Source organism: Carnobacterium mobile DSM 4848 (assembly GCF_000744825.1).
In the GTDB taxonomy this organism is placed as follows: domain Bacteria; phylum Bacillota; class Bacilli; order Lactobacillales; family Carnobacteriaceae; genus Carnobacterium_A; species Carnobacterium_A mobile.
The window spans coordinates 1,655,172-1,770,514 of the sequence record NZ_JQMR01000001.1; the positions used below are offsets into that span (position 1 = coordinate 1,655,172).

A 115,343-nucleotide genomic window follows, 5' to 3' on the forward strand; every position below is an offset into this window, starting at 1 on the left:
AGCTTTTGGATCAACCGTCATCATTTTAGGATCTAAAATAGTTTCTTTTAAATAGTGATCTTTGATGGGCTTGAAGTAGTCTGCAATTTCTTCTAGTAACTCTTCTTTCAGATGTGTATCATAACCAAGCTCCGTTAAAGCAATACTTAAAGATTCCGTAGCCGGCTGACTTGTTCCGCCTGAAAAAGGTGAAATAGCTGTGTCAATTAGGTCCGCTCCCACTTGAACAGCAGTTAAATAAGTCATTTCCGATATACCGCTTGTTGCATGAGTATGCACTTCTATCGGCAAAGAAGTAATTTCCTTCAAGGCAGGGACCAACTCTTTCACTACAGCGGGTGTTAAGATACCCGCCATATCTTTGATACAAATCGAGTCTGCTCCTAATTCGTCTAATTTTTTAGTCAGTTCTTTATAGTATTGAATCGTATGAACCGGGCTGATCGTATAACAAATAGCTAGTTGTGCATGTCCGCCATATTTTTTGACGGCTTTTACACAGGCCTCCATATTCCGAGTATCATTTAAAGCATCAAAAACGCGAATAATATCAATGCCGTTTTCAATTGCTTTCTCAATAAATTTGTCAACGATATCATCTGCATAATGACGATAGCCTAAAAGATTTTGCCCACGTAAAAGCATTTGAAGTTTCGTATTCTTTACTCTCTTTTTTATTTCTCTCAATCGATCCCAAGGGTCTTCATTTAAAAAACGGATCGATGTATCAAATGTGGCTCCTCCCCAACATTCCAATGCATGATAACCAGCGGCATCCATTTTCTCCAAAATCGGCAACATCTCTTCCGTTGTTAAACGTGTAGCCATCAAACTTTGATGAGCATCTCTTAACACAGTCTCTGTAAACCCGATTTTTTTTCTTTTATCCAAAGTCTTCACATCCAATCTTTATGCTGTTCCTTCCAATAAAAGACAAAGAGCCGGGATTATAAATCTCAGCATCATATCCGTCAAATAAGTTTTTTCAGAGTTTCAAAACTAGAGCTTTGTCTCATCATACAAAAACCTTATCTGGAGTTATTTACTTTGTCTTACTTATATTGTTCCAATTAGTATATTTTTATTTATAAATTAAGAGAATAAGAAAAACAGTATTCTCTTAATTTATAATAATTTTTACAAGAATAGACCGAATATTAAACTTCCAATAATTAAAACTATTCCTCCTCCAAGTCTTGAAGAGAGTTGTGCGTAAGAAATCAGTCCCATTCTATCTGCAGCTCCAAGCACAGCAATGTCGCCTGATCCGCCTCTGTTTGCCATACACAAACCAGCTGTTACAGCAGAATCAATAGGGTAGAATCCAACTAACCAGCCGACAATAGCAGAACCCAAAGTTGCGCCGATAACAACAAGCAGTGCCATCAAAACATTTCCAAAGGTAATCGCTGAAAATAATTCTCCCAAATCAGTGTCCACTCCAACTCCGACCATAATGACGATAACCATTGTCTTCGTAAAGAAGGTTTGCATACCTTGGCTGGCTTGACGAATGTCATTAGGAATCAATCCTAGTGCGTTTGTCAAAGCAACAAAAATGATCATATATGCAAATGAATGAATCGCTACACCGCCGATTGTTGGTAATAAATATTCACCAAATAATCTGCCTAAAGCATAAAAAGAAAGCCCAAGTGCCATCGCTCCGCCATAATCTTTCATCGTTAGCTTTACTTTTTCTTCTTTTTCTTCAATTTCAGCTGCATTTCTCATTAGGTTAGATTTGTTACCCGTTAGACCTTTTTTAGAGTTTCCTATTCTGTTTAAAATTCCGCCTATAATAATGGCAAAAATATTGGCGATAGTTAAAATAGCAATCGCAAAAGTATAGTAATCAGTAGAAGGATTCCCAGTGACTTTTTCATACATTTGACTTAAAGGTATGGCACCAGCTCCATTTCCGCCCCCCATAACAGGAAGAACATAACTAATAACAGCATCTGCTGGAGAAACACCTACAATCAAACCACCAAGAATGCCCAAAAGAGCGGCTCCAGCCACACCACCAAGAATAGCTGGTAAATAACGAACAATAGATTTCACCAATAATTGCCGGTTAAGCCCAAGAATTGAACCAGTGATCAACATCGCAATGAAAAAGGTCAAGAAGTCCATATCACCCGTAACCGTACCGATTGATTCAACATACTGTTGAGGGATTAAGTTGTAATAAACAAGGGCGGCTGTTCCAAGATAAGCTAAGACAATTCCTCCGCCAATATACTCATTCCAAATTGGAATTCGGTTGCCGACCTCATTAAAAATAATACCTAGTACAAACATTAATGCAAAAGTGCCGGGTAAATCTGCAGATAATGCTCCCGTATAAGCTGCTGCCAATACGACTAGGCACATACCGATTAATATCGGCATAGATAGTCCAAAGTATCTTTTCCTTTCGGTTGTTGCCCCCGCTGTCATTTTTTCCGCTTTTGCTGCCATCTTCTTTCTCCTTTTTGAAAATTTATTTTTCATAGTTTTATCACTTTTTTGTTTTCGTAATAAGTTTTATTATTATTCGTTTACCTTCCGGACAACGTCAATGACACTGCCGTCTCGGTATTCGACAACAGCAACCACTTTGTCTTCGTATTCAATTGGATCTGGTGTTCCCACAACAGCATAAGCTTTTTCTTTTAATTCTTCGATCGTAAATTGCGGAACAGGGATATCTTTAAATACATCCATTAAATCTTTTCTTAATGGGTTGATACAAATACCAACTTCTGTTACCACTACATCGACGCTTTCTCCCGGTGTGACAACCGTATTCACTTTGTCTACTACAGAAGGGATACGTCCGCGAATAAGCGGAGTGACGATGATGCTCATCTTAGAAGCCGCTGCTGTATCGCTATGGCCGCCAGATGCACCACGAATCACGCCATCTGAACCTGTTAGAACATTCACGTTGAAGTCCGTATCAATTTCTAGTGCAGAGAGAATAACGATATCCAGTTTATTAACTGCTGGTCCTTTAGTTCCGGCTGAGGCATAGAAATCAGCGGAAATTTCATAATGGTGTTCATTTTCTTTGATCGATAGCGCTGATCCTTTATCAAATGACTGAACATCAATAATTTTTTCTACTAAGCCTTCATTCAGCATTTCAACCATTTGCTGGGTAATCCCGCCTAATGCAAAGCTGGCCTTGATATCTTTTTCCAACATGTCTTGACGCAGATAACGTGCAACAGCTAAAGCAGCACCACCTGTACCCGTCTGGAAAGAAAATCCATTTTTGAAATAAGGAGAATTTGTGATGACCTTATTTGCATTTTGAGCGATCAACAAGTCTTTTGGATTTTTTGTAACACGCGTTGCGCCTTTAGCAATACCGTCAGGATCTCCGATTGAATCAATTTCAAGCACATAATCGACTTGTGTTTGCGGTATACTGATCGGTGTATTGGGATAAGGAACTAGGTTATCAGTAATGACAACCACTTTGTCAGCGTATTTTGCATCAACTTGAGCGTAGCCTAATGACCCGCATGTTGCTTTCCCGTGAGATCCATTTACATTTCCGTAGTCATCTGAACTAGGTGCGCCTAAAAAAGCTACATCAATATGAATATCCCCTGCTTCGATGGCTCTTGCACGGCCTCCATGAGAACGAATTACTACGGGCTCATCCATCAATCCTCTAGAAATAGCTGCTCCCAAGTTATCTCGCAACCCGCTGGAAGTAATATGGGTAACGACACCATTTTTAATATGATCAATCAAAGGCGCGTGCACATTTGCAATGGAACTTGGCGCAATAGATAAATCTTTGATACCCATTTTTGCAATTTCATCCATCACTAAGTTGATTACAGCGTCTCCTTCACGAAAATGATGATGAAACGAGATCGTCATACCATCTTTCAACCCCGTTTTTTCAATTGCTTCTCGAATAGACCCTAATAATTTACTGCTTCCTGGAGAAACGGGCGTAACTTCAGCTGATGCTCGTTGATAAGGGTCTTCTTTAACGGCTGCACCTGAAAATGTACCATAGCGTTCATTGATAAGTGTTTCTGGAATCATTCTTCCAATTTCGTTTTCTGCCATTATGCTTGAGCTCCTTTCTTAATCAATCCAGCTGCTTCTGCCAAACTCAAAACGCGTTCTGCACGTTCAACGATTGGCTTATCAATCATTTTTCCATTCAATGCAATAACACCTGAGCCTTTTTCTTCTGCCTCTTCGATGGCATGGATCACATTCATGGCATCTTCAATCTCATCTTCAGTTGGGGCAAAAATGCGGTTAACGATTGGGATTTGACGAGGATTGATTACCGATTTCCCATCAAAACCTAATTGTTTAATCGTTTCAACTTCATGTTGTAAACCTTCTTCGTTGTTTACATCTGAATAAACGGTATCTAGCGCTGCAATTCCTGCATTACGGGCTGAGTGTAAAATCATGCTTCTAGCAAAAAGTAATTCTTGCCCTTCTGGTGATCTTTTCGTATGCATATTGGTAACATAATCTTCTGCGCCTAAAGCGATTCCGATCAATCGGTCACTTGCTTTAGCGATTTCTACAGCGTTCAATACACCTTCTGCACTTTCGATTGCTGCCATCATTTTAGTTGATCCTATTTCCCTGCCGGATTGTTTTTCTACTTCTTCGATCACCGCTTCGACATCAAGAATATCTTGTGCCGTTTCTGTCTTAGGCAAGCGGATCACATCAATACCTGCGCGCACCATAGCTTGTATATCATCATGTCCGCCTGCATCTAATCCATTGATGCGAACGACCGTTTCTGTCTTGCCATAATCAATCGTTTTTACAGCCTGATAAACAAGAAAACGAGAAGTATCTTTCTCTTTCAAAGAGATCGAGTCTTCCAGATCAAACATGATTGAATCTGCCCCATAAATATTAGCGTCTCTTAACATTCCAGCATTACTTGCCGGTACAAACATCATCGTTCTTCTTAAACGTTCCATTCTTCAATCGCCTCCCAGTCAATCGATTTTGTCGTTTCAGCTGCACGGTGAACAACTGCAATTGTTCTGGCTTTAATCGTACAGTCAAGGGCGCCTTTATCTTCAACAACTAATTTAGCATCTTGGATTCCTAGGTTTTTTAATGTTTCTTCAATCACTTCGCGTATTCTTCTGCCGTATTGTTTTGCGACTGAACTGTTTAATTCAACCTCAATCCCTTTGTTTGGATTTTGGTCAATAATAATCTGTATATCAGAAGACTCTACTGTGCCCGCGATAGCTTGTTTTTTTATCATAAATTTATCCAATTCTTATCACTCCTTATTTTTCAATTTTAGTTGTACTTCTTTTCCCTTTTGAGAATTTAAGTAATCAAAAGTTGTTTGAGGAACGAGCGCCTTTAACTCATTCAGCTTATTTTCTGCGAATAAAGTCCGAACGCGTGAAGCGCTGATCACTTCCTCGGATGTTGCTTTACGCGGAAGAATAATTAATTGAATGGTGTCATCAAACACTTCAGCCATAGCTTCGTTATAGATATTTGTTGCTTCAGAATAAGGTTCTTCTCCTACGTAACGAAAACGAATGTTTAATGTTGGCGCGATTGCCTCTCTAAAAATAGTTGCATCTAATTTTGCTTGAATCCGTGTAACATCACTATTTTCTTTTAAAAAGTAAGAAGGAAAAGTAGCAGATGATACCAAATAACTTTTCGTATCATGGATAGAAATATTCTTTAAATACTTTCCACCTTCTTTAACAAGTTTTTTTCGATCTGCTGCTGGAAAAACAGATGCATCCTCGGAAAGAACAAACAAATGAACCCAATCGTTTTCCTTAGCTGCAGTTTCAACCAGATACTGATGACCTTTGGTAAAAGGATTTGCATTCATGACAATACCAGCTATGCGTTCACCTTCTACGGCTTCCTGCGACAAAGCTTGAAGATACGATTCAAAACCAAAAGCTGCTTTTTCCATAAAGACCAATTCCTCTTCTACACGCGAGATTTCTTTAAACCCCAAGTGTTGAAAAGCCGCTTTTGAAGCTGGTTTCGTGTAGACATAGCACGCAGTTTCTCCATCTTCAAAAACCTTATTCATTAAATGAGAAACCAGCTGGTTAATCGCTCCGCCTCCTGTGTAGTCTTTACAAACTGCAAAACATTTCAAGACATTATCTGCAATAGAACCTGTTCCAATTAATTTTTCTCCATCAAAAAGACCAACTGTATAGTCAACATTTTCTTCTGTCTGTATTCCTGCTTGATGAAGCAATTTTTCCCATTTCTGATGGTCTGTTTTACTTTTCTTTACCCATAAGCGTTTTATTTGAAAGTCCATTTTTCCCCTTCTTTACTGATTCACTTTGCATTCTTAGATTAAAGTCCTTGTGTCTTAAATTATACGCTTACACTTTTTGGAGGCAGGAAAAAGACAGCAAAAAAACAAAAAGAACAGCTTAAAAACAAAAAAAGAACAACTATGATGTTGGTCTTTTTTCGCTTTCTAAAAAATATTTTCTAATTTCCCTAAAAAAATGACGATGATCAATAAATCTGCACTGCCACCTGGGCTTAAATTCTTTTTCATAAACAATTGGTTTAGCTGTTCAATTTTAAAAAGCGTTGTTGACGTAAATCGCTGCTCCTCTTGTAATAGTTTCTTCGCTTCCTCTTGAACAAACAATAAAGCATCTATGCCGCCACGATGTACAAGATTTGAATCTTCAACAAATGTCATCAAATAAAATAAAATTTCTAATAGCTGCAAATGAAAGGCTTGGTTCTTATCTTGTTTTTCTATCATTGGTAAAATTTTCTGTTGAAGAATAGGGTATCCCGCTTCAGCTTCTCCTCTAATTCCTGTAAATCCGTATTCTAAATAGAGTTTTTCTCCGTGCGTTAACTGTTCTTTTAAATGAAGATTTTTAAAGTCATTGGAAACCAATCCAGATGTCATTTCTTTGATATACAAAAAAATTGCTTCTCTTTCTTCTGTTTCAATGATTGGAAAGCTTTTTTCTTTTGTGAGCTGAGGTTGAAGAATTTTTCCAGCTGCTGCCAGAAAAATACCTAATGAAAAAATAATACCTTTATGTGTATTGATCCCTTTTGTCTCTTTGAACATAGCTTTTTCCGCATCTATTCCTATTGGTCGAATGGCTTGAAAAAGTTTTTTTGCCTCTCCTTTCCAATTTATTCCCATTAAAGCAAATTCATAAAATCCCTCCATTAAGCCTGTTGAACTATTTAAGAAAGTGTAAATGTTCATGTCCTCATGAGAACCGCTATTTTGGGCATCAACCAATCCAGGTTTTGGAAACAAGACGGCTTCGTACAGAACAGCTTGCTGAGCATAGATCGCTAGTTGTCTAGCCCACTTTTGTGCTTTTTCTTTTCTATTTTCCATTTTGTTGTTTTTCCATTTCTGCTAAAATAAATTTTTCTGAATAACTTAAGTGTTCATTGATAATCAATTTTATTTGCTCCTCATCTTTATTATACATACCACGATAAATCATCCAATGTTCATTTAATGCTTTTTTTCTTCTTCCTTCTTCTGTAAGTGAGATATCTCTAAACCGCATCAAGTACTCCCGCAACTTAGTAACAATTGAAGTAAGACGTGGCATATCGCTAAACTGATAAATTTTTTCATTAAAAATAGAAAATAACCGAATGACTTCCTCAACATCTTGGTTTTTTTTATTTACTTCTTCCGTCTTCACTAATAATTGTTTTAATTCATCAAATTGTTCTTTGGTCATTCTAGTCATTGCATTGATGGTGGCAACTACATCTAAAGCTTGACGAATTTGATAGATTTCTTTTGCATCTTCAATAGTTATTCTTTTAACAATTGTTCCAAATTTAGGAATGTATTCAACTAAACCTTCTTTTTCCAGCCGGTGTAAAGCTTCACGAATAGGTGTACGACTGATATTCATACGCTCTGCAAATTCTTTTTCTTTTATTCTTTGACCTACAGGGATACGTCCAGTAATAATAGCTTTTCTAATACCATCAAATACAATTTCATTTAACGGTTTAAACTGTGAAATATCCGTAAAATTAATAATTTCTCTTATGTAATCTTCCACTTTTCTTCCTCCTCTTATATAAATGAATTCACTTTTTGTAAACCGTTTACAAAACTTCTCTTTGTTATTATCTTAACATAAGAAAGAGAAATTGAAGGAATTTTTTTCAGTTAACAGGCTTACAAAATATTTCATCACTTACTAAAATAGATCAACAAAACCAATGAACCTGTCTATGTTTTAGGCAAAGAGGAAGAAAGTGAAGCAGATATGGTCAATAAAAAAGAATGGAAGGCTATACAAAAACCTAGTACCTTTAATCTTCTGGAATATCTGGTGTGATTCATCAGTGTGAGCAAGAAAACGAGTTTTTTCATTGGAGGATGTCGATGGGTACTCTCTAAAGTTAGCAAAATCAGCTATAAAAGAGAATCCATTCCAAAAATCGACATCAAGTTATTTATTCTGTCGATAATAATATAAAGACTATTATTATTTAGTTTACTTGGACGCATTATGAAAGATAGGAAACCATTTTGAAAAAATAGTAGTCTCCTATCTTTTTTATTATTATCATTAAGGCGAGTAAATCTCTTTTAACTGCCTTATCATTTTTAAATCTCTATTGATAAGATAAGCAAGTTCAATTAAGCGTAAGCTATTCCTCGTGATAAAGATATTGTTAGAAGGAGGGAATCCTTTCTTACTGTCCTATCTTAATGACTGCAGCGATATTCTTTGCTGTATTTCTTATATTTTTATATCCAACTTCTAGAGCAGTCTCCAAAGAAGTGATTTCAGAAAGAATGCTGAACACTGCCGTTATGCCATGTTCATAAACTGCTTGATAATTGCCTGATAAACGTCCAGCAACTGCGATAACAGGAATTTGATATTTTTGGGCAATTTTAGCTACGCAAATGGGCGTTTTCCCATAAATAGTTTGGTGATTGATTCCGCCTTCGCCCGTAATCACTAAATCAGCCTCACAAATTTTATTTTCTAAACCGACTAATTCGCTAACCAATACGCCGCCATTTTGCAGCTTAGCTGCTAAAACGGCCAACAATGCACCGCCTAATCCGCCAGCTGCTCCTGCTCCAGCAATAAATTCAATGTCTTGTTTCAAATCTTGACGCACCACACTAGCAAAATGTGCTAAGTTTTGATCCAATTGTTCTACTTGTTCCGCTGTTCCACCTTTTTGAAAACCATAAATATAAGAAGCACCTTTAGGTCCGGTCAAGGGATTATCCACATCACAAGCTACTTTGATTTCGACTTCTTTTAATTTGGGGTTTAATTCGGAAAGGTCGATGGAAACTAAATCAGCTAAGCCGATTCCGCCAAGGACGATTTGCTGCCCCTCTTTGTCCAATAGTTTGCCGCCTAAGCATTGAATCATTCCAGCGCCTCCATCATTGGTTGCACTGCCTCCGATCCCAATCAAAATTTCTTCAACTCCTTTGCTTAAAGCAGCTTGAATCAATTCGCCGGTTCCCCACGTAGATGTCACTAAAGGATTGCGCTCTAAAGGATCCACTAAGTGCAGTCCTGAAGCTGCTGCCATCTCAATAATGGCTACTTTCCCATCTCCTGAAATCCCATAAAAAGCTTCTGCTGGTTCGCCTAGTGGTCCATGAACAGTGAGTGTTTCTATCTTTCCTTTTGTTGCATCTACTAAAGATTGAACTGTTCCTTCTCCACCATCAGCCATCGGGACTTTTACATATTCTGCATCTGGAAAAACTTGCTTAAAGCCTTCCTCAATAGCATTTGCTGCTTCTAATGCAGTTAAACTTTCTTTAAATGAATCTGGTGCGATAATAATTTTCATTTGGACACACTCCCTCCTTTATCTTTCTCCAAATAAATTTTGGTTAAAATAGAATACTGTATTTTAAGTATTAATGTTCTTTTTTTATTTGTTAACTAAACAAGTTGAATACCCCAAAGATAAGTGTAGAAACCACAGTGATAATCAGCCCTATAAGAGATTCATAGGGAATTAATTTTAATCTTTCTCTAAAGTCCATCGTAACACTTCCTGCAGTTGCATGGAAAAAACTTCCATGTGGCAAATGATCCAATACAGTAGCTCCTGCATGAACCATGGCCGCTCCTCCGATATTACTAATACCAGCTTTTAACAATGTTTGACTAAAGACACTACTTGCTACCGCAGCTCCTGAGGTAGTAGAGGCTGTGGCAGCTGACATAAATATTCCCGAAATGGGAGCTAACATGTAGGCAGGCAAACCCATTGTTTGAATTCCACTTACCAAAACATCTCCTAGCGTCGAATTACTAATTATCCCAGCCAATGTTCCAGTTCCTAACAACAGTACAGCTACTCCAGACATTTTATTTAATCCCGAAATAGTATAAGCGGTCACTGATGAAAATTTTCCCATAACAATTATTCCGACTATTCCTCCCAAAGGTAATGCAATCATTGGGTCAACTGCGATTCCAGCAATTGGCCTTAATGATAATAAAATGATCGCTACTAAAGGAGCTACAATTGCTTTTCCAAATGAAGGTACAGAATGTTCTTCTTCAGATAATTCTGTTTCAGAAATAGGACTTCCTTTCAACATTAAGCGTTTCGCAATAAAGTATGTGGCAAATACTGCGAAAATAGCTGGAATGACTCCAGCTAACATAACATTAGTTAAAGGGACATTAAAAGCCTCAGAGACTGCTATTGTATTTGGATTTGGCGAAATAATGTTACCGGCTTTGCCTCCACCGATCATCGCTAACAAAATAGCAGTTCTTGACATATTTGTTTTAAATGCTATTGCCATTGCAATAGGAGCAACAGTAATGACTGCTATATCAATAAAAACACCCACTGCCGTAAGCAGCATGGTTGCTAGCGCTAAGGCAAACAAAGCTTTTGAATGGCCTAATTTTTTTATGATTGTTTGAGCAATAGATGAAGCTGCGCCTGATTCTATTAGTATGCCTGCTAGCACACCCGCAGACAATATCCGTAGAACTGCAGTAACGATTCCTTGCGCTCCTTCATTCATCAAGCTAACAGTTTCTGTTAAAGAAGCACCACCTAATAATCCCCCAATCAAAGCTCCGCTAAACAATGCATAAACAGGGGGGATTTTTTTGAAAATTAAAAAAATAGCCAATACTAAGCCTATTACTGCTCCTAAAGCACTTACTTGCACATCCATTTACATTTCCTCCTAAAAGCTTATTACACGAATTGTAATCGTTTTACTTTTTAAAAGCATTGGCTAAACAAACAAAAATAAAACGTTTTCAACAAAGGTTATTGTGCAATCTGCTACTTATCTAATTTATCAGCAATCAATGATAAATGTAATTCAAATAAATCCGAGTAAACATAAGGGTTTTTTCCTGTAATTTGATAGATTTTATTCACCCGGTATTGAATAGTATTGCGATGAACATACAATTCATCAGCTGTTTGACTACTATTTCCATTATTTTTTATATAGGAACTTAAGGTATTTTGTAATTCTAGAGTCCTATCCTTTAATATCAAATCCTCATAACACTTGAAAATAGGATTTTCTTTTATAACGGGAAGCATCTTTGATAATAATACATATAAAGAAACTTCTTGAAACTGAAAAATCCTTTGTTTGATTTGTAGTTTTTCTCCAATAAACAGAGCATCTCTTGCTTCTTCATATGATTTCCACCATTCAGTATGGTGGTTATAAAAACCGCCCATAGAAACGGATACTTTCATTTCTAATTTGTCTAACTTCGTTAACCAAATTTTCAAAACTTGCAACGTTTGTTTTCTATTCCATATTCCATTGATTTCATTGATTTTTTTCAAAATTACTATTTCTCCTGTGAAAAGCGTGGTATACAAATCATTCTCTTCAATTAATTCTTCAAGTACAGCTGTTAAACGATTTAGTAGTTTCAGTTCATCGGTATTCCCTTTAATCACAATTGCGACCCTTGGCTCATATAGATTTAAACGTAATATTTTGATTTTTTTATAAAACAAGGTATCATGCTTATGTTCTTTGGTTATTAATTGGGAAATAACCTCACGATTGATTCGTTCATCAAGCTGGAGTTCTTTCTCAAGAATCGATTGTTCAATGATCATTTCTGCTGACATTTTCACTAGTTCGCCATAACCTCTAATTTTCCCTACTTCCCCTGTAATGCCCACTACACCTACAATTTCATCACTTATTATAATGGGCAAATTGATTCCTTCTTTTACACCGCCCCACAAAAGAGCATCTTCTGATTTTATCTCTATCGATTGTTTTTTATGTATAACTTCAATTGCTACCTCATGTCTCATTGATATTCTTTTCTGATCTCCTGATCCTATGATTTTGCCTTCTTTGTCCATAACGTTTACGTTATATGGAAGTATTTGCATCGTGCGATTCACAATGTTTTGAGCGATTTCTGATGATAAAGCTGAATACATATTCCCACTCCTTCTTATTCTCCTTAGCTACTTCTATACTTTATTATATCACTCATGAAATCTGCAAAGGATCGTGATTCTGACATTCTCGATGTTGCTAAGTAAAATAACTATAATACGTAATTTTTGGAGCAGAATAAGTTAAGACAACTGATTCCTATCTCACAACCTGTCTTTTATAAGAGTCAACCTGATCAATCATAACTTTATACAAATGTCTGGAGAAAATATTATAATCAGATAGATAACCATCATATATAAACAAGTCAAAGAAAGCGCGCTTCCAAAAAAGGAAGCGCGCTTTCTTAGCATTCACATAGTAAATAAAAGATAGTTTGAATCCATCAAGAATCTCCGAAGCTAAAGTTCATTCAATTACTCCAATTGCTTGGACTCCATAATTTCCCGTCCAATTCGCCTTCCATTTGACTAATGCGTTTGTATTGTTCTTTAATGAGACGAATAGTCGCTTTTAGCAGAGCTTTTTGTTTATAATCTTGGCTGTTGGCAACCATTGATTCAAGTTCCGACAATACCCATTCTTCTTTATCCATTGTCATGCTCCTATTCCATTTCTTCCAACGATAATTTTAAATCATCCATCGTTTCACGATTCTCTTCGATAATTTCCATAACATGTTGTAGTTTAAAGCTATCTTCTTCAGCCAAGGTCGTTAAATCGGTCTGTTCTAATTGGTTTAAAAACCAATTTTCACGGCTGGCTAAACTAGTGTCTTTTTCATGTGTTAACAGAAGTTGATACTCTATTAAGAGTTCCATTTTTTGTTCTTCTGTCAAATAAGAAAATTGGTGGATAGATAAAGGTTTAAGATAAACCATCCCCGTTTTAAGTGCCATTGCTTGAAAAGGCTTGGTTAATTCAGTGATACTGAAATGCTCTTTTCCGCCAGCTTGGTATTCATTTTTTGAAGCGCCTATTGTCAAAACTAAGCCAAATTCTTTATCTTGCAAGTGATGGCCGTTTTTCCCGTAAGCAAAATTTTCTGTCAGTACTTCATCTTGCCACTTTTTGAGTAAAGGAGGAGAACTGTACCAATAAAGTGGGAATTGAAAAATAATGCGGTCATGCTCAGCAATCAATTCTTGTTCTTTCATACTGTCAATTTTAAAATCAGGATACGTTTCTTCCAGGTGATGGACTGTCACCTCTGGCTCACCTGGTATGGAGCTCAGCAAATACTGTTGGCTGCTGGATTCTCTAATATCCGGATGAGAAATGATAATCAAGGTTTTCAATTTGTCTGTCTCCCCTATCTACTTTTTTTCGACTATTGTACGCGTGCTGTCTATTGCTCTAGATACTCTAACATATCTTCTTTAATAACTGAAATCAGCGGCAATTTTTGGATCGGTGTCAATTCAATATCTAATTGGCTGAATAACTTTCCTAAATCACAGGCAATGTGAGCATACCGGCATGCATCAACCACAATGGTAGCTGGCCGACCATTTTCTGAAAGAATCAGCTGAATCAATAGGCGCTGAAGCGATTCTGTGTCTCCCGGTTTAATAAATTCACTACAAATAATTTGCCCTGTCTCACTATTTACCACTAATAAAAGAGTTGGAAAGTAAGGGCGGCCTCCCTCTGACGGAATGATAGGCGTTTCTATGAAACCAACATCCAATTCCCAGATAGAAGTTCCGAATTTTTGGGAAGCAACTCGTTTCATTTCAAATTTAGTTACTAAAACTGGCGCTTCTTCAACATGAGCAGCACCATCCGCAATATATTTCGCTAAATTAAGTACGCCATCTTCATAGCTTCCATCTTTATGGTATGTACGCAACAAAATCTCCTGACTCATGCGCTCTGTTTCATAAAAAGCCAATTTTTTTCGAAAATCTTTTGCAGTATCCAGCAGCTTTTCCATCACATCTATCAGCATACGTTCATCTGCTTTTTCAGCAGGATAAGGATAATAACCAGGGCAATAATCCATGAATATTGGCCAAGCTTTTTTTCCTCTGAAGGAAATACCGCTTGATTTGATACGCTGATAAGCTTTTTTATCCAAGTCCAGCCGGTTTTCATATTCTAAAGCAAGGCATTTCTGTAATTGGAGTATTTCCCCCGGTGTACGCTGATTCCGCCAGTTTGATTGTTCCACTATATCAAAAAAATAAGATAGTTCTTTGGAATTCCGATAAAATAAAAATCCATAATTCTGTTCAGACTTACCTAGAATAGAAATCATTATGGGCTCTTTTTGATTTTCTAATTGAATCGCAATTAAATCTGTATCCCAATAATCATTCCAAAATTTTTCTTCATACAGCTTTTTGGCTAGCGAAAATAATTGCTTTTCCTGCTCCATTCTTTCATTGCCTCCTTTATCTTTTCTATTATGTTTATTATACCAAATTAATCTGCCTGTAAGTGGCTTATTCAAAAATCTCAGACTGAAAAAATTATAGTTTTTTTGATAAAAACACAAGTAAACGATACTCTTTATTCTAGGTTTCTCCTTTCCCGATTTCTCTCTTCAAAAAAATACGTTTATTTTGTTAGTTTTACCACAAAAAACAAATTCAAATATTTGTTGTTTTTCAGTAAAACGATTACAATGAAAGTGTAGCGCTATCTAATTAATTGTCAGGAGGATTTTATAATGAAAAAAATTATTAACGATCCCTCATCTGTTTTAGATGAAATGCTTAGCGGGCTTACGTTTGCTTATGAAGATTTAGTTGAACGTCTGCCGGAAACAAATGTGATTCATCGCAAAACTGCTCAAAATAAAAAAGTTGCTTTAGTCAGCGGCGGCGGTAGTGGACATGAACCTGCTCATGCTGGGTTTGTCGGGAAAGGCATGCTGTCTGCAGCTGTTTGCGGGGAAGTCTTTACTTCTCCAACTCCTGATCAAATTTATGAAGCCATTAAAGCCAGCGATGAAGGAGAAGGCGTGTTTCTGATTATTAAAAATTATTCAGGAGATGTCATGAACTTTGATATGGCAAAAGATTTAGCTGAAATGGACGATATTGCGGTTGAATTTGTGATTGTAGACGATGATGTGGCAGTTGAAGACAGTACGTATACTGCTGGAAAAAGAGGGATCGCCGGAACAGTTCTCGTGCACAAAATACTCGGTGCTGCTGCTGAGAAAGGGGCATCCTTAGCTGAAATCAAAGAACTGGCAGATAAACTGGTCTCTAATGTCAAATCAATCGGGGTTGCTTTAAGAGCTGCTACTGTACCTGAAGTTGGCAAACCAGGTTTTGAGTTAGCGGAAGATGAAATTGAATTTGGCGTCGGGATCCATGGCGAACCGGGTTACCGTAGAGAAAAAATCAAACCTTCTAAAGACCTGGCAAAAGAACTGATCGAACGGTTAAAATCAGAATTTCAGTGGGAAAAGGAAGAACAATATGCGGTATTGGTAAATGGCATGGGCGGAACTCCTTTAATGGAACAATTTATTTTTATGAACGATGTTAAAAATTTATTGGCTGAAGAAGGAATCGTCTTAGCTTATAAAAAAGTCGGCGATTATATGACTTCTATTGATATGCAAGGTTTATCATTAACTTTAGTTAAGCTGGAAGATGGCCAATGGCTCGATTATTTAACAGCACCGGTAACCACTATTGCTTGGTGAGAAAGAAAGGATGGGAATACGATGGTCTCTCTTGAAAGTATGAAAAAATGGATGACACTTTTCACAGCTCAACTATTAGAAAATAAAGATTATTTAAGTGAACTAGACACCGCTATCGGGGATGGCGACCATGGCAATAACCTAGCACGTGGAGCTGCCGCGCTAAATGAAGCCTTTGCGTCCAAAGAACCTGAAGATGTCACAGCTTTATTGAAGTTAACGGGAATGACCCTAGTAAGCAAAGTCGGAGGAGCTTCAGGACCTTTATACGGCTCCGCTTTTATCAGTATGGCCAAAGCTAGCCAAGACAGCACAGACTTAGCCGCTCTACTGGAAGCTGGGCTTGACGGCATTCAAAAAAGAGGAAAAGCTGAAGCGGGCGAGAAAACGATGGTCGATGAATGGGTTCCAGTGGTTGAAGCGGTTAAAGCTAAAAATTTAACGACTGATTTAATTGAAGACAGCGTGCAAAAAACGAAAGACATGAAAGCAACTAAAGGGCGTGCTTCTTATTTAGGCGAGCGTTCTGTCGGACACATTGATCCCGGAGCTATGTCTAGCAGTTACCTCTTTAAGACCATGATGGAAGCTGGTGTATATAATGAGTAAAGAATATGGTGTTTTATTGGTTTCGCATGTAGAAGGCTTGGCAAATGGAGTTGCGACTTTATTAAACGAAGTCGCCAAGGAAGTGACGATTAAAACTGCCGGAGGAACGTCTGAAGGCGAGGTCGGTACCAGTTTTGATAAAATTGAAGCAACCTTAAATTCATTTGAAGAAGATAAAATTGTTGCTTTTTATGATTTAGGCAGCGCTAAAATGAATTTAGAGCTAGCAATTGAAATGTCTGATAAACAAGTTACTTTTTATGACGCTGCTTTTGTGGAAGGAGCTTACACAGCTGCTGCTTTACTGCAGGCAGAAGCCCCACTTGAAGCCGTTGAAGACCAATTGAAAGCATTGGTCGTAAAATAACCGCTCGTTTATTTTTAACTTAATTAAGAAATAAAGTCTTTTTATAATTGTGTGGAATAAAAAAGATAGGAGAAATGCGAACTTTCCGCTTTCCTCCTATCTTTTTTGCTCTGGTTATTTTTCAGCTGAGATCCAAGCCCATTTATAACTGTCTGGACCGAAAACACGTCTATACATATCTTGAACTTGTGGACGCAATAAATAAGATTCAGCTGATTGATACAATGGAGCTAAGGCTGCATCTTCCCCAAGGGCAACTTTTTCAATCTCCACTAAGGTATCCCAGCGCGCCTCATCATTATCATAAGTTGCTTTAGCTTTATCTACTAATGCATCTACTTCAGGATTTGAATAATTCATGCGGTTGATATCTGTATCAAAACGCTCAAGGTAGTTGATTGGATCAGCAAAATCAGCAACCCATGAGTTAACAGCCATATCATACGTTCCCTTACGAACCGTATCTAGTTTCATTGAAAATGGCATACTTCTTAACTTAATGGTTAAGCCCGGTAAGTTTTTTTCTAACTCGCTTTGTAAAAATTCAGCTAATCGTTTGGAACTTTCTGTATCAGATGTGATCAATTCTAATTCTAACTGGTCCTTGCCTAATTCAGCTAATCCGGTTTCCCAAGCTTTTTCAGCTTTTTCTAGATCATACGAAAGAACATCTCCGGCATCTTCTCGGTAATCAGCATCTGTCTTCGGATTATTTGCCAATCCAGCAGGAACAAAACCATCGATCAAATCAGAACCATCTTGTAAAACACTGTCAACATACGCTTTTTTGTCAACTGCTGAGGCGATGGCCATCCGGATATGCGGATTGTTCAGTGGGGTCGCTTCACCATTATTAAGGTTATTCATTTCAATATAGAATGTAACCGCTTGTAAAGTTGTGACAATATCGGGATCATTTTTGTACTGTTCGACAAATGAGCCGGTCAAGGTAGCAATATCGGTATTGCCGTTTTCATACAAATTCAACTCAGTTGAGACTTCTTTGATTACATTTACCGTAATTTTATCCAACTCAACTGTTTTATTGTCCCAATAATCAGGATTTTTTTCATAAGTCCATTCCATACCGCTGGCTTGGTTCCAATCTTTTAGGACAAAAGGCCCATTATAGACTAAATGATCGCTGCTCATGCCATATTCTGTTCCTTGTTCCTCTGCATAAGTACGGTTTTGCGGGAAAAAGAAAGGCAATGTCAGTAATTGGTCAAAATAAGGTGTTGGCTGAACCAACGTAATTTCCAACTCGTTCTCGCTAACTGCTTCGATCCCTAAATCGGCCGTTTCCATCTCACCGTTGATGATCTTAGTCGCATTTTGAATCAACCCATCGTACATATAAGCGTAACCGCTAGCTGTTTCTGGGTCTACTACTTTTTGCCATGCATAGACAAAATCATCCGCACTGACTGCTTCTCCATTTGACCAGACAGCATCTTTGCGAATACGGAATGTATAAGTTTTGCCATCTTTGCTTATTTCCGGTTTCTCTTCCGCTACCCCTAAAACCGGTTTACTATCTGGTCCTAGTTCATATAGTCCTTCAAATACATTATTCATAACTGTAAAACTTGTTAAATCTGTTGCAATAGCTGTGTCCATTGAAGGTATTTCGGATGCTGCTGTTAAGCGTAATTCTTGTGTCTCAGCAAGCGGTTTTTCTTCGCTTGTCATTGAAGAAGTGGAATCTCCTTTTGGTGTTTCTCCCGTATTGCCGCAAGCACTTAAAGTAAGTCCTAATCCAATCATTCCCAGTCCTTTTAACCATCGTTTCATTTGCCCCACCCTTCCCTTCTTTTATCTCATTTTATTTTTTATGCTGCTTCTTAGTCAAATCAGTCTCCTGACCGTACACAATTCCGTTTCATAATTGGTTCCAGAAAGAGTTGTGGTCAGTACTTTTGAACCTGGTGTCTGTGAATGAATCATCTGATCCTTTCCAAGATAAAGACCCACATGGTGAACTCTTCCCTTACCAGCTTCATATGCAAAAAACAGCAAGTCGCCTGGCTGGGCATCTCGGTAAGCCACTTCCATTCCTTCTGACGCTTGATCCTCCGCATCGCGACTCAACCAAATGCCAAGAGTTCGGTAGAGACTGTACACAAAACCGGAACAATCAAAACCAGCTGCACTTGTTCCAGCCCAAACATACCGCAGATTTAAAAAGTTTTTAGCTCTTGCAATTATTTGTTCGGCTGGTTCTTCAATCACTGTACCAAGTAATTGAGCTGATTCTTTAATGACTGTTCCTGTTCCATTAGGGGTAATCACCTGATAAGTCGCTTCATCAGAACCCACCACAGATAAAATCGTTCCAATGGAAACACATTGTTTCTTTTGGGATTCAGAGGAAAACGTTACTTCAGCTATCGCTTTTTTAATAGCAATTTTATCTAACGCAGCAGTCCAGTTTTCTGGCAAATTGCTTAGGTCATCACTAAATACCCAGCCTGGATAACCTTTTGGCTCTTCAGAATTTTTTTGATCGGGTACAACTACTTGAGTATAGCTCCCTTCATTTGCTAGTACTTCCACGATTTCACCATATAGCAATTCTGAATCAACTAAACGGTCTTCATATAACGTTAAGGCTGCTTCATCCGTTAAATGGTAAAACGTTTCTTTTCGTTCTTGCTTTATGAGTAGTTCTTTTACTTCATGCGGCTCAGGAGTAGTCCATAAAAATGTTGAGCTCGCGTTTACCATTTTCTTCATTCATCTCATCCTTTTTATCACTATTCTTTAGGCTTATTTTCTATCTTTTCGGTATCAGCGGCTTTGACTGTTTTGTAGGCTCGTTTTCCAAGTTCTTGCATCCACTCATACGCTTTTGCTTCTTCTTTAACCTCGTATGTCAACGCACCTACAAACAATTCTTGGTCATGGTAACGGAATAAAGCGACATCATGTCGAATGCCATTGTCTTCACCAGTTTTATTCATCATTTCCAAAATAGGCAGTTCTCGCTCATCCAAGGCTCCCGGCAACCCATTGCGGAATTGCTGTTTCAACAAAGGTTTTTCAATACGGCCTTTCCATTCTGCCTGCTGTTTGCCTAATGCCAGGATATCTTGCAAGACAAACACTGCTCCTCTGGCTGAGACTTCATTCGTCACTCCAGAGGCGTAGTCCATTAAGTAACGACGTAATTTAATCTCTTCACCCCATTCTTTAGCAGCTATCCAATTTTGTAGCGCTTTCAATCCTGCGTATTGAATGAGTTGATTGGTTGCTTCGTTATCAGAAACAGCAATCATCAATTGCAGCAATTCTTCTAATGTCCATGTTTCTCTTGATGTTAATAAATGCAAAATACCAGAACCAGTTACCCGGTTCTTGACTGGAACATTGATTTCTGTTGCCAAATCTATTTCACCTTGCATAGCTTTTTCATAATAATACAGGTAAATAGGCAGTTTTATAATACTGGCCGACCATACCAAATCCATTTCATTCTCTTCTGCTAAGATTTGTTTGCCATCTGTAATGTACCACGAACTCTTAAAATAAGGTGAAAAACGTGCTTTTAATTCTGCTGCTTCTTTATTCCAATCCATTTTTTACCTCTTTTCTTTTAATCTAATTATAATGAATTTCTTTCCATTTCACAATAAATAAATAAATGACGCTTATTTTCGTATTTTCTTGTTTTCCCTATCTTAGCCTTTAAATCATCGTACGTATCTTATATAATAAGCAAAGTCGCTAGTACTACAGGCTTTTCAATTGGTATAAGCAGCACAAGTAAGATAAATACATTAAAGTAAGAGGTTGAACTATTTTATGGAATATAAAAAAGAAGTAAGTCCTGCAAAATTGATGTGGCAAATGACGCGTCCACATACTTTGACAGCGACTTTTTCTCCAGTCATTTTGGGAACTGTCCTAGCCATGTCTGAATCAAAGATCAATTGGCTTTTATTTGTTGCTATGATGACTGCCTGTTTAGCACTGCAAATTGCAACAAATTTATTTAATGAGTATTATGATTTTAAACGTGGATTGGATACAGCCGACTCTATAGGGATCGGCGGAGGTATTGTACGGCACGGATTGCAGCCGAAAAACGTATTAACCACAGCAGTTGTCTTATACGTTTTAGCCGCTGTTATCGGTATCTATATTTGCCTGAATAGCAGTTGGTGGTTGGCACTTATCGGCTTATTGGGAATGGCCATTGGGTATTTATATACCGGCGGACCCTTGCCCATTGCGTATACTCCTTTTGGAGAACTGTTCTCTGGAGCATCGATGGGCATAGGATTCGTCTTAATTGCTTTCTTTGTTCAAACACAAACTCTTACTCTACAAAGTCTGTTGATTTCCATTCCAATCGGGATTCTAGTGGGGGCCATCAATATGTCCAATAACATCCGCGATATGGAAGAAGATAAAAAAGGCGGACGAAAAACATTGCCGATTCTTCTTGGTAAAAAGAAAGGCCTCGTGGTGTTATCTAGTGCTTTTGCTATTTCGTATTTGTGGCTTGTATGTTTGGTTATGACAGGATATATCAGTTTTTGGGCCTTTGTGGTCTTTTTAACGGTAAAAAAACCCTTCGAAGCCATTCAAGGATTTCGTAAAGGATCGGCTGAACCACAGTATATGCGTCTAGCGATGAAAGCTACTGCTCTGACAACTACCTTCTTTGGGTTCTTGTTAACTGTTGGATTACTTATTAGTTATTTGTTTTAACTAAAAGCTGTAGGGAAACTAAAGCTGCTACAGGCATGATAAAATAGAAGTCAGATCTATATTGCTCTGTTCGATAAGTTGAAAACGTTAAAAATTTTAAAGAAAAGGAATGAAATAATGTTAATTGCGATAAAAAAAGAAGAATGGCTGGGAAATATAAAAAATGATATTCTCGCTGGCATGGTTACCTCCATTGCTTTAATCCCAGAAGTCATTGGTTTTGCCCTGATTGCTGGCGTCAATCCAATGACTGCTTTATTTGCTTCAGTCACAACAGCACTGGTGACTTCTCTAACCGGCGGACGGCCCGCAATGGTTTCAGCTGCAGCAGGTTCCATGGCACTGGTGATGGTCAATTTGATAAAGAACCATGGGATTCATTATATGGTAGCTGCTACGATTTTAACCGGCATTATCCAGTTAGTATTGGGCTACTTAGGGATCCAGAAGTTAATGAAATTCATTCCAAAATCAGTGATGTTGGGATTTGTTAATGCATTGGCGTTATTGATTTTTACGGCTCAAATCCAGCAGTTGTTAGGCAGCAGCTTACCAGCTTATCTAATGGTTGGATTAACAATTGCGTTAATGTACACCATTCCAAAAGTTATCAAATCTGTTCCACCAGCTTTGATTGCCATCATTCTAATGACAGCCGCTTCGATTTTCCTGCCTTTGGGAGTTCAAACCGTAGGAGATATGGGCGATATGAGTGGGGGGCTTCCACATTTAGCTCTGCCGGCTATTCCTTTAAACTTTGAAACCTTGGCTATTATTTTCCCGACTGCTCTGGCGCTTTCGATCGTAGGGTTGCTTGAATCCCTTTTAACTGCTCCGATAGTAGATGAGATGACGCAAACAACAAGCGATCAGCAACGTGAAGTCAAATCACAAGGACTAGCAAATATTATTACGGGTTTTCTTGGCGGACCTGCTGGTTGTGCAATGATCGGACAAGCTGTTATCAACGTTAAATCAGGTGGTAGAAAGCGATTGTCTACGTTTACTGCCGGTTTATTCTTATTATTTTTGATCGTGGTTTTAAAAGGTTTAATGATTCAAATCCCTACTGCTGCACTGATCGGTATTATGATCACTGTTGCAATTGCTACCTTTGACTGGTCTAGTTTTCATTACGTTAAAACGGTGCACATTACCGAAGGCGCTATTATGATTCTGACGGTTGCGATTGTTTTGTATACTCATAATCTAGCCATTGGTGTAGTGACAGGCGTTATCTTAAGCATCATTGCTTTTATCGCAAAGATTTCAACTATCGATGTAGTCAAAGAAGGCACGCGTTTTATGATTCACGGTCAATTATTTTTTGCTTCTACACATGATTTTATGAAAGCTTTTGAAGAACCTTTAGCTGAAAAATTAGTGATCTTAGATTTTACCCATTCGCATATTTGGGACGACACCAGCGTAGAAGCTATTCTAACGGTTGTTAAAAAACTAAAAGCACAAGATGTCGAGGTTCAACTAGAAGGACTGAATACACAAAGCCATCAATTATTAGAAAAATTAAAAGATTATTTTTCAGATTAATAGTGTATTTGACACAGAAAGATACCATTTTTTAAATAGCGAAGCGAGAGACAAACTCTCGCTTTTTTTGCGTTTGTTTGTCCACAGAGCTCAAATTTGGGACGTACTTTCTTCTTTTTGCCGCTTGTTTATCCACGAAACCCAAATCGGGGACGTACTTTTCTCTTTTAGCCTGCTGTTTGTCCATGAAACCCAAATCGGGGACATACTTTCTTCTTTTTGTCGTATGTTTGTCCATGAAACCCAAATTGGGGACGTACTTCTTCTTTTTTCCGCTTGTTTGTCCATGAAACCCAAATTTGGGACGTACTTTCTTCTTTTTGCCGCTTGTTTGTCCACGAAATCCAAATCGGGGACGTACTTTTCTCTTTTAGCCTGCTGTTTGTCCATGAAACCCAAATCGGGGACATACTTTCTTCTTTTTGCCGCTTGTTTGTCCATGAAACCCAAATCGGGGACATACTTTCTTCTTTTTGTCGTATGTTTGTCCATGAAACCCAAATTGGGGACGTACTTCTTCTTTTTTCCGCTTGTTTGTCCATGAAACCCAAATTTGGGACGTACTTTCTTCTTTTTGTCGCATGTTTGTCCATGAAACCCAAATTGGGGACGTACTTCTTCTTTTTTCCGCTTGTTTGTCCATGAAACCCAAATCGGGGACATACTTTCTGCTTTTTGTCGCATGTTTGTCCATGAAACCCAAATCGGGGACGTACCTCTTCTTTTTGCCGCTTGTTTGTCCATGAAGACCAAGTTGAGGGCGTATTTATTGCGGAAATTTTTTTAAAAAACTATTTTCCAAAAAAAGATAAAATAAAAAGAAGCTAAGCACTTTTTGACTGCGCTTAGCTTCTTTTTACCTTATTCATCGTATTCATATAAGGTAACATTTTCAATATAATTGATAAATCGTCTTAGTTCTCTAGCTTGCTCATTACTGATTTCTCCAGCTTCGTACAGGCGATGGATTTCAAAACGTTCTGTATCCATCACTTTGATTCGTAAATTATCTTTCTTTTCTTCTATTGTTTCATCATACCGTCTAGTATTCAGCCTAATTCGTGATAACATTTTTTGGTAATCTAATAACACTAAACGAATGATCGGAGCTCTTTTCTGTTTACTTGCTTGTTTTTCTAGTTCTTCCATCGCTGCTAGAATGGCTTTTTCCTGAATCTCTCTGCCAATCAATATTCTCTTTTGAGCAGCTTCTTTGTTTCCCTTAATCCTTCTCTTAAATCGTTTCCATTCTCTGATGGTACTTCCAATAATGTGCTTTACACTGGATCCTATATCAAGAGAAAGGATTTCTTCACGATGATCATAGGAAGTTTCCAATATCTCAAAGGTTTCTTGATCTATTTCTTTTCTTTGCATAGCCTCTTGAATATACTTTCTTTCAGCTTTCAATCCTAAAAGACGTATTTCTGTGATTCTTTTTTGGTAATCTTTTGTTTCTAAGGCACTCTTTTCAGGCTGCATCTTCTTGAACATAGCTTTGTATTCATCCATTAAAGCCAAGGCGATCATTTGGTTTTCTTCATTTGTTTCTTGTTTGATTTTTTGAATGGCTGCCAATAGTACTTTTTGCTGAGCTCGAACTAAGCTAGCATCTTTAACGGACTCTTCTTCATCAGTTCCAGCTTCTTCTTCACTTAACAACGGCAAAAAGACAGTTGCCATAACCAAGGTAAACAGAATAACACCTGCTGCTAAAAAGAGAATCAGCGAACGTTCAGGAAATATCGCTCCACTTTCTAAATACAAAGGAAGAGAAAGAACTCCGGCCATCGTCACTGTCCCTCTCACACCCGTTAAACTCGAGGATAAACTTGATTTAAGACTTGGTTTATCTACTTCTGTTGCTTTGCGAAAATGATACTGATAAAACGTAAAAAGATAAGACCAGATAAAACGGATACTTAAAATAATGATCCCGATGGCTAACACATAACCAATGGCCCGCCAATTTCCAATTGTAGGATTTTCAACGGTTGCAGACATAGAAGCAGGGATATTCAATCCTAATAAAAGAAACACAATCCCATTTAAAATAAACAAGACGATCGACCAAATGTTTTCTGTTAGGACTTTTTCTTCCGCAGCAATGGTTTCTGTTCTTTCTGAAGCAATCGCGTGTAACAAGCCCGCTACGACAACGGCTATTACTCCTGAAGCTCCCAGCAATTCTTCTGTGGCGATATAAATAATAAATGGAGTCAAAATTTGTACTAAAGAATAAAACGTCACATCTCCAATACCTTGTTTGCGCAAACTATATCTTATCCAGGTAATCAGCAAGCTGGTAACTAGACCTGAAAGTGCCCCAACAATAAAAATATATGAAAAATCAAATACAGCTTTTTCTAATGAAAAATAACCTGTTACGGCAGCTGTTACGGCATAATTAAAGGCTACCAAACCAGAAGCATCATTGATCAGTGATTCCCCTCTAACGACACTTAAAATCTTTTCAGGAATACGGATCCGTTTAGCAATTCCATTTACTGCAACAGGATCAGTAGGAGACAGAATCGCAGCTAATGCAAATGCTTCAGCTAAAGGAATAGCTTCAATCAACCAATGAATAAATAATCCTCCACCAATCGTAGTAAACAAAACAAGGAAAATAGCATTGCCAAAAATAGGCGCTCGCATTTTCCATAGTTCTTCACGAGGAAAATGGCGTCCATCATTATATAAAAGCGGTGCGATAAATAATAGTAAAAACCATTCTGAGTCTAATCCAAACGAAACGTCTTTAAACACTAATGCCAACATTACCCCAAATACTATTTGGATCAGCGCAGTTGGTACATATGGGATGTAATGACTAATCACATTGGAAATCAATAAACTCACTAGTAACAATAAAACCATAATCAGTAAACTCATAAATCCCTCCTAAACTCCTTTATTTTCTTTTCTGAATACATGCATTCAGCTCTGAAAAAACCAAATTGTATAAATATACTTAATTTTACCATTAAAACTCAAAAAGCGTGAAGAAAATAATAAAAGTAAAAAGCACAGCCACACAAATAAGTGTGATCATGCTCCTCTGTGATTGTCATTTAGCTATTTTTCTTAATCAATTCAACAAATGAGTCGATAATCATTTGGAAGAAGTCTAAAGTTCCTTGATTAGTAATTGACCCATCTTCTTCTAAAAGGTTGAGCACATTTCCAATATAAGCTTCTGGCTGTTGAAGAGTCGGCATATTCAGGAATACTAAGGATTGGCGTAAATGATGGTTGGCTCCGAATCCGCTGATTGCTCCTGGAGAAACGCTGACAACTGCTGCTGGTTTTGTGTCCCAAACACTAGCACCATAAGGGCGAGAACCAACATCGATCGCATTTTTTAAGACACTGGGAACAGAACGATTGTACTCCGGAGTGGCAAATAAAACAGCATCAATGGATTCCATTGTGTGACGGAATGTTTTCCAAGATTCTGGAACATTTCCTTCATCGTCAAAGTCTTGATTATAAAGATCAAGATCACCTATCTCTATAAAAGATACGTTATAATCTTCAGGAAACATGTTTGCCAGTACTTCTGCTACTTTTTTTGTATAGGAGGCCTTACGTAAACTACCTACTAAAATACCGATATTTTTAGTCATTTTACCAAACTCCTTTTCACTTATTTTTTGTAACCAAATAAAGTTTAACGCTAATTTTTGTGAGATGCAACTAATACCTCTTGGTATTCCGGCCTTTTTCTAAAGTTGCATTTCTTAACAAGAGAAGATTGTAATTCAGAATGTTTACTGCTAGAATAAATGAAGCAAAATCCTTTTAAATTAATCCAGAGAGATTAAAAAGGGTAACAAATCCATATTTGATACCTTAGGTCCTTTTGCGAATAATAAATTCAAAAGGGCATTTTTTATGCCCACTAGGAGGAATCATAGATGTCAACAAAGAAAATGATACAAGTCGATGAAAAGGTCCCAGGGAAATTACTTGTTCCCCTTAGCTTACAACATACATTTGCTATGTTTGGAGCATCGGTTTTAGTTCCCATTATTTTTGGAATCGACCCAAGTATTGTCTTATTGATGAATGGTATTTCAACATTGTTATTCATTTTGATCACAAAAGGAAAAGCCCCAGCTTACTTGGGTTCCAGTTTTGCATTTATCGGCCCAACCAGCATCATTATTGCTAATCAAGGCTTTCAATATGCACAAGGCGCTTTCGTTATTCTAGGTATTATAGGGTGTCTTTTAGCTCTTTTGATTCATCGCGTAGGTACAAAGTGGATTGATATTGTGCTTCCGCCAGCTGCAATGGGGGCCGTCGTTGCCTTGATTGGGTTGGAATTAGCAGGCAATACGGTTCAAGGCGGTTCAATTGGTGCCAATTTGATGACAGATACGGCTGCAACACAAGACTTTATTGTTTTCTTTATCACGCTAGGTGTTGCTATTCTAGGATCCGTTTTATTTAAAGGGTTTTTATCCACGATTCCTATTTTAATTTCTATTATTGTGGGTTACCTTTCAGCTATCGCTTTTGGAATGGTCGACTTTACGCCGGTGTTGGAAACTTCTTTGTTTACTATGCCACATTTTCAATGGGCGAAATTTGATGTACAGGCTATTCTCACTATGCTGCCCGTCCTTCTCGTATTAACTTCGGAACACATCGGCCACCAAGTAGTCACTTCAAATGTGATTGGGCGGGACTTGATGAAAGACCCAGGCTTGCACCGTTCTTTATTTGCTGATTATTTTGCTTCTGCATTATCAGGTTTAATTGGTGGAGTTCCAACAACTACTTATGGTGAAAACATCGGAGTAATGGCCATTACACGCGTCTATAGTGTTCGCGTAATTGCCGGAGCGGCTATTTTTTCAATCTGTATGGCTTTTGTTGGACCCTTAGCAGCATTGATTTCTACTATTCCTGGAGATGTTATTGGCGGCGTGACCTTCTTGCTTTACGGAATGATTGGAACAAGCGGCTTGCGTTTATTGGTTGAATCAAAAGTTGACTACAGTAAATCGAAAAATCTGATTTTAACTTCAATCGTTTTTGTGGCTGGTTTAAGCGGCTTGACAGTTAACTTTGCCGGTGTTGAATTAAAAGGCATGATTTTAGCAAGTGTTGTCGGAATCATTTTAAGTATCTGCTTCTACTTGTTCGATAAAGCTGGATGGATGAACGAAACAATCGAAGACTAAAGAAAAGCAGAAACACTCCATAAAATAGTAAAAGAGGAATCTGCTGTGCAGCTTTGACTGCATAACTGATTCCTCTTTTTTTACGCTTTCCATTTTTTAGTCGCGGTATTTTAATGCCAAGCCTTTTAGAAAGTTTCTAGCATATCTGTCGCCGCATTCTTTATAATTGCGCTGACCTTCTTTTCTTAATACCGCACTCAATTCATTTTTAGACAAATGCACTCCTGCTTCATCTAAGATGTCCAACATCTCTTCACTTGTCAGAGCAAGCGCAATTTTTATTTTCTTCAATAAAACGTTGTTCACATTCCGCTCATTCTTGATCATAAATTCTTGTTTTTGCGGTTCCCCCGGTTTTGTTTCTTGTCTTCCTCTTTTATAGACGATCAAGCCATTTAAAAAAGCTTCTAATGTCCGATTATCACATTTTTTTAAGTATTCATTAACTGTAGAATCTTCATCTTTTTTAGCTTTGAGCAGCATTCTTTGAACATCTTCTATTTTTATTTCCAACTCGCCTAATTTGAAAATTTCAACCATATCTAAGTCTTTTATATCTAGTGCATATCTTAAGCGCACTAATCTATCATTATTATTCATCTTTGCCCTCCAAAATTCCTTTATTTGATCCTTGCTTAAATGGCTGCTTTTTTAACTCTAATTTACTTAACCATTTTTAATTTCTCATTCAGCTTTTGATACACGACTTTCATCTCAGGCTCGGTGCAGGCACTTACGGCTACATCTAAATCCATCCATCTCACTGCACTATTTTCATCCGGTTTAATGGTTGTTTTTTCATTTTCGTCCGCTTCAATCAAATACGTCACGTTTAAATGCAGATGTGTAGCGATCGGTTCACCTTTTTTTAAGTGAGCCGGAACTCCTAAGATTTCAAGTGAGTAAATGTTCTTTGAGACCGGAGTAATAGCCGTTAAGCCCGTTTCTTCTTCGGTTTCTTTCAACGCCACATGCAACAAATCTGCATCCCCATCCGCGTGACCGCCAATCCAAGACCAAGATTGATAAATATTATGATAGGCCATCACTACTTTCGATCGATCCGGGTTAACGATCCAAGCTGATGCAGTAAAGTGAGCCAATTCATTTTCACGCGTCAGCAAATCATCAAAAGTATCCATGTAATGCAGCATCACTTCTTGTTCTTTCGCTTCTTGAGCATTATAAGGCTGATATTGGCTGATTTGTTCTTTTAAATTCATGTAAAAATCTCCTTCGACAAATCCTATTCAGAAAAACCCTCTTTATAATCTGAAATTTTCATCAGACAAGGCTGGTTTATCGTTTATTCAAAATCCTTACTCAAAATTTCTTCACGTTCTTCAAAAGATACTTCATGGTGGATTTCGTGTAACATCCAGACGTACCCAAAGCTATCAGCAAACACCGCATTCGATAGACCCATTTTTTCCATTCTTGTGACCGGTTGAATTTCTGTGGCTCCTGCAGCACTAGCTTTATCAACTGTTTCTTGAATGTCCGGAACGGTTACATTGAACCAGAAGGATTGCCTGCTGCCTTCTTTTGGTGCGAATAATTGGTATTCAGGATTTTCATCGAGCATATGAAAACGCGCACCATAAATACTAAATACTGCTTCATTGCTGCCCGTTTTAAAATTGGTTTCCTCAACTACTGTAACATCAAATATGGCTTTGTACTGTTCCAAAGCAGCTTTACTATCCTTTACAATAAAATCTAATTCAACGCCTGTAATCATTAGTCTACACACTCCTAATCATGGGTTTTTCAAATCAGTTATAGTATACCATCCTGTCGTTAAAATAGACCCCTTAAAGACAGTTCGATTTAAATAAAGTAATTTTAGAATGTTGAATTTCAGAGACAATGCTGGTAATTATTCTACCGTGCAAGAAATGAACTAAACAATATTACCTAAAGTAAGGTAATTGCAAATAAGGCGTTATCTTAGCCCTTTACTAAATTACAGAAAATATACCTGTCGCTTATGCTAATCAAAACATAAGCGGCAGTTTTTTCTCTATTCCTACAAAAATTTCAGCTTTATTCAGCAGGCTGTTCTGTATCTGCTTGCTGCTCAGGATAAATAAGCGTAGCTCCTTCAATGACCGCTTTTGCTCCATACATTCCGATCTCATGTTCAATCGTTTTTTTCTCCGTCATAATATGATGAACCTTCAGCCCTTTTAATGCCAGTGTATTGGATACAATCAACCGATGGCATCTCCACGGAACACTTTCAGAACACATATAACATACGCGTTCTTCGTTTCCAATGGCCATCAATTCACTGATTCCTTTTTCATACTCTTCTGTTAAACTATACGCAGCATAATTACGAAAAGAAGTGTTTCTCCAGCCATCGACCAATGCTGCATCTATTTCGTGATTTTTCTTTCTTCTGCCGCCTAATGCAGGCAGATGCAGATAACGAATACCGTATTCAGGTACCCATTTCTCCATGTTTTCTTTATCAAATTGCGGCATATGTTTGCTGCCTGGATAAGAACGAATATCAATTAGCGTTTCGATTTTATAGGCTTTTAGCAAGTCGCTAAATTCTTCGCTGCTATGTGTTGAATGGCCAATGGTATAAATGTCCAATTTAATTCCGCCTTTCCTTTTGTCCTACTCATTTGCTGTTTATCCAAGTTTAACAGGAAAACACATTAGAATGCCACTTTAACAAGCCTTTGAAAATGAAAACTGCTTTAGTTCAGCTTATGGCAAAGAGAATATTTTAGCGATAAAGTATGTCATTTCTATTTGCGTACCTTAAAGAGGTTAAATCTATAGCGTTAAGGCACGTAAACCCTATTTATGTGCCTTAACATGCATAATTTTCTAGCGTTAAGGTACGCAAACCCTATTTACATGCCTTAACAAGTGGAATTCCCTATCGTTAGGGTACATAACCTCCATTTGAATCTTATAAAAAGGTTCCATTCGCATTTCTTCTAATTTTGTATGAGATAATATCTTTTGAAATAGAAATCTAGAGGAATGGCAGAAGTAAGAGAAACTATTTCTCCAATCATTCATTATATTTATCTAGCACAATATTCTATTTTACTTATAGCTATCCAGAAAGGTATAATGAATAAATGGAAATAGTTTATTTCAGCTATTCATATAGAGCATCATAATTAGGAGAGATTATATTGGAAAACACAGTAGGAACAGTAGTACGCGGACTTCGTGGTCCAATTATCAATAAAGGCGACGATATCGAAGAAATTGTAGTAGAAACGGTATTAAACGCAGCTAAAAATGAAGGTTTTTCATTTGCAGATCGGGACATTGTTACTATAACCGAATCCATTGTAGCGCGCGCACAAGGAAATTATGCATCGATTGATGATGTTGCTGAGGATATCAAAGCAAAATTTGGTGATGAAACAATCGGCGTCATTTTCCCAATATTGAGTCGTAATCGCTTTGCAAATATTTTGCGCGGGATTGCTAAAGGGGCAAAAAGTATTGTCTTAATGTTGAGTTACCCTTCTGATGAAGTTGGAAATCAACTGGTCGAAATCGATGAACTGGATGTCAAAGGTGTCAATCCATGGACAGATGTTTTAACAGAAGCTGAATTCCGTGAACATTTCGGTTATAAAAAACACCGCTTTACCGGAATTGATTATATCGATTACTATCGAGAATTGATCGAAGCTGAAGGTGCAACGTGCGAAGTCATTTTCTCAAATAACCCCAAAACTATTTTAACCTATACTAAACACGTCTTAACAAGTGATATTCATTCACGTTTTAGAACAAAACGCATTTTATCAACAAATGGTGCTGAAACAGTCTATGGTCTTGATGATATTTTAGCAACTTCGATCAATGGCAGCGGCTTTAATGAAGCTTATGGATTGCTTGGGTCAAATAAAGCAACAGAAGATACTTTGAAACTCTTTCCAAATAATTGCCAGCCTATTGTTGATGGCATTCAAGTCAAATTAAAAGAACTAACAGGCAAAACCATTGAAGTCATGGTTTATGGCGATGGAGCATTCAAAGACCCAGTTGGAAAAATATGGGAACTTGCCGATCCAGTTGTTTCGCCTGCTTACACTTCAGGTCTTGAAGGGACGCCAAACGAAGTAAAATTGAAATACTTAGCCGATAATAACTTCTCTCATCTTCGGGGAGAAGAATTAAAACAATCGATTTCTGAATACATTCAGAACAAAAAGGACGATTTGGTCGGTGCGATGGAAGCACAAGGTACTACTCCTCGCAGACTAACAGACTTGATTGGTTCATTATCTGATTTAACTTCCGGCAGTGGAGACAAAGGAACACCGATCGTCTATATCCAAGGGTACTTCGATAATTACACAAATTAAAATCAAAAAAAAGATGCTTCGTTTGAGGCATCTTTTTTTTATTATATTGACCATTATTTTTCCTTACTTAATTTTTTTCCAGTTACCGACTTTTCTTCTCCGAGCCACTTAAAGAAATTGATGCTCATTAGAATGACAACGAATAAAAATGGAAACGAGCCAAGTACAGCAACAGCTTGCAGAGATTCTAACCCTCCTGCATAAAGTAAAATTGCTGCTATACTAGACATAATAACCCCCCAGAGGAGTTTAACCCGTGCATGCGGCGTCAAATTACCATTTGTACTAAACATAGCTAATACATAAGTAGCCGAGTCGGCAGAAGTGATGAAGAAAGTCGAAATCAATAAAATGGCGATTCCAGTGATAACTTTCCAGCATCGCAAATAGCCCTGTTTCTGTTCCTTTTTCTGTAATGACTTGGATGAGGTTGTTGTTATTGAACAGTTCTTGCCAAATTCCAGTCCCGCCAAACACAGAAAACCAAAGAAATGTAAAGACGGTTGGAACGATAAGCACTCCTCCGACAAACTCGCGAATCGTTCTGCCTTTTGAAATTCGGGCAATAAACGAAGACACGTAAGGCGCCCATGAAATCCACCATGACCAGTAAAATATGGTCCACTTGTCGATCCATTGTCTATTTTCGGGACTGAATGCTGCTAATCGGAAACTCATTCCCGGCAGTTTTTGGAAATAGTTCCCTACACTTTGCACGAATAAATCTAACAAATATGCCGTTGGTCCAATAAACAAAACGGCTAACATTAAAAGAACAGCTAATGCACTGTTTACGTTGCTTAAAATTTTAACCCCTTTATCTAATCCAGTCGTGGCACTGATCAAATAAAGAACGGTCACAGTTATGATAACTGCCAACTGAACAGCAAATGTATTCGGTATCCAACTGATTGAGAAACTAAGTCCCCCTGCGATTTGCTGAGCTCCTAATCCTAAAGAAGTTGCTACTCCAAATACGGTGGCAATAATAGCAATCGTATCCACGATCGTACCGATCGTTCCTCTTTGCAAACAATGGAGTGACACTTTCACTAATAATAGCAGGCTTATCTTTTCTAAACGTTGTGTAAGCAATAATTAGACTATAACGCCCATGGCTGCAAGCCCCAGTGAAAAAAGGTGTATGTCATAGATTCTCTGGCATTTGCCAACTTATCAGAAGAAGGAATAGCGGGATCATGCAAATGCATAACCGGTTCAGCCACTCCCCAGAAAATTAATCCAATCCCCATTCCTGCACTAAACAACATAGCCACCCAAGAGAAATAACTAAATTCAGGTTTGTCTTCTTGACGTCCCAATTTGATGTTTCCATATTTAGAAAACAGTAAGTAAACAGCTGCTATCAAAATTACTACCATCAATAGTACATATAACCAACCGAATTCTTTCGAAATAAACGTTTGCAACACCTCTGCAACATGACTCATAGAGTACTTTCCCAGCAAACTGCCCGGTATAGCTCCCCATATCGTAAAGAGGACACAAATAATGACGGATGATAGATATGCTGTATAATCCTTTTTTCCGCGATTCATATTCTTTCCTCCTTCTTTTAAACTCTTCTTATTATACATTATACGAAGAGAAATGCATTATACCAAGCTAATTGACTTCATCGTATGCTTTTATACTCGGTGTATTTTCAATCAGCAATCCCTAAAGAAAATATCTCTTTATGAATTTCTCTTATTGTTTTGCCAGATGATACATCAGCTAAAGTCAAAAAACGGTTTAAATCCCTTAAAAAGTCTAAATCTCTAACGATAAGGTACATAAAACTATTTTGCAGATTATCTCGTAGGTTCACGGATCACAATAAAGCATACAAACACAGTAACTTCTGAGTCAAATAGTGGAACGATCAGCGCAGATATGAGAATATACATTTAACGAACCGAATACATAAAAGGGGTGAACTGCTATGAAACATACACAAGATTATCAAAGTTTAGCTGAAAACATCATTCGCTATGTCGGCGGTAAAGAAAATATAGAAGGGTTGATTCACTGTGTCACACGCCTCAGGTTTTATTTAACGGATGAGTCAAAAGCCAATGACGAGGCGCTCCAAAAGTTAACGGGTGTGCTTGGAGTCACGACTGGCGGCGGTCAGTACCAAGTCATTATTGGACCAGCTGTTAACGATGTATATGATGCTGTCATGTCCACATTATCTCTTTCTGAAAATAAATCAGAGAGTGCCGAGCCTATTCCTGAAAACTCAGAAGATAAAACGACCTTAGAAAAAGTGAAAAGTCGTTTCAACCTTTTATTAGGGACCATCACAGGATCCATGACTCCGATCATCAGTATTCTTGCTGCCTCAGGTGTGATGAAAGGCTTATTGGCTTTATTAACTGGATTAAATGTAGTATCTGAAGCGAGTAATTTTTATTTGCTTGTCAGTGCAATGGCTGATGCAGTCTTTTACTTCTTACCTATTTTGATTGGTTTTAATGCTGCCACTAGATTAGGCGGAAATTCCGTTTTAACAGCCGTCATCGGCGGTGCCATTGCCTATCCAACCCTGCTCGAAGCTGCTGACAAGGGGCTGAATGTCTTATCAATTGGCCCTGTTGATTTTCCATTTGTTTCTTATTCTTACTCTATTTTCCCCATGATATTAGCGGCCTGGTTGGTAAAAAAACTAGAAGCTTGGCTCAAAACTTGGGTTCCTGCTTTTCTGCAAGCCATTATTAACCCTATCATCCTTATCGGTTTAGTCACTTCAATCACCTTTTTGATCACTGGACCGGTCATTACCTGGTTATCTTTTGCTTTAGCAAGCGGTCTTGAAACTTTCCTGAACTGGAACGCGCCTATTTTTGGAGCCATTATTGACGGTTTTTATCAAATACTCGTCATTTTTGGATTGCATTGGGGTATTATGCCAATCTATATCAATGATTTTGCAACTTTAGGGTATAGCCACCTCTCAGCCATGGTAAGTGTAACAATTGTTGGACAAGGCGGTGCAGCATTGGCGGTCGCTATGAAGACTAAAAAAACAGAATTGAAAGAAATTGGGTATGCAGCAGCTATTTCCGCATTTTGCGGCATTACTGAACCAGCTATCTATGGCATCACGCTGCGTTACCTTCGTCCTTTTATTTGTGCCAGTATCGGCAGTGCAGTTGGCGGTTTTCTTGTCGGTTTGTTTGATGTGAATATGTGGAGCATTATCGGTTCGCTCATTGGGCTTCCATCCTATATAGACCCCGAATTAGGGATTACCTCTAACTTTTGGTTTGCACTGCTTGCAACGGCGGTTACCTTGGTTGTTTCGTTTGCACTCACTTACTTCTGGGGTTACAACGATTCCATGCAAATGAGAGAAAAACGCGAAAAACCAAAAAACCCAGCAAAAGTTCCGTTATCGTAGCTTTTCAGTAAAAAGAATGTGCCACACTTCAAAAATTAGAATCACCAATCTAATATTTTGAGGTGTGGCACAATTTTTTCTCTTTTATTTGATAATTTATAACATTTTAAGGTTTTCCTCCTAAGTTTGTTGCCGAAATCGGCAATATTCCATATACAAGGACAAACTTAGATTTTTTTAATAGGAACTTGTCCAAACTAGAGATGATCAGCTCAACAACCTCTCAAGTAGGGAAAGTCTATAAATCCATTAGTTAAAAAAGTACTATTTATAGCCATCGTTTAAAGTCCATTCATCCCTTTTCTATAATGAAAATTGTGTTTTGGGACTGGTACTACTTTCCACTTGTTGGTTCTAAATTGTGCTAAGGCACTGATAGCCAAAATAACGCTGAACACGATAGAAATCATCGGTAAACGGGAATATAGGTTATCAAATCCTTCAGGAGAAGTTAAAAATTGGTAAATTCCAAGACAAGCCCATACTCCTGGCAAAGTAAAAGCAGCATTTTTTAGCAAGACCATCATTAAAATAGCTACTACAAGTGCCGTACTCAGTAAAACAATTCCCCATGTTTCTTCTGAAAGTCCTCCTCTATTCCAGTCAATTTTCTCTAGGTAAGCTGCGATATTCACTATGGACGCTATTAGTAACCAGCCATTATAAAGTCCAAATGTAAGAGATAAAATGCTTTTCCTATTGTCATTGATTTTTACAATCAGTCGATTGATCACTGCGAGAACTACTGTAAGGGCCAATATCAAGACAGTTGACACCAAAACTTGATCGTATAAAAAAGTAATGATCCAACCTATATTAAAAAGGGACGATAACCAAAATAGAGGCGATAGTGTATCGATAGTTCTTTTATAGCTTTCTTTGTTCCGATTTAAAATCAGGATAATGATCGATATGAAAAGTAGTGTATAGATCACTCCCCATATACCGAATGTAAAAGGAGCCGGTGTGATCGGAGTAAGGTATTTATCAGACATTTCTTTTTGATCCGTATTATTTATCACTCCTGTACTGCTTATATAATTAATCGCTAAGACAATGACAAATACAATGGCGTTCACCCAAGTTTTTACAGCTGTTTTCATATTCCATTCCTCCTACAAGATTTTTACACTACTTTGAAAAATATACTGCTTTATTTCTTTATTTTTTATCATTTCCTCTGCTATTTTACTTTAACTCAGACTACAATTGCAAAATAACAGGTCAGTTAAATACGTTAATTCATTTAAACTGGGTATGTCAGCAAGCGTTTTCCATATGTTAAACTTACATGAAAAGCATGCAGCTTTCAAGAAAACGCCTTTTCCATTCCATGAGTTACTCTTGTCAATTTTCCTAAGAGCTTTATAATGATAAAAGATGTGTAAAGGCTGAACTTCTTTGGTTAAGCAATGTGTCAGCTGCGAAAGAATGTCTTTAGAACAGAAAACAGGCGGGAGGAAATAATGAAAAAAATTGGATTTGATTCAGAGAAATACTTGCACGAACAATCTACTTATATTTTGGAACGTGTACAACATTACGATAAGCTTTATATGGAGTTTGGCGGAAAATTGATTGGTGATAAACATGCTAAACGTGTCTTGCCAGGATTTGATGAAGATGCCAAAATGAAATTGCTAGCAACATTGAAAGAACAGGCGGAAATTATCATTTGTGTTTATGCAGGAGATATTGAACGAAACAAAGTGCGAGAAGACTATGGCATCACTTACGATCAAGATGTGTTGCGATTGATTGATGAGTATAGAGCTTATGGCATTTCTGTTAATAGCGTATTGATTACACGTTACCAAAACCAGCCGAATGCCAGTGTATTTATAACCAAACTAGAACGCAGCGGAATCAAAGTATATACACACCAAGCCATTGAAGGATACCCAACGAATGTGGAAACGATTGTAGGAGAAGAAGGATTCGCTAAAAATCCTTACATTGAAACGACAAAACCAATTGTTGTAGTGACCGCCCCAGGCCCTGGAAGTGGGAAACTAGCTACTTGCCTTAATCAGATGTATCACGAATACGAAAACGGCAATAAAACAGGTTATGCCAAGTTTGAAACATTTCCAGTATGGAACCTTCCATTGAAACACCCAGTAAATATTGCTTATGAGGCAGCAACCGTTGATTTAAAAGATGTAAATGTCATTGATAACTACCACTATGAAGCTTATGGGGAAGTAGCGGTCAATTACAATCGTGATATGGAAACATTTCCAGTCATCAAGCGCATCATTGAAAAAATAACGGGTACAGACTCCATTTATCAATCTCCAACAGATATGGGTGTCAACCGTCTAAAAACAGGTATCATTGATGACCAAGTCGTTCAGGAAGCAGCAAAACAAGAAATTATCCGCCGCAGTTTTGCTGTCGAAAACGATTATAAAAAAGGTACAGCTGATGAAGAAACTTTGCGCCGCATGCAAGTCATCTTAGAAGAAACCGATCAGAAACAGGAAGATCGCGTGCCTGTGCTGCCGGCTCGTCATTATGCCAAAGCCATACAAGAAAAATTCAATAGCACGAATTTGCAAGCCGTCATCGCAATCGAACTGCCCAATGGTGAAATCATTACAGGACGAACTACAACACTGATGGATGCTTCCGCTGCTGCTATTTTGAATGCTTTAAAGTTACTGGCAAATATTTCAGATGAAATTGATCTTTTAGCTCCAATGATCTTGCAAACTATTCAGCATTTAAAAATAGATGATCTGAACAGCAGAGTGCCAACATTGAGTGCCAACGAACTGCTTATTGCATTGGCAATCAGTGCGGTAACCAACCCGACAGCTCAGCTTGCTTATCATCAGCTGCCTAATCTTAAAGATACACAAGCTCATTCAACGGTTATTTTAAACAGAGAAAACGAACAAACTATGAAAAAACTGGGCATTGATATCACCAATGATCCAGTATATCCAACCGAAAACTTGTATTACAATTAAAAAGATACATTTAGCTTCTATTGTCTAATTTATATGTCAAACAGGCTCATTCTTGCTTTTCTTTAGAAAACGAGAATGAGCCTGTTTTATTTCAAAGCAGTTACTTCATTTTTCTAGAAACTTCTAGTAGAATTCTGCTACTCAAGATCTCTTGGAAATAATCGAGGTTATTCCATTATATATTCCTAAAGGGTCCTTCCTAATAGTAAAAGAAATCTTTCATTCCTAATTTATCCAACTCACTTTATCTTTAGTAAGAAATAGAATAAGCAGGCCATAGGGCGTAAAAATTGACAGGGTTTCTTTTGCTATGCTAGATTTAAAGCAAAAAATACAACGGTAAAAAAGGAGGTGCTTCTATGGGCAGAGGTGGTGGAAGCCGAGGTGGTGGTTCATTCGGTGGAAGCCGAGGCGGCGGCGGTTCGTTCGGCGGAAACAGAGGAGGTGCCGGTCGCAGCAGCGGCGGCGGTAGAGGCGGTGGCTCATTTGGCGGCGGTTCATCTGGCCGCGGATCTTATGGTGGCAACCGCGGGTCAGGCGGACCGATTTTCAGGCCAGGACCCATCTTTATACCAGGCGGATCAAGACGTCGTTACGGAAGAGGACCAAGTTATTATGGTGGCGGAGGAGGAAACTCCGGATGCGGATGTGGAACAATCTTGATTATCTTATTCATTTTGTTTGTTCTGTTTTCTTTATTTAGCGGCGGCCTATTGTTTGGCAGCACTACTAGTGGTTCGAATGATATCACGAAATCAACGATAGAACGTAAGCCGTTAGACAAAGGCTCTGTAAATGAAACAGCTTACTTTACAGATGAAGCTGGTTGGATCGGCAACCAAACAGAATTAACTAAAGGTCTGAAGCATTTTTACAATGAAACAGGCGTTCAGCCTTACGTTTACATTACAGACAAGATCAACGGGTCTACTAGTACGAATCTGACAAATGAAGAAATGGCTAACTTTGCCAATCAACTTTATGATCAGCTATTTACAGATGAGGCACATCTCCTACTTGTATTCTATGAACCTGTCCCGAGTCAATATATGGATTATTATGTGACCGGAACACAGGCGAAAAGCGTCATTGATGCAGAAGCCGGCGACATTCTATTAGATTACATTGACCGCTATTATTACGATAATAGTTTGTCAGACGAAGAAGTTTTCAGTCAGGCTTTTCAAAAATCAGCTGACCGTATCATGGAAGTTACTAAATCTCCATGGATTACTGTCTTTATCGTTATTGGCAGCGTACTGCTGATAGGTCTGCTCTTTATTTGGTGGCAACGCTCCAAACAACAGAAGAACCTTGAAGCTAAGCAAACTGAAGCTATCCTCAACACACCACTGGAAAAATACGGCAGCTCAGAGGCAGAAGATTTGGCAAAAAAATATGAAGACGATAAAAAATAAAACTACCCTTTAAGGAGGAATACAATATGGCTATTTTAGACCGTTTTTCCGATATTATTAGTGCGAACATCAACTCACTTATCGACCGAATGGAAGATCCAGAAAAAATGATCGATCAGTACTTACGTAACATGACAGAAGATTTGGCAGAAGTTAAACGCAATACCGCTGGGGTCATTGCAGAAGAAACCCGTACTAAACGTGCAGTTGACCAAAACGAAGCCGAAGTGATGAAATACAATGATTACGCTAAAAAAGCTTTATCAGCTGGCAATGAAGACGATGCACGTATTTTCCTGAAGAAAAAACAAGAATTGGAAAACGTCGGTACCGGCTTGGCACAATCTTATGCTGCTGCACACGAAAATGCAATGAAGATGCGTCAAATGCATGACAAACTGGCTTCTGATATTGAAACTTTAAAAGGTCGTCGTGCCATGATCAAAGGCAAGATGTCTGTAGCGAAAACGCAGGAAAAGCTGAACAATGTCAGCGAATCTGTTGGCAAAACGCAAGGTGCAATGGGTTCATTCTCACGGATGGAAGATAAAGCTGATCGGATGCTGGATGAAGCCAATGCGATGTCAGAATTAAACCAAGAGCCGGTTGATGAAGCTAAATCACTGGAAGAAAAATACTCTAGCGAAGGGTCAGCTGCTGTTGAAGACGAGCTGAGCCGTCTGAAGTCAGAAATGGGCTTATAATAACGGATTTTTTCTATTGAAACGAGCAAAAGCAGAACGGTCTATTCAAAAGACTGTTCTGCTTTTATTTTTTTCATAGCACTATAGTTCATCGATAAAGTTAACAATCAGATTATTGACATGTTCTGGTTCTTCATGATGCACCCAGTGAGTAGCTTCTCCTAGTAGTACTCCCTGGCCTTCATCACAAAATTCAAGACTTTTACTGGCCAACTCATGACCCAAGAAGTGATCTTTGGCTCCCCATATCACTAAGGTGGGCACAGTGACTCGGGATGGAATAGTTGGGTCGGAAAGGTTGCGTATATTAGCGCGATACCAATTCATCATCGAACGCATGGCTCCCAATCGAGACCAGGCAGCACGGTATTTTTGTAAATCATCCTTGTTGAATGTACCTTTCTGGCTGCTATTCTTCAACACCTTTACCGCAAAATTCCAATCGGACAGTCTAAATAATCTCTCCGGTATCTCTCGCAATTGAAAGAAAAGGATATATGAGCTTTTCAGAATTTGTACGGGGTGTTGTGAGATTTGTCTGGTCATAGCTGCTTCATGAGGTGCATTGAGGATGACTAACTTCTGCAGCAGCTCAGGATACACTCTCGCCACTCTCCAAGCCACAATTCCTCCCCAATCATGGCCCACAAGAATCGCTTTTTCTTTTCCAGAAGCTTTGATCAAACCCGCAATGTCCTCAACTAAATGATTTATTCGGTAGTCACTTACTTTTTTAGGTTTATCACTGAGATTGTACCCTCTTTGGTCCGGTGCCCATACTCGGAATCCTTTATTTGCCAAATCAGAAATTTGGTTGCGCCAGCCATACCAGTATTCGGGAAACCCATGCAGCAAAATAACCAGTTGTCCTTCTTCAGGCCCTTGTTGAACAACGTGCAGTTTAATTCCATTCGTTTCTACATATAAATGCTCTTTTGTCATCCCCATCTAGTTTAAAACCTCCTAACCTATTAAGAAAAGAGGGACAAGTCTGCTCTTCGAAAAAATCTAGTGGTTCTCTATTTGCTTATGATCTAGTTCTTCTTAAACAAACATCCTTACACAAAGTTTATGCTAACATCTTACATATTTGCGTTTGAAACCTAGCCTTCCTCTATCCTTTTCTTTTTGGATGCTTTCATAAGCATTTAAGAGACTGTTTTTTTTCTTTTCTCGCTTAATTTCTACTGTCCCTACTTCTCTTGCGACCTCAATGGCCTTTTCGTTTAGTGGTAAAAATGAAACACCAACAGTGTATAAGAAATTATTCATCGATGCTTTCGTTCGCTCTGGTGACTGATGAATTTCCTTTTTCACAATATCCAACATATTGGAAATCTTGCTTTCAGAAAATTGATTGTCCGGTCGATTACCTAGAAGCCAACAGTAGCAGCTCCAGCCTGCAGACATTTTCAATTCTTGACCGCTGGCAATCCACTTATCAGCAACATCTTGTGCAATATCAGCCTCAGCCAATGTTACGGCCACCACATAATCAGATAGCATATAAAAATAAGCGGCATCTATCCAACGGTCAAAATCGGATTCTGTCATGGCTTTCGGATCGGCAATGATCCCTGCAAAGTACATGGCATCATAGTTCCCAGTAGCATAAAGCTCTTCAGCCAGCTGTTGATTTATTTTGATTTTCTTTGTCATTGGCTTCATCGCACCGGTAGCCACGCCAAAAAGCGGCTCATGGGCACCGTTGGATAGGTATATTTTTTTCGTTCTTTCCTTACCTAAGGCTTCAAGCTCCTGCATCACTGTTTCGACATCCATTTTTTTGTACTTCCTTTCTTAATTTTACTTCCTGCTTAAATCGAAGAATCAAATTGATATTTTTTTTGTAGCTTCTATTCTTTTTAATTTTACCATAATTGTTTAGTATTCTTCTCTTCCTTTGTTCAAATGAAACAATAAATAGACTAAGATATGTTGGAAGAAAACTCCCTATACTAAACTTAGTCTATTTTATAAAGTGGTTTGAAAATAACCGTTTAAGAAATAACGATTTGTTATGTCAAATATTCTTTTGTACTATTTTGATACTGCTCAATCATATCCAAATAGTTGTCTATTTGAACATATTCATCAACTTGGTGTGGCAAGGTTGGTTCTCCTGGACCATAAATTAGAGGGTTCTCCAATGATCAAACCATCTAAGTCATGTTTCCTCAGTTAATGGCTGTGAGCCTAGTTCGCCGATTTCTTCTCCAACTGTTGCAAGAAGCTTAATTTTCCCGTTAATTGGTATGCCCTTTTCTTTCAATTCAATCATCGCAATTGCCATAGCAGCTAGTCCACTCTTCATATCTGTTGTTTCGCGGCCATATATTTTATTTCCTTCTTATGCCCTTCATACGGAGGATAAGTCCTTTGAGATTCGTCGCCTGCATCCACCACATCCTTGTGTCCAGTAAATCCTAATACTTTACCTTCTCCATTGCTTAATTCAGCAACTAAACTACTGCGTCCAGGAGAATAGTTGACCAATATTGAATCGGTTTCGTGCTTTTTAAACAAGTTTTTCAACTAATTGGCAGCTTTAAAATACTGGAAAATCTTGTACTTTCCATCCGTTTTTGTATATCTCTTTAGAAATCATCACGTGCTTTGCGCAACGCTACAAAATCTTCCACTGTCTCTGCCTGAAGAAACAGATTGATTTTTTTCTCCCGTCCAATAGTTGACGGTAAAGTGGGATCTTCTTTTGCACGCAAATCATTGACTTGATCTAATGCTTCAGAAACTGCTTTGTTAGACGGCTGCACAGAATGGGCAAAACGTAGATTCGTTTGCGTATATTCATGAGCTGCATAAACTTGTATTTCATCACCTAAGCGTTTGAATTTCTGCAAGGCATCGTATTGGGCTTGGTAATCTCCGGTGAACACCCGGCCGCAGCCTGCTGAGAACAGGGCGTCTCCACAAAATAAGGCTTTATCTCCCATTAAGAAACTGATGTGCCCATGGGTATGCCCTCCTGTTTTGATGACCTGAAAATGTTGGCCCAATAACTTGAAACTTTCTCCTTCTTGAACAATGCGATCAGCTAAGGGCACGGTTTCTTCTGGTCCATAAACGGGAGTATCCGAGTATTTCGCTAAGATCTCTTTTACTCCACCGATATGGTCCTCGTGGTTATGGGTCAAAAGAATGGCAGTTAAATTCAGCTGCTGTTCTTTTAGGTAATCCATCACACCTTCAGCTTCTCCTGGATCGACTACCACTGCTTCTGTTCCTTCTTCAATCATCCAAATATAATTGTCAGAAAAGGCCTTAATTGGGTGTATATTCATTACTGTTCCTCCTCATTTTTAATTTTTGCTGTAATTAATTCATTTCCAAGTAAATCAATAATTCTTATCAAATATTCAGTCAGGGTAACCACCGTTTGATTAGGTTGGGCATTTGCTTTATTTGTTTAAAAATTAAAATTTTAGTAGATAACTTATGCTTAAGGTGCTTTTTCTGATATTATATTCCTATGACGATGAAAAGGAGGAATATACATTATGTTGAAATTTAACCAAAATATACGGGGAAATGTAGCCCTAGGTATCAATCCACTTGGATGCAAACAAGAAGTAGTGAATCAAATTGACTATGTGAAAAACAAAGGGACTTACCAAGGTCCAAAAAAAGTATTGATCATTGGCGCATCATCAAGCTACGGTTTAGCCACTCGGATCAACTTGGCTTTCGGTGCGGGAGCAGATACGATCGGCGTTTCTTTTGAAAAAGGACCAAAGAATGAAAGGAATCTAGGGACAGCTGGCTGGTACAACAATATTGCTTTTCGAGAAGCTGCTGAAAAAGAAGGTCTGGTTGCTAAAAATTTTGTGCAAGACGCCTTCAGCCATGAAAGTAAACAAGAAGTCATCGATTATATAAAGAGTGAATTTGGCGGCAAAGTAGACTTAGTCGTTTACAGTCTGGCAAGCGGTAGAAGAACCGATCCTGATACTGGAGAGACCTATACTTCTTCCATTAAAGCCATTGGGGAACCGGTTGTTGGCCCTAATATCAATATGCAAGAGCAGACTTTCTATACTGAAACGCTGGAACCTGCAACTGAACAAGAAATCCATGATACCGTCAAAGTAATGGGTGGAGAAGACTGGCAACTATGGATGGAAGCCCTAAAAGAAGCCGACGTGTTGGCAGATGGAGTTCTCACAACTAATTATTCTTACTTAGGAACTGAACTGAATCATGATTACTATGGCGGCGGTACGCTTGGCCGCGCTAAAGCCGATTGTGATGAAAAGGCAAATGCGATCAATGAATTATTGACTGATATTAACGGCAAAGCCCTGATTGTGGTTGCCACTGCCGTTACCACTAAAGCAAGTTCAGTTATTCCTTTCTTCCCAGTTTACTGTATTGGTCTTTACAAAGTCATGGAAGAGAAAGGTACCCACGAAACACCGATTATGCATCAAGATCGGATTTATCGAGAAATGATTTATGGTGACAAAGCCGAATATGATGAAGTCGGCCGACTAAGACCGGATAGTTGGGAACTTGACAGCGACACTCAAGCCAAAACGAAGGAACTTATTTTAAAACTAAATGAAGAAAACTTTAATTCTGACATGACAGCTTATGACACTTTTTACAAAGAGTTCTCAAATTTAAGCGGCTTCCTGGTTGATAACTATGTTGAACAAGACGTTACTCTAGAAGAATTAAAAGCATTAACGTATTAACTTTTTAGTATGAATTTTTCAAAAAGACGGTGTTTATTAGGGGGTTACAAACCCATAATAAACACCCTCTTTTTTTGTTAGATATAGGGCTCATAAGCGTCCTCAATTAGTTTAGAAAGCTGCGCCTTTACCTCTAAACTCGTAAAAGCCCCTGCTAAGCCATTTAAATTCAGCAACTTCATCGTTGAGTAGCTGATTCCAAACTGTTCAGCCAAAAGCAAGTATTCTCTAGTCAGTGTTGTATCAGACACCGTACGATTATCGGTATTGATACAGCAGCTAATTCCCTTTTTCAAAAAATCGAGCAAAGGGTAGTCTGCCCAGTCATCAACCGCATTCGTTTGGATATTGCTGGTCGGACACATTTCAATAACCGTTCCTTTTTCCAAACAAAGTGTTTGTGCCGCTTCATCTTTTCGGATAGCGATCCCATGTCCAATACGTTTTGCTCCTAAATGTATCGCTTGAACAACATTGTGAACACAGCCGCATTCACCAGCATGCAGAGTAACTTGTAATCCCTTTTCTTGCGCGAAAGCGGTCAGGGGTTCAATATGGTCATTCGCCAAATCAGGTTCTGGACCGGCCATATCAAAACCAACCATTAAGTCTTCTTTCGTATTCATTACTTCAGACAGCATAACAAGATTGTCTTCATTGGAATGCTGACGCATGCCGCAGACCAATAAGTTTACTATAATGTTGTGTTGTTCCATAGCACGACGAATTCCTTCGCTGACTGCTGCGATGACTTCTGATACTGATAAACCTGCTTCAGTATGTAAAAGCGGGGCAAAACGCAACTCCATATAGCGAACATTTTCCAAAGCCGCTGCTTTAATAGTCGCATAAGCTGATTCTTCTAATTGTTCGTAGGTTTGCATCAGTTGATGAATGATATCAAAGCTCTTTAAGTAATCAACTAAGTTGCTGCATTTTGTTGGCGCAACGACTTGGTCAAGTAACGCCATATTGAATGGCTGTTTTTCTGCCAATTTTTTTAACGTTTCTAAAGGGACAGAGCCGTCTAAATGGCAGTGTAATTCTACTTTAGGTAGTTGATAAACGATGTTTCTCTGCAAGTTGCTCACGTCCCTTCTCAAAATAGTTTATAGTTTAATGAGGTATTTCGACTACAACGTAGTAATGATGGGGCCTTCCTGCGTAAGTATAATTGTATGCTCATATTGAGCCACCAAACTTTTATGAGTTCGGAGGGTCCATTCATCTTCGGATTCGAATACTTCTTCTTCCACTGTAGAAATAAAAGGTTCAAAAGCAATTACCATACCATCTTTTAAGAGTTCATCGTCCCAACGAGAAAAATAATTAAAAATGTGGTCCGGTGCTTCATGAATGGAACGTCCAATCCCATGGCCAGTAAGATCTTTAATAACGGTCAAGCCATGCCGTTTAGCTACATTGTGTACTGCTTTTCCAAGGGCACTTTTTTTAGAACCGGGTTTTGCTTTTTTAAGGCCTGCATAGAATGCTTCTTTAGCAACCTCACATACTTTTTCTTTGCTTGTCTCACCTTGGCCAACCACAAAAGAAATCCCTGTGTCTGCAAAATACCCATTTTTAGAAGCTGATACATCGATATTGATCAGATCACCTTCTTGGATGATCCGATCTCCTGGAATCCCGTGTGCTACTTCCTCATTTACGCTTATGCACACATATCCTGGAAAATCATATATTTCTTTAGGTGCAGATTGAGCTCCTGCTTTTTCAAAGCTCTTCTTTGCGATTTCATCAAGCTCTTTTGTTGTCATTCTAGGCTTAGTATATTCAACTAATTTATTTCTAATCGATCCGCAAATACGGCCAATTTCTTTTAGTCCATTAAAGTCTTCTTCACTCTTTGCAATCATGACATGCCCTCTTTTTTATATAATCTTATGCCTTTTTCTTATATCGTGATGTGTATTTTCCTTTAAAAAAGATAGTTACTAGTTACTTATAGAATAGTTCTCCCTAATGTATTTAAATAAACGTTTACTTCGATTTAAGAAGAGAAAAAACTCACTACCTTGTTTTTGTGACCTACTCCCCAAGCGGTTGGTACTCCACTGCTAGGCCTTTTTGCACGCCAGGTCGTTCTGCGATGCGCTGAGACCATTCCAAGAGATGCGGGTATTCATCCAGATTTAAAAATTCATATGATCCTTCATATAATTTTCCTAAAGCTAAACGACCGTACCAAGACCAGATGGCAATATCTGCGATGGTATAGGTATCACCAGCTATATAAGGACTCTTTGCTAAGGTTTTATCGAGTAAATCTAATTGTCGTTTCGTTTCCATCGTGAAGCGATCAATCGGGTATTTCATAGGTTCTGGAGCATAAGCGAAAAAGTGGCCAAATCCTCCACCAACATAAGGTCCTGCTCCAATTTGCCAGAATAACCAATTAAGGGTTTCAGTCCGACCATGAATATCTTTCGGAATCAGTTGATCAAATTTCTCGGCTAAATAAAGAAGAATGGAACCTGACTCAAACATTTTCACGCGAGGACTTTGGCTTTGGTCAACTAGGGCTGGAATCTTAGAGTTAGGATTAATATCGACGAAATCCGAACCAAATTGGTCGCCTTCCCCAATATTAATAGTGTACAGGTCATAGTCTGCGCCTTCTACGCCTAATTCTTTTAGCTCTTCAAACATAATCGTAACTTTAATGCCATTCGGGGTCCCCAATGAATAGAGTTGGAAAGGAGCCTCTCCGACTGGTAATGTTTGTTCGAAGCGACTGCCAGCTGTTGGACGATTGCCATCTTTGTTAGAATTCTCTTCTTCCCACTGCCACACTTTTGGTAATTCATATGCTGTCATCATACCACTCCTCATACTATTTATAGTACCTCCATCATACTACTCCTGGACCAATATGCCCAAGTTTTAGCTTATTTATTTATGATACGAGTCTCTCAACTCCTTTAAGCTGTGCTTTTTGCCTATTGATCTATTAGAAAACAATATAGACATCTTCCATGGGCGTGCCTATATGACCGTTTCATGTTAGAATAAAAATAAGAAACTATTGGAGGATGATATGATTATGAAGCAAGAACTCGTTGAGATTTGCCTACGTGTCAGAGATATTGAGGCTACTTTAGACTTTTATACGAATCTATTCGATTTTGAAGTTGCCAGCCGCAGAGAATTCCCTGAAAATAAATTTGATTTAGTTTACCTGAATTCTCCCGGTTCGTCTGTTCAAATTGAACTCACTTACAATTACGATGCCGAGCCATATAATGTAGGAAATGGCTTCAGTCATTTAGGTGTGACTGTCAGTGACTTAGAAAAAATGCATGAAGTTTGTAAAGCTTCTGCTTACGAAACAGGTGAGTTAAGAGGACTTTCAGGCGGCACGCCCTCATATTTCTTTGTGACAGACCCTGATGGTTACCGAATTGAAGTAAAGCGCGCAAAATAATTTTTTCGACTATTTTAAATGTAAGCATATTGGCTGTTGCCAATATGCTTACATTTTTTAATTCCCTCTTATCATTTCTTAAAATCATTTGTACATTCATTACTTTCTAAAAACTGCAGTAACAAATGATACGGTTCTTCGTATCATTTGTTACTGCAGTTTTAATCGTAAAGCTTAAAAATTCTTATTTAATTGATTTATTTTTTTAGTTTGATTGCTGAGAACTTATCAAGTTCATTAACTCAAATCCTGTATTCATTTTAGAATAAATTGAGCAAACTACAAAGAGCTCTTTGCCTGCAAATTGCACAACTTTGCTTCGTCCAGATGATGCTGGTATATGATGATGACCATGTATAGCTCCAATTAAATTATATTCCTTAAATAATTTTTCAATATCAGGTTCGGAACAATTATATTCATTGTTATATGCATTGCTTTTCATTGAGAGCATATTCAATTCGTTAAATAGTGGTGCATGTGAAACAATTACTGTTGGAATATCATAATCATTATTGAGTAGCCTTTTTAAGGTTTTGAGAATAAACTTTTGTTGCTCCTTCTTTCTCTTAACCAAAATAACTGGTACTGTAATCCCAATATATCTGATTCCTTCATGAATTATATGACTATTATGCAATATACTTATTCGTGGAAATCGTTGTTCAAGTTCAACCTTCACTATCTCGTAAAATGTATGATTACCCACAGGCAACATATACCACGACTCATCTGGATTTTCTAAAAGCTGTTTAAACCATTTACTTTTCAGAAATGGTTTCCATTTTTTTGCTTGAAGTTCTTTTCTATTACTTGGCAATACATCTACTAATTCATGATTTCCAATAACATAGAGACCTTTAATATCTCCATTAGCTACTCGAGAATCTGAAATATCACCTACTAGTATATTGAAGTTTTTGTTGATGAATGGGAGCTTTCCATCATTAGAGTGGACATCAGAGATAACATTCAATAAATTTTTATTCTCTGTAGAAATAATATTTTCAAAGTGTCTTTCTGTATTTTTAGGATGAATACTATGCGGAATATAATTTTTTCTAATATTAGTAATTTCTTTTCCGGATTTTGATCGCAAAATAGGTTTTACTTTTACAGATTGAGATTGTCTTGCAATGGTGATTGAATTTTCTAAACTTTCTTTTAATTCTTGAGGTATCAAACTAAGTGCTGAATTGATATTTGATTTATAAGTCAAAAACTCAACTTCAATTCTACTCTTAAAAAAAGCTCTCTCTAACTGGCTTTTTTCTAACAATTCGACTCTTTTTCCATCAGTTTTTATGGGTAATGAATTAGTTAATTGAACAACAAAATTAAGGTATTCAAAAATATACTCAGATATTCCTGTGTTTATATTCTCACTAAACAAGAATTTACCTGCAATATTTGCAGAGATCGGTCCAGTTTCGTCATGCTGCAGAAGTCGCCCAAGAATTTGAATCTCAAATAATGGATTTTGAAATATTGCATTATAAGCTTTTTTAACTTCACTATTGTTTTTACTCATCCTTTTATTGGTAACTTGAAACAAACTTAATTTAATGTAATTTTCTAAGTTACCTTTATGCATTTCAATATACTTACGTGCATCTTCTGGATGGAGTAAATACTGAATAGCTGCACGTTGGATATAGTTTCTAGCTGTATCATATGGAATAGCTGAATAGACGATGTCTCCTCTGGATTCTACAGTTAGTTCTTTTATTTTCGTATTATATTTTAATTCAAAGTAATCGTTTCTAAACAAAGTCTTGTTGACAGGTCGTCGGACATTTTCTGGATAAAGTTCAAAACGCGCAATAAGTTCTGACGGTAGTTTGTTCAAAATTTTTGTTGATATAAAAGGGACATACTTTTCAGCGATGATTAAAGAATCTTTTATTTTATTAAATTTCATTTATTCACCTCATTTTTTATAGATAATAATTAACTTTTTTAGCTTTTAAAGAGTTACTTCTCAGGCTAATAACACTATTTATAGTTGAATCAAATCCGTTAAATAATCTATACACTTCCATTCTTAATGATAGTCCAAAGTAAATTTCTATATAGAGTGATAGACTACTAATACCTTTTTACATTAGAATTTAAAACTGATTTATTCCTAAAAAATCATAAATAACTTATAAGATTAATGCATATAAGTTATTTATAATTAAACTAATCACACATTTCAAGTAATATTTGTAACAATGATTTATAACCTTTGCTTCGGTTTTAGCTACAGTTTTGGAAAACCTCATTTACTTATGATACAGTTCTCCGTATCACACTAAGTGAGATTTTTCATTAAAAATTTGATGAAATTTTATTCTTCAATAGAGTTTATAACTACATTACTAATATGCTTTACTACCTCGTCTAGAGTAAATTTATTAGTATTTAATGCAAACTTATTAACCTGATATGAGTTATATTGTTGCACTTCTTCGACTGAAACTTCATGCCAAATTGGTAAAATAGTTATCGAATTTATTTTTGTTGAAATTCTCAATAAAGTAATTCTTAAAAATATTCTTGAGTCAATTTTCTCTTATACTTTTAACTGTTTTCGATGCAGTTGAAGGAGTTTGGATAAAACCTTCGTCTCTGGCCTCTAATTCTGCTCCTCTTAGCACTTCTTGGAAGTCCACATACTTTAACTTATTTAAGTTAATTTTCATTCTAATTATGGTTCCCTTAATGTCACAATCATTAACAAGTTCTTCTTCTGCATTGTATGTTATTGACTTTGTACCTGAAGCAATACTAAATGTCCCCTCTGTTTGTTGAATTATTTTTTTTACTAATGTTAAACCATACCCAGAATTTTTATAGTCTTCAGGCGCATATGAATGATTTGAAAAAGCAGATAAACCAGGTATTAATGACTTTTTTATTGCTTCTTCATCTGTGTTTTTCTTAAACCATCTTTCTTCAATATCAAATGGAATTGTAGCCAGTAGTCCAACACCAATGTCTGCGATAACAACCTCTACACAATTACTTGCTTTATACGACTGTAATGCATAATAATAATGCGGTGCTTGCGCATGGTCAAAGATATTTCTTACCATCTCTCTTACTACGAATATAAATAAATCGTTAACACTTTCCACTACATTTGTATCTACAAGTTCTAACGCTTTAAGAACTATTAGTTCAGAAATTTGTTCAAAGTATTGCTCTAATGATCCTTCTAGATCTTCATAGACCTTCTTTATTTCAACCTTTTTCGGGGCTAAGTATGTGAGTCCAGAACTATATGATGGGGCATCTGAAAGACCTATTTGTTGAAATATTCCCATAGTCTCACCATATGAAATTGCAGATTTATCTTTATATTTATCAATAGGTTCAAATTCATATGGAATTTGTAATTCATTTATCTTGTCCATTGTACTTAAAAACAAAATAGCTCCTGCCGGCTCTATAAACCTTAACTCTTTAAAAGTAATCTTCACTCCATCTTCTGAATCCAAATAGTAGTTATTATTGTATAAATGTGCCGTCATTTTCAACATATTTTCATACTTCATTTCTTCAACAACTAACATAAATACCTCCTCAAGTCTGATCAAAATTAAATATTTTCACTTCCAAATTTTCAAAAAAAACTTACTTACTTATGATACGGTTCATTCTTCATAATCCGGAAGCTGCGGTAAATTTGTTCGATCAGCACTAAACGCATCAATTGATGAGGCAATGTCATTTTTCCAAATGAGATTTGGGTATTGCTACGTTTCATTACTGCTTCGCTTAATCCTAATGAGCCCCCGATCACAAAAACTAAATTGCTTTTACCTTGCGTGCCCAATTGTTCAATTTCTTTGGAAAATGCTTCGGAAGTCCGTTGTTTTCCTTCAATTGCTAAAGCAAATACATAAGCCTGATCTGAAATTTTGGCTAATATTCGCTCGCCTTCTTTTTCTTTAACTTGTATCATTTCTGCTTGGCTTAATTTTTCCGGAGCTTTTTCATCTGGAACTTCAATTAATTCAATTTTGCAATAACTTCCTAGTCGTTTTGCATACTCCGCAATTCCCATTTTCAAGTATTTTTCTTTTAATTTTCCCACCGTGATAATTTTGATATTCACAGTTATCCCCCTTCATCCACTACTTATCCACAAAAGTTATCCACATGTTCACAACTCAAACACTTCATATGGTAGACGAATATCCGTTCTCTACCATATATATAGCTGGCTCTTGGCAATAAGCACATTTTACTATGCCGTTATCCACAGGGGTAACAGGCTTTAAAATCGGCAATTCAAAACCACCGTAAACCGCGTCATCTAAAGCTTCTTCCACATCTTTTTGACAGGCATATATTTGTTCCATCCACAGTCTCCTCCTTATTTTGTGGATAACTTTTCAACTCCACAAGTTCTTTCGTTTCTCATTTTACAGCAGTTATACACAATGTTCAAAACTATTTTCTTTTTCTTATCCACAGAAGCTCGATTTTCTCTAAAAAAGAGACAAAAAAATCCCCTTATTCCGTTCAGTTTATTACTGAATGAATATGGGGATTTTGCTCTATCATTTTTAGTGTTGGTAAGAAGAATGAATCTATTCCACAACTTGAAATTTTCGGAGGAATAGCGGCTGCTTGCCGCCATGTAAAGGATTCAATGCGAATTACGAAGCGGTTAAGCTTCGTTTGAGGCTTGAAAGGCTGGAGACATGAAAGGCTCCAGTCGTTCCCATGGCTCTTGCAAGCAGACGCGTAAATTCCGGAGGAAATTTCACTATCTAAGAACTACCAACACGATAAAAAGCAGGGAATTTTCTATAAATATAATTTTAAAAACGGAAAGTGTTTTGTTTTTAGGACATGGTTTCTGAAGTTGTCATGGTAATGTTTGTTTTTTCAAGTTTGCCATTCCGGTAGTATTCTACTTCTACTTCTTTACCTAGTTCTGATTTATAGATTTCTTTACGTAAAGAGATGGTATCAATAACTTCTTCACCATTAAATTTAACAATGACATCGTATTTTTCTAATCCGCCTTTTTCTGCAGCTGAATCTGGTTGAACTTGTCCAACAACAACTCCGGCTGTTACGTCTTTCGGTAATTTCAGTACACTTTCTTGCTGTTGTTCAGAAATTTGCGAAATATCTAGTAAGCTGATGCCTAGAACTGGGCGAATCACTTTTCCATCTGTTTCTAATTGATTAATAATATTCACTACATCATTACTTGGAATAGCAAATCCCATTCCTTCAACTGTATCAGTAGAAATTTTCATTGAATTGATCCCGATGACTTGGCCTGCAATGTTGATCAATGCTCCTCCTGAATTACCAGGGTTGATCGCCGCATCTGTTTGTAAAGCTGTCATGGTCCAGTCTACTACACCGTCGCCATTAACATCTGTATCTACGTTTCTATTTTTTGCAGAAATGATTCCTTGTGTAACGGAAGAAGCAAAGTTAGTACCTAGCGGAGACCCAATGGCAATCGCTGGTTCACCTACTGTTAAACTATCTGAATCACCGAAAGTAGCTGCCTTAGTCACTTTATCAGCTGGAATAGATAATACTGCTAAATCTGTCCATACATCTGAACCAATTACTTCAGCTTTAACTTTTGTCCCGTCTTTTAATAAAACTTCTACAGCATCTGATTCATTGATAACGTGATGGTTTGTAACCACATACGCAGTTTTTCCATCGATTTTGTAGATGACGCCGCTGCCTTCTCCAGCTGTTTGCAACGTAGAGTCATCAGACGAACCAGATGAGTCTATTGTATCTGAACCAAATATTCCGCCGAATCCTTCTAAATTTTGTTTTTGCATGTTGATTACGGAAACAACTGAATCTTCGACTTTGGCTACCGCATCGGTTACGTCAGAAGTTACGTTGACACTAACATCTGTGGTGGTAACTTTTCCTTTATCGTCAACCACTCCCGCTTGATTACTTGTTGCAGGCATATTCAACTCGTCATTTGCATAAAGGTAACCACCGCCCAACACTGCAATAACTAAACCACCGATAATTCCACCCAGGATACCGCTTTTCAATGTTCCGCGTTTTCTTGGTTTTTCCTCTGAATTTTTACTCATTTTGTACACCTCTCACCTTAATTTATAGGTTGATCGTAACACCTTTTCGTGAATTTTTTATGAAAAAGATTAGACAACTTTTAGCTAAATAAGATTTTTTGTTTAAAATAATCTCTTTAATTTTATTTTACCTTTATTTTCGCAAGATAACCATCAAAGCGCCTTTGAATATCGTTTTCAATTATTTAGTTACAAAAAAAGCGGCATAAGCCCGCCCTGACCTCCGTAAAATAAGGAATACAACTTGGGAGGCAACACTCCTTTCGTTTGTAATGGTACTCTACCAGATGAATCTCTTAAAACACCAGCAGATGAACATACTGAATAATTACTAAGAAACGTCCAGCTTTAACTGGTTACGTTGAATAGTATAAAGCTCGCGTAGCGAGACTTTAGATCCTTTGATAAGAGCTTTTTTCTTGTTTTTTTATTCTTTTATTACCTAGAGTGTTTCTACTTAACATTTCACTCCTCTTTTCTGCTGCTTTTGTTCGCTAGACTGCCTCTACCAGACAATTCACTCCTCTTTTCTGATTCTTTTGTTCGCTAGACCGACTCTACCTGACATTTCACTCCTCTTTTCTGCTGCTTTTGTTCGCTAGACCGACTCTACCTGACATTTCACTCCTCTTTCCTGCTGCTTTTGTTCGCTAGACCGACTCTACCTAACATTTCACCTCTCTTTTCTACTTCTTTTGTTCGCTAGACCGACTCTACCGGACAATTCACTCCTCTTTCCTGCTGCTTTTGTTTGCTAGACCGCCTCTACCGGACAATTCACTCTTGTTTCCTACTTCTTTTGTTTGCTAGACCGCCTCTACCGGACAATTCACTCCTGTTTCCTACTTCTTTTGTTTGCTAGGCCGCCTCTACCGGACAATTCGCTCCTGTTTCCTACTTCTTTTGTTCGCTAGACCGACTCTATTTGACATTTTATCCTTCACTAACTGCGTAACAAGATAAAAAGCTATAAAAAGTTTAATCTTTTCCTATTTTCCTACACTGTTTTATAATACCAGACTCTACAAAAAAACTTTTTAATTCTAGTCATCAGCCAACTAGAATTAAAAAGTTTTAGTTTTGCATTTTTTAGATAATAAACAAAGAAGTAGGTTCGTTTGGATCTGTATCGTAAATAGCAAAAGCTTCACCTACACCAGTTTCTTTTTCTGCTAAAATACTTTCGGCTGTTAAATGCGCCAATTCTTTCATATTGTTATCTTTGCTCAAATGGCCTAAATACACGCGTTTCGTTTTGTCTCCAATGATCTCAGCTAAAGCTAAAGCTCCATCTTCATTTGACAAATGGCCTTTATCTCCTAGAATCCGTTGTTTTAAATGCCAAGGGTAACCACCCATTCTTAGCATTTCTAAATCGTGATTGCTTTCGAATAAGTAAGCATCCGCATTGGCTAAAATACCGCGCATCCGATCGCTGACATATCCTGTATCCGTCAGCATAACAAATCGTTTATTGTTTTTATGAAAAGTATAGAATTGAGGCGCAATGGCATCATGAGATACTCCGAAACTTTCAATATCGATATCCCCGATCGTCATCGTTTTACCCATTTCAAAAATATACTTTTGTTCTGTTTTAATGTTTCCGATAAGTGGATCCATGGCTTCCCAAGTTTTTTCATTTGCATATACATCTAATTGATACTTTCGGGCCAACACGCCTACTCCATGAACATGATCACGGTGTTCATGAGTCACTAAGATTCCATCTAAATCAGCAACATCACGATTGATTTTTTTTAACAGCTCCGTCACTTTTTTCCCGCTTAGTCCGCTGTCTACTAGTAATTTTTTCTTTTCTGATTCAATATATGTCACATTGCCGGAACTTCCACTCGCTAGAATGCTGACCTTTAATGCTTGTTCTTGACCTCTTAACATTATTTAAATCCTCCTCAGTCATCCCTTCTAGTTTATACCAAATAAAGCAAAATATCTACAAGTCCGTGTTCTAATTTAACAAATCAAAGGACAAAAAAATACCAGTAAACCTTAGTATGTTTTCAAGGTTTACCGGTTGTATTCGCTTTGCTTTATGAAGAAGAATCTGAACGAGAACGCAGCTCAGCTGATTCTTTGTCAGAAGTTTTATCTTTTTCATCTGAATGCGGCATATCCAACATAGATGACTTTAATATGCTGCCGTTGATTGCATCTACACGCTTTACTTGTGTGTCTGTACTGGAAACTACCTCAACATACCAAACCGGTGCATACATGCTTAGTTCTTCTAAGTTTAATGTCCGGTAATAGCTTAAGATCGGTTTCTTAACGGTTGTATCCGCCGATATCTCATTATTTTGATAGAGTATATCAACTGCATTTTTATCTGTGATCAATTCTCGGCTGTCACCTTGAACCGTTACAGGACCAGCATAATTTTGTTCATACGAAATGACTTTTTTATTGCTGTCCAAGTGAAATACGATTTCAGACGTTCCATCAGTGATTGGAATATTATTCGCAATTTGGACGTATACAATTTGCTGATTACTTTTAAGGTAACGGAAAAATTGGTACTCAGATCCAAATAAAACTTGATCGCTTTTGACAAAATCATTTAATTTTTCAATGTCTTTAGAAGTCAAATTTTTGTCTTCTGATAATACGATCGGATTAGAAAGGATACTACTGTAAATAGACCCATTCTCTTCAATTACACCGGTCTGATTACTCAACTGATTATGATTTTCTGCTAGCAATTCATTCGTTTCTGCTTGAATATAAGGAACTTTGTTCTTTTCATTTTGGAAAACAGGTAATTTAATATTCGATTTATTCATTTCATCAACAAAATTAAGTTCTGAATTGGAACTATTTTGATAAAAATCATTGTAATTTTTGTCAAAATAAGTCGACAAGAGGAAGATGTTCAGTGCCAGAAAGGTTAAAACAAGTATGGTTTCAATTCGTTTAAAATCCATAATCTAATCCCCTCCGTTCTGGATCAAATCTTGCAAACTGGTCCAATTGCCATTCTTATAAATATACCAGCTCGGTTCTAAATTAATGACCCGGTCAGATTCCGAACTATTAGTCCATGTATACCCTATCTTAATATCATCAATTTTTTCAATCGCATAACCATAATTGATCAAAGTATCCAATAATTCATCACCGCTTAGCAATTCTTTTTCTTTGCCTTCATCAGAAATGGGTGTTTGAGCCACAACTAACGGTACTTGCAACTGTGACAACCCTTCTCTGACAACCGTAATATAGGTCGCGCCATATCCAGTTAGACTAAAAACTGGGAAACCTTCAATATAGCGACGATAAGTGACTTCATTACTTTGATGATTGTAATCAAAGTAATGAATTTCGTCTGACCAATTTTCAAACCTCATTAGTTCATTAAAGGAATCCATTAGTGTTCTTGTCAACGATAGGGTGTCACCAGAATTTCGATTGCGGTAATAATTCAAGATATTGGTTTTTTCATTTACCCGCATTTCACTAATGTAATCAATGTACTGTACCGCATTTTCGCTTCGATTTTCTCTTACTTCTGAAGTATCGTCAAACAACCGTTCAATAAACAAGCTGTTCGGCTGTCTTTCAACCATATAAGTCAAGTAAGGCAGCTTCAATGAAGAAAGAGGCAAATAAATCATCTTGTCGGCAACTTTTATAGTCGTTACTGGACGATAAGTCACGTCTTTCCGATGGATACTTTCTGATAATTGAATTTGATCAACGTTTTCCAATGTACTTGTATACAGTAATTTAGTTTCTGTATTATAAAAGTAAAGCGTATCTGGATCAGATTGGGATAAATAAACTCGGTCAAACGTCTGGTCTTGGTATTCTCCTGGCAAGTTAGCAAATAAATTGCTCAACACCCCAAAAGGAATACTTTCAAAATACAGCAACTCAATTTCATTGCCTGAATGATTTAATTCGGCTTGGTATTCATCAGGTGTTAATTTGATTGGGTCATCCAAGCTGTCCAGCTTCCAACTATTAAAAGCTTTCGTAAAAGCTGATAAAACATCTCTGTTTGTCGTGATTTCTGCTGTGTCAGATTCGTGTAAAACAACTTGAGAAGGACCAAACACGCGAGCAAGCTGTCTGGAAATCGTAACAGAGGACGTCTTTTTTTGATCGCTGCTGGTTTGTTCCCCATATTGTCCCGGCATCGTCCAAATAGCCCAAGTCAGAAATAGGCTGAGGACGATAAGCAATATCATTAACGGTCTAATAAACTTGGACCACTTCATTCCCAATCATCCTCCTCATAAGGGATATAAGGTAATAGAACATAAAACGTCGTACCTTTTCCTTCACTACTGTTTGCCCATATTTTTCCGCCATGACGTTGAACGACTTCCTTGGAAATAGCTAATCCTAATCCAGTTCCTCCCATCGAACGAGCACGTGCTTTTTCAACCCGATAAAAACGGTCAAATACATGAGGCAGATCTTTTTTAGGGATCCCCATTCCTTGATCGGAGATACTGATCACGACATTATCATGAGTTTCTCTTAAACTACACGTGATGGTGCCGCCGTCAGGAGAATATTTGATGGCATTATTCATAATATTATCAAATACCTGCATCATTTTATCTGTATCTATTTCAGCCCAGATTTGTCGATTCGTGATCTCTCGTTTAATGAAGAAGGTTTTCTTCGGTTGATCAGAAGATTGGATCATCATATCAAAACGATTTAATACATGGTTAAACAATTCATTGATATTAACATACTCCATATCCAATGCATTATTTCCCGCGTCCATTCTGGATAAGTTTAATAAATCAGAAATCATCCGAATCATTCGATCTGTTTCTTCTTGAGTGACCTGTAAAAAGTTCGGTGCAATTTCCGGATCTTTCCAAGCTCCGTCAATCAATGCTTCCAAATAACTCCGCATACTAGTCAACGGTGTTCTTAACTCATGGGAAACGTTGGAAACAAAATCTCTTCGTTCACGTTCAATTTTTTCTTGCTCGGTCACATCATGTAAGACACAGACAATTCCGCTGATAAAGCCGGTTTCTCTTTGGATCAAAGAAAACCCGCCATGCAGAATCAACGGTGTTTCAGGAGTTGAAAAATCAAAAGACAATTCTTGCTCCGTTTTTAATAATTTTCGTAACGTAAATTCATTTTCTTTTTTAAGCACCTTTAAAATAGATTGTCCGATGGCTTCTTCTTGAGAAGTATTCAACATTTCCATCGCCATTTCATTAATGATCACAATTTTCCCTCTGCGATCCGTCGCAATAACGCCATCTGTCATATGCGTTAACACACTATTTAGTCTTCTTCTTTCTGCTTCAGTTGATTCTTGCGCTTCCTCAACTTTAATAGACAGGTCATTGATTGCCAGTGACAACTGCCCTAACTCATCTTCTCCATAAATTTTTACTTGACCTGAATAATTTCCTCCTGCCATTTGAATGGCTTGATGGGTCATTTCTGTAATGGGTTTTGTAATAGCACGTGAAATAAATAAGGCTAATAGGATTGTCAGACCAACGGCTAACAGTGAAGCATTTAAAAAGATGACTGTAATTTCTTCTATCTGCTGATAAACACTCTCAATATTGGTTTTTAGTGAAATAACGCCTAATACTTCATTAGACCCATCATTCGCTATAATTGGAGAAACCAACTTCCAGATGCGGTCGTTGGTTGTTTTGTCGGTATATTGATTTGTGATTTTACTACTCAATAGTAACGCTTGGTGAACGTCGCGGTCATTAGAATTTCCGCCGACAATCGATTGGTTTGTACTGTCGCTTGTTCCTAAAATATGGTGTTGAGGATTAATGACTTGAGCTTCCAACACACCATTTCCTGAAAAGTCTGCTAAGAGTCTGCTGATTTCTTCAGTTAGGTTCTGATCTTCATCATTTTCCAATAAAGGCTGCAGTGTGTTATCCAAAAAGCCAACTTGAAGACGTCGTTCTTCTTGGAAATTATCAACTAATTGGGTTTCTAGCTGACGGATAAAATAAGCTCCAATTAATTCAAGTGCAACCAATAATAAAATAATAAAAACAAATACGATTTTAAAATCAATAGATTGAAAAAAACCGATTTTTTTCTTCATAAACGATTACTCCTGTTCAGGATTTCTTAGATAATACCCCACGCCTCGTCTAGTGACCAGCCACGCTGGGTGACTTGGGCTATCCTCAATCTTTTCTCTTAATCTTCTGACAGTGACATCAACTGTCCGAACATCTCCAAAATAGTCATATCCCCAAACCGTTTGCAACAAGTGTTCTCTCGTCATCACTTGTCCTAAATGTCTAGCCAGATAATGCAACAATTCAAATTCACGGTGTGTCAATTCGATTGTTTCGCCTCTTTTAGATACAATATAAGCATCCGGATGTACAGTTAACGCACCGATCTCAATATCATTTGTTTCTTCTTCTTCAACTGCTGCTGGTTTTGCATTGCCATGGCGTCGTAAATTTGCTTTTACCCGTGCCACTAATTCACGGTTTGAAAAAGGTTTTGTGACATAGTCATCTGCACCTAATTCTAAACCAAGAACTTTATCGATTTCTGAATCTTTCGCTGTTACCATAATGATCGGCATATCATGTGTTTTTCTTATTTCACGACACACTTCTAATCCGTCAATTTTAGGCAGCATCAAATCCAATACAATTAAATCCGGTTCAACTTCTTCAACTTTTTCTAAGGCCTCTTCACCATCATAAGCGGTATAAACGTCATACCCTTCTTTTGTTAAATTAAATTTCACAATATCTGAAATTGGTTTTTCGTCGTCCACTACTAGTATCTTTTTCAATGTAAACCCTCCTTGGAGTTTCAAACTTTCAGACAAGAGGACACAATCATTCCACTTTATCCTTCATTATACCTAACCGTTGAAAAAAGTGCAAAAAAATTAGAATATCGGTTTGTGTCAAGTTTTTCTCGAGCGTCCTATTACTCCACTAGTTTAGGCACTCTACTTTTGTACACTCATCAGCTACCGCACGGCTCCGCCGCTTGCTGGCCCATCTTTTGGAAGAACGTTCCTAAAACCAGGAACCTTCTCCCAAAAGACAGGAATTAACGAAAACTTTTAATTAATTGTCCTATTGCCGATGAACGAGAGGCATACAAGGGAATGGTCCCATTCTTTGCCCCGATTGACTGCCGTGTTTTCTCATGCAATAACGACGCTAAACGAACCGGTTGGTTCAGCTTGCGTTGTTGTCTCGCACTTCTATTTTGTTGGTGAAGGTAGGCTTCACGCAAGGTGTGATTGAACATCCCTTGTTTTACCTTTACCATAGCTTCGCAACCTTCTGCGCTCCAATGCATCCCACGTTTTTTCATGCGAAAAGAGATGTGTCGTTGATTCGACTCCATTGCGCCTAAACCTCTTGCATCCTCTGGTGCTTGTTCTACTTTTTCGCGCCAATCGAAAATTCGATCCCAGTTTCGTACTACATAGGTTCTAAATGTATTCAGTTTTTCCACTGCTGAAGTTTCGTCTAACGTACTTTCATACGTATCTAACCAAATAGTTAAATGATCTAAATCATGCGTCTTTAATGCTTGCTTGACCTGCTGTTTAAAAACGTTAGTTTTCACGCCAAATGCACGATTCAACCCTTGAAAAACATGATAAGAGTCTAGCTGATTGAGAACGGGATAATTCGATTGAGAAAAAGCTTCTTGGAATCTATCTGCAGTATAGCCTTGTCCACCGTCACTATTGGTAATGACTTGGGCTTGTTGTAAGGCATAATGATTCGCTGTAAAGGCTTGGACCTCTGCCCAAAAACCAGCGGTTTTTTTAGTCGTCATAATGGCTTTAGGTTCCTTTAAAGAAACGCGTTTTCCGTTTTTATTCCATCCTTCGTAAAGAATGGCATGACGAACTTCTAAGCTTTTTTTCTTTTCTGTTCCACGCACAAAAACACCATCCGCTTCGGCATAGAAATAGTCCACTTTTTTCCCTTCTGGCAATTCAGCTGCTTCTTCTAGCTCCAATACGCTTTCTTCATCTTCACGTGCTTGTGCGGATCCAACGCGTTTAAGAAGACTGCCAACTGTTTGGTGGCTGATCGTGACAGCCGTCCATTCATTTAGCATAGTTGCAGTATCTCGATAAGTAGCTTTACTCGCCAACTCAGCCACTTTTACTTCTACTAATGGACTATGACGCTGATATTTCCGAATGCCTAACCACTCATCTAGTGGATAATGATTCTGATCCGTGTGATCTACCATTAAGGTACGATAGTACCGAACGGGACCGAAACTAAATTGGACCGTTTTCCAATCTTCTCGTTTCACTTTCCAACCTTCAAGTTGTTTCTCCTCTTTGATCACTTGATTGATATGAGTGAAGACATCTCCTACTAATTCAGAAAATACTTCATACATATAAACTTGAATAGCTTCTTCTGTCTCTATTAAGTTACTTGAATCCTTTATTATTTGGTAAACCTTTGATATAATCTTATTCATAAGAAGGCCTCTTTCATTTATGTATTTGCCGCTCAAGCATACATTTATGATAGAACGCCTTCTTTCTTTTTGCTAGTAAAAAATGATAGTATCTCGAGAACTATTTTACACATACAGAATATCGCTTTCTTCCTCTCATTAACAAATTAAGAAAATAAACCTGAAAAATATTTTTCAGGCTTCTGCTTCTATATTCTTTATTTTTCTTTTGATTTAAAAACCGTTAAAGCCAAAGTTTTTCCAGCCACCGCATGTTCTTCTTTGTTTAATTCATAATGGTAAAGATCGCTGCTGCCATTTATCACGACTACAGAAATGGTTAATTCACACCCGCGGCTAATTAAATAATCACGGTCCATTTGAACTAACGGCTCTCCTTGTTTTATCAGCATGCCTCTTCTTAAAGAACTCGTAAAGCCTTCTCCTCTTAAAGTAACTGTATCTAATCCAACATGGATCAGTACTTCTATCCCTTCTTCTGTCAGAATACCATATGCATGCAGTGTATCGGCGACCTGAAATAACTGTCCAGTGACAGGGGCAAGCACAATTTCCGAAGTCGGCTCCATAGCAAAGCCGTCTCCCATCATTTTTTCAGAGAAAACGGGATCCGCTACATCCTCGATTGCTATGACTTCTCCATCTGTAACAGAGAATAATTCTATTTTTATTTCCTTTTTTTTATTCATTTGGTCTGCATGGGCACCCAATTTAACCATCCTCTCAGTTCTCCTCGTTTATCTTTTTTAATAAAACGTCCTTTTCGTTCAGTTATCCTTTATTGTAACGGATAAATTCCATTTTGACTACAAGTTCAAAAAAACAGTTTTTCTAATTTTAGTAAGGAGAATCCGATTACATATTGTTTGGTTATTCATACATTTAGTGGTATTCTAAAGACAATAAAGAGTGTTTTACTATAGAAAGGGGCGTGAAACTATATGTCAGGTGGCATCATTGCAATAATCATTGCTGTTTTAGCCTTGATCGCATTGATTGTTTTTGGAATAATGATCGGTAAAAAAGTTTCTAGCTTAATGAAAGAAATTGACAACACTTCAAAGACGGTTCAAAATAAACTAAATTTTTTCACTAAAGAAGCAGATGCGATCAAGCTTAAAATAGACCAGATGACGCAAAAAGTAAATGGTATGACGGCAGAAATGAACGGTAAGACGAAAAATTTTGAGTACTTATCTGAGTCAACAGCTGATTTCCAAAATGCTCTTGATGAATTAAAACAAGCTGTGATGGATTTGTTTACTCAATTCTTTAGTTTTTCACATAAAAAATCGAGTTCAGAAGCGTCAACTTTTACTGTTCTAAAGAAAACCGTTCAAAAATTAGCACAGAAACAAAAAGCAGTTTGATTTAGTTGATTGGATACAAATAAAAAAACAGTTTCATTAAAGGAGATTACTACTATGTCAAAAAATAATTTTATGTGTACATTGCTTGTTGGAGCAGCTTCTGCCGCTACAGCGTTACTATTAGCTCCAAAGTCAGGCAGAGAATTACGTGAAGACCTTAAAGATGAAGCTCTTTCTTTAAAAAAACAAGCAATGGATAAAGTCAGCAACTATATGGATGAAATAAAAGAAACTTATCGTGAAGTCGAAGAAGAAGTTAATTACACAAATCCTGATTTAGCAGAAACTATTGATAATATTGAGTCTGACTTAAATACAAAACAAGCAACTCCAGAAAACAATGACGTTATTCTTCATTCTAGTCAAGTTCAAACTTCTATGCCTTCTGAAACAAGTGGAGAATATCCGCCGCTTGAAGATCTAGAGTCACCGGTTGATTTAAAAATCCAAGACAAACGCGGACAACTGTAATAAAAAAATTTAGCTAAGTTCAAATTTTTAAGAACACCCTCTTACGTATGGAACATTCATCCATACGTAAGAGGGTGTTCTTTTAATCTTATTCTTTATCATTCAGAAGATTATTGTTCAATCTCAACTTTAACTATACTCATTCCCGGAATCTGTGGTGGAAGAGACATGGTAACAGGAAAATTTTCCTGCAAGGTCACATCAACTTGAGCGTTTTCTTTGATTTCTTCTATTGTTACCGGTTTCTCAGTTTGTTTATCGATCAAAGGAGTATCTTCACTCACTAATAAAATAACTTCATCATATGTTGGCAAATCAGCAGCTGAAGCATTTGGAACAAAATTTTCAATAAACAGGCGCTTACTTTCTTTCGATTCCGTTTCTTTTACAACACCATGGTATAACACTGTCTCTTTCTCCTTTTCTGGTACATATTCTGATACTGATTCGCTAGTTGAAGAAAAACTAGCACTGTCTTTTTTAGGTTCCGTTAAGCCGTTTGAAGAGCAGCCTACCAATAAAAATCCAGATAATATGATTAAAACAGGTAAGGTTTTCATTTTTTCTCCCTTTCTTTATTGTTGGATTGGAAGATCTCTTAGCTTCAATCTTTATCGTCTTTCAGCCACACCGAAATTGAACCGGGACTCACTAAAAATCGTCCTATTCCTTGGTCATCAATAGTGACTGTTTCTTCATTATTCCCTAGATAGTCGTTAAAGCTTTGACCCGCGTATTTTTCACCGACGTACATTTCTTTATACCCAGCTTCTCCATTAGAAATTACAACGGCACACCCATCTGGATGAGCTTCATTTCCTAAACGGGTCCAGCCAATACAATTAGGGTGATCTAAGTAATCCTTTTGTTCTCCATAAGCATAATGAGTACGAACATAAAGCAGCGAGTCGATTATCTCTTTTTGAGGTTCTATCGGATTTTCTCCTTTGATACCATAATAATCGCCATAAAATACACAAGGATACCCTTTTTCTCGTAATAAAATAGCACCATAAGCCATTGGTTTGAACCAAGGCTCAACATAAGACTCTAAGGATTGTCCAGGTTGTGAATCATGGTTATCTACAAATGTTACCGCGTAAGAAGCATTCTTTTTCATTAAAGTAGCATCAAACAATTGGCACAAGTCATACTCGTCTCCTGATTTTGATGCTTGTTCTAGATTGGTATGCAATCCGACATCAACTAAGCCTAAATTAAAATTTTGATCTTCTAAATACCCTTCAACTTCACTGTAATCAGCATCCCAATATTCTCCTACTACAAAGAATTGTTCTCCAAATGTTTCGCGCATTGTTTCGATCAAGTCATAGATAAAGTCCTCATTGATATGTTTGACAGCATCTAAACGAAACCCGTCGACTCCTGTCTCATTGACAAACCACTCTGCCCATTTTTTTGTTTCTTCAACTACTTCTGGATGAGCATAGTCAATATCAGCATACATTAAGTAATCGTAGTTGCCATGTTCATTATTCACCTTGTCGTCTTCTGCCCAACCTTTATTTTCTCCTTCAATTCGATAAATCGCCTTTTTTCCATTCTCTTGATTGTAATCAATCCCTGAAAAATGCACCCAGGACCATTGGAATGGTGAATACGCTCCATTTCTTCCCGGAAAAGTAAACTTTGTCCATCCTTCGATTTCATATGGATCACTAACCGGTTGATTTCGGTTCTCGGGATCAACTTCTCTAGCCATAAAGCGCTCTGTTTCATCAGCACCTGCTTTATGATTCAATACAATATCTGCATAGACTTGTATATCGTATTTGTGCAATTCGTCTATCGCGGCTTTTAACTCTTCTTTTGTTCCATATTTGGTTCGTACTGTGCCTTTTTGGTCAAATTCTCCCAAATCATAAACATCATAAATACCATATCCGACATCATTTGAGCCGGTTCCTTTAAAACAAGGCGGAATCCAAACACCGGTTATACCAATTTCTTTTAAGTGTTTTGCATCTGCTTTTAATCGTTGCCAATGTTTTCCGTCATCTTCTATATGCCATTCAAAATACTGCATCATTACACCATTTTCAGTCATAGCGCTCTTCCTCTCTACTCTTTCAAATAAACAAAACTACCTTTTTAATTAAGAATACGTCTTGATGTCTTTTTTGGCAATTTTTAAGACATATTCTGTTAACTATTTTTTATCTCTTTTTTTGCACATCAAGTCATATTATTCGACACTTTTAAAAAAAGCTTTATAGTAGAATATATACAAAAAGGAGGGAAAATCATGAAAACATTAGACAGTATTGCTTTAGGACTTTTAATTGTTGGCGGATTAAATTGGCTATTAGTTGGTTTATTCGAGTTTGATCTTGTTGCTACTATTTTTGGCGGGCAAACAGCTATTCTTTCAAAAATCATCTATGTTATTGTCGGACTATGCGCTCTTTATGCTTTAAAATTTTTCCCATTGATTTCGAATGCAGGACGCAGAGAAAGATAATTTTCTTTTTTACATTAGCTGCCAAGTCGCTTTGCTTGAGCAGCTTTTTCTATGCTGCTAATGAAACACCAATTGAATAGCGTTAAAAAATGTACAAATAAAGCTAGTCATTGACTCCTTTATTTGTACATTTATTTGATTTTTCTCTTTTTAATTTAGCTTAATGGCTCATCTGTTACAGAGTGACTGCGCAATTCCTTGGCATCATCTACGATAATCAAAATTTTTCCATCTTCTAATTCGCTTTTATAATCTAAGTCGCTCGCTACATCGTCTGAAACGCCATATTCAGCTAATGGGTTTGCTGCTGGATTGCCTTTTTCATATCGATTAACGGTAAAAGTCTCTTTAATTTTTTCCCAGACTGATTCATCGTCATCTTCCTTAGTTGCATCAGCTGTTGAAACTTTAGCAGCTTTCAAATCTTTTAATTCTGGATTTTTATCTTGTCCTGTCACAACAGTGATTTCATTTGCAGTATATCCTTCAGTTTTAAGCTGGTTGATTGCATTGAGTGTTTCTTGTGCGTTAGTATAGATTCCTTTTACCATTTTACTCACTTTCATCACTCCTGTTTTTCATTTTTTTCTTCTACACTATTTATGGTATCGCTTTTATAATAGGAATACAACTAATACGCTTGCTTCATTGGCTGTTTGATGGACTTTCCATTCTGTTCGAGAGATAGCCGCTATAATAAATTGTGCAGATTATAGATGTATAGATAATAACATTTGGAGACCGCCAATAAACCACCTCCTCATCACACTTGCTGAAAAATCTCTTTTGTACCTGTTACATTTGTGAGATACTACTAAGCGTGACTGAAAATGGAGGGAACAAAATGATTTATATTAAAGAAGCAATTTTACACATTTTTGATTTGAACAGCAATGAACCGATTTTTTCTTTTGCTGGATTAGATCTCACAGAAAAATTTACAATGGATTATCTTCATGCCATGATTGAGAAAGTAGAAGATTCAGACAATATGAAAACCGGGGTGTTAACCGCAGATAACCCTTTAAACCAAACTTTTTCTACTATTCAAGAAGATTTTATTGAAACTACAAAAACGTTAACCGAAAAGTTCTTTTCCATTACAAAAATCAATCCGGAAATACCGGCAGCTGATTTATTATTTGTCTTCTTTACTGTGGATGAAGTACCTTGTCTAGGCCTTTTTAAATTAAATTATTCTGACAGCATAACTCATTATGTTTCATATGAAGAGGATACATTAACGAACCAATTGATTGTGAACCGTTCCATCTTACCAAGCGCTCGTCAAGCGATTCAAGAAGGGATGGTACTGAATTTAACCAACATGGAATACCATGTGATCGAGAAAAAACACCTGATTGATGAATTAGCAGAGAAAGTTTATTATTTTACAGAGTTATTTTTAGAAGATAAGCCTCAGCCAAGCCTCAAAGAGAACATCTCCATCATAAAAAAAGCTGTCCAAAAAACAAGTAAAGCTTTCAATGATGAAGAATTCCAAGTATTGGCCGATACGAAAGAAGCGCTTGTTCATAGTATGACAGAAGAAAATGTCATTGATAACCAAGTGATTGCTGAGACGCTTTATGGCGATAATTATGCAAAAAAAGAAAAGTTTTTTGAAGAAGTAAAAGAATTAGGATATGTAAATCTTGCTTCTGCTGAAGTGGCCGTAGCTGGACCAAAATACTCGAAGCAAAAATTCCGCTTAGATAACGGAATAGAAATCAGTATCCCGCTAGAACTTTATAAAGATCCCGAGGTTGTTGAATTTATTAATAACCCAGATGGAACTACTTCAGTTATGATTAAAAATATTGAAAAAATAAAAAACTTATTTTAATAAGCCATGCGAAATAAGTTCATAGTGAGCCTTCCAGAATATAATGAACAGTACTCTGAATGAATATCGAAAAACTCATTCAAGGTACTATTTTTCTGACTAATGTATAATAAATAAAAGTCTTGTTCAACCATCCAATTCTGCTCCTTAAAACCTACGCTCAGATAAATGTGAATTGCTGATGTAAATAGAATCAATTTTTTAGAAGTCTTTTACTAAAAACCAAACATAAGGGTGGTCGTCAAGATGGAAATAAATCACGAAGAGACACTCAATGCACTTTATAATCTTATCCTCAATCCAGCGACTCGGGAATGGGAACGGTCATTATTACAGTCAACCAAAGATGCCTTAGATGAGGATATAAATTTCGAGGGGCAACTTTCAAAGCTTGAAGCTGATTTGCGTCCACTTGCACTAAGGGAAAATTTAACGCCTGACGTGATGGATTTTTATAACAGCATAACCGGTAATCCTGCTGCCAACGTTCAATTTGATTTCACAAAACACTCCCTCGCTGACTTGACTTATCAAGATTCTGTGAGATTTGCAGGAGGCTGTTTCTGGTGTATGGTAGAGCCTTTTGAAACCCTTAATGGAATTGTTTCCGTATTATCTGGGTACACCGGTGGGCACACAGATCATCCCACTTATGAGCAAGTGATCGGCCGCCACACAGGGCATGCAGAAGCTGTTGAGATTATTTTTGATACAAGGATTATACAATATAAAGAACTAGTCGAGCTTTATTGGCAGCTGACGGATCCCACAGATGAGTTTGGCCAGTTTCAAGATCGAGGTAGTCAATACCGTCCCATTATTTTCGTTCAAAATGAGCAACAACGTCAGATTGCTGAAAAGTCAAAACAACGGTTAATGGAATCTGGTAAATATAAGCGTCCGATTGTAACCACCATTGAGCCAGCAAACGTATTTTGGCCAGCTGAGAACTACCACCAGCAATTTTATAAGAAAAATCGCAAGAGATACAAAAGAATCGGGCGAGCTCGCCAACGCTATTTAGCATACCAACAGTTACAAGGTAAAATCCGTACTAAACTCAACCGGTCTACAAAACATTCTTAATTAAATGTAAATTGGTTAGGTATGTTCATTCAATTTATTTGCAAAAAAACGCAGCTGCTCAATTGAAAAGCGCCTGCGTTTTCCTTTTAATTCAAGACTTGTTCTTGTACATACTCGCGATATAAGCCATGATTCTCTAGCAATTCTTGATGGGTCCCTTGTCCTGTGACTTGACCATTTTCGATAAAATAAATCTGATCAGCGCCCACAATTGTGAACAAACGATGTTCGATCACTAAAGTTGTCCGATATTATCTTTTTTATAATTTTTTTCCTTATACTAAAAAAGTTCAATTAGTTTCTGCAGTTAGTTCTAATAATTAAACAGCTATTGAACTACTCCCACTTACGCGGTCGCTTAGAAGTGGGAGATTCTTGGGAACAAAGTAGACTTAACAGCGGATGTCTTTACTGTCAGAGGTTGCTTTTATGGACCAAGCTATCCCCGCAGTACCTGCGGTTTTGTTTTTTATACAAGTTGTAAGGACCTCAATCCCTCTTGCAGAATGGTAATACTCGCATTGATATCTCGGTCATGAAGTATCCCGCATTCCGGGCAGACCCATGCTCGTATGTTCAAGGGTTTCTTTCCGTCCCGATGGCCACATGCAGAACAGATCTGACTGGAAGGGAACCACCGACTGACTTTAATGACTTTCTTTCCATACCAATCTGCTTTGTAGGTCAATTTTTGTACAAAAGCCGACCACGACACATCGGAAATACTTTTGGCGAGTTTATGGTTCCTTTTCATGCCTTGCACATTCAGGTCTTCGATACAGATGATATCGTGGTTTTTGATGATCTCTGTACTGAGCTTGTTTAAGAAGTCTTCTCGTTGATTGGCAACTTTCTCATGGAGTTTTGCTGTTTTTTGTTTCTGTTTCTGATAGTTTTTGGCTTCCCACAACTCTTTCCCGTCTTTTTTCGCTTGTTCGTATTTTCGGGAGAGTTTCCGTTGTTCCCGCTTCAATTTCTTATCCATCTGAGCAGTAAACCGTTGGTTGTCTCTCTTTTTTCCGGTGGACAAAATGGCAAAATCTGTTATTCCCAGATCAATGCCTACGGCAGAACCCGTCTTGTGAAAGGGATGAATGTCCACTTCGCACAAAAGCGAGACAAAACACTTTCCAGAAGGATTTTTCCGAATAGCAGCTCTCACTATTCTGCCAGCAACTTCTCTGCTTTTCGCAAAACGAATCCATCCTATCTTAGGGAGTTTCAATTGGTTTCCTGAAATAGCGATGTTTCCATTCGTTTGTTTAGTGGTATAAGATTGGACAAGGTTCTTTTTACTTTTGAATCGCGGGTACTTGGTTTGTTTCTTGAAGAAACGCTCGAAGCCATCCGCCAGATGTTCAAGAGAAGACTGAAGCGCAATACTGTCAACTTCTTTCAACCAAAGAGTTTCAGTTTCTTTTTTGAGCCGTGTGAGGAGGGAGGAACACGTACTGTACGATAATCCTTTGCCTGTTTCTTGGTAGGTTTCAGTCCACTGGTGTAAGAAATGATTGAAGACAAAACGAGCACAACCGATCGTCTGGTTGATGGACTGTTGTTGTTTCTTGTTTGGGTAAATCCGGTAGCGATAAGTTTTGTACTTGAACATCTGTTCCCCCTCCTTGTGCTGTTAGTATACTCTAAAAAGAGTCCCACTTCAATAGTAACGCTTACATTTTCAGGTTTATTTTTTATGCCTGAATGGGAACAAAAAACGAGACAACTTGTTGAACAACGTTCAAACGATAGTCATCTCCCCCTTAGAGAAGAGGGAGTCTTCTGTCGGGAAATGATAAAATAGTATACTAGTAAGAATTATGCCAATAGTCAGCTATTTTTAAGCAAAAAAAAGAGAAGAATTGTTTCCAACATGCTTTCGCACTAACAATTCTTCTCCTTATGAACTTGGTTCTTGATGGGCTGTGGGGGGCTCGAACCCTCGACCCGCTGATTAAGAGTCAGCTGCTCTGCCAACTGAGCTAACAACCCTGGCATTTATCATCCTAACTACTTGAATAATTGTAGCACAAAAATGGAACTTTTAGCAAGAGTCCCGTTTAATTTTTTTGAAATCCAGCCTGATAAAATCAACATTTACCAGGCTAATTCTATTAAATCTGCGACCAAACACTTTCCAAAATATTGGTTTGCTCACGGTCAGGTCCAACAGAAAAAGTGGAGATACGTACCCCAACTAATTCTGAGATCCGATGAATGTAGTTCCGCGCATTTTCCGGAAGCTCTTCTAATGTTCGACAGCTTGTAATGTCTTCACTCCAGCCTGGCAGTTCTTCATAAACTGGTGTACATTCAGCCAATTCTTTTAAACTTGCTGGGTAATGAAGAATGTGTTCGCCATTGCGTTCATAGGCCGTACAAATTTTGACTGTTTCCAACCCGCTTAGTACATCAATTGAGTTTAAAGCTAGATTTGTGATACCAGAAACGCGTTTTGAGTGACGCATAACAACCGTATCAAACCAGCCGATCCGGCGTGGACGCCCTGTTGTAGTTCCATATTCTTTACCAATATCACGAATTTGCTGCCCGATTTCATCATGTAATTCTGTCGGAAAAGGGCCATCTCCAACACGAGAGGTATAAGCTTTACAGACGCCGACAACTTTATTGATTTTTGATGGTCCGACACCACTACCAATGGTTACGCCGCCAGCAACAGGATTAGAAGAAGTTACAAACGGATAAGTTCCTTGGTCAATATCCAGCATAACGCCTTGTGCGCCTTCAAATAAAACACGTTTGCCGGCATCTAAAGCATCATTTAGAATAACGGAAGTGTCGCAAACGTATTGTTTGATTTCTTGGCCGTATTGATAATACTCTTCAAATACATCAGTAAACTCAATCGGTTCAGCATCAAACATTTTAGTGAAAATACGGTTTTTTTCTTCTAAATTACTGCGTAAACGTTCTTCAAAGATTTCTTTATCTAATAAATCAGCGATCCGGATCCCTACTCTTGCGGCTTTATCCATATAAGCAGGCCCAATTCCTTTAATGGTTGTGCCAATTTTTTGATCGCCTTTTGCATCTTCTTGTAATTGATCTAATTGGATATGATAAGGCAAAATGACATGTGCCCGATCAGAAATACGAAGGTTGTCTGTACTGATATTGTGTTCATGTAAGTAAGCGAGTTCTTGGATAAGCGATTTAGGGTTAATCACTACCCCATTTCCAATTACGCTGATTTTATCAGTTGCAAATATCCCAGATGGAATCAAATGCAGTTTATAAGTTACACCATTGAATTTAATTGTATGTCCGGCGTTGTCTCCACCTTGATAACGTGCGATAACTTCTGCATTTTCACTTAAAAAATCTGTAATCTTACCTTTTCCTTCATCGCCCCATTGTGTACCTACTACTACTACAGAAGACATATGAACACCTCATTACTGTTTATTTTCTAAAATACTTGTCTAGTTTAGCAGTATTCTTTTAAGGATTCAACAAAAAAGCGAATATTTAATATTTTTATAACTATTTCAAAGCAATAAAACGAACTTTTTTTTGTTTTTTTTTAAAATAAGAGCTAAAAACGAACGATTTCGTTTTTAGCTCTATTTTATCTTTGCGGTACATCATCAGGAAAATAAGCTAATGATGAAAATTTGTTGTATTCTTTAATAAATAACAGTTTTACAGTTCCGCGGGCTCCACTTCTGTTTTTCTCAATAATAACTTCAACGATATTATCTTGCCCAGCCATATCCGCTTCTTCCTCATCATCGCCTTCTTCTCGGTCGTAATAATCATCACGATAAAGAAAAGCTACGATATCAGCATCTTGCTCAATGGAACCAGATTCACGGATATCACTCAATACAGGACGCTTATCTTGTCGTTGTTCAACCCCACGAGACAATTGGGATAAAGCCATAACTGGCACGTCCAGCTCTTTAGCCAGCTTTTTTAACTGTCGTGAAATCTCAGAAACTTCTTGTTGCCGGCTTTCACGGCCAGTTCCTTCAATCAATTGTAGATAATCGATTAGTATCAAACCCAATTCGCCTTTTTCTTGTTTCAAGCGGCGGCATTTAGCACGAATTTCAGCAACACGAATACCCGGAGTATCATCAATATAAATACTAGCTTTAGATAAACTCCCCATCGCCACAATTAAGTTTTGCCATTCTTCTTCAGATAAATTACCTGTCCGCAAATTACTGGCATCAATACTGCCTTCTGCACATAACATCCGATTGACCAAAGATTCAGCACCCATTTCCAGACTAAAAATGGCCACTGTCTTATCTGTCTTTGTTCCGATATTTTGAGCAATATTTAAAGCAAAGGCCGTTTTACCAACAGCTGGTCTGGCAGCTAAGATAATTAGTTCTTCTTTTTGCAAGCCGGCTGTCATTTTATCCAACGCTTTGTACCCTGTTGGCAGTCCGGTAATTTCTTCATCGTTTTGATACAATTCATCAATTCTGGCAATAGAGGTATTCAATACTTCTGAAATAGATAAAAAACCGCTTCTGCTGCGTTTTTCAGATACTTCAAGTATACTGCGCTCAGCTTCATCTAAAATCGCTGCTAGCTCGTCTCCTTCTTCATATCCTTTAGTCACAATTTCAGTAGCTGTTCGAATCAAATTGCGTAAAATAGATTTCTGTTCAACTATCTTAGCGTAATGCTCCATATTGGCTGCAGTTGGTACGGTCACAGCCAGTTCAGCTAAATAAGCCATTCCACCTACATCTTCCAGTTGGTTTTTAGACTCTAACGCATTTGTGATGGTAACAATATCAATCGCTTCATTGTTATTATTTAAATCTAACATCGTTTGGAAAATCAATTGATGTCCTCGGCGATAAAAATCTTTTGCTTCAATAAATTCTAATGCACCGACCACTGTGTCCGGATCTAAGAAAACCGACCCGAGTACAGCTTGCTCCGCTTCAATACTTTGAGGTGGTAGGCGGTCTTGAAAAGCTTCATTTGCCAAATTTCCTCTTCCTTTCAACAGTCTGGTTTCTTTTGATTAAAATCTTTAAATCAACGTTCTTATTTTACCTCAAAAATAGTGGGAATACAATGCAACAACAGGAACGTGCGTTCTTTTTTTACTGATTGTTGGTTTACTTCAGATAGAAAAAAGTCCAGTCAGAGTTTTCTGACTGAACTTTTTTCTATTGTATCACCTATTTTTATCTTACCTATTCCGGCAAAACATTTACCGTCATTGTGGCAACTACTTCTGGGTGTACTTTAACGTCTAATTTCATGGAAGTGACTGTCCGAATTGGCACATTTAATTCGATTTTACGCTTGTCCAATTTAATACCCAATTGTTTTTGGGCAGCAGCAGCAATTTGCTTTGTTGTAATTGATCCAAATAACCGACCATCTTCAGCAGCTTTTGCTTTAATCACAATGGCATTAGCTTCTTTCTCTAAAAGTGCTTTTAGTTCTTCTGCTTCTTGTTTGATTTCTGCTTGTTGTTTTTCTTCTGCCTTTACTTTTCCTTTTAATTCACTCAAACTGCCGGATGTTGCTTCTTTAGCTAAACCATTTTTAATTAAAAAGTTGTGTGCGTATCCATCAGCAACATTTTTTACATCGCCTTTTTTACCTTTACCTTTTACATCTTCTAAAAATATAACTTTCATTCTTTTTCCTCCTCTTCTTGATTTACTACTACAGCACGCAGCATCTCTTTTGCTTCTGCAACCGTACGATCCTCTATTTGAGTGGCTGCATTAGATAAGTGACCGCCGCCGCCAAGTTTTTCCATGATTACTTGGACATTGATCTCGCCTAAACTGCGTGCACTGATTCCTATACGGTTATCGGAACGTTTCGTGATCACAAAAGCTGCATCCACATTCGTCATATTCAGCATAGTATCTGCTGTTTGTGCTGCTACTACTGTATCATAAACCTGATCTTCTTCACCAGTTGCTACGGCCATAGAATCGCTGATAAATTCAATTGTTTCAATCAAATGGCTGCGAAGCAAATACGTATCTGTATCTTCTTTTAACAGTCGTTGAATTAAAACAGCATCCGCTCCACATGACCTCAAATAACTCGCTGCATCAAATGTTCGTGTTCCTGTCCGCAAAGAAAAACTTTTTGTGTCTACGATGATGCCGCCCAACATAGCAGTCGCTTCAATTTTATTGATTGGGTTTCCATCATTAGGCTGATATTCAAATAATTCTGTAACTAATTCTGCAGTTGAAGAAGCATAGGGTTCTATATAGACTAAGACAGGTTTTTCCGGAAACTCCTCACTACGGCGATGATGATCAATAACCACCACGTTGTTAATCTCTTCTACTAGATCCGGTGCTATTGATAATGATGGACGATGGTGATCGACCATAATCAACAGCGTATTCGCAGTCGTCATTTCTTTAGCTGTTTCCGGTGTGATAATGTAACGGCTAATCGAGTTATCTTTTTCTATTTCATCCACTAGTTGTGAAATATCTTTGCTAAATTCTTCTGGTTCAATAATGATCCAAGCTTCTTTTCCATTCATTTCAGCAATTCTTCGAACACCTAGTGAAGAACCGATGGCATCCATATCCGGGTAACTATGTCCCATAATAAAGATTTGATCTGCTTGTTTCATTAATTCTTGAAGCGCTTGGCTAATGATTCTAGAGCGAACACGCGTTCTTTTCTCCATTGGATTTGTTTTCCCACCATAGTAACGGGGTTCCCCATCTGTCGATTTAACCACCACTTGGTCTCCGCCTCGTCCTAATGCTAAATCTAAGTTACTTTGAGACAGCTTCGCTAACTTACTTAAATCATTGTCTCCATAAGCTAATCCGATGCTAAGCGTTAAAGGAAAGTTTTGTTTAGACGTTCGTTCCCGAATACGATCAATAATGGCAAACTTTTCTTCTTCGATAGTGGCTAAAGACGAGCGGTGCATCATCACAATAAAGCGATCTTCTGCTACCCTTTTTAAATAAACATGGTGTTCCTTTGCCCAGTTGGATAATTCCATTGTAATAAAATTATTTAGACTCGAAACACTTCGGTCATTCATCCCTTGTACAATTTCATCATGATTATCTACGAAGATATTTCCAATCACTATTTTTTCATCTTCGTATTTTTCCTGAATTTGAGCATATTCAGTAATATCCATTAAATACACAACCCGGATATCCTCTTGTACAATGATTTGATAAATATTTCCGCCCCAATGAGCTGTTTTCAAACCTGATGTATTGCTATTCTGAATCAACTCAGCTAGTTCTTTATCGACCTCATTGATTTTCTTGCCTAAAACCTCTTGATATCCCAAATGATTTTGAAGATAAGGGTTAGTCCACTGTACTTCATACTCTTCATTAAACAATAAAATACCAATCGGCATTTTAATGAGAGCTTCTTGTTCTCCTCTCTTAATCCGGTAAGATAAGTCAGCGATGTATTTAGTAGTTTCAACACTAATTTTTTTAGCCATGTCATATAACAAAACGACAGTAACCGCAAAAACGACTGTCAAGATGATACCTAATGCAATATGTGTTAAAAATCCTAATACAATCGTTACTAATTGTAGTAAACCAATACCAACAGCAAACCATTTGAATTTGTCATCATTCAAAAACTTTGGGAGTTTTTCTTGAGACAGTTTCTCCATAATGAGCTCCTTTTTTCATATGTTACTTTTTAAATATCCAGACTCTATTTTACCATGTTTTACTTTGAGATACCAGATGCTTAAATTGTTCCACATGAAACAATTTAGTCGCTTCCCTCTTTCAAAAAGCATATCTAGCTTTTATTCACTTCTTTTAAAAACTATGAAAATAGAAAGAAAAAAAGGACATGATAAATGAAATTACCATGTCCCTTGCTATTCTTTTATTCAGCCGTAACGAATGGTAATAGTCCCATGATACGTGCACGTTTAATTGCAGTAGTTAATTTACGTTGGTTTTTAGCTGAAGTCCCAGTAACACGACGAGGTAAAATTTTACCTCTTTCAGAAATAAATCGTTTTAAAAGATCTAAATCTTTATAATCGATGTATTCGATATGGTTAGCTGCGATATAGTCAACTTTACGGCGTTTGCGTCCGCCTCTACGTTGGATAGCCATTTTTATTCCTCCTTTATACTCTAATTTAAATTAGAACGGTAAATCATCATCTGAAATATCTATCGGTTGGCTACTCTTTTCAAATGGATCAGAGTTTCCAAAATCAGGATATTGAGAATTTTGATTTTGAGGAGCCGATTTTTGTGAGTAATTATTTTGTGTTTGGTTATATGAATGTTGTTGAGAAGTTTTTGCATGGTCAGTATCATCTGAGCCGCGACGTTGGTCACTTGTGGCTTTTGATTCCAACATTGAAAAAGTATCAACAACAACTTCAGTAACGTAAACACGTTGCCCTTGTTGATTATCATAAGAACGCGTTTGAATACGCCCTTCCACACCAACTAATGAACCTTTACGCGTAAAATTAGCTAATGTTTCTGCTGTCTTTCTCCAAGCAACACAGTTAATAAAATCTGCTTCTCTTTCACCTTTTTGGTTTGTAAATTGTCTATTTACTGCCACAGTGAAAGAAGCAACAGCTGTACCATTTGAAGTGTATCTTAAATCCGCATCTTTAGTTAATCTTCCAACTAACACAACTCTATTAATCACATTAATCGCTCCTTCCAAAAATGTTTCACATGAAACAATCTTATTTTTAAGCTTCTACTTTAATAATCATATGACGTAAAATATCATCATTGATCTTAGACAAACGATCGAATTCGTTGATTGCCGCTGCATCTGTAGCAGTTAGTTTTACGATATGGTAAATTCCTTCGTGGAACTTCTTGATTTCGTAAGCTAAACGGCGTTTCGACCAGTCTTTAGATTCAGCGATTTCAGCACCATTATCTTTTAAAATAGTATCAAAACGTTCGATCAAAGTAGCTTTTTCAGCTTCTTCAATATTTGGACGGATAATGTATAAAATTTCATAATTTACTGTTTGGCTCATCTTGACTGTCACCTCCTTATGGACTTTGGCTCATTCATTTGAAAGAGCAAGGAGAGCATTCTATAATAGATTACTCACGTCCATTAAATATACCATATTAATTAATAAAGTTCAATGCTTTTTTCTCAGCAAATTATCCACTAGCTAAACACAAACTATTTCACAGCCATTACTGTATCGAATGCCTTTACCCTTACAGCTTTTCATTCTCAAAGATACTTTTTTAAGAAAGGGTCACTACTCTAATACGTCTACTCTATAAAAAAAGGACCCCAAAAGTTTGGGATCTCTCTTTTTCTTTTATTTTTTATTCTTCAGAATTTTGTTGTTCTTCCTCAAGTTGTTTCTCTGTTTCTGATACTACTTCAACATCTGATTCATGTCCATCTTTAGCTGAAACAATTTCTACATTTGCATCTGGTGCTTCAATCTCAGCTTCTTCAGCATCAACTTTTGCCATTGTAGAAACTATGCCATTGTCTGCTACACGGATTAAACGAACGCCTAGTGTAGCACGACCAGTTTGTGAAATACTGTCTACACTAAAACGAATAATAACGCCTGAGTTGGTAATCAACATGATGTCTTCATCACCTTTGACAGTTGTCAAGCCAGCTAAAGGACCATTTTTTTCAGTGATATTAGCTGTTTTCACGCCTTTACCCCCCCGGCCTTTAACTGCATATTCACTTGCGTTGGTCCGTTTTCCATAACCTTTTTCTGTAATGATCAGCACTTCAGAATCAGCTGTCAACAGATCCATTCCTACGACGTAATCATCGTCGCGTAAGCGAATACCGCGTACGCCGCTTGCACTACGTCCCATATTCCGTACAACCGTTTCTTCAAAGCTGACTGCATAACCTAAATGCGTTCCGATAATGATTGTTTGTTTTCCATCTGTAACCGAAACGGTCATCAACTCATCATCTTCTCGTAAAACAATTGCTCTGATCCCGTTGCTGCGGATATTTGAAAAAGCAGAAATGCTTGTCCGTTTTACGGTTCCTTGACGTGTTGTAAAGAAAAGATAATGATCATCGTCTGCTTTGCCTTTGATGTTGATAACGGCTTGAATCGTCTCTTCAGAATCGATTCCTAACAAGTTGATCACTGGTATCCCTTTTGCAGTCCGTCCATATTCGGGAATTTCATATCCTTTAGAACGGTATACTTTTCCGTTATTTGTAAAGAACAACAAGGTATCATGAGTCGAACAAGAAACCAGCGTTTCAATAAAGTCATCATCATGAACACCCATTCCTTGAACACCGCGTCCGCCTCTTCTTTGCGATTTGAACTCAGAACTTGGAAGACGTTTGATATACCCATTATGTGTTAAGGTGATCACAATTTCTTCTTCTTCGATCAAATCTTCATCTTCAAGGCTCAATACTTCTCCGACTAATAATTCTGTCCGGCGAGCATCGCCAAAACGTTCTTGGATTTCTAGTAATTCTGTTTCAATAATGGAATGGATTCTTTCCGGATTGCTTAAAATATCTGCTAGATCCGTAATCAATGCTATTAAATCGTTGTATTCAGATTCAATTTTTTCGCGTTCTAATCCAGTTAATCGAACCATTCGCATATCCAATATGGCTTGAGCTTGCTTATCAGATAAGCCGTATGTTTCAATCAACGTATTTTTAGCGATTTCTCCCGTTTTAGAACTCCGAATGATCCGAATGATTTCATCGATATGATCTAAAGCGATTCGTAACCCTTCTAAAATATGCGCACGAGCTTCTGCTTTGCGCTTATCGTATTCTGTTCTTCTGCGAATAATATTTTCTTGGTGTTTTAAATATTCTTCTAAAATCGATTTTAAGCTCAATACTTTTGGAATGCCATTCACAATGGCTAACATATTAAAACCAAAGGATGTTTGCAAAGAAGTCAATTTGTATAAATTATTCAAAACAACACTTGCGCTCATATCGCGACGGATGTCAATGACGATCCGCATACCGTCACGGTCTGATTCATCTGCTAGATCGGTAATGCCTTCAATCCGTTTGTCTCTTGCTAAATCTGCAATCCGTTCAACTAAACGAGCTTTATTGACCATATAAGGCAATTCATGAACAATGATTCGTTCTCGGCCGTTTTTAGTCGTTTCGATCTCCACTTTCGCACGGATAATGATTGAACCTCTGCCTGTTTCATAAGCTCGTCTGATTCCTGATTTACCCATCACCAGACCACCAGTTGGAAAATCAGGGCCTGGTAAAGCATCCATCAAGTCGGCTGTTGTGGCTTCTGGATCTTTCATCAAAATGTGCAGAGCTGAAATCACTTCCGTCAAATTATGCGGTGGAATGTTCGTCGCCATCCCTACAGCAATTCCTGTGGCACCATTGACTAGCAAATTGGGAAAACGAGCCGGTAAAACATCCGGTTCAAGTTCCGAACCATCGTAGTTATCATGGTAATCGATTGTATCCTTGTTGATATCACGCAGCATTTCTAAAGCCATTCGGGTCATCCGGGCCTCGGTGTACCGCATAGCTGCGGCTCCATCTCCGTCGACTGAACCAAAGTTGCCGTGTCCATCTACTAATGGATAACGGAAACTAAAGTCTTGAGCCATCCGAACCATGGATTCATAAATGGCACTGTCACCGTGAGGATGGTATTTCCCCATAACGTCCCCAACAATACGCGCTGATTTTTTATGGGCTTTGTCGGGCGTTACGCCTAACTCGCTCATGCCAAACAAAATCCGGCGATGGACTGGTTTTAAACCATCCCGTACATCAGGTAAAGCACGCGCTACAATAACACTCATCGCGTAATCGAGGAATGAGTTCCGCATTTCATAGCTTAAATTGATATTTTCAATGTTTTCTTTAAATTCTTCGGCCATTATTCATTATCCTCTCTGACTAAATATCTAAGTTTTGAACATAGCGAGCATTGTCTTCAATGAATTTACGACGTGGCTCTACACGGTCTCCCATCAGCATATCTAGTACTTGATCGGCTTCAATTGCATCTTCGACTGAGACTTGAAGCATCCGTCTATTTTCTGGATTCATCGTTGTTTCCCATAGTTGTTCAGCATCCATTTCTCCCAATCCTTTATACCGTTGAATAACTGGTTTAGGGGAAACTGGTAATTCTTCTAATAACTCATCTAATTCAACATCAGAATCTAAATAAACCACTTTTTTTCCTTGTCTTACTTGGTACAAAGGCGGTTGTGCGATATACACATAACCTGCTTCAACGACCGGACGCATGTAACGATAAAATAGGGTCAATAAAAGCGTACGAATATGGGCTCCATCCACATCGGCATCGGTCATGATCACTAATTTATGGTAACGTGCTTTGGAAAGATCAAAGTCTCCGCCAAAACCAGTTCCCATCGCTGTAAAGAGCGAACGGATTTCCTCGTTGGCTAGAATACGATCCAAAGTCGCTTTTTCCACGTTTAAAATCTTACCACGAATCGGTAAAATAGCTTGGAATAAACGAGAACGCCCTTGTTTAGCAGACCCACCGGCAGAATCTCCCTCAACAATAAATAGCTCACTGATCGATGGATCTTTACTTGAACAGTCGGCTAATTTCCCCGGCAAGTTACTGATTTCCAACCCGCTCTTTTTACGGGTAACTTCACGGGCACGTTTAGCAGCTAAACGAGCTCTAGAAGCCAACAACCCTTTTTCGACGACTTTTCTAGCTACTTGAGGGTTTTCCATTAGGAATTTATCAAAATGAGCTGAAAAAAGACGGTCCGTAATGGTTCTTGCTTCAGAGTTTCCTAGTTTTGTCTTAGTTTGTCCTTCAAATTGCGGATCAGGATGTTTGATCGATACCACAGCGGTCAATCCTTCACGAACATCTTCCCCAGTTAAATTCTCTTCTGACTCTTTTATCAGTTTATTTCGTTTAGCGTAGTCATTGATCACTCGTGTTAGAGCTGTTTTAAACCCTGATTCATGCGTTCCACCTTCATAGGTATGGATATTATTGGCAAATGTCAATAAGTTGGCATGATATCCGTCAGTATATTGCAAGGCAACTTCTACTGAAATACCTTGTTGTTCGCCTTCTAAAAAGATTGGATCTTCAAACAAGACATTTTTATTTTTGTTTAAGAAGGCTACATAACTTTTAATTCCGCCTTCATAGTGGTATTCCAATACTTTAGGAGTTTCTTCCCGTTTGTCTTCAATCGTTATTTTTAAGCCACGATTTAAAAAGGCCAATTCGCGCACCCGAACGGCTAAACGTTCAAAATCATAAGTAGTAGTTTCTTTAAAAATTTCTGGATCCGGTAAAAAATGAACGGTTGTCCCATGACGATCCGTATCCCCGATCACTTCCACGTCATTTAAAACAGCCCCTCTAGAATACCCTTGGAAATAAATCTTTCCATTTTTGTGTACACGAACTTCTAAACTAGTGGATAAGGCATTCACGACTGAGCCACCTACGCCATGTAAACCACCAGAAACTTTATAGCCTCCGCCACCAAATTTCCCACCGGCATGTAGAATCGTGAAAACCGTCTCAAGAGCAGGACGTCCTGTTTTCTTTTGGATATCTACTGGAATCCCACGTCCGTTATCAATAACGGTTATGCTGTTATCTTCTTCAACGATCACATTGATTTCATTAGCAAATCCAGCTAAAGCTTCATCAATCGAATTATCAACGATCTCCCAAACTAAATGATGCAGACCTTCACCGCTGGTTGAACCGATGTACATACCTGGACGTTTACGAACAGCTTCCAATCCTTCTAACACTTGAATTTGACTCGCATCATAATCTTGAGCCAAATCGGCTTTGTTTCTCATTTCTTCAGACAAATTCATTCACTCTCCATTTCTACATGACCATTTTCTATATGAAAAATTCTTGGAGCATCCAGCATTTCCTGTTTCACTCCATCTAAACTAGTTGTTGTTAAAAACGTTTGAACTTTATTTTGAATCACTTTTAATAAATGAGTCTGACGTTCATCATCCAATTCGGACAGGACATCATCTAATAACAAAAGTGGGTATTCTCCTGTCATTTCTTTCATCAAATCAATTTCTGCCAGTTTCACGCTTAAAGCTGTAGTTCTTTGTTGCCCTTGAGAGCCAAACGTTTGCACATTGCGCCCATTGACACTGAATTTTAAATCATCACGATGAGGACCAAAAAGCGTAATACGTTGATCAATTTCGCGTTTTCGGCCTTGTTCATAAGCTTGTAGCAAGTCTGCTTGATTCTGCTTTTTATCTTTCGGATTCGTTAAAACGAGTCCGGAAGCATATTGAATCTCTAAGTGTTCTTTCTGTTTAGAAATTTCTTGATGGATCGGAGCTGCCCAATTACCGAGTTTTTCCACAAATAAAAAGCGCTCCGCCAAGATAGCAGCTCCATGTTCTACTAACTGATCAGTCAACACTTCTAAAAAGGTTACATCTTGTTTTTGTTGAAAAGCTAGCTGTTTCAGATACTGATTGCGCTGTTTCAAGACGCGTTGGTATTGGACAAGATGATGTAAATAAATAGGGCTCATTTGGCCCATTTCCATATCTATAAACTTCCTTCGGATGGAAGGCGAGCCTTTCACTAAAGATAAATCTTCTGGTGCAAAAAGGATGACGTTCAAGTGGCCAATATATTCACTCAATTTTTTTTGCTCTAGATGGTTAAATTTAGCTTTTTTTCCTTTAGTAGAAATAATGAGTTCTAACGGAAACTGAGCATTCTTTTTTTGAACTCTCCCGCTTACTCGTGCAACTTCCTCTTCCCAGCGAATGAGTTCTTTATCATTTGCTGTTCGGTGACTTCTCGCCATTGCCAATACATAAATTGCTTCCATCAAACTGGTTTTTCCTTGAGCATTTTCGCCAAGAAAAACGTTAATGCCTTCTGAAAAATGAGCTTGCGCACTTTCATAATTACGGTAATTTGAAAGTTGGATATCTTTCAAAAACATTAACGTTCATCCTCAGAAGCCTGACTGATCGAGTCAACAGATTGTATAAAAAAAGTCCCTTCTTCAGGAATTTCTACAACTGTACCCGGATACAGTTTTTTGCCTCTTCGATTTTCTAATTCATTGTTTACTAAAATAGTATGTTCTGCTAAATACCATTTAGCCATTCCTCCGCTGCTGATAATGTCGGCATGCTTTAAAAACTGGCCCAATGTAATGAATTCATTCTCAATCATGATATTCTTTTTCATAAAATCACCTGCTTTCAATAAAATAAGCGTGGAGTATAAAAAACCCACGCATTTCGCACTTCTTTATTAATACCATTATACCCTTTTTTTCTTCATATTACAAATAATATTAGAAAATAAACCAGCTTCATTACATTTTGATAAACAAATACAAAAAGACCCTAAAAAGCTAAAAGTTCCTTAAAAGGGTAAAAAAAGGCTTTTTTTGAAGGAAGATAAAAAAATGAGTCGAGTTTACTCGAGCTAGTTCTGAAAATAGTCAGTAAGAATAAAAAATAGAACTGCTCTCACATGTTTCCATTCAGAATCTAATGCAGAGAGGCAGTCCTATTTTAAATTTTTAACTATCTTTGGGTTGGATGTAAAACTATTTTATCCCTTGTTGTTAGGCTGAAATACAAAATTTGATTAACTTTATCTAATTTTTCTGTCTTTTATTGTGCAGTATAACCGCCGTCAACTGCCAATTCAGCACCTGTCACATATTTAGATTCGTCTGAAGCTAGATATACGCAAGCATAAGCAATATCGTCAGCGTCACCAACATACTTCAGTGGTATCCCTTGAAGCATCTTGTCCAAAATTGTGGGTACGGATAAAGAAGGGGCAGACATTGGCGTTTTAATTGTTCCTGGGTGAATGGAGTTGCAACGGATGTGATCAGGTCCATAATTGACTGCAACGTTTTTAGTGAGCAAACGAACCCCGCCTTTTGAAGCTGTATAAGAAAAAGGACCGCCAGAACCAACTAATCCCGCAATTGAAGAAATATTTACGATCGACCCACCGCCATTTTCTTTCATAGCTGGAATCACTCGATTGACACCTAAGTAGACACTCTTCAAGTTGATGTCTATTACTTTTTGCCATTCTTCTTCATCCGTTAATTCAGCTGATTTTGTATAATCTCCAGTAATCCCCGCATTGTTAACCAAAATATCAATTTTTCCAAAAGTTTTCAGTGTTTCTTCTTTGACGTGATCCCAATCAGCTCCAGAAGCAACATTTTGTTTAATTGCGATCGCTTCTCCGCCTTTTTCTTTGATATCAGCAAGCAATTCTTGCATTTTTTCTTCTTGAAGATCTGTTAGGACAACTTTAGCCCCTTCTTTTACGAACATAACAGCTGTTGCTGCTCCCATTCCATTAGCTGCTCCAGTAATGATAGCTACTTTGTTTTCTAAAAGTCCCATTTTAAAATGTTCCTTTCCATAAATAACTTTAATAATGTTATTTTAGCGATTGGTGAAGCTATTTACAAGAAATAAGGAAAGAAATTCTATTATTAAGAAATTTCATTGCTAAATCATAGTGTGTTTGAAGAAGGCCAAAATAAAAGACTGTTTTTCTATAAAGTTAGAAAAACAGTCTGGCTTTTCTTAGAATGTCCGAACAGGTGTAATCAATTGGATAAAGTTTTGATCGTTTTCGCTCGGTACTAAAATAAAAGGCCGAACAGGCGATGTAAATTTTATTTTAATATCTGTTTGTCCAAATGTTCTTAACGCATCTTTCATGTAGTCTGGGTTGAAAGACAATTCGATTGGTTCACCTTCAACAGCCAGGTAATCAACTTCTTCTTGCACGTTTCCTACATCAGGAGAGTTTCCGGAAAGTTTCACTAATTCTGGATTGACCGTAATTTTGACAACATTATTTTTACCTTCATGTGACAATAACGATGCTCGTTCAATTGCTCCTAAAAGGACTGTGGCATTAAATTCAACTTCAGATGATGAACTGTCAGGAATCAGACGTTTTGTATCGGGATAATAACCTTCCAAAAGACGAGAATAGAAATACATATTTTCTGTTTTGAATAGAACTTGGTTTTCAGTAACCATCATTTCTAAGTTTTCAGAATTATCAACTAATGTACGAGCAAGTTCAATCAAACTTTTCCCTGGAATAATGACATTGTATTTCTTGCTTGCTTGTTCCTCTGTCATTTCCAATGGAATAATGCGTTGGCTCAAACGGTGACTGTCAGTAGCCACAGCCAGAAGTTGACCATTTTCAATGACCATATTGACACCAGTCAAAATAGGTCGGCTTTCATGAGTTGAAATAGCAATGACAGTTTGCCCAATGACTTGTTTGAATAAACCCACTGGTAAAGTAAATGATTCGTTTGTATCAATAACTGGTAAATGAGGGTAATTATTAGCATCTAAGCCATTAATGGTAAAAGATGCTGTTGCTGAAGTGATCAAGGTTTGAAAATGATCCAATACTTCTAATTCCATCGTTTCTTCAGGTAATTTTTTTACAATTTCACTGAAAAAACGAGCTTGTAAGACGATGCTTCCAGTTTTTTCAATGGTTAAAGCATTGGTCTCATCGGTTACTGGAATAAATGTTTCGATAGAAATATCCGAATCACTTCCCGTTAAGGTAAGTCCTTCTTCGTTAGCTACGATTTTGATCCCCGTTAAAATCGGAATAGTCGTTCTTGAAGAAATTGCACGTTGGACATCTGCAATGCTTTTTAAGAATGAACTTCTTTTGATTGTAAATTTCATTGAGTAAACCTCCAAAATTATAGTTAATTAATTTAATAAGATCTTTAGTAATAGTAGTAGGGCCTGTGGATACTGTGGGTAAGTTATTTGACGCTTAATATTACAAGGTTTTCCACATGTGGATAAGTTGTGGGTAACCTCGAGATAACTTTTATAGTTATATACATGGGCACAGATATTTTTTATCTCTTTAAAATGAGTTTAACGGATAATAGGAAAAAATGTAAATGAATAAGTCCATTACTTAAAAAAATTATTTCAATTTATTTTTTATTTCTTCTATATCTTGTTTTAATTGGTGATCTTTTGTAATAGCATGGGTAATTTTTTCATAAGCGTGAATAACAGTTGTATGATCTTTTCCGCCAAATTCAGCTCCGATTTTTGGTAAAGAATTTGCAGTTAATTCTCGTGAAAGGTACATAGCTATTTGTCTAGGAACAACAATGGATTTTACGCGCTTTTTCCCTTTTAAGTCGGTTAACGAGACTTGATAATATTTGCAAACCGTATTTTGAATATCGAGAATGGATAACGTACTCGGCTTATTTGTATGCAGCATGCTTTTTAAGGCATCTGCAGCAAGACTAGTAGTGATATCCCGACTTTCGATAGCAGCATAAGCTTGTACGCGTACTAAAGCTCCTTCTAATTCACGGATATTAGAGTCGATTTGTCCTGCGATATAGCTCAACGTATCATCTGGTATTTCCAATCTTTCAGCATTGGCTTTTTTCCGTAAAATGGCAATCCGGGTTTCCAAATCTGGCGGTGTGATATCCACTGACAAACCCCATGCAAATCTGGAAATCAACCGTTCTTGTAATTTAGGAATTTCGTTTGGTAAGCGATCGCTGGTTAAAACAATTTGTTTCCGGTCATCATATAAAGCATTAAATGTGTGAAAGAATTCTTCTTGTGTTCCTTCTTTGTCCGCAAAAAATTGAATATCATCGACTAATAAAAGATCCACGCTCCGGTATTCATTCCGAAATTTTTCTTGCATTTTATTTTGAATAGAATTGATGAAATCATTCGCAAAGGTTTCGCTACTGACGTACTTTACTTTTGCATCTGGGTTTAATAACAACATTTGATGGCCGATTGCATGCATTAAATGGGTTTTCCCAAGGCCGACGCCTCCATAGAAAAACAAAGGATTGTAAATCGTACCTGGTTCTTCAGCAACGACTAATGCTGCTGCATGAGCCATTTGATTACCTTTTCCGATAACAAAAGTATCAAATGTGTATTTGTCGTTTAATTGAATGTCCTTTTTAAAGGCATTTTTTTGCATGAGCGATTGGCTTTTTTGTTTTCCAGCAGTGTCTGGATTTTCCTGTTCATTTTTAATAACGAATAAGGGAGAAATTTCACGACTGGAGTATTCATAGATATTTTCGACAATGCGAGTGGCTAAGTTATTTTCCCAATATTCTTTATGTAAAGAAGAGGGAACTTCAATAATGATATTGTGTTCAGTGATGCGAACGGGGTGAGCACTTTCGATCCATGTATCGTAGCTGACTTTGGAAAGTGACTCTTTAAATTTTTCTTTTAAAAAATTCCACAAAGATTGCAAGTCATCCAAGCAAAGAACCTCCTTTATAAATCTGTCTTTCTTATTTTAGCACGTTCGTTAAAAGTTTTCCACAAGTAGTTTACTCCTGTTGAAAATTCATCCACCCTGTGCATATACAGTTATCCACAAGGTGAAAAAGACAGTGGATAACTTCTTCATTTAATGAGTTGTTCACTTAAAAAGTGGATAAAAGGTAAAAATGAAAGCTATAAGACACAGTGTTTTTGACGGTTATCCACAGTCCTCACAAAAAAAGATTCAGTGCTTACACACAGCTTGTTTGTTTGTGCATAACTTCAAAATAACTTGTTCCTAATAAAAAACTAGAAATAACTTATACCAGAGGCTGTGGATAATAAAAATGGTTTGTGGATATCTTTACATGCTGAGAAATAGAGTGAAAATAACCATAAGTTTTTAGTTATAGGTGGAAAAAGAAGAATAGATTTAATAAAAATCAGCGAGGAAAGGAAGGAAGAATAAATAGAATCAACTGTCTTTCGTTTACCTATTATGATGTAGCAAATAAACAGAAAGAGGAATATAAAATGCAAATTTGATGAGAATAATGTAAAAGAAAACGATTAAGCTGTAAAAAAATTAAAAAGAAGGTTTCCTATTTCTGAGATTTATGCTATCATACTGAAGTGAATGAATGAAAATAGGTTTGTCTCTTATTTGATTAAACTATTTTTAGTTCGTTATAATAATTGAGACTGTCTTATGTTGAACACGTACAAAATGATGAGAGATAGTTATTGCAGGAGGTGTATTACGAATGAAAAGAACTTACCAACCTAAAAAACGTAAACGTCAAAAATTACATGGCTTCCGTAAACGTATGAGTACAAAAAATGGACGTAATGTATTACAAAGTAGACGCCGTAAAGGCAGAAAATCATTGTCTGCATAGATCACTGAACGTCTCAGTGGTCTTTTTTTTCTTTTTAATTGCAGTTTTTTATGCAATTTGTAACTGTTCAAAAAAAGTGATGAGAGGTTATTTGAATGAAAAAAGCCTATCGTGTCAAAAAAGAATCAGAATTTCAAAAAGTTTTTCATCATGGAAAATCTACAGCTAATCGGCAATTTGTTCTTTATGTATTGGATAAAAAAGAACAACCTCATTTTCGAGTAGGCTTATCGGTCGGCAAAAAAATAGGGAATGCTGTTACAAGGAATGCGGTTAAACGAAAAATACGTCAAAGTTTAACCGAACTAAAGCCACATTTAAAAACGGAAGCAGATTTTATTGTAATAGCCCGCAAGCCAGCGGCGACTATGTCAGTAAAAGAAACTAAAAAAAGCTTGATTCATGTTTTAAAATTGGCTAAATTGTTAAATTAGCTTATTTTTATTTAAAGAATGCGGAGGGAAAAACGTGAAAAAACGTAAGCGATTACTCCTGTTATTAGGAACTGTTTTATTAGCAGTTGTTTTGGCAGGATGTGGGACAGCACCTATTACTGCTGAAAGTACTGGTTTTTGGGATCGGTATATTGTATTGAATTTCTCGCGTGTGATTATTTGGTTATCTGATTTATTTGGCGGCAGTTATGGTCTGGGGATTATTGTTTTCACTTTGATCATTAGAATTATTTTATTGCCGTTGATGCATGGACAAACTAAAAGTACGCGCAAAATGAGCGAATTACAACCGCAACTTAAAGCTCTGCAAGCAACCTATTCTTCTAAGGATGCTGAAACTCAAAGCAAATTAAAAGAAGAAACTTCTAAATTGTATTCAGAAGCTGGGGTTAATCCGGCAGCCGGGTGCTTACCATTACTGATTCAAATGCCTGTATTAATGGGACTGTACCAATCAATCAGCCGGACGGAAGCATTAAGCACGGGAAACTTCTTATGGATGAACTTAGGTAAACCAGATCCAATGTTTATCTTGCCTGTCTTAGCAGCTATTCTAACGTATGCGACTACAAAGTTGTCAAGTATGAGTCAAGCAGAATCAAATGCTACAACGACATCAATGATGTACATGATGCCGGCCTTGATTTTATTTATGGGGATCACTTTACCGAGTGCGTTATCATTATACTGGGTAGTAGGAAATGCTTTCTCTGTAGGGCAAACACTGTTATTAAATAACCCATTTAAAATCAGAAAAGAACGTGAAGAAAAACTGCAAGCTGAACGTGAACGACAACGTGCATTAGAAAAAGCGTTAAATCCGAAAAAGAAGAAGAAAAAGAAATAAATCTTTACTATCGATCAAGAGGAGATAGAACGGAGGATTAACAGATGAATAAGTACACAGCTCAAGCAGCGACAACAGCAGAAGCGATTCAAAAAGGATTAAAAATTTTGGGTATCAGTGAAAAAGAAGCTTCTATTGAAGTTATTACTGAAGGAAAAAAAGGCGTATTTGGTTTTGGTCAAAAAGATGCGATTGTGATAGTTGAAAAGAAAAAAATCGAAGCACCTCTAACACGATCAGATGCAAAAATTGATTCAGCGGCTATACTAGAAAACTTAGAAGGCCCGGAAGCTCAAAAGCAAGTTAAAGCAGAGTTTCAAGAAGAGAAAGAAGCGTCTCATCAAGTGGACCAAGAAGTTACAGATACGACTAAAAACGTGCAAAATGATGAAGAAGCAGTGCAATTAGTTTCCGCTTATTTAATTGATATTGCTCAAAAAATGGGTGCTCCGGCAACTGTATCAGCAGATATTGATGCCTCACAACGTCAAGTCGTTTTTCATATCCATACCGAAAAAGCTGGTTTGATTATCGGCAAACACGGGAAAGTTTTAAATGCTTTGCAATCACTTGCGCAAGTAGTGTTGTACCACCATGCAAAAACTAAGTTCACTGTTATAGTGAATGTTGGAGATTACAGGGAACGCCGTGAAGCTACGTTAAAACATCTGGCTGAACGCACTGCAGAAAAAGTTATGACTACTAATCAACCTGTTTTTTTAGAACCGATGCCTGCTTTTGAAAGAAAACAAATCCATTTTTACTTAAGTAAAAATAAACAAGTGACAACCCATTCAGAGGGCAATGAGCCTCATCGTTATTTAGTGGTTGAACCGACAAAATAAGAATTAAGAAAAGCTTGCTAAAGAAAGAGGCTGATCCTTTTGGGTCAGCCTCTTTCTTTTTTTTAGGTTGGCCTTTTATATGAATAAGAGAGCTTATTCTGAAAGAGGAGCACGATTTAGACAAACAACTTAGGAAAAAATGTAGTAGAGCTTCCAAGGTTTAACCTGTTTCTGACCGGATTCATTTTTATTGCGTGAAAAAAGATAAAACGCTTGCATTTTCTTGTGCAACAAGGTATATTCAACTTGTATATACAAGTTGAATATCTTTTTAAAAGGAGGAGAAAAAAATGGCAGATTACAAGCAAGATGCAAAACAATTGTTACAAGATATTGGAGGTCCGGAGAATATTTCTGCAGTTAGTCACTGTGCGACTCGGATGCGTTTTGTGCTAAATGATCCTGCAAAGGCGGATAGCAAAAAGATAGAAGAAATACCTGCAGTTAAAGGAACATTTACGCAAGCTGGTCAATATCAGGTTATTATCGGTAATGATGTCGCTACTTTTTATAATGAGTTTGCGAAAATTTCTGGTAAAGAAGGTGTTTCAAAAGATGAGGTGAAAGCAGCCAGTAAACAGAACCAAAATCCGGTTCAACGTGCTATGTCCGTTTTAGCTGAAATTTTTTCGCCTATTATTCCTGCAATTGTTGTCGGGGGGCTGATTTTAGGGTTCCGTAATATTTTAGAAGGCGTTCCGATGGAGTCACTTGGTCAACAGGTAATTGATGGTGCAGCACAATTTACTAAAGCTGGTGCTCCGATCTACAATACTATTGTAGATGTAAGTCAATTCTGGAGCGGCGTCAACAGTTTCTTATGGTTGATCGGCGAAGCTATTTTCCACTTCTTGCCAGTTGGAATCACATGGAGTATTGCTAAAAAAATGGGAACCACTCAAATACTAGGAATTGTTTTAGGAATTACATTAGTGTCACCGCAATTATTAAATGCTTACAGTGTAGCTGAAACAGCAGCTGCAGATGTTCCATTTTGGGACTTTGGTTATTTCCAAATTGATATGATTGGTTATCAAGCACAAGTTATTCCTGCTATGTTAGCTGGTTTCTTATTAGCTTATTTAGAGTTATGGCTGCGTAAAGTTATCCCGCAAGCTGTTTCAATGATTTTTGTACCGTTCTTCGCATTGGTACCGACTGTCTTGATTGCCCATACTGTTTTAGGTCCTATTGGCTGGGTTATCGGAGGATGGATTTCAAGTTTAGTTTATGCAGGATTAGGCAGTTCGGTCAATTGGCTATTTGGAGCTTTATTCGGCTTCTTGTATTCACCACTCGTTATTACGGGACTGCACCATATGTCAAATGCCATCGACTTGCAATTGATTGCAGACTATGGCGGAACCAATTTATGGCCAATGATCGCTTTATCGAATATTGCCCAAGGTTCTGCTGTACTAGCGATTATTTTCCTTCACCGCGGCGATAAAAAAGAAGAACAAGTTTCGATTCCAGCAGCTATTTCATGTTACTTGGGTGTAACAGAACCGGCGATGTTCGGGATCAATATCAAATACGTTTACCCCTTTGTAGCAGCAATGATCGGTTCTGGTCTAGCTGGAATGGTTTCAACGATGTTTAACGTTACAGCAAATTCAATCGGAGTCGGCGGACTTCCTGGGATTCTTTCAATTCAAAATCAATACTGGATCATCTTTATTATTTGTATGGCCATTGCTATTGTAGTGCCGTTTGTCTTAACTGTTGTGTTCCGCAAATACAATATCTTTAATAAATCAGATCAAACCATTGAAGCAAGCCAACCAGAATTAGGACAATAATTTTTTAGAAAGTAGGAATAACATTGAGTACGTTTCATGAAAAAGTCGTTTACCAAATTTATCCAAAGTCTTTTAAAGATTCAAATGGAGATGGAATTGGAGATTTAAAAGGAATTATTGAAAAGATTTCTTATTTAGCAAGCTTGGAAGTGGATATGCTCTGGCTGAATCCTTTCTTTTCATCTCCGCAAAAAGATAATGGATACGATATTTCCAATTATACTGAAATTGATCCGTTATTTGGAACGATGGAAGACTTTGAAGTGCTCGTGTCAGAAGCTAAAAAACACAAAATGGATATTATGTTAGATATGGTTTTGAATCATACGTCAATTGAACATGAATGGTTCCAAAAAGCATTAGCCGGTGACAAGAAGTACCAAGATTACTATATTTTGAGAGAGCCAAAAGCTGATGGTACCTATCCAACCAACTGGGTCTCCAAATTTGGCGGCCCGGCTTGGGCACCGTTTGGCGATACGGGGAAGTACTATTTGCATCTTTATGACGTTACTCAAGCTGATTTAAATTGGCGCAATCCAGAAGTTCGTCAGGAGCTATATGAAGTGGTTAATTTTTGGCTGGAAAAAGGTGTGACTGGATTCCGGTTTGATGTGATCAATGTCATCGGAAAAGACGAAGTGCTGATTGATGCGGAAGACCAGGTAGGCAAATCGTTGTATACAGATCGGCCGATTGCCCATCAATTTATTCATGAGTTGAATCAAAAATCATTCGGACGGATCGAAGGAGCCATGACAGTTGGAGAAATGTCTTCAACGACGATAGAAAATGGTGTAGCTTATTCCAACCCTGAAAATGAAGAATTATCGATGGTCTTTAGTTTCCATCATTTGAAAGTTGATTACTTGAATGGGGAAAAATGGAGCTTGATGCCGTTTGATTTTATGGAGTTGAAACGGTTGCTGGATGAATGGCAAGTGGGTATGTCAGAAGGCAATGGATGGAATGCACTGTTTTGGAACAATCATGACCAACCGCGAGCGATCAGCCGTTTTGGAGACCCTGTTCATCATTTTGAAGCTTCGGCAACCATGCAGGCTCAAACCATTCATTTACTGCGTGGAACGCCTTATATTTATCAGGGAGAAGAAATAGGGATGACGGATCCTGGTTTCGAAGAATTAGCTGATTATGTTGATGTAGAAACACATAACGCCTATGCAGAAATGGTGGAAAAAGGGTTGTCGCACGAAGAAGCCATGGAGATCATTAAAGTAAAATCCCGTGACAACAGTCGGACGCCGATGCAATGGAATAATGAGTTGCATGCTGGCTTCACAACAGGAAAACCTTGGTTGAAAGTAGCTGAGAACTTCCATGAAATTAACGTGGAGCAAGAACAAGCAAACGGCTCGATTTTAAATTATTATAAACAATTGATTCAGTTGCGCAAGGAAATGAAAGTTATTTCTGAAGGTAGTTATCGGGGAATCTTAATGGATCATCCAAGTGTTTATGCTTACGTTAGAGAATACCGAGGAGAACAATTGTTGGTGTTGAATCACTTTTATGACGAACGGGCAAGTGTTGAGATACCAAAAGAATTCTTGGAACGCAGGTGCCGTTATTTGATTGGAAACGGTGTGGAAAGAGAATTGACCGAATTGCTGACACTGGCTCCTTATGAAACCATTGCATTTTATTTTGAAGCTTAATTAAAAAATCCTCCAGATTCATTTCTGGAGGATTTTTTGATTTAAGATGTTTCACTAGGGTTTCGGCGCCGAGCAAATTCAACAAAACGGAACCGGTCCAACCGGTGCCGAGATTCGGTATATTGAAAGAGTGTCGTATCTTCTAAATAAACATCACTCCGGACGACCACAACATGTGTATCGTCATGCAGATCCATTAATCGATGATCTTCAGCAGTAGCCGGTTCAACCGTAATTTCTTTTTGAGCATAGCCAATTACTAATTCAAGGGTATGTTCAATGTAAGTATAGAGAGAATCACGTGCAGCCTCATCGGGCATATCAGAAATAACGGAAGTTAAAAGATAATCCTTATCTAAAATGACGACTTCACCGTTTACTTGACGTTGTCTTTCAACATAAATGGCAGTAGTTTCTTCGGGTAATTTTAAATGATCGGCTAAAAAGCTTGGCAAAGTAGTGAGAATATTTTGGGTAACAATCGTTTGGCTGTTGAAGTGTTGAGCCGCTTGCAATTCTTTGTAGCTGGTCAAGCCAGAAACGGGGAAATCAAAGCGTTTTACATCTAAAACAATTGAGCCTTTTCCTTGTTTTTTTTGGATGTACCCATTTTCTAATAACAAAGCCAAGGCTTTTCGAATGGTTTCGCGAGACACAGCATATTTTTTTGCTAAGTCATTTTCACTTGGCAAGAGGTCTCCAGCTAAATAAGACTGATTTAAAATAGCCGCTTCAATTTCTAAGTAAATTTCAGTGAATTTATTCATGATTTTTTGCCTCTCATTTCTTTTCTTCCCTTATAGTTTAGCACATTCAGTAACGGAAAAAACGCCTCCTAATCATTTCTTTAGGAATGAAATTTTTAACTCTGAAATAAAACACAGATTGGATATTTAGCAGAAAATAAGCTGTGTGTTTTAGTCAGATAAAAACAAAAAAACTCTCTCAACAATGGACTAGCCAAGGTGAGGGAGTTTTTTGATGAAAAGGTTTTTTATGCTAACTCAATAAAAGTCTTTTCAATTAGTTTGAAACTTGAACAGTTAGTGTTTGTCTGCCAAAGTTTAAAGCTTGGTTTAAATCAGTCATATGAATGTCGATGCGGTTTCCTTGAATAGCGCTACCTGTATCGCCAGCGACAAATGTACCGTATCCTGGGATAGTAACAGTTGATCCTAGAGGAATAACGCTTGGGTCTACAGCAATAACATTAGGATTTTCATTTAAATTGATTCCTGTTGCAGTTGTATCGCTTAATTCTGGTTGATTTGTTGAATAAGCAGTAGCTTGTACTGTAACAGTTTGACCAGATTGTGCTGCTGGTTCAGCTGCTTCAGTTGCTTGTGTTTCTTCTGGTTGTTGTTCAACAGGAGCAGCAGCTTCAGTTTCTTCTACAGGAGCTTGTGCTTCTTCAGCTGGAGCTTCTGTTTCTTGAGTTGTTTCAGCTTCGACAGCTTCTTCAGCTTGGGTTACATCATAGCTGACAACTTCGTCTTCTTTTTCGATGGTAACTGTTGAATGATCAGCAGATAAAGAGATAACATTGCCACTATAAATAATGTTGGCATTATTTATGTCGTTCACATCAATCAAAGCATTAAGGGATGTATCTGTAGCAGCTGCTACTGAAGATAAAGTATCTCCCCATTGAATTGTGTATTCTGTGCTGCCGTCTTCGTTATTTTGAATATCTTGTTTAATATCGGCTACTGAACGTGCTTCCCAAGTAGTCGTATCATATTCTGCTGCTGAAGCTTCAGTTGGGTTTGAAACAGCGACAACACCTGTTAGAGCTAAAGTAGCACTTGCGATAAATAATTTTGATTTTATGTTAAACATTTTTTTATTCTCCTTTTTATTCCATAATAGTTTTATTGACTACATTTCGTTAAGAGCAATTGACTGTAGTTTCTAGCGACTTATTTAATTGTAAGTTAAACTATTGTTGTAAATGAAGGGTTCGTTCCTTCAACATTTGCTATCCTACCATGAATATTGAAAAAATAAAGTGATTACGCCAAACGTTATCTTTTCTTAGTCTGTTTGTATTATTAGAGCTTTTATTTGTCGAAAGAACTACAAATAGTCATTTTTCGTAAGATAAGGCTTTCTTTGTAATCTCACCGACATACTAACGAATTATTCGTAAATTAACGTCCTGTTTTAGAGGGAGAAAAGTCGATTGTGTCGCTTTTTTTTAAAATTAAGGTCAAAAAGCGGGAAAAATAAAACCTATCTTTAGGTCATTTGCCTTATTTTGAATAAGTAAATTTTTGTTTTGTAATGTAAAAAAAGCTTGCTTTCTCTTTAAAAGGATAAAAAATATCCTGAAAAAGAAAAGTAAACGAGAGGTTAATGGCTATTGACTAGTAGATTATGCGGTAGTTTGAATAAAAAGAAAAACCGTTCATTTTTACTTTCTACTATATATAAGAGGTAAAATAGCTGAGGAAAAGTAGAAAGCAGTTCATGAATAGCAAAAAAAGTGAACTGAATTTATTGACAAATAGTTAGAGAACTTGTATAGTCTTAACGGAACAACTAGCAAAAGAAACCAAACTAAAAATTAAACTTATCTGAATGATAAAAGTAGTCAAAGTGCTTTATCCATTCCATTTGTCAACAGCAAAGGGGTGGAGTGGGCACTTTTTTCGTGCGAAAAATTAAGAAGGAGTGAAGGAGTTTGTCATTAGAATTTGAAACAATTGCAGCTATCTCAACGCCGCCGGGTGAAGGTGCTATCGGTATCGTCCGCCTAAGCGGAGAACATGCAGTAGAAGTTGCTGATCGTGTTTACCAATCAGGATCGAAAGTTTTAGCAGAACAAAAAAGCCACACCATTCATTATGGACACATCCAAAATCCAAAGACGAATGAAATAGTTGATGAAGTAATGATTTCAGTCATGCGAGCTCCTAAAACCTTTACTCGTGAAGACATTGTTGAAATAAACTGCCATGGTGGAATCACTTCGATCAATCAAGTGCTTCAAGTCGTCTTGCAACATGGTGCCCGCTTAGCAGAGCCGGGTGAATTTACCAAACGGGCCTTTTTAAACGGCCGCATTGATTTGTCACAAGCAGAAGCTGTGATGGACTTGATTCGGGCCAAAACAGATAGAGCGATGCATGTTGCTTTACAACAATTGGATGGCAATTTATCTGAATTGATCCGTCAATTGCGTTCGGATATTTTAGATACGCTTGCTCAAGTAGAAGTGAACATTGATTATCCAGAATACGATGATGTAGAAACACTGACGTCTCAATTACTAGTCGAAAAAGCTCGGCTGGTAAAAGCTCAAATCCAACAATTGCTGCAAACAGCCAGCCAAGGAAAAATTTTAAGAGAAGGTTTGGCAACAGCGATTATTGGCCGACCTAATGTTGGGAAATCGAGTTTATTGAACTTCTTGCTGCAAGAAGAAAAGGCGATTGTGACGGAAGTTGCAGGAACAACGCGAGATGTGATTGAAGAATATGTCAATGTCAGAGGCGTTCCGTTGAAATTGATCGATACAGCCGGAATTCGTGAAACAGAAGATATTGTTGAACGCATTGGCGTTGAACGAAGTCGCCAAGCACTGCAAGATGCTGACTTAGTATTGTTGGTGTTTAACCAAAATGAACCATTAACTGAAGAAGACAAGTTATTAATAAAAGCAACCGAACAAAATCACCGCATTATTATTTTAAATAAAATGGATCTGCCTAATCGTTTAGATTTATCTGAATTAGAACAACTGGTTGACCCTAGTTCGATCGTGAAAACATCTATTTTAACTAAATCAGGTATCGATCGATTAGAGGAACAAATCGCCAGCTTGTTTTTTGCCGGTCAAACAGGTGAAAGAGATGCAACGTATGTTTCCAATGTCCGGCATATTGCTTTATTGAATGATGCTGAGACTGCTCTAGATGACGTCATCAATGGAATTGAAACGGGCATGCCAGTCGATCTAGTCCAAATTGATATGACTCGTTGTTGGGATCTTTTAGGAGAAATCACAGGAGACAGCGTGCAAGATGAACTGCTTACTCAACTATTCAGCCAATTCTGCCTAGGAAAATAACAGGATGCGGAGTGCTCTCGTCCAGCTCAGACAGAAAATTTGGAAAATTCCCGCAAAAGGCTGCAAGCCTTGAGGACAATTTTATCTATTTTCCGAAGAGCTAGAGCACGCAGCTCAACTAAAGGATGCGAAGAACAACGTTTAGCTTCGAAAAGAAAATAGGAAAAGTTGAAGAAAACTATGATTTCAAAAACTTTTATCTTTTTCTCGAGTAGCTGTTGTTCGTAGCTCAACTACCCGGATATCAAATGTCTGGGTCACGCAGCTCAATTTAGGTAAGATGCGGAGTGACCCGTGTAGACACACAGCAATTTTAGGTAAGAGACAAACATTATTAGGGTTTATATATAGAAGAAAATAATGAATTTGATTAACGAAATGAGAGGAATGATTCGATGCAACAATATGAAGCAGGCAATTATGATGTGATTGTAGTGGGAGCTGGACACGCTGGTTCTGAAGCTGCTTTAGCAGCAGCGAGAATGGGCAGCAAAACACTCTTAATCACAATTAACTTAGATATGATCGCTTTTATGCCGTGTAATCCATCAATCGGCGGACCGGCTAAAGGAGTCGTCGTTCGTGAAATTGATGCATTAGGCGGAGAAATGGGGCGCAACATTGATAAAACCTATATCCAAATGAGAATGCTGAATACAGGTAAAGGTCCTGCCGTAAGAGCATTGAGAGCACAAGCCGATAAATTTATGTATGCTAATGAAATGAAAAAAACCATTGAAAACACTGAAAACCTCGTATTGAAACAAGGAATTGCTGAAGAATTAATTATTGAAGATGGCGTTTGTCAAGGAATTATTACCAATACAGGAGCCATTTATCGCGCCAAAGCAGTCATTTTAACAGCTGGTACTTCTTCTCGAGGAGAAATCATCATCGGCGAATTAAAATACTCTTCTGGCCCTAATAATTCTCAACCATCTATTAAACTATCTGAGAGTTTGTTGGAGCATGGTTTTGAATTAAATCGGTTTAAAACCGGTACACCGCCGCGTGTAAAAGCTTCAACGATCAATTATAGCGTAACAGATGAACAACCGGGTGATGAAAAAGCGAATCATTTTAGTTATGAAACGCCAAACAGTGCGTATTTAAAAGACCAATTGTCTTGTTGGTTAACGTATACAAACGAAAAAACACATAGCATTATTCAAGATAATCTGCACCGTGCACCTATGTTTACCGGAATCGTAGAAGGTGTAGGAGCGCGTTACTGCCCGTCAATCGAAGATAAAATCGTTCGATTTAGTGATAAGCCAAGACACCAACTGTTCTTAGAACCTGAAGGCCGTCATACAGAAGAAGTATATGTCCAAGGTTTATCAACTTCGCTTCCTGAAGACGTGCAAGAAGACATTCTGCATACGATCGAAGGATTGGAAAACGCAGAAATGATGCGGACCGGTTATGCGATCGAGTACGATGTGGTCGTTCCGTACCAATTACGCCCTTCACTTGAAACTAAAGTAGTAGAAAATTTATTTACAGCTGGACAAATGAATGGGACTTCCGGATATGAAGAAGCAGCTGGACAAGGAATTATGGCGGGCATCAATGCAGCGCTTAAAGTTCAAGGAAAAGAACCTTTTGTGATGAAGCGCAGCGAAGGATATATCGGAGTGATGATCGATGATTTAGTTACTAAAGGAACAAATGAACCGTACCGCTTATTGACCTCTCGTGCAGAATATCGTTTATTGTTGCGCCATGATAATGCTGATTTCCGCTTAACTGAAATAGGTCATCAGTTAGGCCTTGTTTCACAAGAACGCTATGCTGCTTTTCTTACTAAAAAAGCTCAAGTGGAAGAAGAATTGGAACGTTTAAGACACACTCGTTTAAAACCAACAGAAGAGATCCAAGCATTTTTAGCTGGAAAAAATATTGCTCCATTGAAAGACGGTATTCTAGCACTAGACTTCTTGCGTCGGCCAGAAATCTCGTATTGGGATATTCTCAAGTTTGCACCGCTAGCTGAAAACTTGTCTAGAGAAGTAGAAGAGCAAATTGAAATCCAAGTAAAATATGAAGGCTACATTCAAAAAGCCATTCAAAAAGTAGATAAATTAAAACGGATGGAAAACAAACGCATTCCTGAAAATATCGATTATTCGGCAATAAATGGAATCGCTACTGAAGCAAGACAAAAATTAGCACTGATTCAACCTGAAACGATTGCGCAAGCTAGTCGCGTCAGTGGAGTAAATCCCGCAGATATTTCTGTCTTAATGGTGTATGTTGAACAAGGAAAAATTGCGAAAGTAATGTAATACAAAAAACGTTCCGCTCCTTATTCTTATAAGAATAAGGAGCGGAACGTTTTTTTAGATAATGGTTTAGCCTAAAGCAACGTCTAAAATCATCATGACGGTAAACCCAAGCATTAAGGAGAGCGTAGCAATATCATTATTGCCATTTGTTTGTGATTCAGGAATCAATTGTTCAACAACAACAAAAATCATTGCGCCTGCTGCAAAGGCTAAAGCATAAGGTAAAATAGCGGACATTGAAATAACTGCGAATGCGCCAATAACGGCTGCAATCGGTTCTACTATAGCGGATAACTGTCCTAAGTTAAAAGCTTTCCAGCGGCTGCTTCCAGCTGCTCGAATCGGCATTGACAAAGCAGATCCTTCGGGAATATTTTGAATTCCGATTCCGATAGCCAGTCCGACAGCACTTAAGAAAGCATCGCCATTAGCTATCCCTACAGACGTAGCTCCAAAAGCAACACCAACCGATAAACCTTCCGGAATATTGTGTATCGTAATCGCTAAAAAAAGAAGCATATTTTTTGAAACGCTCGTTTTTGGTCCTTCTGCATGTTCTACTGGCTCTCCCAAATGCAAATGCGGAATAACCACATCAAGCAATCTTAAAAAGAATCCTCCAAATAGAAAGCCGACAGCTGCTGGAACCCAAGACCACAAACCATATCCATTTTGTTCAGCAGAAGAAATAGAAGGAGCTAATAAAGACCAAAATGAAGCTGCAATCATGACGCCGGCTGCAAAACCGTTCATGGAATCTAAAAATTTTCGGTTAACTTCTTTAAATAAAAAGACAAAAGCAGAACCGAAAATGGTACATCCCCAAGTAAATAAGCCTGCTATTAAAGCTTGTAAAACGGGGTGGAAAGCTTGAAATGTTTCAACCATATTATTATTATTCCTCCTTAAATGAAAATCTGATAGTATTTTAAAATTAAGCCTGCTTAAGAATAAAGTGCATGAACAACTACTACTTGCTAAAAGCTTTACTATAAAAAACAGTCAATTTATTGGGTATCTTTAGGGTTGCCTAAAAAATCATATTAAACTTAGACGACTATTTTTGCAAGCACTAAAGTGAAAATAGTGAATGATTAGCTATATGCTATTATGTTTCCAATTATAGTATTTATAAAGATAAAGGTTTAGCAATGGACTTGCCGCATTCAGAGAAGAAGAGGTTCAGGCTATAGAAGGCCTTAATCAGAACAGATGCTTTTAGAATTAAAAAGTTAGTTAGAACAAATTAATTGTGCCCTTATAAAGTTAGTAACTCGTATTTGTATATGGAACTTCGTGAAGAAGACTGATTAGAAGAGTTCTAACTTATAGTAATTAGTACAGATGGATGGAACTATTAATCATAAGTTATTTTGACTGGCTTCGATTATCTTAATAAGCTGACAATGAAATGGGAAGTTATTTTTTTGAAAAAAATCCTTACGAAAAAAATATTTCATGATAGAGTAGTTTCTGTTACTTAGAAAGGAGACGTTTATTTTGCCAACGAATAAAAAAGAAGGAATTATCTTTACGTCATTAATGTGTTTTTGTATGGTATTTGGTATGAGTTTATATAATTTAGTGATTCATAACCAGTTTACATGGACAGCTTTACTATTAGGATTGATCCCCGGATTTGTGGTCGCATTTATCTTAGATGTTTTTATTGTAGGAGTCATTGCGAAAAAACTTGCTTTTAAACTGCCGGTCAATAAAGACAGTAAACTTCAGCTGATTTTGACTATTTCTTCTCTGATGGTGCTGGGAATGGTAACTTGTATGTCGCTTTTTGGTATTTTAATGGAAGGAAGCGGTTCTGAAGATCTTTTGTCCGCTTACTTAACTGCATGGAAGATGAATGTGATTGCCGCATTGCCTTTACAATTGCTGCTGGTAGGACCTTTTTCAAGAAAAATTTTGAGCATTATTCAAGTTAAAAACCTAGCTTAAAGAAGCAATAGACTTATTGAAGATTTGCTGAAATGATGTAACCTAAGAAAACCGAGATCTTATCTTGACACACATGGGTTGCGACTATATAATTAACATCGTTAACTATATGTGGAGGAGATATTTATGAGTGATTCAAATTGGAAAGAGTTGGGTGAAAATATCGCTCTGCTCCATTCTTTTTCTAGAAAAGTACTGGCACAGCATTACTTACTTACTATTACTACAAATGAATTAGATATATTAACGTGGATTTTTTTTGCAAAGGGCAAAGAAACACCGATAAAGATAAGTCAGGATTTAAAATTAAAAAAGGAATCAGTTAGCAGGACATTGAAGAGTTTGATTGAAAAAGGTTTAGTAAAAAAAGAATTAAATAACTTAGATGAACGCAGTTACTATTTGGCTATTACAGAAAAAGGAATTGCAACTCTGGAGGAAAACTATATCTATTTAATGAAACCTTATTATTATTTGAAAAGAAGTATGGGAGACGACTATGATCTTTTTATTAAGCAAGTAGCTGAAGCTGATAAGTCATTAACCCATTTCAATAATGGAGGAACTAGCGAATGAATTTTTACCAATCACTTCAGTTAGATCCATTCGTTTTGAAACAACAAATGAAAAATGCAACCTCGAGTAAAGAAAAGCATTTTTTCATAAAGGCTTTAGTTGTTCGAGATATCTTATTAGTGGCTTTTGCAATTTTTTTTGTGTCTGTTATCACAACTTTTTTTGGAGAAGACACTAGTTCTCTTGCAGTAGTATTGTTTTGTATTTTGTTGAGTATCCGTTTTGTTGATTTTGGTTACCACATCACTCACTCTCTTATTAGTCTGGCTGTCGTATTTGCAGTTCTGTTTATTTCACCAGTTTTGAATCAGATAGTTTCACCAATTCCTGGATTCTTTATTAATTTTATATCTCTGTTAATTCTTTTTTTCTTAACAAGCAGTAACCCTCAAATGGGTAATGCTAGTTTATATTCATTTTCTTACATTTTTTTAACGGGAACTTCTAATGCTAAAGATATTTATAACTTAAGCAATAAAGGTCTGTTATTGGTTCTTTGTTATATACTGTTTGCAGTTATATTTTTTATAAAACACAAAAATAAAAATGAAAACCATTCGTTTATGCAAGAAATGATCGGAGAAGATTTCTTTTCTAAAAGAAATTTATGGCTCATATATGTAGTACTAGGAGTTAGTATGCTTTTCTTTATAGGGGAATATAGTTCATTAAACAGGTTTATGTGGGTTGGATTTGCCTGTTCCTCACTTTTATCTAATTATAATACTCATGATATTAAGCAACGTTTCTATGACCGTTTGATAGGGGTTGTTCTAGGTTCTGTATTATTTAGCGTAGTTTTACAACTCACTCCGCCTTCAGCAACATTTATTTTAGGACCTATGGGCGGATTGGCATTAGGACTTTGTTCTTCCTATAGATATAAGTCGCTCTTTAACTGTTTTGGAGCTTTAGCTTTGGCTAGTGGTATTTATGGGATTCATGATGCAGTAATTTTTCGTATCCTGAATAATTTGATAGGATTAATATTTGGGTACGTGTATTATATAATTTCCATAAAAATATTTTCATTATTGAAAACTAAACACGCGCATAACTGAGTAAAAAAAGAACGAGCTGAAAGTTTTAACTGGAGGTACGTTCTTTTTTACTTCTTTCTTAGAATAAATCACGTTGTTGGCGAGCCCATGGAGCTCTAAGGCTGTAAATGTGGTTAAAATAAAAATCGCCAATAAGAAAGACTGCTGTATCAGCATTTTCTTATTGGCGATTTATCATTTTTGGTATTTTGCGACTAATTAAAAAAATAAGAGAAAAAGTGCCTCAAACTACTGAAACAGTAGTAAAATATGGTTATCAGACTCATATAAGGAGGTCACTTTTCCCATGAATAGAATAACACAATTATCATTATTTGAAAACCATGAATTAGGCGATTTAGAAAAGTTGAATGATCTATTAACTGCATTACCGGATGAAAACCTGTTAACTGCATTAGAAGAAGAACGTGGAAAGGGCAGAAATGATTATCCAGTTCATACCATGTGGCGTGCTTTCGTAGCTAGTTTTGTCTTTCAACATCGCTCTGTCGCTTCTTTGATTCGAGAGTTGAAGCGGAATAGCCAACTCAGAGAACTATGCGGCTTTCAACCTCATTTTTCGCGCTCACAAAAAGGAAGGTATAGGGTTCAACTAGCTCCCACAGAAGCTGCTTTTTCTCGATTTTTAAAAAAGTTACTGCTCCATCAACACCTATTAGATGAGATGTTTACTGAATTGGTCACTACTTTATATGAAACACTGGATGGATTTGGGCAAACGTTAGCTTTAGATGGAAAAATCATCCCTTCTTATGCTACAAAACCAAATAAAAAAGTAGAACATGATGGCAGAAGAGATACTGAAGCAGATTTCACACTAAAACAATATACCACTACGACAGCCAATGGCGAGAAGATAACAAAGAAGAAAACATGGTTTGGTTATCGACTTCATTTAATCGTTGATGCAAATTATGAATTGCCTGTAGCCTACGAAGTGACTAAAGCATCTGAAGGCGAACCGACGGTCGCAAAAAGACTGATCAAACATTTTTCTACCTCACAAGCAAAACAGTGTGACTATCTTCTAGCTGACAGAGGATATGATGGAGCTCCATTATTAAGTCTCATTGAATCTAAAGAAATAATTCCCATTATTGATATTAAAAACCAGTGGGATAAAGATACGCTAACCAAACAATATCGAGATTCAGATTTGATTTATACGTATAATGGAGCCGTTTCCTATGTCGATGGAAAAGGAAATGAGATAAAGCTAGCGTATAAGGGATATGATAAGAAAACAGATTCTTTACGTTATGGATTTAAACCTCAATATCAGGATAACCGGCTTTTCAGAATAAAACGTGAAGAAGACAGACGTATATTTAACAAAGTCGCTAGGGATAGTTTTAAGTTCAAACGAATCTACAAAAAGCGAACCTCTATTGAGCGAGTAAATGGACGAATCGATCGAGATTACCTATTTGAGAATCATACGATACGAGGAAAAAAGAAACTGAATCTTTTTGTGACAATGACTTTTCTCATTATGTTAGCCTTTGCGAAAGATAAGATCAGTAAAAACCATCTAGCTCATCTAACTGCTTGGGTAGCTTAATTTTTTAAAAAATTAGAAGGGATAGTTTATTTGGCGTGCGCAAAAATAAAAGCGGAGTTAAAAAACAGACGCTTTTTTTACACAAACCATGGAATGAACTGACTACTTTTCGCTATTTTACAAATAATGAAGCCTACGGCTTATTTCTATGCTAGTTATTTTCACAAAAAATGGTACAACGTAATTTATTCTCTTATTAAAAAGCTTTACTTAAGGAATAAGCTCTATTATAATAAAGCTGTTGTTAATTTTTTAACAATAGAGAGAATAATTTACTCGGTTCCTTAGCTCAGTTGGGAGAGCACTACCTCGACAAGGTAGGGGTCGCTGGTTCGAGCCCAGTAGGGACCATACAGTAATTTTATATGAAGCCTTAGAACAGTTGGTACGAGTGCATTCTCGCAACTTTCTAGGCTTCTTTTTTGTTTCCCTTGCATATAAGCCTTGCATACGAATGAACGTTCTCATGATTAAAAGCCCATAAAACTAGCGAACTTAGCAGCCGTTTCTTCTTTTCTTTCTTTAGTTACGTGTGTATAGATGTTCATTGTAACTTCATAACTACTGTGGCCAAGTCGTTCTTGAACTTCTTTGATACTTGCACCAGCTTCAAAAAGCAATGAACAGTGCGAGTGGCGTAATTGGTGAACGGTGATGCGTTTAAGATTATGTTTCTTAACGATACGATCCATTACAGTGGTTAAGTGTGCATGCTGAATATAGTTATTTTCTAAGTTGGTAAATATATTCTGACCAGGTTTGTTTGTGTTCATACCTAGCTTTAAATAGTCTAAACGTTGCGCTGTACGCCATTGTTTTAGTATCTCAAGGGTTTTATCATCTAACGAGATTGTACGCTCTCCGGACGTTGTTTTAGTGGTTTGAATAATAAGCTTATTACCTTCTCCTCTAGCAAGCGTCTTGTTTATAGAGATTGTTTTATTTTCAAAATTAATATCTTTCCATTGTAAGCCTAGTGCCTCACCTTTACGCATACCACTAAAGGACAGCAGGCGAAGCAGAACAAACCATTTAGGGTTTTCTTCTTGTTTAGCACACTCCAAGAAATGCTCTAGTTCCTCACGACTATAAAAAGCGTAATCCTCTTTAGATGTTTTCTTTAAATTGGGAATATCCACACCACTCATAGGGTTCTTCTTAATAATATCCATTGCATAAATAGCATAATCGAAGATACGCTTACAGTAACCAGCCATAGATTTAGTTTTGGTTGTCTTTTTACTCCATTTATTAACCGCTTCTTGACAGTGCGCAAATGTAATGGCGGTTATACGCAGTTTTCCAAAGTCTTTTAAAATGTGGTTCTTAAATAGTTCTTTTGTTTTAACTGCCGTACTTTCTTTTACCTTATTTACATAACGAGATTCAAACCATAATTCATAAACTTCTTCGAACGTTTCGTAGGTGGGTTTTTGGTAGCCGTCTTCTTGATACTCTGATTTAAGCCGCATAGCTTCTTTTCTTGCATCACTTTTAGTAGCAAAGCCTTGTCTTGCTGCACGAACTACTTTCCCAGTTTCGTCTGTACCTAGATATGTTTGAAATTTGTAGTAGGTTTTACCGTTTTTCTTCGTATAAGATTTAATTTGTAACATTTTAATTACTCCCTTTTTACTACCGCAGGGCATTGGGTATGTATAAGGGTTAGGCGTTTAATGAATTTATTGTAGAATTATTTATTTTTATTATAAAACTCATTATATTCTTCATGAGCTTCTTTTGGAGTTAAGCCAAAATGTTTTCTATACCAAAATATTACTTCTTTCAAATGTCTACTAACCTCATCTAACTTCTTATGCTTTTCATCTAAAGATAATTTTTCAAATTTTTCTAAATCACTCAATATTTCATTTCTCTTAGAAGCCACTGCATATATTTCTTTTCCGAAACGCAAAATATATTCTTCTTTTGTATCTAGCTGTTCCTCTTTAAACGCCTTGTAAGCTTTAATGACTTCTTCTTCATTAGGAAATTCGTCTTCTTTCCATCTATTTGTTATTATCAGTGGATTTCTCGCTAACCATATAGTATTGTAATCATCTTTAATTTCATTGGCACTCTCTAATACGTCAACTATATAACTAGCTAATGAATCGTCTTTACCACTAAAAAGATAAGCTTCTGATACACCGAGAGATTTAGAGAGTTTTGTGATTGTGTCAGCACTAGGACTCTTTCTGTTATTCTCTAAATCACCTAAATATGACCTTGATAAACCAATTTTGGAAGCAAAATCTTTTTGTGTCATTTTTCTTTCTTTTCGTATGTTTTTGATGTTCTCGCCTATGTTTGCCACGAAAAAACACCTCCTTATTATTGATTAAACCACAAAATGACGCCGATAGCAATAAATTTCATGCGAATGGTTGACGCCGATAGAATGATATGATAAACTATGTTTAGGTTGAATGACGCCGAAAGAAAGAGGTGAGAGGATGAATGTTGGAAAATTTCAAAAAGAATTACAAAATACCATGCTTATAGGTAGAAAAAATAAAAAATGGACACAAGTAGAAGCAGCCGAACAACTTGGTATCTCTAGATCCTATTATTCAGAAATTGAAACCGGAATTAGTTTACCGAGTTTATCATTAGTTATAAAAATTAACAGTGTGTTTCCATTTTTTTTACTAATTAATGACGCCGATAGAGTGTTTATTTGAAAGGAGTGAACTAAATGGCACAACTATCTTTTGAAGTTTCTTCTGAACTGGAGAAGCAAATTGAAGGCATGGTATTCAACACAGCAAAGAACGTGCTTGCTGAATTAGAGAAAAGAGAACCTATGGGAAAACCATATATGAATCTTAAGGAATGCTGCCAGTATGTGGGTTGTTCAAATGTAACTTTGAATGATTGGATAAGAGAACGAAAATTACAAGTTATCAAAATAGGTGGCAAGAAATATATCGCTAAAATAACAATCGATCAATTCATGATGAATCATCAGAAATAAAAAAACACACTACCGCAGGGCATAGGGAAGTGCAAGGGAATGTGCAAGGATTTAATACATTCAACGTTACAAAATCACAAAAGTCAACCGTTTATAGGGTTAAAGCAGTCAAGTATTTGGAGTTAATAAGGTTCATAACAGTGAAAAATAGGAGGAAATAAAAGATGAATATTCATGAAAAAGTAGATATGCAATACAAATTTGTAGAAGCTTTCAATAGTAGAAACGATGAAAATGATGGTGCAATAAAAGATTTAGAAACATTAGTTGGTTATTACAAAGAAGGGCATGAGGTATTAAGTAGTATGGACATCGTCAATGAAATGTTTTCTGTTATCCAAGATATGTATTCAATAGAAATTGAGAAAGATACCTTGAGTAAGGTAATTAGAATTATCGGAGAGGAGGTTTAATGATATGAAACCAGAAGAAAAAAAGGCAATGGATAGTTTAAAAAAAGAATTAAATGACTACCCAGAAATGATGATGGTTACCATTTCAAGAAAAGATTTAGAAACAGTTATCAATTATTTAAAAAAGAGCACAAAAAAAGCCTTGAAATGAGCGACGAGCTCCACAAGGCAAATAGGTATAACTAGTAACTAGACACTACTATTATACCCCAAAAGAGTAAGAAATACTATAAGAATGGGGCTTTAACAATGGGAAAAGAACAATTAGGTGAGTTAATAAATAAATCTGAGAACATCTCTACAAAAAATGAATACTCAAAAGCTGTTTTGATGTCAATCCATAGTATCTTTGATGGAATTATAGACTGCACTAATGAAAAAGAAGATAAAAAAGATTGGACCTTTTATGAAGTTGAACGAGTAGCAGAAAGAACTGAAATCCTTTTAAACTTACTTTCTGACTTATTAAAAGATTCCAGTAGTTTTAATGATGAATTAGCAATTCAATTAATGCTGCTGAAAGATGAAGAAATGTAGGTGAGTTAAATGGTTGCATACGAATCTTTGCTAACAGACGCATTGAAACTCACTAAAACGTTTGACGTATATCCATTAGCGCCATTCACAAATATTCCTTTTCGTGGATCCAACGGAGATTTAAACGCCACTAAAGACCACCAGTTAATAGTTGAATGGTTTGAGAAAGAACCTTTGAGTAGTTTAGGATTGCGATTGAAAAATACAAATGTATTAGTGTTGGATGTTGACGACCATCTAAACGATGGAGCAGGTATAAAAGAACTGGCTGCATTATCTAATGGCAATAGTTTAGAGGGCGCTACAATCGTTAAAACTCCGAACGGTCAAGGTTTTCACGCTTACTATCATTTTCCGTCTAACCTAACTATTGAAGATGTAAATTTAACAAATAATATCGAAATTTTAAGAACGAAAGTTACCGCACCAGGCTCAAGAAAGAGATTGAAAGATGGTTCGATTGGTGAATATGTTTTAGCTGCTGAATCTTCTTTAAATGACTTAAAAATGATGCCTAAATGGCTTCTTGATTTGATTATGAGTAAGCAGCAAGGGGAACAACCAAATACGACGTACCAGTTAGATTACAACAATACAGCAGGGCGGACTAAAAAATATACTGCCACCTTGATCGAGGAGCTGACTCGAGGTGTACAGACATCCGAAAGAAATATTTGGGTGACAAAATACACAGGCAAACTTCTAGCTTTAGGAACGGAGCCAGATATAGCGTATCAATTTATCATGATGGTTAATGAGAGTTTTGTGCGACCTCCTTTACCAGATAGAGAAGTGAATTCCATTTTTCGAAGTGTATTAAAACGTGAAGTTAGGAAGAGAGGGGGAGAAATAAGTGAATGAGTGAGATGCCGGAAGATATCAAAAATTTAGTAAAAGAATATAAAGATAGCAACACAGAACTTTCAAATAAACCTTATCTAACTATGGAAAGTTTGAAATCAGCGCTTGCTGCAAAAGGGGAAGAATGGCGATTAGATCACGAGACTGTAAATGAAAAGACGGGGAAAACGAAAAAATACCCGGTCAGTCCAAGAGCAGTTGCTGATATCCTTCAAAAAGAATGTACATTTTGTCTTATCGGAGAAGATGATCCGGAGAGTTCTCCTCTGGCTGTATACGATATAGATAATGGTATCTATAACAAAGGTGAACGATTTATAAACAGTCTCTCTTTAACTGTAGAAAGAACTCTTAACGAACCTTCATGTAAGACTGTAAGGCATTATTTAACTGTTGAAAGCGTAGAGAAAGAACCTACTAAAGATAAGAACCTTATTATTGTTAATAATGGTATTTATGATAAAAAAAAAGCTTCTCTAGTACCCTTCAGCGATGAATATATTTTTGTAAATAAGATCGCAACAAACTATATAGAAGATGCAGCAGAACCGAAATTTGACGATTGGAACTTTTCAGAATGGATTGATGAATTATCAGACAATGACGAAAAGAAAAAAAACTTACTTTATCAAATTTTTGCAGTAGCAGTGAATAGTAATTATATTTCTGAAGTAGCATTTTTCTTCGTTAGTGAAGAAGGAAGAACGGGAAAATCAACTTTTCAGAATTTATTAAAAAATTTAATTGGTAATAAGAATACAACTAGTTTAAAAATCAAAGAATTTGAAAGTGATTTTAAGCTAGCCAGCGCATATAGCAAAAGCTTGATTATTGGTGATGATAACAATCCTAAAGATTTTAACCAAACAAGTGAAAATTTTAAATCGGTTATCACTGGAGAACTTGTTTTAATTAACCCGAAAATGGTTAAACCATTCTCTACCATATTAACCCCTACGGTTATTCAGTCAATGAATGGCACTCCTAAATTTAATGATGTATCGGATGGTTTGCTTAGAAGATTAAGGATTATTCGTTTTAACCATTCGTATAAGGGGAACCATGGAAATAGAAAAATCAAAGAAGAATATATTTGCGATAAACGCTTATTAGAATACATTTTGTTTGTTGCTTTAAATCTTGATGTTATCGAAGTGGAAAACACTAAAGAAAGTGAAGAAGCTGTAAAAGATATAGCAAAAGATAATGATCCGGTTATTGAATTTTATGAAGATGTTTTTTACCAGTTGGAAAGCACCAGATTACCTACGAAATTTATATTCTCTTTATATCAAGCTTGGTGCGATATCGAAAATAACCCAACTAAAATGAAGCAGCGGACATTTACCAAGAATTTAAGAAGCATAGTTACAAAAGACGGTTGGCTTTACGATGTGAAAAACCTTGCACCAATTCACTTTTTTTCTAAACGAGATGAAGAATTGTTAAAAGAATGGGACATAAACTACAAATATAGGTTTGAAGTAGACACAAAAAAGTATCAACCTTTGATTGAAAAAATAGAGTAACCGACTTACCGACATTAAACCGACATCATAAAAACATAAAGTCGGTATTCAAAACCGTTGAAGCTGTAAGGTTAGTCTCTATTTTACCGACTTACCGACTTTATATTTATATATTATTCGAAAATATAAAAATAAAATAAATAACAAAAAAATATATATAAGCTTTTTAGAGCATTTGATGTCGGTTGTCGGTTTTTTATCAAAATCATCTTAAAAACGTTGGTATAGCAATAAACACAAATACCGACATTAAACCGACTTCTCGACTTTCAATGTCGGTTGAATCCTAAAAAAAGAATAAATGAAAAGGAGCTGAAACA

General features: G+C 37.2%; 105 protein-coding genes, 2 tRNA genes and 3 pseudogenes (2 of these 110 cut by a window edge). 39 read left to right on the forward strand and 71 right to left on the reverse strand.

Features of this window, described 5'->3' with window-relative positions; translation table 11 throughout:
• The 14 genes from BR87_RS07880 to BR87_RS07945 all read right to left on the reverse strand — a co-directional run.
• Positions 1 to 891, reverse strand: partial view of an oxaloacetate decarboxylase subunit alpha gene (locus tag BR87_RS07880; RefSeq protein ID WP_035030703.1) — the 5' portion only. 507 nt of this gene lie to the left of the window's left edge; 891 of the gene's 1,398 nt are visible here — the first part of the coding sequence; its start codon is at positions 889 to 891; its stop codon lies off the left edge, out of view.
• A gap of 246 nt (positions 892 to 1,137) precedes the next feature.
• Positions 1,138 to 2,463, reverse strand: a complete 1,326-nt coding sequence (locus BR87_RS07885) for a 2-hydroxycarboxylate transporter family protein (protein ID WP_244877046.1) — start codon at positions 2,461 to 2,463, stop codon at positions 1,138 to 1,140.
• Between the two features lie 72 nt (positions 2,464 to 2,535).
• Positions 2,536 to 4,077 (reverse strand): citrate lyase subunit alpha, encoded by a 1,542-nt coding sequence (citF, locus tag BR87_RS07890; protein ID WP_035030706.1) that lies wholly within the window; start codon positions 4,075 to 4,077, stop codon positions 2,536 to 2,538.
• Positions 4,077 to 4,967 (reverse strand): citrate (pro-3S)-lyase subunit beta, encoded by an 891-nt coding sequence (gene citE / locus BR87_RS07895; RefSeq protein ID WP_035030709.1) that lies wholly within the window; start codon positions 4,965 to 4,967, stop codon positions 4,077 to 4,079. Before citE ends, citF begins: the two co-directional genes overlap by 1 nt.
• Positions 4,955 to 5,263, reverse strand: coding sequence for a citrate lyase acyl carrier protein (citD, locus tag BR87_RS07900; RefSeq protein WP_035032994.1), 309 nt, complete (start codon positions 5,261 to 5,263; stop codon positions 4,955 to 4,957). The genes citE and citD overlap by 13 nt, the downstream gene beginning before the upstream one ends.
• 18 nt (positions 5,264 to 5,281) lie before the next feature.
• Positions 5,282 to 6,310, reverse strand: coding sequence for a [citrate (pro-3S)-lyase] ligase (gene citC / locus BR87_RS07905; RefSeq protein WP_035030712.1), 1,029 nt, complete (start codon positions 6,308 to 6,310; stop codon positions 5,282 to 5,284).
• A gap of 165 nt (positions 6,311 to 6,475) precedes the next feature.
• Positions 6,476 to 7,378 carry a triphosphoribosyl-dephospho-CoA synthase CitG gene (gene citG, locus BR87_RS07910; RefSeq protein WP_051929740.1) on the reverse strand — a complete coding sequence of 301 codons (903 nt, stop codon included), beginning with the start codon at positions 7,376 to 7,378 and terminating at the stop codon, positions 6,476 to 6,478.
• A complete protein-coding gene (locus tag BR87_RS07915; RefSeq protein WP_035030715.1) occupies positions 7,368 to 8,069 on the reverse strand; it encodes a GntR family transcriptional regulator in 702 nt (233 codons plus the stop codon). The genes citG and BR87_RS07915 overlap by 11 nt, the downstream gene beginning before the upstream one ends.
• 643 nt (positions 8,070 to 8,712) lie before the next feature.
• Entirely contained in the window at positions 8,713 to 9,846 is a 1,134-nt protein-coding gene (locus BR87_RS07920) for a glycerate kinase (RefSeq protein ID WP_035030718.1), read from the reverse strand.
• 91 nt (positions 9,847 to 9,937) lie between these two features.
• Positions 9,938 to 11,203 (reverse strand): GntP family permease, encoded by a 1,266-nt coding sequence (locus BR87_RS07925; protein WP_035030721.1) that lies wholly within the window; start codon positions 11,201 to 11,203, stop codon positions 9,938 to 9,940.
• Between the two features lie 113 nt (positions 11,204 to 11,316).
• Entirely contained in the window at positions 11,317 to 12,459 is a 1,143-nt protein-coding gene (locus BR87_RS07930; RefSeq protein WP_035030723.1) for a sugar diacid recognition domain-containing protein, read from the reverse strand.
• A gap of 371 nt (positions 12,460 to 12,830) precedes the next feature.
• Positions 12,831 to 13,013, reverse strand: a complete 183-nt coding sequence (locus tag BR87_RS07935) for a hypothetical protein (RefSeq protein ID WP_035030726.1) — start codon at positions 13,011 to 13,013, stop codon at positions 12,831 to 12,833.
• Positions 13,014 to 13,023: 10 nt separating this feature from the next.
• Entirely contained in the window at positions 13,024 to 13,716 is a 693-nt protein-coding gene (locus BR87_RS07940; protein ID WP_035030728.1) for an NAD(P)H-dependent oxidoreductase, read from the reverse strand.
• Between the two features lie 50 nt (positions 13,717 to 13,766).
• A complete protein-coding gene (locus BR87_RS07945; protein WP_035030731.1) occupies positions 13,767 to 14,798 on the reverse strand; it encodes a DUF7309 domain-containing protein in 1,032 nt (343 codons plus the stop codon).
• 294 nt (positions 14,799 to 15,092) lie between these two features.
• Between BR87_RS07945 and dhaK the strand changes: the two genes are divergently transcribed.
• Genes dhaK through dhaM form a run of 3 tightly spaced genes read left to right on the forward strand, consistent with a single transcriptional unit; the run spans position 15,093 to position 17,058 of the window.
• Positions 15,093 to 16,082, forward strand: a complete 990-nt coding sequence (gene dhaK / locus BR87_RS07950) for a dihydroxyacetone kinase subunit DhaK (RefSeq protein ID WP_035030734.1) — start codon at positions 15,093 to 15,095, stop codon at positions 16,080 to 16,082.
• Positions 16,083 to 16,103: 21 nt separating this feature from the next.
• On the forward strand, positions 16,104 to 16,691 hold the full coding sequence (gene dhaL, locus BR87_RS07955) for a dihydroxyacetone kinase subunit DhaL (protein WP_035030736.1): 588 nt from the start codon (positions 16,104 to 16,106) through the stop codon (positions 16,689 to 16,691).
• Positions 16,684 to 17,058, forward strand: coding sequence for a dihydroxyacetone kinase phosphoryl donor subunit DhaM (gene dhaM / locus BR87_RS07960; RefSeq protein ID WP_035030739.1), 375 nt, complete (start codon positions 16,684 to 16,686; stop codon positions 17,056 to 17,058). Before dhaL ends, dhaM begins: the two co-directional genes overlap by 8 nt.
• 114 nt (positions 17,059 to 17,172) lie before the next feature.
• On the opposite strand, the gene BR87_RS07965 is transcribed toward dhaM, so the two are convergent.
• Genes BR87_RS07965 through BR87_RS07975 form a run of 3 tightly spaced genes read right to left on the reverse strand, consistent with a single transcriptional unit; the run spans position 17,173 to position 20,636 of the window.
• Entirely contained in the window at positions 17,173 to 18,852 is a 1,680-nt protein-coding gene (locus BR87_RS07965) for a peptide ABC transporter substrate-binding protein (RefSeq protein ID WP_035033000.1), read from the reverse strand.
• A gap of 54 nt (positions 18,853 to 18,906) precedes the next feature.
• Positions 18,907 to 19,794: a C40 family peptidase gene (locus tag BR87_RS07970; RefSeq protein WP_035030742.1), complete on the reverse strand. Its 888-nt coding sequence runs from the start codon at positions 19,792 to 19,794 to the stop codon at positions 18,907 to 18,909.
• A 20-nt stretch (positions 19,795 to 19,814) separates the two neighbouring features.
• A complete protein-coding gene (locus BR87_RS07975; protein ID WP_051929741.1) occupies positions 19,815 to 20,636 on the reverse strand; it encodes a serine hydrolase in 822 nt (273 codons plus the stop codon).
• A 226-nt stretch (positions 20,637 to 20,862) separates the two neighbouring features.
• Between BR87_RS07975 and BR87_RS07980 the strand changes: the two genes are divergently transcribed.
• Both BR87_RS07980 and BR87_RS07985 read left to right on the forward strand, forming a co-directional pair.
• Positions 20,863 to 21,774 carry a 1,4-dihydroxy-2-naphthoate polyprenyltransferase gene (locus BR87_RS07980; RefSeq protein ID WP_035030745.1) on the forward strand — a complete coding sequence of 304 codons (912 nt, stop codon included), beginning with the start codon at positions 20,863 to 20,865 and terminating at the stop codon, positions 21,772 to 21,774.
• A gap of 117 nt (positions 21,775 to 21,891) precedes the next feature.
• Complete coding sequence (locus tag BR87_RS07985) at positions 21,892 to 23,325, forward strand: SulP family inorganic anion transporter (RefSeq protein ID WP_035030748.1); 1,434 nt, start codon at positions 21,892 to 21,894, stop codon at positions 23,323 to 23,325.
• Between the two features lie 90 nt (positions 23,326 to 23,415).
• On the opposite strand, the gene BR87_RS07990 is transcribed toward BR87_RS07985, so the two are convergent.
• The 3 genes from BR87_RS07990 to BR87_RS08000 all read right to left on the reverse strand — a co-directional run bounded on the left by BR87_RS07990 (position 23,416) and on the right by BR87_RS08000 (position 26,954).
• Positions 23,416 to 24,009 (reverse strand): hypothetical protein, encoded by a 594-nt coding sequence (locus BR87_RS07990; protein ID WP_035030751.1) that lies wholly within the window; start codon positions 24,007 to 24,009, stop codon positions 23,416 to 23,418.
• A gap of 177 nt (positions 24,010 to 24,186) precedes the next feature.
• Entirely contained in the window at positions 24,187 to 26,220 is a 2,034-nt protein-coding gene (locus BR87_RS07995; RefSeq protein ID WP_035030754.1) for a Na+/H+ antiporter, read from the reverse strand.
• A gap of 179 nt (positions 26,221 to 26,399) precedes the next feature.
• Positions 26,400 to 26,954 carry an NADPH-dependent FMN reductase gene (locus BR87_RS08000; protein WP_035030757.1) on the reverse strand — a complete coding sequence of 185 codons (555 nt, stop codon included), beginning with the start codon at positions 26,952 to 26,954 and terminating at the stop codon, positions 26,400 to 26,402.
• Between the two features lie 291 nt (positions 26,955 to 27,245).
• Here BR87_RS08000 and uraA point away from each other — a divergent pair, with 291 nt between their 5' ends.
• A complete protein-coding gene (gene uraA, locus BR87_RS08005; RefSeq protein WP_035030760.1) occupies positions 27,246 to 28,520 on the forward strand; it encodes a uracil permease in 1,275 nt (424 codons plus the stop codon).
• Positions 28,521 to 28,616: 96 nt separating this feature from the next.
• Here uraA and BR87_RS08010 read toward each other — a convergent pair whose 3' ends face one another.
• From BR87_RS08010 to BR87_RS08025, 4 genes are all read right to left on the reverse strand, one after another.
• Positions 28,617 to 29,120, reverse strand: coding sequence for a YehS family protein (locus BR87_RS08010; RefSeq protein ID WP_035030763.1), 504 nt, complete (start codon positions 29,118 to 29,120; stop codon positions 28,617 to 28,619).
• A gap of 62 nt (positions 29,121 to 29,182) precedes the next feature.
• Positions 29,183 to 29,743 carry an NUDIX hydrolase gene (locus BR87_RS08015; RefSeq protein ID WP_035030766.1) on the reverse strand — a complete coding sequence of 187 codons (561 nt, stop codon included), beginning with the start codon at positions 29,741 to 29,743 and terminating at the stop codon, positions 29,183 to 29,185.
• Between the two features lie 83 nt (positions 29,744 to 29,826).
• A complete protein-coding gene (locus BR87_RS08020; RefSeq protein WP_211249977.1) occupies positions 29,827 to 30,261 on the reverse strand; it encodes a VOC family protein in 435 nt (144 codons plus the stop codon).
• 305 nt (positions 30,262 to 30,566) lie between these two features.
• Positions 30,567 to 31,127 carry a DUF488 domain-containing protein gene (locus BR87_RS08025; RefSeq protein ID WP_035030769.1) on the reverse strand — a complete coding sequence of 187 codons (561 nt, stop codon included), beginning with the start codon at positions 31,125 to 31,127 and terminating at the stop codon, positions 30,567 to 30,569.
• 557 nt (positions 31,128 to 31,684) lie between these two features.
• Between BR87_RS08025 and BR87_RS08030 the strand changes: the two genes are divergently transcribed.
• Positions 31,685 to 32,875: a coenzyme F420-0:L-glutamate ligase gene (locus tag BR87_RS08030; protein WP_035030772.1), complete on the forward strand. Its 1,191-nt coding sequence runs from the start codon at positions 31,685 to 31,687 to the stop codon at positions 32,873 to 32,875.
• Between the two features lie 53 nt (positions 32,876 to 32,928).
• On the opposite strand, the pseudogene BR87_RS13495 reads toward BR87_RS08030, so the two are convergent.
• Together BR87_RS13495 and BR87_RS13500 are read right to left on the reverse strand one after the other, a co-directional pair.
• A pseudogene (locus tag BR87_RS13495) lies at positions 32,929 to 33,928 on the reverse strand (BCCT family transporter).
• 50 nt (positions 33,929 to 33,978) lie between these two features.
• Positions 33,979 to 34,434, reverse strand: coding sequence for a BCCT family transporter (locus BR87_RS13500; RefSeq protein WP_211249980.1), 456 nt, complete (start codon positions 34,432 to 34,434; stop codon positions 33,979 to 33,981).
• Between the two features lie 386 nt (positions 34,435 to 34,820).
• On the opposite strand from BR87_RS13500, the gene BR87_RS08040 reads away from it, so the two are divergent.
• Positions 34,821 to 36,281 carry a PTS transporter subunit EIIC gene (locus tag BR87_RS08040; protein WP_051929743.1) on the forward strand — a complete coding sequence of 487 codons (1,461 nt, stop codon included), beginning with the start codon at positions 34,821 to 34,823 and terminating at the stop codon, positions 36,279 to 36,281.
• Between the two features lie 281 nt (positions 36,282 to 36,562).
• On the opposite strand, the gene BR87_RS08045 is transcribed toward BR87_RS08040, so the two are convergent.
• Complete coding sequence (locus BR87_RS08045; protein ID WP_051929745.1) at positions 36,563 to 37,384, reverse strand: tryptophan-rich sensory protein; 822 nt, start codon at positions 37,382 to 37,384, stop codon at positions 36,563 to 36,565.
• 363 nt (positions 37,385 to 37,747) lie between these two features.
• Between BR87_RS08045 and BR87_RS08050 the strand changes: the two genes are divergently transcribed.
• From BR87_RS08050 to BR87_RS08065, 3 genes are all read left to right on the forward strand, one after another.
• The gene (locus tag BR87_RS08050) at positions 37,748 to 39,256 is read left to right on the forward strand and encodes a DUF1846 domain-containing protein (protein WP_035030775.1); all 1,509 of its coding nucleotides are present in this window, start codon (positions 37,748 to 37,750) and stop codon (positions 39,254 to 39,256) included.
• 359 nt (positions 39,257 to 39,615) lie between these two features.
• On the forward strand, positions 39,616 to 40,674 hold the full coding sequence (locus BR87_RS08060) for a TPM domain-containing protein (RefSeq protein ID WP_211249981.1): 1,059 nt from the start codon (positions 39,616 to 39,618) through the stop codon (positions 40,672 to 40,674).
• 26 nt (positions 40,675 to 40,700) lie between these two features.
• Positions 40,701 to 41,378, forward strand: a complete 678-nt coding sequence (locus BR87_RS08065; protein WP_035030778.1) for a PspA/IM30 family protein — start codon at positions 40,701 to 40,703, stop codon at positions 41,376 to 41,378.
• Positions 41,379 to 41,459: 81 nt separating this feature from the next.
• Here the strand turns inward: BR87_RS08065 and BR87_RS08070 are convergent, their stop codons facing one another.
• The 4 genes and pseudogenes from BR87_RS08070 to gloB form a co-directional block, all read right to left on the reverse strand.
• The gene (locus tag BR87_RS08070; RefSeq protein ID WP_035030781.1) at positions 41,460 to 42,326 is read right to left on the reverse strand and encodes an alpha/beta fold hydrolase; all 867 of its coding nucleotides are present in this window, start codon (positions 42,324 to 42,326) and stop codon (positions 41,460 to 41,462) included.
• A gap of 126 nt (positions 42,327 to 42,452) precedes the next feature.
• On the reverse strand, positions 42,453 to 43,160 hold the full coding sequence (locus BR87_RS08075) for a DNA alkylation repair protein (RefSeq protein WP_035030784.1): 708 nt from the start codon (positions 43,158 to 43,160) through the stop codon (positions 42,453 to 42,455).
• A gap of 351 nt (positions 43,161 to 43,511) precedes the next feature.
• Positions 43,512 to 43,913: pseudogene (locus BR87_RS12860) on the reverse strand (M20/M25/M40 family metallo-hydrolase); the annotation flags it as partial.
• A 62-nt stretch (positions 43,914 to 43,975) separates the two neighbouring features.
• Positions 43,976 to 44,680 (reverse strand): hydroxyacylglutathione hydrolase, encoded by a 705-nt coding sequence (gene gloB, locus BR87_RS08085; RefSeq protein WP_035030786.1) that lies wholly within the window; start codon positions 44,678 to 44,680, stop codon positions 43,976 to 43,978.
• Positions 44,681 to 44,896: 216 nt separating this feature from the next.
• Between gloB and fabV the strand changes: the two genes are divergently transcribed.
• Positions 44,897 to 46,093: an enoyl-ACP reductase FabV gene (gene fabV, locus BR87_RS08090; RefSeq protein WP_035030789.1), complete on the forward strand. Its 1,197-nt coding sequence runs from the start codon at positions 44,897 to 44,899 to the stop codon at positions 46,091 to 46,093.
• A gap of 77 nt (positions 46,094 to 46,170) precedes the next feature.
• On the opposite strand, the gene add is transcribed toward fabV, so the two are convergent.
• The 3 genes from add to yghU all read right to left on the reverse strand — a co-directional run bounded on the left by add (position 46,171) and on the right by yghU (position 48,928).
• A complete protein-coding gene (add, locus tag BR87_RS08095) occupies positions 46,171 to 47,175 on the reverse strand; it encodes an adenosine deaminase (RefSeq protein ID WP_035030792.1) in 1,005 nt (334 codons plus the stop codon).
• A 51-nt stretch (positions 47,176 to 47,226) separates the two neighbouring features.
• A complete protein-coding gene (gene map, locus BR87_RS08100; RefSeq protein ID WP_035030795.1) occupies positions 47,227 to 47,967 on the reverse strand; it encodes a type I methionyl aminopeptidase in 741 nt (246 codons plus the stop codon).
• A gap of 172 nt (positions 47,968 to 48,139) precedes the next feature.
• Complete coding sequence (gene yghU / locus BR87_RS08105; protein WP_035030797.1) at positions 48,140 to 48,928, reverse strand: glutathione-dependent disulfide-bond oxidoreductase; 789 nt, start codon at positions 48,926 to 48,928, stop codon at positions 48,140 to 48,142.
• 226 nt (positions 48,929 to 49,154) lie between these two features.
• Between yghU and gloA the strand changes: the two genes are divergently transcribed.
• Positions 49,155 to 49,535 carry a lactoylglutathione lyase gene (gene gloA, locus BR87_RS08110; RefSeq protein WP_035030800.1) on the forward strand — a complete coding sequence of 127 codons (381 nt, stop codon included), beginning with the start codon at positions 49,155 to 49,157 and terminating at the stop codon, positions 49,533 to 49,535.
• Between the two features lie 205 nt (positions 49,536 to 49,740).
• Here gloA and BR87_RS08115 read toward each other — a convergent pair whose 3' ends face one another.
• The 12 genes from BR87_RS08115 to BR87_RS08170 all read right to left on the reverse strand — a co-directional run bounded on the left by BR87_RS08115 (position 49,741) and on the right by BR87_RS08170 (position 64,812).
• Complete coding sequence (locus BR87_RS08115) at positions 49,741 to 51,456, reverse strand: metallophosphoesterase (RefSeq protein ID WP_035030803.1); 1,716 nt, start codon at positions 51,454 to 51,456, stop codon at positions 49,741 to 49,743.
• A 625-nt stretch (positions 51,457 to 52,081) separates the two neighbouring features.
• Positions 52,082 to 53,095 carry an ATP-binding protein gene (locus BR87_RS08120; protein WP_035030806.1) on the reverse strand — a complete coding sequence of 338 codons (1,014 nt, stop codon included), beginning with the start codon at positions 53,093 to 53,095 and terminating at the stop codon, positions 52,082 to 52,084.
• A 65-nt stretch (positions 53,096 to 53,160) separates the two neighbouring features.
• The gene (gene rlmH / locus BR87_RS08125) at positions 53,161 to 53,640 is read right to left on the reverse strand and encodes a 23S rRNA (pseudouridine(1915)-N(3))-methyltransferase RlmH (protein ID WP_035030809.1); all 480 of its coding nucleotides are present in this window, start codon (positions 53,638 to 53,640) and stop codon (positions 53,161 to 53,163) included.
• Positions 53,641 to 53,704: 64 nt separating this feature from the next.
• A complete protein-coding gene (locus BR87_RS08130) occupies positions 53,705 to 53,887 on the reverse strand; it encodes a CxxH/CxxC protein (RefSeq protein WP_035030813.1) in 183 nt (60 codons plus the stop codon).
• Between the two features lie 489 nt (positions 53,888 to 54,376).
• Positions 54,377 to 55,621, reverse strand: coding sequence for a S1C family serine protease (locus BR87_RS08135; protein WP_035030816.1), 1,245 nt, complete (start codon positions 55,619 to 55,621; stop codon positions 54,377 to 54,379).
• A 1,089-nt stretch (positions 55,622 to 56,710) separates the two neighbouring features.
• Positions 56,711 to 57,523: an MBL fold metallo-hydrolase gene (locus BR87_RS08140; protein WP_035030818.1), complete on the reverse strand. Its 813-nt coding sequence runs from the start codon at positions 57,521 to 57,523 to the stop codon at positions 56,711 to 56,713.
• A 152-nt stretch (positions 57,524 to 57,675) separates the two neighbouring features.
• Positions 57,676 to 58,566, reverse strand: coding sequence for a two-component system regulatory protein YycI (locus BR87_RS08145; RefSeq protein WP_084683588.1), 891 nt, complete (start codon positions 58,564 to 58,566; stop codon positions 57,676 to 57,678).
• 3 nt (positions 58,567 to 58,569) lie between these two features.
• Positions 58,570 to 59,862 carry a YycH family regulatory protein gene (locus tag BR87_RS08150; protein ID WP_035030821.1) on the reverse strand — a complete coding sequence of 431 codons (1,293 nt, stop codon included), beginning with the start codon at positions 59,860 to 59,862 and terminating at the stop codon, positions 58,570 to 58,572.
• Positions 59,859 to 61,703, reverse strand: coding sequence for a cell wall metabolism sensor histidine kinase WalK (gene walK / locus BR87_RS08155; protein ID WP_035030824.1), 1,845 nt, complete (start codon positions 61,701 to 61,703; stop codon positions 59,859 to 59,861). Before walK ends, BR87_RS08150 begins: the two co-directional genes overlap by 4 nt.
• Before the next feature lie 6 nt (positions 61,704 to 61,709).
• The gene (yycF, locus tag BR87_RS08160; protein WP_035030827.1) at positions 61,710 to 62,417 is read right to left on the reverse strand and encodes a response regulator YycF; all 708 of its coding nucleotides are present in this window, start codon (positions 62,415 to 62,417) and stop codon (positions 61,710 to 61,712) included.
• A 266-nt stretch (positions 62,418 to 62,683) separates the two neighbouring features.
• Positions 62,684 to 64,093, reverse strand: a complete 1,410-nt coding sequence (locus BR87_RS08165) for an ISLre2 family transposase (protein ID WP_035030830.1) — start codon at positions 64,091 to 64,093, stop codon at positions 62,684 to 62,686.
• Positions 64,094 to 64,290: 197 nt separating this feature from the next.
• Positions 64,291 to 64,812 (reverse strand): PTS sugar transporter subunit IIA, encoded by a 522-nt coding sequence (locus BR87_RS08170; protein ID WP_051929748.1) that lies wholly within the window; start codon positions 64,810 to 64,812, stop codon positions 64,291 to 64,293.
• A gap of 222 nt (positions 64,813 to 65,034) precedes the next feature.
• Between BR87_RS08170 and BR87_RS08175 the strand changes: the two genes are divergently transcribed.
• Complete coding sequence (locus tag BR87_RS08175; RefSeq protein ID WP_035030833.1) at positions 65,035 to 65,463, forward strand: DUF948 domain-containing protein; 429 nt, start codon at positions 65,035 to 65,037, stop codon at positions 65,461 to 65,463.
• Positions 65,464 to 65,517: 54 nt separating this feature from the next.
• Positions 65,518 to 65,934, forward strand: a complete 417-nt coding sequence (locus BR87_RS08180; protein WP_035030837.1) for a YtxH domain-containing protein — start codon at positions 65,518 to 65,520, stop codon at positions 65,932 to 65,934.
• Between the two features lie 110 nt (positions 65,935 to 66,044).
• On the opposite strand, the gene BR87_RS08185 is transcribed toward BR87_RS08180, so the two are convergent.
• Together BR87_RS08185 and BR87_RS08190 are read right to left on the reverse strand one after the other, a co-directional pair.
• Complete coding sequence (locus tag BR87_RS08185) at positions 66,045 to 66,494, reverse strand: hypothetical protein (protein ID WP_035030840.1); 450 nt, start codon at positions 66,492 to 66,494, stop codon at positions 66,045 to 66,047.
• Between the two features lie 44 nt (positions 66,495 to 66,538).
• Entirely contained in the window at positions 66,539 to 68,002 is a 1,464-nt protein-coding gene (locus BR87_RS08190) for an alpha-amylase (protein WP_035030843.1), read from the reverse strand.
• Between the two features lie 198 nt (positions 68,003 to 68,200).
• On the opposite strand from BR87_RS08190, the gene BR87_RS08195 reads away from it, so the two are divergent.
• Entirely contained in the window at positions 68,201 to 68,416 is a 216-nt protein-coding gene (locus BR87_RS08195; protein WP_035030846.1) for a DUF378 domain-containing protein, read from the forward strand.
• A gap of 155 nt (positions 68,417 to 68,571) precedes the next feature.
• On the opposite strand, the gene BR87_RS08200 is transcribed toward BR87_RS08195, so the two are convergent.
• Positions 68,572 to 68,967, reverse strand: a complete 396-nt coding sequence (locus tag BR87_RS08200) for a general stress protein (RefSeq protein ID WP_226799770.1) — start codon at positions 68,965 to 68,967, stop codon at positions 68,572 to 68,574.
• A gap of 293 nt (positions 68,968 to 69,260) precedes the next feature.
• Between BR87_RS08200 and BR87_RS08205 the strand changes: the two genes are divergently transcribed.
• Both BR87_RS08205 and msrA read left to right on the forward strand, forming a co-directional pair.
• Positions 69,261 to 70,262: a nucleoid-associated protein gene (locus BR87_RS08205; RefSeq protein WP_035030852.1), complete on the forward strand. Its 1,002-nt coding sequence runs from the start codon at positions 69,261 to 69,263 to the stop codon at positions 70,260 to 70,262.
• 246 nt (positions 70,263 to 70,508) lie between these two features.
• The gene (msrA, locus tag BR87_RS08210; protein ID WP_035030854.1) at positions 70,509 to 71,348 is read left to right on the forward strand and encodes a peptide-methionine (S)-S-oxide reductase MsrA; all 840 of its coding nucleotides are present in this window, start codon (positions 70,509 to 70,511) and stop codon (positions 71,346 to 71,348) included.
• Positions 71,349 to 71,434: 86 nt separating this feature from the next.
• Here the strand turns inward: msrA and BR87_RS13040 are convergent.
• The 17 genes and pseudogenes from BR87_RS13040 to dnaA form a co-directional block, all read right to left on the reverse strand.
• Positions 71,435 to 71,596: pseudogene (locus BR87_RS13040) on the reverse strand (multidrug ABC transporter permease); the annotation flags it as partial.
• A gap of 221 nt (positions 71,597 to 71,817) precedes the next feature.
• Entirely contained in the window at positions 71,818 to 72,957 is a 1,140-nt protein-coding gene (gene tnpB, locus BR87_RS08215; RefSeq protein ID WP_035030856.1) for an IS200/IS605 family element RNA-guided endonuclease TnpB, read from the reverse strand.
• Between the two features lie 307 nt (positions 72,958 to 73,264).
• Positions 73,265 to 73,337: transfer RNA gene (locus BR87_RS08220), tRNA-Lys, on the reverse strand.
• A 122-nt stretch (positions 73,338 to 73,459) separates the two neighbouring features.
• Entirely contained in the window at positions 73,460 to 74,752 is a 1,293-nt protein-coding gene (locus tag BR87_RS08225) for an adenylosuccinate synthase (protein WP_035030858.1), read from the reverse strand.
• 185 nt (positions 74,753 to 74,937) lie between these two features.
• Entirely contained in the window at positions 74,938 to 76,323 is a 1,386-nt protein-coding gene (gene dnaB, locus BR87_RS08230; protein ID WP_035030859.1) for a replicative DNA helicase, read from the reverse strand.
• Between the two features lie 211 nt (positions 76,324 to 76,534).
• Positions 76,535 to 76,987 (reverse strand): 50S ribosomal protein L9, encoded by a 453-nt coding sequence (gene rplI, locus BR87_RS08235; protein ID WP_035030861.1) that lies wholly within the window; start codon positions 76,985 to 76,987, stop codon positions 76,535 to 76,537.
• A complete protein-coding gene (locus BR87_RS08240; protein ID WP_035030863.1) occupies positions 76,984 to 78,987 on the reverse strand; it encodes a DHH family phosphoesterase in 2,004 nt (667 codons plus the stop codon). Before BR87_RS08240 ends, rplI begins: the two co-directional genes overlap by 4 nt.
• Before the next feature lie 224 nt (positions 78,988 to 79,211).
• Entirely contained in the window at positions 79,212 to 79,448 is a 237-nt protein-coding gene (gene rpsR, locus BR87_RS08245) for a 30S ribosomal protein S18 (RefSeq protein WP_035030866.1), read from the reverse strand.
• Between the two features lie 30 nt (positions 79,449 to 79,478).
• Positions 79,479 to 80,003 (reverse strand): single-stranded DNA-binding protein, encoded by a 525-nt coding sequence (ssb, locus tag BR87_RS08250; protein ID WP_035030869.1) that lies wholly within the window; start codon positions 80,001 to 80,003, stop codon positions 79,479 to 79,481.
• 46 nt (positions 80,004 to 80,049) lie between these two features.
• Positions 80,050 to 80,349, reverse strand: coding sequence for a 30S ribosomal protein S6 (rpsF, locus tag BR87_RS08255; protein ID WP_035030871.1), 300 nt, complete (start codon positions 80,347 to 80,349; stop codon positions 80,050 to 80,052).
• Positions 80,350 to 80,656: 307 nt separating this feature from the next.
• A complete protein-coding gene (gene gyrA / locus BR87_RS08260; protein ID WP_035030874.1) occupies positions 80,657 to 83,218 on the reverse strand; it encodes a DNA gyrase subunit A in 2,562 nt (853 codons plus the stop codon).
• Between the two features lie 19 nt (positions 83,219 to 83,237).
• Complete coding sequence (gene gyrB, locus BR87_RS08265) at positions 83,238 to 85,163, reverse strand: DNA topoisomerase (ATP-hydrolyzing) subunit B (protein WP_404813334.1); 1,926 nt, start codon at positions 85,161 to 85,163, stop codon at positions 83,238 to 83,240.
• Between the two features lie 14 nt (positions 85,164 to 85,177).
• Positions 85,178 to 86,299, reverse strand: a complete 1,122-nt coding sequence (recF, locus tag BR87_RS08270) for a DNA replication/repair protein RecF (RefSeq protein WP_035030878.1) — start codon at positions 86,297 to 86,299, stop codon at positions 85,178 to 85,180.
• Positions 86,299 to 86,550 (reverse strand): S4 domain-containing protein YaaA, encoded by a 252-nt coding sequence (gene yaaA, locus BR87_RS08275; RefSeq protein ID WP_035033025.1) that lies wholly within the window; start codon positions 86,548 to 86,550, stop codon positions 86,299 to 86,301. The genes recF and yaaA overlap by 1 nt, the downstream gene beginning before the upstream one ends.
• A gap of 434 nt (positions 86,551 to 86,984) precedes the next feature.
• Positions 86,985 to 87,743, reverse strand: coding sequence for an SDR family NAD(P)-dependent oxidoreductase (locus BR87_RS08280; RefSeq protein WP_035030881.1), 759 nt, complete (start codon positions 87,741 to 87,743; stop codon positions 86,985 to 86,987).
• Between the two features lie 186 nt (positions 87,744 to 87,929).
• Complete coding sequence (gene dnaN, locus BR87_RS08285; protein WP_035030884.1) at positions 87,930 to 89,072, reverse strand: DNA polymerase III subunit beta; 1,143 nt, start codon at positions 89,070 to 89,072, stop codon at positions 87,930 to 87,932.
• A 253-nt stretch (positions 89,073 to 89,325) separates the two neighbouring features.
• Positions 89,326 to 90,663, reverse strand: coding sequence for a chromosomal replication initiator protein DnaA (gene dnaA, locus BR87_RS08290; RefSeq protein ID WP_035030886.1), 1,338 nt, complete (start codon positions 90,661 to 90,663; stop codon positions 89,326 to 89,328).
• Between the two features lie 769 nt (positions 90,664 to 91,432).
• On the opposite strand from dnaA, the gene rpmH reads away from it, so the two are divergent.
• The 6 genes from rpmH to treC all read left to right on the forward strand — a co-directional run bounded on the left by rpmH (position 91,433) and on the right by treC (position 97,195).
• Positions 91,433 to 91,567, forward strand: coding sequence for a 50S ribosomal protein L34 (gene rpmH / locus BR87_RS08295; protein WP_034551597.1), 135 nt, complete (start codon positions 91,433 to 91,435; stop codon positions 91,565 to 91,567).
• Positions 91,568 to 91,662: 95 nt separating this feature from the next.
• On the forward strand, positions 91,663 to 92,001 hold the full coding sequence (rnpA, locus tag BR87_RS08300) for a ribonuclease P protein component (RefSeq protein WP_035030888.1): 339 nt from the start codon (positions 91,663 to 91,665) through the stop codon (positions 91,999 to 92,001).
• 34 nt (positions 92,002 to 92,035) lie between these two features.
• Positions 92,036 to 92,869 (forward strand): membrane protein insertase YidC, encoded by an 834-nt coding sequence (gene yidC, locus BR87_RS08305; RefSeq protein WP_035030891.1) that lies wholly within the window; start codon positions 92,036 to 92,038, stop codon positions 92,867 to 92,869.
• 44 nt (positions 92,870 to 92,913) lie between these two features.
• Entirely contained in the window at positions 92,914 to 93,714 is an 801-nt protein-coding gene (gene jag / locus BR87_RS08310) for an RNA-binding cell elongation regulator Jag/EloR (RefSeq protein ID WP_035030893.1), read from the forward strand.
• 290 nt (positions 93,715 to 94,004) lie between these two features.
• Positions 94,005 to 95,516, forward strand: coding sequence for a PTS system trehalose-specific EIIBC component (treP, locus tag BR87_RS08315; RefSeq protein ID WP_035030894.1), 1,512 nt, complete (start codon positions 94,005 to 94,007; stop codon positions 95,514 to 95,516).
• Between the two features lie 23 nt (positions 95,517 to 95,539).
• A complete protein-coding gene (treC, locus tag BR87_RS08320) occupies positions 95,540 to 97,195 on the forward strand; it encodes an alpha,alpha-phosphotrehalase (RefSeq protein ID WP_035030896.1) in 1,656 nt (551 codons plus the stop codon).
• Between the two features lie 41 nt (positions 97,196 to 97,236).
• On the opposite strand, the gene treR is transcribed toward treC, so the two are convergent.
• Complete coding sequence (treR, locus tag BR87_RS08325) at positions 97,237 to 97,962, reverse strand: trehalose operon repressor (protein WP_035030898.1); 726 nt, start codon at positions 97,960 to 97,962, stop codon at positions 97,237 to 97,239.
• A gap of 256 nt (positions 97,963 to 98,218) precedes the next feature.
• On the reverse strand, positions 98,219 to 99,034 hold the full coding sequence (locus tag BR87_RS08330) for a 3D domain-containing protein (RefSeq protein ID WP_035030901.1): 816 nt from the start codon (positions 99,032 to 99,034) through the stop codon (positions 98,219 to 98,221).
• Positions 99,035 to 99,878: 844 nt separating this feature from the next.
• Here BR87_RS08330 and mnmE point away from each other — a divergent pair.
• Both mnmE and mnmG read left to right on the forward strand, forming a co-directional pair.
• Positions 99,879 to 101,267, forward strand: a complete 1,389-nt coding sequence (mnmE, locus tag BR87_RS08335; protein WP_035030903.1) for a tRNA uridine-5-carboxymethylaminomethyl(34) synthesis GTPase MnmE — start codon at positions 99,879 to 99,881, stop codon at positions 101,265 to 101,267.
• Positions 101,268 to 101,662: 395 nt separating this feature from the next.
• A complete protein-coding gene (gene mnmG / locus BR87_RS08340; RefSeq protein ID WP_035030905.1) occupies positions 101,663 to 103,555 on the forward strand; it encodes a tRNA uridine-5-carboxymethylaminomethyl(34) synthesis enzyme MnmG in 1,893 nt (630 codons plus the stop codon).
• Between the two features lie 66 nt (positions 103,556 to 103,621).
• Here mnmG and BR87_RS08345 read toward each other — a convergent pair whose 3' ends face one another.
• Positions 103,622 to 104,443: a ZIP family metal transporter gene (locus BR87_RS08345; protein WP_035030908.1), complete on the reverse strand. Its 822-nt coding sequence runs from the start codon at positions 104,441 to 104,443 to the stop codon at positions 103,622 to 103,624.
• A 612-nt stretch (positions 104,444 to 105,055) separates the two neighbouring features.
• Between BR87_RS08345 and BR87_RS08350 the strand changes: the two genes are divergently transcribed.
• The 5 genes from BR87_RS08350 to BR87_RS08370 all read left to right on the forward strand — a co-directional run bounded on the left by BR87_RS08350 (position 105,056) and on the right by BR87_RS08370 (position 109,057).
• Positions 105,056 to 105,508: a DUF2798 domain-containing protein gene (locus BR87_RS08350; RefSeq protein ID WP_035030911.1), complete on the forward strand. Its 453-nt coding sequence runs from the start codon at positions 105,056 to 105,058 to the stop codon at positions 105,506 to 105,508.
• 126 nt (positions 105,509 to 105,634) lie between these two features.
• Positions 105,635 to 106,084 (forward strand): MarR family winged helix-turn-helix transcriptional regulator, encoded by a 450-nt coding sequence (locus BR87_RS08355; protein WP_051929749.1) that lies wholly within the window; start codon positions 105,635 to 105,637, stop codon positions 106,082 to 106,084.
• Complete coding sequence (locus tag BR87_RS08360) at positions 106,081 to 107,145, forward strand: FUSC family protein (RefSeq protein WP_035030913.1); 1,065 nt, start codon at positions 106,081 to 106,083, stop codon at positions 107,143 to 107,145. The genes BR87_RS08355 and BR87_RS08360 overlap by 4 nt, the downstream gene beginning before the upstream one ends.
• A 286-nt stretch (positions 107,146 to 107,431) precedes the next feature.
• Positions 107,432 to 108,706, forward strand: coding sequence for a transposase (locus tag BR87_RS08365; RefSeq protein ID WP_035029917.1), 1,275 nt, complete (start codon positions 107,432 to 107,434; stop codon positions 108,704 to 108,706).
• Between the two features lie 278 nt (positions 108,707 to 108,984).
• A tRNA-Val gene (locus tag BR87_RS08370) sits at positions 108,985 to 109,057 on the forward strand.
• A gap of 119 nt (positions 109,058 to 109,176) precedes the next feature.
• Here BR87_RS08370 and BR87_RS08375 read toward each other — a convergent pair.
• Both BR87_RS08375 and BR87_RS12655 read right to left on the reverse strand, forming a co-directional pair.
• On the reverse strand, positions 109,177 to 110,322 hold the full coding sequence (locus BR87_RS08375; protein ID WP_035030916.1) for a tyrosine-type recombinase/integrase: 1,146 nt from the start codon (positions 110,320 to 110,322) through the stop codon (positions 109,177 to 109,179).
• 77 nt (positions 110,323 to 110,399) lie between these two features.
• Positions 110,400 to 111,023 carry a helix-turn-helix domain-containing protein gene (locus BR87_RS12655; RefSeq protein WP_051929751.1) on the reverse strand — a complete coding sequence of 208 codons (624 nt, stop codon included), beginning with the start codon at positions 111,021 to 111,023 and terminating at the stop codon, positions 110,400 to 110,402.
• A 139-nt stretch (positions 111,024 to 111,162) separates the two neighbouring features.
• Here BR87_RS12655 and BR87_RS08385 point away from each other — a divergent pair, with 139 nt between their 5' ends.
• The 8 genes from BR87_RS08385 to BR87_RS08415 all read left to right on the forward strand — a co-directional run.
• Entirely contained in the window at positions 111,163 to 111,390 is a 228-nt protein-coding gene (locus BR87_RS08385; protein ID WP_035030919.1) for a helix-turn-helix domain-containing protein, read from the forward strand.
• A 14-nt stretch (positions 111,391 to 111,404) separates the two neighbouring features.
• Entirely contained in the window at positions 111,405 to 111,683 is a 279-nt protein-coding gene (locus BR87_RS08390) for a helix-turn-helix domain-containing protein (RefSeq protein ID WP_035030922.1), read from the forward strand.
• Positions 111,684 to 111,847: 164 nt separating this feature from the next.
• Complete coding sequence (locus tag BR87_RS08395) at positions 111,848 to 112,096, forward strand: hypothetical protein (protein ID WP_035030925.1); 249 nt, start codon at positions 111,848 to 111,850, stop codon at positions 112,094 to 112,096.
• 4 nt (positions 112,097 to 112,100) lie between these two features.
• Entirely contained in the window at positions 112,101 to 112,247 is a 147-nt protein-coding gene (locus tag BR87_RS13045; protein ID WP_156959098.1) for a hypothetical protein, read from the forward strand.
• A gap of 98 nt (positions 112,248 to 112,345) precedes the next feature.
• Positions 112,346 to 112,633 (forward strand): hypothetical protein, encoded by a 288-nt coding sequence (locus tag BR87_RS08400; protein ID WP_035030928.1) that lies wholly within the window; start codon positions 112,346 to 112,348, stop codon positions 112,631 to 112,633.
• Positions 112,634 to 112,642: 9 nt separating this feature from the next.
• Positions 112,643 to 113,494: a bifunctional DNA primase/polymerase gene (locus tag BR87_RS08405; RefSeq protein ID WP_035030931.1), complete on the forward strand. Its 852-nt coding sequence runs from the start codon at positions 112,643 to 112,645 to the stop codon at positions 113,492 to 113,494.
• Positions 113,491 to 115,023, forward strand: coding sequence for a DNA primase family protein (locus BR87_RS08410; RefSeq protein WP_051929753.1), 1,533 nt, complete (start codon positions 113,491 to 113,493; stop codon positions 115,021 to 115,023). Before BR87_RS08405 ends, BR87_RS08410 begins: the two co-directional genes overlap by 4 nt.
• Before the next feature lie 319 nt (positions 115,024 to 115,342).
• Position 115,343 carries a 1-nt sliver of a YozE family protein gene (locus BR87_RS08415; RefSeq protein ID WP_035030934.1) on the forward strand. The gene runs 215 nt beyond the window's last position, so just 1 of its 216 coding nucleotides falls inside the window; only part of the start codon is in view: it crosses the right edge, with 1 base visible at position 115,343; its stop codon lies beyond the right edge, outside the window.

Bases quoted from the DNA above. Each gene is read 5' to 3' on its own strand.
- BR87_RS08395 (WP_035030925.1), top strand. From the start codon at position 111,848: ATGAATATTCATGAAAAAGTAGATATGCAATACAAATTTGTAGAAGCT.
- BR87_RS08170 (WP_051929748.1), bottom strand. From the start codon at position 64,812: ATGGTTAAATTGGGTGCCCATGCAGACCAAATGAATAAAAAAAAGGAA.
- BR87_RS08345 (WP_035030908.1), bottom strand. From the start codon at position 104,443: ATGGTTGAAACATTTCAAGCTTTCCACCCCGTTTTACAAGCTTTAATA.
- BR87_RS08120 (WP_035030806.1), bottom strand. From the start codon at position 53,095: ATGTTAGTTGTTGAAGAAATGAAGTATGAAAATATGTTGAAAATGACG.
- map (WP_035030795.1), bottom strand. From the start codon at position 47,967: ATGATTGCAAAGAGTGAAGAAGACTTTAATGGACTAAAAGAAATTGGC.
- BR87_RS08135 (WP_035030816.1), bottom strand. From the start codon at position 55,621: ATGAGTAAAAATTCAGAGGAAAAACCAAGAAAACGCGGAACATTGAAA.
- BR87_RS08175 (WP_035030833.1), top strand. From the start codon at position 65,035: ATGTCAGGTGGCATCATTGCAATAATCATTGCTGTTTTAGCCTTGATC.
- BR87_RS08130 (WP_035030813.1), bottom strand. From the start codon at position 53,887: ATGGAACAAATATATGCCTGTCAAAAAGATGTGGAAGAAGCTTTAGAT.
- BR87_RS08205 (WP_035030852.1), top strand. From the start codon at position 69,261: ATGATTTATATTAAAGAAGCAATTTTACACATTTTTGATTTGAACAGC.
- citE (WP_035030709.1), bottom strand. From the start codon at position 4,967: ATGGAACGTTTAAGAAGAACGATGATGTTTGTACCGGCAAGTAATGCT.
- citD (WP_035032994.1), bottom strand. From the start codon at position 5,263: ATGATAAAAAAACAAGCTATCGCGGGCACAGTAGAGTCTTCTGATATA.
- BR87_RS13500 (WP_211249980.1), bottom strand. From the start codon at position 34,434: ATGAATCGCGGAAAAAAGGATTATACAGCATATCTATCATCCGTCATT.
- citG (WP_051929740.1), bottom strand. From the start codon at position 7,378: ATGGAAAATAGAAAAGAAAAAGCACAAAAGTGGGCTAGACAACTAGCG.
- BR87_RS08405 (WP_035030931.1), top strand. From the start codon at position 112,643: ATGGTTGCATACGAATCTTTGCTAACAGACGCATTGAAACTCACTAAA.
- BR87_RS08195 (WP_035030846.1), top strand. From the start codon at position 68,201: ATGAAAACATTAGACAGTATTGCTTTAGGACTTTTAATTGTTGGCGGA.
- BR87_RS08045 (WP_051929745.1), bottom strand. From the start codon at position 37,384: ATGAAAACAGCTGTAAAAACTTGGGTGAACGCCATTGTATTTGTCATT.
- BR87_RS08400 (WP_035030928.1), top strand. From the start codon at position 112,346: ATGGGAAAAGAACAATTAGGTGAGTTAATAAATAAATCTGAGAACATC.
- BR87_RS07965 (WP_035033000.1), bottom strand. From the start codon at position 18,852: ATGAAACGATGGTTAAAAGGACTGGGAATGATTGGATTAGGACTTACT.
- gloA (WP_035030800.1), top strand. From the start codon at position 49,155: ATGAAGCAAGAACTCGTTGAGATTTGCCTACGTGTCAGAGATATTGAG.
- BR87_RS07920 (WP_035030718.1), bottom strand. From the start codon at position 9,846: ATGAAAATTATTATCGCACCAGATTCATTTAAAGAAAGTTTAACTGCA.
- uraA (WP_035030760.1), top strand. From the start codon at position 27,246: ATGTCAACAAAGAAAATGATACAAGTCGATGAAAAGGTCCCAGGGAAA.
- BR87_RS08145 (WP_084683588.1), bottom strand. From the start codon at position 58,566: ATGGATTTTAAACGAATTGAAACCATACTTGTTTTAACCTTTCTGGCA.
- BR87_RS08365 (WP_035029917.1), top strand. From the start codon at position 107,432: ATGAATAGAATAACACAATTATCATTATTTGAAAACCATGAATTAGGC.
- BR87_RS07925 (WP_035030721.1), bottom strand. From the start codon at position 11,203: ATGGATGTGCAAGTAAGTGCTTTAGGAGCAGTAATAGGCTTAGTATTG.
- BR87_RS07995 (WP_035030754.1), bottom strand. From the start codon at position 26,220: ATGAGTTTACTGATTATGGTTTTATTGTTACTAGTGAGTTTATTGATT.
- BR87_RS07945 (WP_035030731.1), bottom strand. From the start codon at position 14,798: ATGGAGCAGGAAAAGCAATTATTTTCGCTAGCCAAAAAGCTGTATGAA.
- BR87_RS08115 (WP_035030803.1), bottom strand. From the start codon at position 51,456: ATGAAATTTAATAAAATAAAAGATTCTTTAATCATCGCTGAAAAGTAT.
- BR87_RS08040 (WP_051929743.1), top strand. From the start codon at position 34,821: ATGAAACATACACAAGATTATCAAAGTTTAGCTGAAAACATCATTCGC.
- BR87_RS08050 (WP_035030775.1), top strand. From the start codon at position 37,748: ATGAAAAAAATTGGATTTGATTCAGAGAAATACTTGCACGAACAATCT.
- BR87_RS08075 (WP_035030784.1), bottom strand. From the start codon at position 43,160: ATGGATGTCGAAACAGTGATGCAGGAGCTTGAAGCCTTAGGTAAGGAA.
- citF (WP_035030706.1), bottom strand. From the start codon at position 4,077: ATGGCAGAAAACGAAATTGGAAGAATGATTCCAGAAACACTTATCAAT.
- BR87_RS08240 (WP_035030863.1), bottom strand. From the start codon at position 78,987: ATGGAGAAACTGTCTCAAGAAAAACTCCCAAAGTTTTTGAATGATGAC.
- citC (WP_035030712.1), bottom strand. From the start codon at position 6,310: ATGGACTTTCAAATAAAACGCTTATGGGTAAAGAAAAGTAAAACAGAC.
- BR87_RS08000 (WP_035030757.1), bottom strand. From the start codon at position 26,954: ATGACTAAAAATATCGGTATTTTAGTAGGTAGTTTACGTAAGGCCTCC.
- BR87_RS13045 (WP_156959098.1), top strand. From the start codon at position 112,101: ATGAAACCAGAAGAAAAAAAGGCAATGGATAGTTTAAAAAAAGAATTA.
- yaaA (WP_035033025.1), bottom strand. From the start codon at position 86,550: ATGAAAAAGAATATCATGATTGAGAATGAATTCATTACATTGGGCCAG.
- BR87_RS08385 (WP_035030919.1), top strand. From the start codon at position 111,163: ATGAATGTTGGAAAATTTCAAAAAGAATTACAAAATACCATGCTTATA.
- rpsR (WP_035030866.1), bottom strand. From the start codon at position 79,448: ATGGCTATCCAACGTAGAGGCGGACGCAAACGCCGTAAAGTTGACTAT.
- BR87_RS08065 (WP_035030778.1), top strand. From the start codon at position 40,701: ATGGCTATTTTAGACCGTTTTTCCGATATTATTAGTGCGAACATCAAC.
- mnmG (WP_035030905.1), top strand. From the start codon at position 101,663: ATGCAACAATATGAAGCAGGCAATTATGATGTGATTGTAGTGGGAGCT.
- BR87_RS08225 (WP_035030858.1), bottom strand. From the start codon at position 74,752: ATGTCTTCTGTAGTAGTAGTAGGTACACAATGGGGCGATGAAGGAAAA.
- BR87_RS08360 (WP_035030913.1), top strand. From the start codon at position 106,081: ATGAATTTTTACCAATCACTTCAGTTAGATCCATTCGTTTTGAAACAA.
- rpsF (WP_035030871.1), bottom strand. From the start codon at position 80,349: ATGAGCCAAACAGTAAATTATGAAATTTTATACATTATCCGTCCAAAT.
- BR87_RS07980 (WP_035030745.1), top strand. From the start codon at position 20,863: ATGGAATATAAAAAAGAAGTAAGTCCTGCAAAATTGATGTGGCAAATG.
- gyrA (WP_035030874.1), bottom strand. From the start codon at position 83,218: ATGGCCGAAGAATTTAAAGAAAACATTGAAAATATCAATTTAAGCTAT.
- tnpB (WP_035030856.1), bottom strand. From the start codon at position 72,957: ATGTTCAAGTACAAAACTTATCGCTACCGGATTTACCCAAACAAGAAA.
- BR87_RS08165 (WP_035030830.1), bottom strand. From the start codon at position 64,093: ATGAATAAGATTATATCAAAGGTTTACCAAATAATAAAGGATTCAAGT.
- BR87_RS08330 (WP_035030901.1), bottom strand. From the start codon at position 99,034: ATGTTTAACATAAAATCAAAATTATTTATCGCAAGTGCTACTTTAGCT.
- gyrB (WP_404813334.1), bottom strand. From the start codon at position 85,163: ATGAGAAACAAAGCCGATTTGGCTCAAGATTATGATGCGAGTCAAATT.
- dhaK (WP_035030734.1), top strand. From the start codon at position 15,093: ATGAAAAAAATTATTAACGATCCCTCATCTGTTTTAGATGAAATGCTT.
- BR87_RS07985 (WP_035030748.1), top strand. From the start codon at position 21,892: ATGTTAATTGCGATAAAAAAAGAAGAATGGCTGGGAAATATAAAAAAT.
- BR87_RS07975 (WP_051929741.1), bottom strand. From the start codon at position 20,636: ATGGATTGGAATAAAGAAGCAGCAGAATTAAAAGCACGTTTTTCACCT.
- msrA (WP_035030854.1), top strand. From the start codon at position 70,509: ATGGAAATAAATCACGAAGAGACACTCAATGCACTTTATAATCTTATC.
- rnpA (WP_035030888.1), top strand. From the start codon at position 91,663: ATGAAAAAAGCCTATCGTGTCAAAAAAGAATCAGAATTTCAAAAAGTT.
- BR87_RS07930 (WP_035030723.1), bottom strand. From the start codon at position 12,459: ATGTATTCAGCTTTATCATCAGAAATCGCTCAAAACATTGTGAATCGC.
- BR87_RS08185 (WP_035030840.1), bottom strand. From the start codon at position 66,494: ATGAAAACCTTACCTGTTTTAATCATATTATCTGGATTTTTATTGGTA.
- BR87_RS08200 (WP_226799770.1), bottom strand. From the start codon at position 68,967: ATGGTAAAAGGAATCTATACTAACGCACAAGAAACACTCAATGCAATC.
- BR87_RS07935 (WP_035030726.1), bottom strand. From the start codon at position 13,013: ATGGATAAAGAAGAATGGGTATTGTCGGAACTTGAATCAATGGTTGCC.
- BR87_RS08190 (WP_035030843.1), bottom strand. From the start codon at position 68,002: ATGACTGAAAATGGTGTAATGATGCAGTATTTTGAATGGCATATAGAA.
- jag (WP_035030893.1), top strand. From the start codon at position 92,914: ATGAATAAGTACACAGCTCAAGCAGCGACAACAGCAGAAGCGATTCAA.
- BR87_RS08180 (WP_035030837.1), top strand. From the start codon at position 65,518: ATGTCAAAAAATAATTTTATGTGTACATTGCTTGTTGGAGCAGCTTCT.
- dnaN (WP_035030884.1), bottom strand. From the start codon at position 89,072: ATGAAATTTACAATCAAAAGAAGTTCATTCTTAAAAAGCATTGCAGAT.
- gloB (WP_035030786.1), bottom strand. From the start codon at position 44,680: ATGAATATACACCCAATTAAGGCCTTTTCTGACAATTATATTTGGATG.
- BR87_RS08280 (WP_035030881.1), bottom strand. From the start codon at position 87,743: ATGGGACTTTTAGAAAACAAAGTAGCTATCATTACTGGAGCAGCTAAT.
- walK (WP_035030824.1), bottom strand. From the start codon at position 61,703: ATGAAGAAAAAAATCGGTTTTTTTCAATCTATTGATTTTAAAATCGTA.
- dhaM (WP_035030739.1), top strand. From the start codon at position 16,684: ATGAGTAAAGAATATGGTGTTTTATTGGTTTCGCATGTAGAAGGCTTG.
- BR87_RS08140 (WP_035030818.1), bottom strand. From the start codon at position 57,523: ATGTTAAGAGGTCAAGAACAAGCATTAAAGGTCAGCATTCTAGCGAGT.
- recF (WP_035030878.1), bottom strand. From the start codon at position 86,299: ATGTTTTTGAAAGATATCCAACTTTCAAATTACCGTAATTATGAAAGT.
- BR87_RS08390 (WP_035030922.1), top strand. From the start codon at position 111,405: ATGGCACAACTATCTTTTGAAGTTTCTTCTGAACTGGAGAAGCAAATT.
- BR87_RS08015 (WP_035030766.1), bottom strand. From the start codon at position 29,743: ATGAATTTAAAAGAACAAATCAGCCAATATCAGCCTTATAATGCTCAA.
- rplI (WP_035030861.1), bottom strand. From the start codon at position 76,987: ATGAAAGTTATATTTTTAGAAGATGTAAAAGGTAAAGGTAAAAAAGGC.
- dhaL (WP_035030736.1), top strand. From the start codon at position 16,104: ATGGTCTCTCTTGAAAGTATGAAAAAATGGATGACACTTTTCACAGCT.
- BR87_RS08375 (WP_035030916.1), bottom strand. From the start codon at position 110,322: ATGTTACAAATTAAATCTTATACGAAGAAAAACGGTAAAACCTACTAC.
- BR87_RS08070 (WP_035030781.1), bottom strand. From the start codon at position 42,326: ATGGGGATGACAAAAGAGCATTTATATGTAGAAACGAATGGAATTAAA.
- BR87_RS07885 (WP_244877046.1), bottom strand. From the start codon at position 2,463: ATGGCAGCAAAAGCGGAAAAAATGACAGCGGGGGCAACAACCGAAAGG.
- BR87_RS08410 (WP_051929753.1), top strand. From the start codon at position 113,491: ATGAGTGAGATGCCGGAAGATATCAAAAATTTAGTAAAAGAATATAAA.
- BR87_RS07970 (WP_035030742.1), bottom strand. From the start codon at position 19,794: ATGAAGAAAATGGTAAACGCGAGCTCAACATTTTTATGGACTACTCCT.
- rpmH (WP_034551597.1), top strand. From the start codon at position 91,433: ATGAAAAGAACTTACCAACCTAAAAAACGTAAACGTCAAAAATTACAT.
- BR87_RS08060 (WP_211249981.1), top strand. From the start codon at position 39,616: ATGGGCAGAGGTGGTGGAAGCCGAGGTGGTGGTTCATTCGGTGGAAGC.
- BR87_RS08150 (WP_035030821.1), bottom strand. From the start codon at position 59,862: ATGAAGTGGTCCAAGTTTATTAGACCGTTAATGATATTGCTTATCGTC.
- BR87_RS07990 (WP_035030751.1), bottom strand. From the start codon at position 24,009: ATGCGACAAAAAGCAGAAAGTATGTCCCCGATTTGGGTTTCATGGACA.
- treR (WP_035030898.1), bottom strand. From the start codon at position 97,962: ATGAATAAATTCACTGAAATTTACTTAGAAATTGAAGCGGCTATTTTA.
- BR87_RS08010 (WP_035030763.1), bottom strand. From the start codon at position 29,120: ATGAATAATAATGATAGATTAGTGCGCTTAAGATATGCACTAGATATA.
- BR87_RS08020 (WP_211249977.1), bottom strand. From the start codon at position 30,261: ATGATTACAGGCGTTGAATTAGATTTTATTGTAAAGGATAGTAAAGCT.
- BR87_RS08355 (WP_051929749.1), top strand. From the start codon at position 105,635: ATGAGTGATTCAAATTGGAAAGAGTTGGGTGAAAATATCGCTCTGCTC.
- yghU (WP_035030797.1), bottom strand. From the start codon at position 48,928: ATGACAGCATATGAATTACCAAAAGTGTGGCAGTGGGAAGAAGAGAAT.
- treP (WP_035030894.1), top strand. From the start codon at position 94,005: ATGGCAGATTACAAGCAAGATGCAAAACAATTGTTACAAGATATTGGA.
- fabV (WP_035030789.1), top strand. From the start codon at position 44,897: ATGTTGAAATTTAACCAAAATATACGGGGAAATGTAGCCCTAGGTATC.